General features: G+C 38.0%; 94 protein-coding genes, 1 other RNA gene and 2 pseudogenes (2 of these 97 running past the window's edge). 54 read left to right on the top strand and 43 right to left on the bottom strand.

The features are described 5' to 3' along the window. Window positions 1-37, bottom strand: the start of a protein-coding gene (grpE, locus tag B6A32_RS05940) for a nucleotide exchange factor GrpE (protein WP_085301947.1). Its footprint begins 599 nt before the window's first position; 37 of the gene's 636 nt are visible here — the first part of the coding sequence; its start codon is at window positions 35-37; its stop codon lies off the left edge, out of view. Window positions 38-221: 184 nt separating this feature from the next. On the opposite strand from grpE, the gene nadK reads away from it, so the two are divergent. The 4 genes from nadK (at window position 222) to B6A32_RS05920 (ending at window position 4,125) form a co-directional block, all read left to right on the top strand. Then, window positions 222-1,103: an NAD(+) kinase gene (nadK, locus tag B6A32_RS05935; protein ID WP_085301945.1), complete on the top strand. Its 882-nt coding sequence runs from the start codon at window positions 222-224 to the stop codon at window positions 1,101-1,103. 4 nt (window positions 1,104-1,107) lie between these two features. Continuing rightward, window positions 1,108-1,860, top strand: a complete 753-nt coding sequence (locus tag B6A32_RS05930; RefSeq protein WP_143327873.1) for a type 2 periplasmic-binding domain-containing protein — start codon at window positions 1,108-1,110, stop codon at window positions 1,858-1,860. 147 nt (window positions 1,861-2,007) lie between these two features. Then, entirely contained in the window at window positions 2,008-3,672 is a 1,665-nt protein-coding gene (gene recN, locus B6A32_RS05925; RefSeq protein ID WP_085301941.1) for a DNA repair protein RecN, read from the top strand. 105 nt (window positions 3,673-3,777) lie between these two features. Continuing rightward, window positions 3,778-4,125: an outer membrane protein assembly factor BamE gene (locus B6A32_RS05920; protein ID WP_198946869.1), complete on the top strand. Its 348-nt coding sequence runs from the start codon at window positions 3,778-3,780 to the stop codon at window positions 4,123-4,125. A 142-nt stretch (window positions 4,126-4,267) separates the two neighbouring features. On the opposite strand, the gene B6A32_RS05915 is transcribed toward B6A32_RS05920, so the two are convergent. Both B6A32_RS05915 and B6A32_RS05910 read right to left on the bottom strand, forming a co-directional pair. Further along, complete coding sequence (locus tag B6A32_RS05915; RefSeq protein ID WP_085302374.1) at window positions 4,268-4,639, bottom strand: RnfH family protein; 372 nt, start codon at window positions 4,637-4,639, stop codon at window positions 4,268-4,270. Window positions 4,640-4,687: 48 nt separating this feature from the next. Further along, window positions 4,688-5,119: an SRPBCC family protein gene (locus B6A32_RS05910; protein WP_085301937.1), complete on the bottom strand. Its 432-nt coding sequence runs from the start codon at window positions 5,117-5,119 to the stop codon at window positions 4,688-4,690. A 151-nt stretch (window positions 5,120-5,270) separates the two neighbouring features. On the opposite strand from B6A32_RS05910, the gene smpB reads away from it, so the two are divergent. From smpB to B6A32_RS05895, 3 genes are all read left to right on the top strand, one after another. Next, window positions 5,271-5,756, top strand: coding sequence for an SsrA-binding protein SmpB (gene smpB, locus B6A32_RS05905; protein WP_085301935.1), 486 nt, complete (start codon window positions 5,271-5,273; stop codon window positions 5,754-5,756). A gap of 93 nt (window positions 5,757-5,849) precedes the next feature. Continuing rightward, window positions 5,850-6,199: a transfer-messenger RNA gene (ssrA, locus tag B6A32_RS05900) on the top strand. A gap of 334 nt (window positions 6,200-6,533) precedes the next feature. Further along, window positions 6,534-7,067: a hypothetical protein gene (locus B6A32_RS05895; RefSeq protein ID WP_085301933.1), complete on the top strand. Its 534-nt coding sequence runs from the start codon at window positions 6,534-6,536 to the stop codon at window positions 7,065-7,067. A 165-nt stretch (window positions 7,068-7,232) separates the two neighbouring features. Here B6A32_RS05895 and B6A32_RS05890 read toward each other — a convergent pair whose 3' ends face one another. Continuing rightward, entirely contained in the window at window positions 7,233-8,360 is a 1,128-nt protein-coding gene (locus B6A32_RS05890) for an aminotransferase class V-fold PLP-dependent enzyme (protein WP_085301931.1), read from the bottom strand. Between the two features lie 364 nt (window positions 8,361-8,724). Here B6A32_RS05890 and B6A32_RS05885 point away from each other — a divergent pair, with 364 nt between their 5' ends. The 4 genes from B6A32_RS05885 (at window position 8,725) to B6A32_RS05870 (ending at window position 11,136) form a co-directional block, all read left to right on the top strand. Further along, complete coding sequence (locus tag B6A32_RS05885) at window positions 8,725-9,846, top strand: AI-2E family transporter (RefSeq protein WP_085301929.1); 1,122 nt, start codon at window positions 8,725-8,727, stop codon at window positions 9,844-9,846. A 227-nt stretch (window positions 9,847-10,073) separates the two neighbouring features. Beyond that, window positions 10,074-10,376, top strand: coding sequence for a DUF883 domain-containing protein (locus B6A32_RS05880; protein ID WP_101685913.1), 303 nt, complete (start codon window positions 10,074-10,076; stop codon window positions 10,374-10,376). A gap of 23 nt (window positions 10,377-10,399) precedes the next feature. Next, a complete protein-coding gene (locus B6A32_RS05875) occupies window positions 10,400-10,858 on the top strand; it encodes a hypothetical protein (protein ID WP_085301927.1) in 459 nt (152 codons plus the stop codon). Continuing rightward, on the top strand, window positions 10,855-11,136 hold the full coding sequence (locus tag B6A32_RS05870) for a hypothetical protein (RefSeq protein ID WP_085301925.1): 282 nt from the start codon (window positions 10,855-10,857) through the stop codon (window positions 11,134-11,136). Before B6A32_RS05875 ends, B6A32_RS05870 begins: the two co-directional genes overlap by 4 nt. Window positions 11,137-11,394: 258 nt before the next feature. Here the strand turns inward: B6A32_RS05870 and B6A32_RS05865 are convergent, their stop codons facing one another. Next, window positions 11,395-11,775 (bottom strand): VOC family protein, encoded by a 381-nt coding sequence (locus tag B6A32_RS05865; RefSeq protein ID WP_085301923.1) that lies wholly within the window; start codon window positions 11,773-11,775, stop codon window positions 11,395-11,397. A 384-nt stretch (window positions 11,776-12,159) separates the two neighbouring features. Between B6A32_RS05865 and B6A32_RS05860 the strand changes: the two genes are divergently transcribed. The 5 genes from B6A32_RS05860 (at window position 12,160) to B6A32_RS05840 (ending at window position 18,380) form a co-directional block, all read left to right on the top strand. Further along, window positions 12,160-14,235: a TonB-dependent siderophore receptor gene (locus B6A32_RS05860; protein ID WP_085301921.1), complete on the top strand. Its 2,076-nt coding sequence runs from the start codon at window positions 12,160-12,162 to the stop codon at window positions 14,233-14,235. Window positions 14,236-14,371: 136 nt separating this feature from the next. After that, window positions 14,372-14,971 carry a PepSY-associated TM helix domain-containing protein gene (locus B6A32_RS05855; protein ID WP_085301919.1) on the top strand — a complete coding sequence of 200 codons (600 nt, stop codon included), beginning with the start codon at window positions 14,372-14,374 and terminating at the stop codon, window positions 14,969-14,971. A gap of 18 nt (window positions 14,972-14,989) precedes the next feature. Continuing rightward, a complete protein-coding gene (locus B6A32_RS05850; RefSeq protein WP_085301917.1) occupies window positions 14,990-15,532 on the top strand; it encodes a DUF2271 domain-containing protein in 543 nt (180 codons plus the stop codon). 8 nt (window positions 15,533-15,540) lie between these two features. After that, entirely contained in the window at window positions 15,541-16,347 is an 807-nt protein-coding gene (locus tag B6A32_RS05845) for a DUF4198 domain-containing protein (protein ID WP_085301915.1), read from the top strand. Between the two features lie 536 nt (window positions 16,348-16,883). Then, window positions 16,884-18,380, top strand: coding sequence for a dipeptidase (locus B6A32_RS05840; protein WP_085302372.1), 1,497 nt, complete (start codon window positions 16,884-16,886; stop codon window positions 18,378-18,380). A gap of 139 nt (window positions 18,381-18,519) precedes the next feature. Here B6A32_RS05840 and B6A32_RS05835 read toward each other — a convergent pair whose 3' ends face one another. The 3 genes from B6A32_RS05835 to gtfA form a co-directional block, all read right to left on the bottom strand. Beyond that, window positions 18,520-18,921, bottom strand: a complete 402-nt coding sequence (locus tag B6A32_RS05835; RefSeq protein ID WP_085301913.1) for a MerC domain-containing protein — start codon at window positions 18,919-18,921, stop codon at window positions 18,520-18,522. Between the two features lie 576 nt (window positions 18,922-19,497). Next, window positions 19,498-20,532, bottom strand: a complete 1,035-nt coding sequence (locus B6A32_RS05830) for a LacI family DNA-binding transcriptional regulator (RefSeq protein ID WP_085301911.1) — start codon at window positions 20,530-20,532, stop codon at window positions 19,498-19,500. Between the two features lie 130 nt (window positions 20,533-20,662). Further along, complete coding sequence (gtfA, locus tag B6A32_RS05825) at window positions 20,663-22,138, bottom strand: sucrose phosphorylase (protein ID WP_085301909.1); 1,476 nt, start codon at window positions 22,136-22,138, stop codon at window positions 20,663-20,665. 307 nt (window positions 22,139-22,445) lie between these two features. Between gtfA and B6A32_RS05820 the strand changes: the two genes are divergently transcribed. The 5 genes and pseudogenes from B6A32_RS05820 to B6A32_RS05800 all read left to right on the top strand — a co-directional run bounded on the left by B6A32_RS05820 (window position 22,446) and on the right by B6A32_RS05800 (window position 30,253). After that, window positions 22,446-23,819: an MFS transporter gene (locus B6A32_RS05820; protein ID WP_101685912.1), complete on the top strand. Its 1,374-nt coding sequence runs from the start codon at window positions 22,446-22,448 to the stop codon at window positions 23,817-23,819. Between the two features lie 383 nt (window positions 23,820-24,202). After that, a complete protein-coding gene (locus B6A32_RS05815; protein WP_085301905.1) occupies window positions 24,203-26,623 on the top strand; it encodes a TonB-dependent receptor domain-containing protein in 2,421 nt (806 codons plus the stop codon). A gap of 76 nt (window positions 26,624-26,699) precedes the next feature. Beyond that, complete coding sequence (locus B6A32_RS05810; protein WP_085301904.1) at window positions 26,700-27,656, top strand: carbohydrate kinase family protein; 957 nt, start codon at window positions 26,700-26,702, stop codon at window positions 27,654-27,656. Window positions 27,657-27,694: 38 nt separating this feature from the next. After that, a pseudogene (gene pgi, locus B6A32_RS05805) lies at window positions 27,695-29,335 on the top strand (glucose-6-phosphate isomerase). A 459-nt stretch (window positions 29,336-29,794) separates the two neighbouring features. Continuing rightward, window positions 29,795-30,253: a Fur family transcriptional regulator gene (locus B6A32_RS05800; RefSeq protein WP_158088457.1), complete on the top strand. Its 459-nt coding sequence runs from the start codon at window positions 29,795-29,797 to the stop codon at window positions 30,251-30,253. A gap of 99 nt (window positions 30,254-30,352) precedes the next feature. Here B6A32_RS05800 and B6A32_RS05795 read toward each other — a convergent pair whose 3' ends face one another. After that, window positions 30,353-30,787, bottom strand: a complete 435-nt coding sequence (locus tag B6A32_RS05795; RefSeq protein WP_233131332.1) for a hypothetical protein — start codon at window positions 30,785-30,787, stop codon at window positions 30,353-30,355. Between the two features lie 142 nt (window positions 30,788-30,929). Between B6A32_RS05795 and B6A32_RS05790 the strand changes: the two genes are divergently transcribed. From B6A32_RS05790 to kynU, 5 genes are all read left to right on the top strand, one after another. Next, the gene (locus B6A32_RS05790) at window positions 30,930-31,655 is read left to right on the top strand and encodes an SDR family NAD(P)-dependent oxidoreductase (RefSeq protein ID WP_085302369.1); all 726 of its coding nucleotides are present in this window, start codon (window positions 30,930-30,932) and stop codon (window positions 31,653-31,655) included. Between the two features lie 21 nt (window positions 31,656-31,676). Beyond that, a complete protein-coding gene (locus B6A32_RS05785; protein ID WP_085301902.1) occupies window positions 31,677-32,636 on the top strand; it encodes an amidohydrolase family protein in 960 nt (319 codons plus the stop codon). 105 nt (window positions 32,637-32,741) lie between these two features. Continuing rightward, window positions 32,742-33,200 (top strand): Lrp/AsnC family transcriptional regulator, encoded by a 459-nt coding sequence (locus B6A32_RS05780; protein WP_085301901.1) that lies wholly within the window; start codon window positions 32,742-32,744, stop codon window positions 33,198-33,200. A gap of 132 nt (window positions 33,201-33,332) precedes the next feature. Further along, window positions 33,333-34,175, top strand: a complete 843-nt coding sequence (locus tag B6A32_RS05775; RefSeq protein WP_085301900.1) for an alpha/beta hydrolase family protein — start codon at window positions 33,333-33,335, stop codon at window positions 34,173-34,175. Next, window positions 34,175-35,410 (top strand): kynureninase, encoded by a 1,236-nt coding sequence (kynU, locus tag B6A32_RS05770; protein ID WP_085301899.1) that lies wholly within the window; start codon window positions 34,175-34,177, stop codon window positions 35,408-35,410. The genes B6A32_RS05775 and kynU overlap by 1 nt, the downstream gene beginning before the upstream one ends. Window positions 35,411-35,468: 58 nt before the next feature. Here the strand turns inward: kynU and B6A32_RS05765 are convergent, their stop codons facing one another. Together B6A32_RS05765 and B6A32_RS05760 are read right to left on the bottom strand one after the other, a co-directional pair. Beyond that, window positions 35,469-36,653: a mandelate racemase/muconate lactonizing enzyme family protein gene (locus B6A32_RS05765; protein ID WP_085301898.1), complete on the bottom strand. Its 1,185-nt coding sequence runs from the start codon at window positions 36,651-36,653 to the stop codon at window positions 35,469-35,471. Window positions 36,654-36,715: 62 nt separating this feature from the next. After that, the gene (locus B6A32_RS05760; RefSeq protein WP_085301897.1) at window positions 36,716-37,486 is read right to left on the bottom strand and encodes a class II aldolase/adducin family protein; all 771 of its coding nucleotides are present in this window, start codon (window positions 37,484-37,486) and stop codon (window positions 36,716-36,718) included. 167 nt (window positions 37,487-37,653) lie between these two features. Here B6A32_RS05760 and B6A32_RS05755 point away from each other — a divergent pair, with 167 nt between their 5' ends. Then, entirely contained in the window at window positions 37,654-38,400 is a 747-nt protein-coding gene (locus tag B6A32_RS05755) for an NRDE family protein (RefSeq protein WP_085301896.1), read from the top strand. Between the two features lie 45 nt (window positions 38,401-38,445). Here B6A32_RS05755 and B6A32_RS19255 read toward each other — a convergent pair whose 3' ends face one another. After that, entirely contained in the window at window positions 38,446-38,619 is a 174-nt protein-coding gene (locus tag B6A32_RS19255; protein WP_158088456.1) for a hypothetical protein, read from the bottom strand. Window positions 38,620-38,999: 380 nt separating this feature from the next. Here B6A32_RS19255 and B6A32_RS05750 point away from each other — a divergent pair, with 380 nt between their 5' ends. The 7 genes from B6A32_RS05750 to B6A32_RS05720 all read left to right on the top strand — a co-directional run bounded on the left by B6A32_RS05750 (window position 39,000) and on the right by B6A32_RS05720 (window position 46,081). Further along, a complete protein-coding gene (locus B6A32_RS05750) occupies window positions 39,000-41,129 on the top strand; it encodes a TonB-dependent siderophore receptor (RefSeq protein ID WP_085301894.1) in 2,130 nt (709 codons plus the stop codon). Between the two features lie 75 nt (window positions 41,130-41,204). Further along, window positions 41,205-42,317 (top strand): PepSY-associated TM helix domain-containing protein, encoded by a 1,113-nt coding sequence (locus B6A32_RS05745; RefSeq protein ID WP_085301892.1) that lies wholly within the window; start codon window positions 41,205-41,207, stop codon window positions 42,315-42,317. Between the two features lie 198 nt (window positions 42,318-42,515). Then, on the top strand, window positions 42,516-43,742 hold the full coding sequence (locus B6A32_RS05740) for a threonine/serine exporter family protein (RefSeq protein ID WP_085301890.1): 1,227 nt from the start codon (window positions 42,516-42,518) through the stop codon (window positions 43,740-43,742). Between the two features lie 31 nt (window positions 43,743-43,773). After that, entirely contained in the window at window positions 43,774-44,382 is a 609-nt protein-coding gene (locus B6A32_RS05735) for a TetR/AcrR family transcriptional regulator (protein WP_085301888.1), read from the top strand. A gap of 41 nt (window positions 44,383-44,423) precedes the next feature. Continuing rightward, entirely contained in the window at window positions 44,424-45,038 is a 615-nt protein-coding gene (locus B6A32_RS05730; protein ID WP_085301886.1) for a hypothetical protein, read from the top strand. A gap of 501 nt (window positions 45,039-45,539) precedes the next feature. Next, window positions 45,540-45,758: a hypothetical protein gene (locus tag B6A32_RS05725; RefSeq protein ID WP_085301884.1), complete on the top strand. Its 219-nt coding sequence runs from the start codon at window positions 45,540-45,542 to the stop codon at window positions 45,756-45,758. Window positions 45,759-45,832: 74 nt separating this feature from the next. Beyond that, window positions 45,833-46,081 (top strand): hypothetical protein, encoded by a 249-nt coding sequence (locus B6A32_RS05720; RefSeq protein ID WP_085301882.1) that lies wholly within the window; start codon window positions 45,833-45,835, stop codon window positions 46,079-46,081. Window positions 46,082-46,210: 129 nt separating this feature from the next. Here B6A32_RS05720 and B6A32_RS05715 read toward each other — a convergent pair whose 3' ends face one another. Beyond that, complete coding sequence (locus B6A32_RS05715) at window positions 46,211-48,286, bottom strand: hypothetical protein (protein WP_085301880.1); 2,076 nt, start codon at window positions 48,284-48,286, stop codon at window positions 46,211-46,213. Between the two features lie 130 nt (window positions 48,287-48,416). On the opposite strand from B6A32_RS05715, the gene B6A32_RS19200 reads away from it, so the two are divergent. After that, window positions 48,417-48,602: a hypothetical protein gene (locus B6A32_RS19200; protein ID WP_143327872.1), complete on the top strand. Its 186-nt coding sequence runs from the start codon at window positions 48,417-48,419 to the stop codon at window positions 48,600-48,602. Window positions 48,603-48,796: 194 nt separating this feature from the next. Here B6A32_RS19200 and B6A32_RS05710 read toward each other — a convergent pair whose 3' ends face one another. Together B6A32_RS05710 and B6A32_RS05705 are read right to left on the bottom strand one after the other, a co-directional pair. Next, window positions 48,797-55,813: an Ig-like domain-containing protein gene (locus B6A32_RS05710; RefSeq protein WP_085301869.1), complete on the bottom strand. Its 7,017-nt coding sequence runs from the start codon at window positions 55,811-55,813 to the stop codon at window positions 48,797-48,799. 672 nt (window positions 55,814-56,485) lie between these two features. Further along, complete coding sequence (locus B6A32_RS05705) at window positions 56,486-56,737, bottom strand: hypothetical protein (RefSeq protein WP_085301867.1); 252 nt, start codon at window positions 56,735-56,737, stop codon at window positions 56,486-56,488. Window positions 56,738-57,321: 584 nt separating this feature from the next. On the opposite strand from B6A32_RS05705, the gene B6A32_RS05700 reads away from it, so the two are divergent. The 4 genes from B6A32_RS05700 to B6A32_RS05685 all read left to right on the top strand — a co-directional run bounded on the left by B6A32_RS05700 (window position 57,322) and on the right by B6A32_RS05685 (window position 64,661). Continuing rightward, a complete protein-coding gene (locus tag B6A32_RS05700) occupies window positions 57,322-58,644 on the top strand; it encodes a M24 family metallopeptidase (protein ID WP_085301865.1) in 1,323 nt (440 codons plus the stop codon). Window positions 58,645-58,942: 298 nt separating this feature from the next. Further along, the gene (locus tag B6A32_RS05695) at window positions 58,943-62,992 is read left to right on the top strand and encodes a hypothetical protein (RefSeq protein WP_085301863.1); all 4,050 of its coding nucleotides are present in this window, start codon (window positions 58,943-58,945) and stop codon (window positions 62,990-62,992) included. Between the two features lie 322 nt (window positions 62,993-63,314). Further along, window positions 63,315-63,899, top strand: coding sequence for a TetR/AcrR family transcriptional regulator (locus tag B6A32_RS05690; RefSeq protein ID WP_085301861.1), 585 nt, complete (start codon window positions 63,315-63,317; stop codon window positions 63,897-63,899). A gap of 147 nt (window positions 63,900-64,046) precedes the next feature. Beyond that, the gene (locus B6A32_RS05685; protein WP_158088455.1) at window positions 64,047-64,661 is read left to right on the top strand and encodes an MlaC/ttg2D family ABC transporter substrate-binding protein; all 615 of its coding nucleotides are present in this window, start codon (window positions 64,047-64,049) and stop codon (window positions 64,659-64,661) included. Between the two features lie 88 nt (window positions 64,662-64,749). Here B6A32_RS05685 and B6A32_RS05680 read toward each other — a convergent pair whose 3' ends face one another. Beyond that, window positions 64,750-67,281 carry an acylase gene (locus B6A32_RS05680; RefSeq protein WP_085301857.1) on the bottom strand — a complete coding sequence of 844 codons (2,532 nt, stop codon included), beginning with the start codon at window positions 67,279-67,281 and terminating at the stop codon, window positions 64,750-64,752. 181 nt (window positions 67,282-67,462) lie between these two features. After that, window positions 67,463-68,407, bottom strand: coding sequence for a LysR family transcriptional regulator (locus B6A32_RS05675; RefSeq protein WP_085301855.1), 945 nt, complete (start codon window positions 68,405-68,407; stop codon window positions 67,463-67,465). Between the two features lie 138 nt (window positions 68,408-68,545). Here B6A32_RS05675 and B6A32_RS05670 point away from each other — a divergent pair, with 138 nt between their 5' ends. From B6A32_RS05670 to B6A32_RS05645, 5 genes are all read left to right on the top strand, one after another. Further along, a complete protein-coding gene (locus tag B6A32_RS05670) occupies window positions 68,546-69,730 on the top strand; it encodes an efflux RND transporter periplasmic adaptor subunit (RefSeq protein ID WP_085301853.1) in 1,185 nt (394 codons plus the stop codon). Window positions 69,731-69,739: 9 nt separating this feature from the next. After that, window positions 69,740-72,892: an efflux RND transporter permease subunit gene (locus B6A32_RS05665; protein ID WP_085301851.1), complete on the top strand. Its 3,153-nt coding sequence runs from the start codon at window positions 69,740-69,742 to the stop codon at window positions 72,890-72,892. Further along, window positions 72,885-74,309 carry a TolC family protein gene (locus B6A32_RS05660; protein WP_085301848.1) on the top strand — a complete coding sequence of 475 codons (1,425 nt, stop codon included), beginning with the start codon at window positions 72,885-72,887 and terminating at the stop codon, window positions 74,307-74,309. Before B6A32_RS05665 ends, B6A32_RS05660 begins: the two co-directional genes overlap by 8 nt. Before the next feature lie 13 nt (window positions 74,310-74,322). Beyond that, the gene (locus tag B6A32_RS05655) at window positions 74,323-75,357 is read left to right on the top strand and encodes a zinc-binding dehydrogenase (RefSeq protein ID WP_085301846.1); all 1,035 of its coding nucleotides are present in this window, start codon (window positions 74,323-74,325) and stop codon (window positions 75,355-75,357) included. An 881-nt stretch (window positions 75,358-76,238) separates the two neighbouring features. Next, window positions 76,239-76,721, top strand: coding sequence for a hypothetical protein (locus B6A32_RS05645; protein ID WP_143327871.1), 483 nt, complete (start codon window positions 76,239-76,241; stop codon window positions 76,719-76,721). A 105-nt stretch (window positions 76,722-76,826) separates the two neighbouring features. Here the strand turns inward: B6A32_RS05645 and ltrA are convergent, their stop codons facing one another. After that, window positions 76,827-77,891 (bottom strand): group II intron reverse transcriptase/maturase, encoded by a 1,065-nt coding sequence (ltrA, locus tag B6A32_RS05640; protein WP_085301840.1) that lies wholly within the window; start codon window positions 77,889-77,891, stop codon window positions 76,827-76,829. An 18-nt stretch (window positions 77,892-77,909) separates the two neighbouring features. On the opposite strand from ltrA, the gene B6A32_RS05635 reads away from it, so the two are divergent. From B6A32_RS05635 to B6A32_RS05625, 3 genes are all read left to right on the top strand, one after another. Continuing rightward, the gene (locus tag B6A32_RS05635; protein WP_085301838.1) at window positions 77,910-78,188 is read left to right on the top strand and encodes a type II toxin-antitoxin system RelE/ParE family toxin; all 279 of its coding nucleotides are present in this window, start codon (window positions 77,910-77,912) and stop codon (window positions 78,186-78,188) included. Beyond that, window positions 78,188-78,481 (top strand): HigA family addiction module antitoxin, encoded by a 294-nt coding sequence (locus B6A32_RS05630; protein ID WP_085301836.1) that lies wholly within the window; start codon window positions 78,188-78,190, stop codon window positions 78,479-78,481. Before B6A32_RS05635 ends, B6A32_RS05630 begins: the two co-directional genes overlap by 1 nt. Window positions 78,482-78,852: 371 nt before the next feature. Continuing rightward, window positions 78,853-79,428 carry a hypothetical protein gene (locus B6A32_RS05625; RefSeq protein ID WP_085301834.1) on the top strand — a complete coding sequence of 192 codons (576 nt, stop codon included), beginning with the start codon at window positions 78,853-78,855 and terminating at the stop codon, window positions 79,426-79,428. Between the two features lie 28 nt (window positions 79,429-79,456). Here B6A32_RS05625 and B6A32_RS19655 read toward each other — a convergent pair. Further along, a pseudogene (locus tag B6A32_RS19655) lies at window positions 79,457-79,848 on the bottom strand (transposase); the annotation flags it as partial. A 156-nt stretch (window positions 79,849-80,004) separates the two neighbouring features. On the opposite strand from B6A32_RS19655, the gene B6A32_RS05615 reads away from it, so the two are divergent. Both B6A32_RS05615 and B6A32_RS05610 read left to right on the top strand, forming a co-directional pair. Beyond that, a complete protein-coding gene (locus B6A32_RS05615; protein ID WP_085301833.1) occupies window positions 80,005-80,397 on the top strand; it encodes a BlaI/MecI/CopY family transcriptional regulator in 393 nt (130 codons plus the stop codon). Beyond that, window positions 80,390-81,643, top strand: coding sequence for a M56 family metallopeptidase (locus tag B6A32_RS05610; protein ID WP_085301832.1), 1,254 nt, complete (start codon window positions 80,390-80,392; stop codon window positions 81,641-81,643). The genes B6A32_RS05615 and B6A32_RS05610 overlap by 8 nt, the downstream gene beginning before the upstream one ends. A gap of 94 nt (window positions 81,644-81,737) precedes the next feature. On the opposite strand, the gene B6A32_RS05605 is transcribed toward B6A32_RS05610, so the two are convergent. The 3 genes from B6A32_RS05605 to B6A32_RS05595 all read right to left on the bottom strand — a co-directional run bounded on the left by B6A32_RS05605 (window position 81,738) and on the right by B6A32_RS05595 (window position 87,042). Continuing rightward, the gene (locus B6A32_RS05605; RefSeq protein ID WP_085301831.1) at window positions 81,738-84,149 is read right to left on the bottom strand and encodes a bifunctional diguanylate cyclase/phosphodiesterase; all 2,412 of its coding nucleotides are present in this window, start codon (window positions 84,147-84,149) and stop codon (window positions 81,738-81,740) included. A gap of 378 nt (window positions 84,150-84,527) precedes the next feature. Then, on the bottom strand, window positions 84,528-85,622 hold the full coding sequence (locus B6A32_RS05600) for a DUF2855 family protein (protein ID WP_085301830.1): 1,095 nt from the start codon (window positions 85,620-85,622) through the stop codon (window positions 84,528-84,530). Continuing rightward, complete coding sequence (locus tag B6A32_RS05595) at window positions 85,615-87,042, bottom strand: hypothetical protein (RefSeq protein WP_085301829.1); 1,428 nt, start codon at window positions 87,040-87,042, stop codon at window positions 85,615-85,617. Before B6A32_RS05595 ends, B6A32_RS05600 begins: the two co-directional genes overlap by 8 nt. Window positions 87,043-87,222: 180 nt before the next feature. Here B6A32_RS05595 and B6A32_RS05590 point away from each other — a divergent pair, with 180 nt between their 5' ends. The 4 genes from B6A32_RS05590 (at window position 87,223) to B6A32_RS05580 (ending at window position 89,801) form a co-directional block, all read left to right on the top strand. Next, window positions 87,223-87,810, top strand: a complete 588-nt coding sequence (locus B6A32_RS05590; protein ID WP_158088454.1) for a TetR/AcrR family transcriptional regulator — start codon at window positions 87,223-87,225, stop codon at window positions 87,808-87,810. A gap of 302 nt (window positions 87,811-88,112) precedes the next feature. Next, window positions 88,113-88,658 (top strand): hypothetical protein, encoded by a 546-nt coding sequence (locus B6A32_RS05585; RefSeq protein ID WP_143327870.1) that lies wholly within the window; start codon window positions 88,113-88,115, stop codon window positions 88,656-88,658. Next, window positions 88,651-88,791: a hypothetical protein gene (locus tag B6A32_RS19250; protein WP_158088453.1), complete on the top strand. Its 141-nt coding sequence runs from the start codon at window positions 88,651-88,653 to the stop codon at window positions 88,789-88,791. Before B6A32_RS05585 ends, B6A32_RS19250 begins: the two co-directional genes overlap by 8 nt. Before the next feature lie 116 nt (window positions 88,792-88,907). Next, window positions 88,908-89,801: an alpha/beta fold hydrolase gene (locus B6A32_RS05580; RefSeq protein ID WP_233131331.1), complete on the top strand. Its 894-nt coding sequence runs from the start codon at window positions 88,908-88,910 to the stop codon at window positions 89,799-89,801. Window positions 89,802-90,053: 252 nt separating this feature from the next. Here the strand turns inward: B6A32_RS05580 and B6A32_RS05575 are convergent, their stop codons facing one another. From B6A32_RS05575 to trmJ, 11 genes are all read right to left on the bottom strand, one after another. Then, the gene (locus B6A32_RS05575; protein ID WP_085301826.1) at window positions 90,054-91,052 is read right to left on the bottom strand and encodes an alpha/beta hydrolase family protein; all 999 of its coding nucleotides are present in this window, start codon (window positions 91,050-91,052) and stop codon (window positions 90,054-90,056) included. Between the two features lie 323 nt (window positions 91,053-91,375). Beyond that, window positions 91,376-95,056, bottom strand: a complete 3,681-nt coding sequence (locus tag B6A32_RS05570) for a tandem-95 repeat protein (RefSeq protein ID WP_143327869.1) — start codon at window positions 95,054-95,056, stop codon at window positions 91,376-91,378. A gap of 226 nt (window positions 95,057-95,282) precedes the next feature. Further along, window positions 95,283-95,621, bottom strand: a complete 339-nt coding sequence (gene fdx / locus B6A32_RS05565) for an ISC system 2Fe-2S type ferredoxin (RefSeq protein WP_085301824.1) — start codon at window positions 95,619-95,621, stop codon at window positions 95,283-95,285. Between the two features lie 4 nt (window positions 95,622-95,625). Then, on the bottom strand, window positions 95,626-97,500 hold the full coding sequence (gene hscA / locus B6A32_RS05560; RefSeq protein ID WP_085301822.1) for a Fe-S protein assembly chaperone HscA: 1,875 nt from the start codon (window positions 97,498-97,500) through the stop codon (window positions 95,626-95,628). 122 nt (window positions 97,501-97,622) lie between these two features. Then, window positions 97,623-98,150, bottom strand: coding sequence for a co-chaperone HscB (gene hscB / locus B6A32_RS05555; protein ID WP_085301820.1), 528 nt, complete (start codon window positions 98,148-98,150; stop codon window positions 97,623-97,625). A gap of 27 nt (window positions 98,151-98,177) precedes the next feature. Beyond that, a complete protein-coding gene (iscA, locus tag B6A32_RS05550) occupies window positions 98,178-98,501 on the bottom strand; it encodes an iron-sulfur cluster assembly protein IscA (RefSeq protein ID WP_085301818.1) in 324 nt (107 codons plus the stop codon). A gap of 14 nt (window positions 98,502-98,515) precedes the next feature. Further along, window positions 98,516-98,899, bottom strand: coding sequence for a Fe-S cluster assembly scaffold IscU (gene iscU, locus B6A32_RS05545; protein WP_085301816.1), 384 nt, complete (start codon window positions 98,897-98,899; stop codon window positions 98,516-98,518). An 18-nt stretch (window positions 98,900-98,917) separates the two neighbouring features. After that, window positions 98,918-100,132, bottom strand: a complete 1,215-nt coding sequence (locus B6A32_RS05540; RefSeq protein ID WP_085301814.1) for an IscS subfamily cysteine desulfurase — start codon at window positions 100,130-100,132, stop codon at window positions 98,918-98,920. Window positions 100,133-100,161: 29 nt separating this feature from the next. Further along, the gene (gene iscR, locus B6A32_RS05535) at window positions 100,162-100,671 is read right to left on the bottom strand and encodes a Fe-S cluster assembly transcriptional regulator IscR (protein WP_085301812.1); all 510 of its coding nucleotides are present in this window, start codon (window positions 100,669-100,671) and stop codon (window positions 100,162-100,164) included. 231 nt (window positions 100,672-100,902) lie between these two features. Further along, window positions 100,903-101,712 carry a serine O-acetyltransferase gene (gene cysE, locus B6A32_RS05530; RefSeq protein ID WP_085301810.1) on the bottom strand — a complete coding sequence of 270 codons (810 nt, stop codon included), beginning with the start codon at window positions 101,710-101,712 and terminating at the stop codon, window positions 100,903-100,905. Window positions 101,713-101,804: 92 nt separating this feature from the next. Next, a complete protein-coding gene (trmJ, locus tag B6A32_RS05525) occupies window positions 101,805-102,563 on the bottom strand; it encodes a tRNA (cytosine(32)/uridine(32)-2'-O)-methyltransferase TrmJ (RefSeq protein WP_085301808.1) in 759 nt (252 codons plus the stop codon). Between the two features lie 425 nt (window positions 102,564-102,988). Here trmJ and suhB point away from each other — a divergent pair, with 425 nt between their 5' ends. After that, window positions 102,989-103,792, top strand: a complete 804-nt coding sequence (gene suhB, locus B6A32_RS05520) for an inositol-1-monophosphatase (protein WP_085301806.1) — start codon at window positions 102,989-102,991, stop codon at window positions 103,790-103,792. A gap of 599 nt (window positions 103,793-104,391) precedes the next feature. Here suhB and hppD read toward each other — a convergent pair. From hppD to nuoH, 10 genes are all read right to left on the bottom strand, one after another. Further along, window positions 104,392-105,435 (bottom strand): 4-hydroxyphenylpyruvate dioxygenase, encoded by a 1,044-nt coding sequence (gene hppD / locus B6A32_RS05515; RefSeq protein WP_085301804.1) that lies wholly within the window; start codon window positions 105,433-105,435, stop codon window positions 104,392-104,394. Between the two features lie 375 nt (window positions 105,436-105,810). Beyond that, the gene (locus tag B6A32_RS05510) at window positions 105,811-107,595 is read right to left on the bottom strand and encodes a DEAD/DEAH box helicase (RefSeq protein WP_085301802.1); all 1,785 of its coding nucleotides are present in this window, start codon (window positions 107,593-107,595) and stop codon (window positions 105,811-105,813) included. 355 nt (window positions 107,596-107,950) lie between these two features. Then, entirely contained in the window at window positions 107,951-108,769 is an 819-nt protein-coding gene (locus B6A32_RS05505) for a DUF4097 family beta strand repeat-containing protein (protein ID WP_085301800.1), read from the bottom strand. Window positions 108,770-108,946: 177 nt separating this feature from the next. Beyond that, on the bottom strand, window positions 108,947-110,425 hold the full coding sequence (locus tag B6A32_RS05500; RefSeq protein ID WP_085301798.1) for an NADH-quinone oxidoreductase subunit N: 1,479 nt from the start codon (window positions 110,423-110,425) through the stop codon (window positions 108,947-108,949). A 2-nt stretch (window positions 110,426-110,427) separates the two neighbouring features. Continuing rightward, window positions 110,428-111,870, bottom strand: a complete 1,443-nt coding sequence (locus B6A32_RS05495; protein WP_085301795.1) for a complex I subunit 4 family protein — start codon at window positions 111,868-111,870, stop codon at window positions 110,428-110,430. After that, the gene (gene nuoL / locus B6A32_RS05490) at window positions 111,867-113,756 is read right to left on the bottom strand and encodes an NADH-quinone oxidoreductase subunit L (protein WP_085301793.1); all 1,890 of its coding nucleotides are present in this window, start codon (window positions 113,754-113,756) and stop codon (window positions 111,867-111,869) included. The genes B6A32_RS05495 and nuoL overlap by 4 nt, the downstream gene beginning before the upstream one ends. Before the next feature lie 4 nt (window positions 113,757-113,760). Further along, the gene (nuoK, locus tag B6A32_RS05485; RefSeq protein ID WP_085301791.1) at window positions 113,761-114,069 is read right to left on the bottom strand and encodes an NADH-quinone oxidoreductase subunit NuoK; all 309 of its coding nucleotides are present in this window, start codon (window positions 114,067-114,069) and stop codon (window positions 113,761-113,763) included. Beyond that, complete coding sequence (nuoJ, locus tag B6A32_RS05480) at window positions 114,066-114,596, bottom strand: NADH-quinone oxidoreductase subunit J (protein WP_233131330.1); 531 nt, start codon at window positions 114,594-114,596, stop codon at window positions 114,066-114,068. Before nuoJ ends, nuoK begins: the two co-directional genes overlap by 4 nt. A gap of 54 nt (window positions 114,597-114,650) precedes the next feature. Further along, window positions 114,651-115,166 (bottom strand): NADH-quinone oxidoreductase subunit NuoI, encoded by a 516-nt coding sequence (gene nuoI / locus B6A32_RS05475; protein ID WP_085301789.1) that lies wholly within the window; start codon window positions 115,164-115,166, stop codon window positions 114,651-114,653. A 57-nt stretch (window positions 115,167-115,223) separates the two neighbouring features. Continuing rightward, window positions 115,224-115,343: the 3' end of an NADH-quinone oxidoreductase subunit NuoH gene (nuoH, locus tag B6A32_RS05470; RefSeq protein WP_233131329.1), read on the bottom strand. It continues 855 nt past the right edge of the window; 120 of the gene's 975 nt are visible here — the last part of the coding sequence; its start codon lies beyond the right edge, outside the window — the gene reads right to left on this strand; the stop codon is at window positions 115,224-115,226.

Genomic DNA, 115,343 nt, shown 5'->3' with positions numbered 1-115,343 from the left:
CTTCAGCACTTTTATTTTCTGTTGACTCGTTGGCCATGTAAAACTCCAAAGTAGGTCTTAAATTCAAAATAGGTAAAACTGATAACGCTAATTATGGGGGCTTGTTTTTATGATTCAAGCACAAAAGTAAATCATTTAAAAAAAAGTCGACTTTACAAGCGAGTAAAATAGCGCGAAACTGCTGATAGTCCTTAATTATATTACATATTTATAAGCACAGTATGAGTAATTTATACAACACAATTGGTTTAATTGGAAAACCTCATCATGAAGGTGCCAGCTCAACCATAGAAGCCTTACATCAATATTTATCACAAAATGGCTACAAAGTGCTGATTGAAAGTTCTGTCGCACAAACGGTGAACATAGACAATATTGACAAGGCGTCACTCACCGATATTGGCGAACGTGCAGATCTAGCTATTGTTATAGGTGGTGACGGTTACATGCTAGGCGCGGCAAGAGTGTTAGCTTGTTACAACATAGGTGTAATTGGCGTAAACCGCGGTAACTTAGGCTTTCTAACTGACTTATCGCCAGATGATTTAATTGCCCCACTTGAAGCTATTTTAAAGGGTGAGTCACGTTCTGAACAACGCTTTATTATTGAAGCTGAAGTTTATCGTCACAGCAAACTTAAAAGCTCTAACAGCGCAGTAAATGAAGCTGTTTTGCATGCGGGTAAAGTTGCCAACATGATAGAGTTTGAAGTTTACATTGACGGAAGCTTTATGTTTAGTCAGCGTTCTGATGGGCTAATAGTGTCAACCCCAACGGGTTCAACAGCTTATTCAATGTCGGCAGGTGGTCCAATATTAACGCCAAACTTAAATGCCCTCTCGCTTGTTCCAATGTTTCCTCATACATTAACGAGTAGGCCAATTGTGGTTGACGGCAACAGCGAAATAAAACTTAAATTAGCCAATGAAAACTATGAAAACTTACAAGTAAGTTGCGATGGCCATGTAATTTTAGCGGTTATGCCGGGTGATGAAGTTATCATCAAGAAGAGTGAATTTACTTTACGTTTAATTCATCCGCTTGATCATAACTACTTTAATGTGCTCAGAAACAAACTTAGTTGGGGCAATAAACTGTATTAATGCAATGAAAATAAAATGGAATATTATCCAGCTACTACTCTTTAGTTTTTTGTTTTTTTCATTTTTCGCATCAAGCGAAGATAAAGAAGAAAAAATTGACATCATTTGGGTAACAGAGGCTTGGCAAAACTATACAAATGAAGACGGCACTGGACTTTATCATGAACTATTTGAAGTTATATTCCATAACTCACCATATAATATTCAAGTTAAGTATTTACCATGGAAGCGAGCGCTGCGTGAAATAGAAACAAAGCAAGCGAATATAAGTGGTGCGCTACCGAATAATGGAAAATATTTATTTGCAGATGTGCCAATACTAACCGAGCCAATCAGTATCTTAAGGCAAAAAACTGAGACTAACTTAACCTTACAGGAAATAAGCAATTTAGTTGCAGTTTGGCCACAAAGGTATGCTGACGAAATTTTATTTCCTTCAATTGCTCCCTATATAAACGGCGTAAGTGTTGATTATCGTAAAGACGCTTTGCATTTACTCAGAGTGAAAAAAGTTGATTACTACTTAGATATTCGAACAATATTAGAAACACAGCTCGCTTTATGGCCAGAAGCTGAACAACAAAAATATTATATTCAAGATCTAGTAACTTCAAAACTGTATTTAGTGTTTAGTGATGACCCAAAAGGTAAAGCACTTAAACACTACTACGACACAAAAACTAAAGCGCTTTTAGACCAAAACATTCTGCAAAAAATCTATCAAAAATATAAGCTGAGTTTTCCATTGTTCGAATAAATTTTCAACAATAGTTAAATTAATTATTGCATAAAAAACAGATACTGTATAAATTAACAGTATCTGTTTTTTTGTAATCTTTTTTATCATTAAAGTTATTAATTTATCCACTCGTCTGTTGGAAAATTAATACGCTAGGACAAGCTTATGTTATTGCAGCTCAACATTCAAAATTTTGCCATTGTGCGTTCTCTCGACATTGATTGGCATCAAGGCATGACCACCATTACCGGTGAAACCGGTGCAGGTAAATCAATTGCTATCGATGCCTTAGGTTTATGTTTGGGTGATAGAGCTGTAACTAATGTCGTTAGGCCTAATTGCGCAAAAGCCGAATTAGCCGCCACCTTTGATACCACTAAAAATAAACATGCCAAACATTGGTTGAAAAAACACGATATGTTACTTGATAACGAATGTATTCTTCGTCGTGTTATTTCTGCAGAAGGCCGCTCAAAAGCTTACATCAACGGTAGCCAGGTGCCTCTAGCTCAGCTCAAAGAAATAGGCCAATTATTGATTAACATTCATGGGCAACACGACCATCAGTTAATTGTTAAAGCAAGTGAGCAACGCAACATTCTTGACGCATACGCCGGTCATCAACATTTGTTAGACGAAGTCAAATTCTATTTTCATCAATGGCGTGAACTTAATCAAGAAGCAAAAATATTACAAGAAAGTAAAATTCAACGAGAAGCAAAGCAACAGCTTTTACAATATCAAGTAAATGAATTAGACGAGTTTTCACTGCAAATTGACGAATTTGAAACATTAGAAACAGACTACAAACGCCAAAGCAATGGTCAGCATATTTTAAGCGAAACCTTAATTGCCGTGCAGCAATTATCAGAGAATGAGCAATTTAATGTTGTTGACAGTTTGCAACACAGCGCTGAACAAATAGCCGCGCTTGGAAATTACGATCCGGCTTTAAAAGCTATTGCAGAGCAACTAAACGAAGCATTAATACAAGTTGAAGATGCCAGCCAAGAAATTAAGCATTACTATGAAAGCCTAGAGCTTGACCCTCAAGCTTATAACCTAATAGAAGAACGATACTCAACAGCAGTATTACTCGCTAAAAAGCATCAAATTTCACCGAACGCATTAGCGGCTTTTCATCAGCAACTTTTGCAAGAGCTGCAACTTTTTAGCTCTGATGAAACTCGTTTAACACAAATTAATGATGACATAGAAGCGGCAAAGCAAAAATATCAACATGCGGCACTTACTTTGTCTGATTCAAGAAAAAAAGCCGCCACTAAACTCAGCAAAATGATCACCAAAAGCATGGGCGAACTTAACATGCAACATGGCAAGTTTTTCATTGATATTTGCCCAGATAAAAACGAAAGTTTATCCGTTAACGGTAACGACACAGTCAGCTATCTTGCCAGCTTAAACCCGGGGCAAGCGCTTGAGGCCATGAATAAAGTCGCATCGGGCGGTGAGCTATCAAGAATTAGCTTAGCTATGCAAGTTATTTTGGCCGATAAAGTTGTTACGCCTACATTAATATTTGATGAAGTAGATGTTGGCATTAGTGGTCCTACAGCTGCAATGGTAGGTTCAAAACTAAAACAATTAGCCAAAAACACCCAAGTTATTTGTGTAACGCATTTACCACAAGTTGCCAGTAAAGGGCATCAGCAATTATTTGTTGCGAAATTAACCGATGGTGAGCACACCGAAACAACAGTAACGGAACTTTCTAGTGATGGGCGCGTCCAAGAAATTGCACGATTATTAGCGGGTGATAAAATTACCGAAAATAGCTTAGCAAATGCACAAGAATTGCTAGCTGGATAATGTAAAGCTTAGCAAGTGGGTAAAATAAACTAAAAATTATTTTGTATCTATCAGCCTGCTTCGCTATTATCCCCGTTCAAACTATAAAGGATAAATATAATTACCATGTTGTTTCGAGTATTAGCTATTGTAATCGCCTTGTCTGTTTCTGCCTGTTCTAGTTGGGTTTATCGTATAGATATTCCACAAGGAAACTATCTAGAGCAAAAAGATATCGACAAACTTCAAATTGGCATGACAAAAGAGCAAGTTAAATTTGTATTAGGAAGCCCTGTTGTTGAAGATGCGTTTAATACCGACATTTGGCATTATGTTTATCGTTTCAAGTCAGGTAGAAATTCAGATTTTAACGCAGAAAAACAATTTTCAATCACCTTTGAAGATAATAAAGTTGTTAATGCTGAAGGTGACTTTGAGATACCTGAAAGCTATTACGAGCCAATGGTAAACTAATATTTTACATCATTAGTTCGAGCTCTGGTTGATATATAAAATTAAGCATGTCGTTTACGACATGCTTTTTTGTTTGCAGCGTTTTAAAACTTTGAATAGTTAATCAGTTACTTTTTATAAAAAACTAATAAACTATTACAACTTAGGCTTCATTAGCTTTGCTTCTGCGCGGATCTACTCGGCCACCAGTAACTTTATCTGCTCGCCCTTCTTCTTTGGCTTTTTCTGCTCGGCGCTTTCTTACTTCTTTAGGATCAGCTAGCAAAGGTCGGTATACTTCAATGCGGTCTAAGTCTTTAACAATATCAGTTAGTTTAGCTGCACGGTTCCAAATACCCACGTTATTAACAGATAAATCAATTTCAGGGAACTCATCAACAATACCCGAAGCTAAAATAGCTTGTTCTATTGTTGTATTGGGTTCAACAATACAATTAATAATTTCTTGTTTTGTTGGCGTGCCATAGACCACTTCAATAGTAAACTGCTCTTGCAAACCGCTTTCGTCACTCATAACCTGTTCGTTCATGTAAATATAAACTCTTATAAAAAATATTAAATGCTAGCCGTAAACGGCTTTCGCGCGCTGGGTGAAAGCTTGCACCATATTATTAGCTAAACTATTAAAAACCCGACCAAAGGCTAAATCAAACATTTTATTAGAGAACTCATAATCTAACGCTAGTTCAATTTTGCAGGCATCATCAGACAAGGCTGTTAATTTCCAACCACCAACTAAGTACTTAAAAGGACCATCAACTAGGCTCATTCTCACTTCTTTATTACTCACCAATTCATTTTGAGTAGTAAACCATTTTTTAAGGCCACCCTTTGACACTAATAGCGCCGCGGTCATACTGTTATCGTCTTCGGTAATTATTTTACTATCACTACAATCTGGCAAGAACTTTGGGTAAGCAAGCACATCATTAATTAAATAGTACATATCTTCTACACTGTGCATCACTAATGCACTACGGCTTATGTTCGGCATTCGCCCTCCAATTCTCAAGGGCGGTATCATAGCAAATGTCTTTTAAAAACGCATTAAAGTGAAAAATGATAAATAAGCCATTTAATTAAGCATAATTCCCCGTATAATGTTGGCAATTGCTATTTTTGGTAGTAAACAGAATGGAAATATAATGGCAAAGAAAAAAAAATCATCAAGCAGTAATACAATTGCACTGAATAAAAAAGCACGCCACAACTATAACTTAACCGACAAATATGAAGCCGGTATGAGCTTACAAGGTTGGGAAATAAAAAGTATACGCAGTGGTAAAGTCAACATATCAGACTGTTATGTCTTTGTTAAAGACCGAGAAGCCTACTTAGTTGGCGCAGAAATTATGCCGCTTAATGCTGCCTCAAGCCACGTAGTATGTGATCCTAACCGTTCACGTAAACTGCTATTAAATCGTCGCGAGCTAGACCAACTTATATTTGCCGTTGACCGCGATGGCTATTCACTTATTGCGACCGCAATGTACTGGAAAGCTTGTTGGGTAAAGTTAGAATTTTATCTTGGTAAAGGTAAAAAAGCTCACGACAAACGTGCCGACATAAAAGATCGCGAATGGGCGGTTGATAAAGGCCGTTTAATGAAAAACAAGAATTTAGAAAGGTAACTGGTTAAAAAATACCACGTTGTCTATTTAAATAAAGCGCGGTACAATGCGTTTTGTAGGCTAATTTAGTCTATAGTAAAAGAGTAAAGCTTTGGGGCGGATCTAGGATTCGACAAGATTCACGAAACCCAAGGTGCATGCCGAGGGGCGGTTGGCCTCGTAAAAAGCCGCAAAACTATAATTGCAAACGACGAAACGTTCGCACTAGCCGCTTAGGCTAGCCATCGCCTCAAAAATTCTCCTATTGTTTAGAGGATCGATGGTCACCCCAAATAGGATAGCGAGGGAAGCACGCTTAAGGCTGAACCGCGAAATAGTATTAAGCTCACCATGACGAAGCCTGTCGGTTGGCGTCTAATTGGTTAAACAAATAATCGACTAAGCATGTAGTACCGAGGATGTAGGTTTTTTGGACGGGGGTTCGATTCCCCCCCGCTCCACCAAAATAAAGACCTTTTTTAGTTTATTCGTTATACCTAGTAACTTATAGATTTGGCCGCAGCTTGTTTACAAGCTGCGAAAAAAAAACCGCTTAATAGCGGTTTTTTTATGTCTGAAAATTAATGTGTATCTGACCCTACTTAATATGGTTTTTAAATTATTCTATTGATTTTTATCGATTATTTGTGGGGATAAGTCATACTCTGACCTCATCAATTCTTTAACAATAGAACATTAAACCTGTTTTCTCTCTAATGTAATAGCCCAACTTGATTAGTTAGTATTACTTGTCTAAATTTAAAGCACCTTTCGACATAAGTACAATGGAAGTTATTTATGGAATATTATTTTTCTTTCCTTCAATCCTTATCAAACATAATTGAAGGTGAATCTAAATATATTTATCAATCTGAATTTATTCCTGATGACCTAAAACGCGCAATGGAGAGTGCTGTAATAGAATTAATACCTGTACTTAATGCAAGAATAGCTGAAATAGGTGAAAACGATTGTAATATTCAAAACCTTATTGTTATAAACATTACATCTACAAAAAACAGATACCATAATATTAATCGAGAAGAGATAGATCATGAAGGAGTTATTCCAGAAGGAATTAATCCAGAAGAGGTTTTATTGTATTCCGGGTTAGCCGGTGAACAGAAAAAAATGAAACTATTAGCATTTTCAAAAGCTCTGTTTGACTATCAACAATGTAAAACAGCATTAAATTTATTTTTAGTTATAGATATTGGTAAAACTCTATACAGTAGTCTTTCAAATGTTCTTTTTGATTCAAAATATAAGACGTTATTAGATGAATGTTTTAATATTTTTACCGACATTTATAAAAAATATGTTTCATTATAATAACTCACTTCCCTTTGTTACATTACATAATTCAGACATCAATATCTCAGCCCATATTGAATAATTTTGATTGAAAAAACCGCTTAATAGCGGTTTTTTTATGTCTGCTGTTTAAGAGATTCGCTATTACTAATATATAGTAATGGCGAAAACCATAAGCAAAGTTTACAAAATGCTAGCCAGTGCTTTTTCTAGCTCGGCTACGGTTCGGTCAACGTTGTGCAACTTATCTAAACCAAACAAACCAATGCGGAAGGTTTTAAAGTCTGCACGTTCGCCTACTTGCATTGGTACGCCAGCCGCAATTTGTAAGCCTACTGAGGCGAATTTTTTACCGTTTTGAAATTCGTTATCTGATGTATAACTTACAACAACTCCTGGTGCGGCAAAGTCGTCTGCAGCAACACTTTCAATACCGTGTTGCTTGAGCAAGGCGCGAACTTTCTGTCCTAGCTCTTGTTGCTCTTGGCATACTTTGTCAAAACCATAAGCTTTGGTTTCTTTAATAATATCTCTAAAACGGGTTAAGCCATCTGTTGGCATTGTCGCGTGGTATGCATGGCCACCACTTTCGTAGGCTTCCATAATTTGTAGCCATTTTTTAAGATCGCAAGCAAAGCTGTCGCTAGTGGTTGAGTCAATGCGTTCGCGTGCTAACTCGCTTAACATAACTAATGCACAACACGGTGAAGCACTCCAACCTTTTTGCGGGGCGCTAATTAATACATCAACACCCGTTGCCTGCATATCAACCCAAATAGTGCCTGAGGCGATACAATCAAGTACCATAATGCCGCCAACTTGATGTACAGCTTCTGCCATCGCTTTAATGTAGTCATCTGGCAATATAATACCAGCTGACGTTTCTACATGTGGGGCAAATACAACATCAGGTGATTCAGCTAAAATAGTGGCTACGACTTCAGCTATCGGTGGTGGCGTAAAAGGCGCTTGAGTTTCATCTTTAGTTTGTTGTGCTTTTAATACCGTTTCGCTACTCGGCATACCGCCCATTTCAAAAATTTGACTCCAACGGTAGCTAAACCAACCATTTCGCACTACGAGTACTTTTTTATCACGTGCAAATTGTCGAGCAACCGCTTCCATGCCAAAGGTACCACTGCCGGGCACAACGATAGTACTGTGGGCTTGGTAAACAGATTTTAAATCAGCTGATATGTCTTGCATTACTTGCTGGAACGAACCAGACATATGATTTAATGCGCGATCAGTGTAAACAACGGAATATTCTAATAATCCATCGGGGTCAATATTGGGTAGTAATCCAGCCATATTAGGGTCTCTTTATATCGTATATATTGCATGATAGTGCCGTAGATACCGAATACTATCAATGCTTAATGCAGAATAATTAGGAATATCATACAAGCGTTGAAAATTAGTTATACCGTTAACCCAGAGCCAAATAAGTAGTTATTTGGCCCTTATTTATCTTGGGCATTATTAAACCATTGACTAGGCCTGTAACCGACTCTCTTTACGTCACACCAATAGGATCATTTATTTTAATTAATCTATTTAAAACAATTAACTCTGTAAATAGAGCATCATAAAATTGTGAAGATTTGCTAAGATAATATACACTCTTCGCTACTGTTATATTTTCTAGCCATATTATTCAAAAGGATCTTTTGTTGTGAATTCAGCTATTAGTAACCACCAACCACTTAAATGGTTATTTACTCTTGCTATTTTATATACACTTTACCTTGCTCAATCATTATTCATTCCTATTTTATTTTCTGCCTTTATTGCGTTATTGCTGAGCCCTTCAGTTAAGTTACTAAAAACTTTCTATATACCTCGCGCTGTTTCTTCTGTGGTATTACTGGCATTACTCGTAGCACCTTTTAGTTTTTTAGCCTCAGAGTTAGTCGAACCAGCGCAAAAATGGGCGCAGTTACTCCCTAAAATTACGGTCCAACTTAATCAGAAAATTGATACGTTAAGTAATGAGTTTGATAATAAAAAACAGCAGGCAGAGGCAGAAGTTGCAGCAAACAAAAGAAAAGAAGAAGGCTTCAGTTTTTTTGGTATGTTTTCCAGTAACAAACCTCCTTCGAAAGCACCAACAAAAACCGATGATAATTCAGTAGAAAAACATATTAAACAAGGCGGTATTGAGCTTTTAATTTCGGGCCTTAGTAGCGCGCCAATCTTTTTAGCTCAATGCTTTGGTTGCTTAATATTAATTCTTTTTTTACTGATTTATGGCCCCTCAGTGTATCTTGCAGCGAGAAGTTTTCCTCACATCAGTAACAAGAAAAAGCTCGACTCCATTGTATATGAAGTACAAAAAGTACTTTCAAAATATATTATTACCATCAGCGTTATTAACTTTATTCTTGGCGCAGTTACCGCTATCGCGTTTGCCTTGTTAGGTTTAGACGACCCTATATTATGGGGTGCATTAGTTGGACTCCTGAACTTTGTTCCGTATGTTGGCTCTGCCATAAGTATTGTTATTTTAACCCTAGTTGGCTCAGTTCAATTTGGGTTAACATTTTTTGCATTAGCCCCTGCTTTTGCATTTTTATGTGTAAATGTACTTGAATCACAGTTGCTTACACCTATGGTATTAGGCACAAAAATGCAGCTTAACCCGCTAGTAACTATATTGTGGTTATTTTTTCTTGGGTGGCTTTGGGGAATGCTAGGTGTACTGCTAGCTGTACCTATTTTAGTCTCTATTAAATTAACATTAGAGCGGCTTAATTTATTTACCCATTGGGTCGCTTTTATTGAAGCCAAAGCTTAAATAAGCAGTAAATTTATTCAAACACAGTTAGTTTTAAACGCAGCAGAATATAAGTAAGTAAAGTTTTCATTCTGCTGTGTCAATATTTCAGGGATTAAAAAAACCGTTTTAACATACAAAAATAAACCACTGAAATATAACAATTTAATCACAATATAAACTTGGCTCAATGATTGCTCCACTTAAACCAGTTAATAAAAACTGTTATGTCAAAAGGAGATAATCACATGGCGACTAAAACTTCAAATACAGATAAGCAAACAAAATCTACTCATCCTATAGCTGATAAAGTACAAGGGACTTTACACGAATCTGTTGACACTTTAGCTCAAAAAGCAGCATCAACTGAAGATCGTTTACGTAATGCAGCTCAATCTAGTGGCGAAAGTTTGGCTGCTAAGCAAGCAGAAGTTAAAGAGAAATGGGAACAGTCTTCAGTAAAAAAATATGCGACTGAAAACCCTGTAGCAACTGCCGGAATAGCCTTCGCAGCGGGTGTACTACTAACAAGCCTATTGCTTAGAAAGTAATAACTAAATAGGAAGCTAACATAGTGACCATTAACGAAGATTCAGATGCTCAACACAATAAGCACACTGATGCTGAAGCGGAAAGCTTACGTCTTTTGCAAGAGCGTGAGCAACTTCAAGCAGCTGAAGCTTCGTTTATTGAAACCTACTCAGCTATTATTAAGCTTTTTAAAGTTAAACAAAAAAAGTACCAAAACACGTTAGATCTCGCAGCGTTAGAAGGAAAAATATCACTTAAAGCCATTGCTATATTTGGTATTTTATTATTTATAACTTCAGTTATAGCTACCATACTTTGGTGCTTAATTAATGTGGCAATAGTACTTGCTACTATGCATTTATTTTCTTCAGTGTGGTTAGGCTTGGGTATAGCTGTAGCAATAAATATCTTACTAATTTTATTAGCTTTAAAACTAATGAGAAAAGTAAAACGTGAAATAGGATTTAACCGAACACAACGCGTATTTAAAGGTGACTCATGATTTTTTCATTATTCAAGCAGGTCGAGCATGCCAATAAGTGCGCTGCTAACTTAGCATTACTCAGCAAACTTGAGCAATCGCAAAGCCAACGTGCAAAAGAAAAATCTTTAGCGCTGATCACTTCACCAAAAGGCTTAGCTGCAATTTTTACTGTTGGTTTAGCACGAGGGGTAATCTCACCAAGTATTACTCGACAGCTTAAAAGCATGGCGGTTGTATTGGGCAAAACGAATTTAGATAGCTGGTTAACCGACGAAGAGATGCAAACGCCAGAATAGTATTTAGAAGATTGGTTATTAAAAAAGCTTTAATTAATTATTGATGCCGACGTCTAATCTCCCCCTCCTATGCTGTTTTTACTTACAACACAAGCATTAGCATCTATAGGTTTTGGAGTTAGTTCTAGTTAAGGAAATTATTAACTCAACTAGAACCGAAAATATAAAAAATACGCTAAGCAGCGTGTTTCTTATTCGCTATTTTGCGAACACCTTTAAATAACAATACCTTCAATATTGGTAAAAATAAGCTTTGGTTTATGCTATTCGAAACAACGCACAAATTTTATTGTCTGATGGATCACGAAGGTAAGCTAGATATAATTTTCCTGCAGCACCTTCTCGTACGCCAGGACCATCTTCACAGGCGGTACCACCGTTAGCAAGCCCAGTAGCATGCCAAGCGTCGGCTTGCTCTGGAGAATCAGCAGTAAAACCAATTGTTGAACCATTACCATGCGATGCGGCTTCACCATTAATAGGTTTAGTTAACGAAAAAACGCCTTTATCTGTAAAATAAAAACAGCGCCCTTTCTCATCCATTACACCTGGCTTATGGCCCATTTCACCTAAAATTGCATCATAAAATACTTTAGATGCTTGTACGTCGTTAGCGCCGATCATGATATGACTAAACATTAGTTTTCCTCTATTTCGTAATTGTTTTACTGTTTTAAATAAAATCAACCTATTGAATAAAAACAGTAATACCGAGTTGATATAATAACTATTTGATTATTGCGACTCTCAGCATGCACGATAAATAGCCCTCAGTGCAAGAATATTTATATTTTTCTAGATAACTCCCCCTAAACGCTAGGGCGTTAAATAGTAAGCCGTTAATTCGCACACCATTTGTACATTAATCAACCTATCAAATTAATCATCTGGCTTTTATATAACTTTTTTTAATAAAAACCCCATACACTTATTGCAAATAACAATCACTCTCATTATCATTACCGAAATTTAGTGCTTAACGGCATTTACTTGGACACATTCGTTGATAATTTGGAGATTAACATGAAGTACTCACCGCTGTTTTTGGCAATATCTATGGCAACGCCAATAACTGCATTTGCTAATGGCAGCCCTTTAGAAGTTATTGAGGTTACAGGAAGTTATTTTAATGATTACAAGGTTGATGAAGCAAAAGGAGCCATGCGCACTGATGTTTCATTACTTGAAACCGCACAGTCAGTTACCGTAATTTCAAGTACTATTGTTGAAGAACAATTAGCAACCACTTTAGGTGAAGTACTTACCAATGACGCCAGCCTTTCTGCAGGCTCAAAGCAACGTAACCGAGAAGTATTTAACTTGCGCGGTTTTGAACTAAGCTCTTCAAATGGTTATTTACGCGATGGCCACCAACATTGGTCGCACTACCAACAACCGATAGAAACTTTAGAAGCGGTCGAAGTGATTAAAGGCCCTTCAAGTATTTTATACGGTCAATCTGGTCCCGGTGGCTTAGTAAATATGGTCACTAAAAAGCCAACAGCTAACACCTTATTTACTATCGGTGCAGATACCGACCAAGAAGGTTCAACCCGTTTTACCTTAGATGCAGGCGGCGCACTAAACGATGACGAATCGCTTCGTTATCGTGGCATTTTAGTCAAGCAAGATGTTACTTATCAACGTGAATATCAAAACGGCGATCAACGTGAACGTGATCGTTTCTTAGGTGCACTTGTTGTTGATTATGATGTTTCAGACGATTTAGCATTGAGTGTGCACTATGACTACACTAACGACAAAGCCGGATTAGACACTGGTGGTTGGTTAAATGAAGACGGCGATTTAATTGGCGATCGTAAAACTATTCGTGATATGTCTTGGGCATTTACCGATATTGATGTTGAAAACTACGGCGCTGATATTAATTATAATATAAGTGATGCCTGGCAAGTAACGCTTGGCTACAACAAGCAAACCTTTGAACGCCAACGTTTTGAATCTGCGCCAAAAAATGGCAGTACTTTTAATGTTGAAGGCGATAGCTATACCTCAAACCCTTATGATCGCTTTGATGACTGGCAATTTACTACGGCCTTTGTCGACTTTGTTGGCGAGTTTGAATTTGCAGGTGTTAGTCATCAGCTTTTAATCGGTGCTAACTCGCTAGATTATTCTTATGATCAAGTTAAAGCTAATGGCACAGCCATTACTTATGCAGCAGGACAAGCCGAGCCACCAAAGCCAGATATTAGTTATAAAAACCCAGACAGAACTTCTCATAGCGAATACGACTACTACGGTATTTATGTACAAGATTTAGTTACTTTTAACGACACTTGGCAGGTTTCATTTGGTGGTCGTTACGACAAACAAAACAAAGAAGGTGCTGATAATGAATCTTTCTTGCCTAAGTTTGGTGTGCTGTATCACCCTTCTGAACAAGCCACTATTTACTACAGCTACACCGAAGGTTTTGAACCGCAAAGTAGCGAAAAATTAGATAACGATACTGATATCAACCATGGTATGAAACTAGAAGCTATGGAATCTAAGCAAAGCGAAATCGGCGTAAAATGGCAACTTGTTGACGACAGACTTCTGCTAAGTGGCGCTATTTTTGATATCAGCAAAATGGGTAAGTTAATTCAAGAAGATCTGATTGATTCTGCATTTGAAACTCGCACAACGCAAGCAGGCGAGCAACGCCATAAAGGTTTTGAATTGGGCGCTCAAGGTGCCATTAATGACAAACTATTTATTATGTCATCGTTGATCAATATCGACGCTGAATATGAACGCGACGCATTATATCAAGGCAATACACCGGTTGATGTGCCTGAATGGTCTGCTGCTTTATGGTCACGCTACGAGTTAACTGAAAAGCTTGCCTTTAATGCTGGTGCATTTTACGAAGGTTCTCGCTTTGCAGACAATCAAAACACCATTAAAAAAGACAGTTACACCCGCATTGATGTCGGAGCAACTTATCAAATGGATATTAAAGAGCATGAACTCCACCTGCGCTTTAACATTAATAATTTGCTAGACAAAAAATACTTAATTGGCGGCGGAACCACGAGTGTAACAGCAGCTGATGGCATTAGCTTTCGTTTAGCGGCTCAGTTGGCATTCTAGTGAAAATTTAGTAAATAACTCATGTTAAGGCGACACACTTTACGTAGGTCGCCTTTTATGGTTTTTACCTATTTATTCCCTTTTTAAAAATATTTCAATCGCATTTAAATAACATTAATAAAGAAAGTAAGTCTTAATGAAGCCTTCTAAAAAAACCTTAAATCTTGCCCGGCTTATTCACGTTTATGTGTCTATGGCGTTATTGACCTTGTTACTGTTTTTTTCAGTTACAGGCATCACATTAAATCACCCTGAATGGTTTAGTAGTTATAAAGCGAAGGTAGTAGAAAGCGAACTAACGATCAATACCATTGCCGAGCTTGCGCTTAACGATGACAAAGTAACAACTAAACAACAGCAATTTATTACTCATGAAGTTGAGCAAGCTTTTGGAGTTGCCTTAACAGAAATAAAACCCGAACTCATGTCAGGTGAATTATTTTATAGCATTAAACAGGCAGGAAAAAGCACCAGCATTGCCGTTGAACTTGAAACCGGTGACGCTTTTTATGAACAAACCCATTACGGCTGGTGGGCTGTGCTTAACGATTTACATAAAGGCCGAAACACCAGTAATTTTTGGGGCTGGATTATCGATCTTTCCAGCGTACTTTTTATTGTTTTTGCCATCACGGGCTTTATTTTAGCCATGCCACAAAAACGTTTTCATCGCACTTTAATGGTTAGTGTTAGCAGCACATTACTGGCCATTTTGAGTATTATTTACTTTGCTTAAAAGGACTTTATACACCTTATGAATAATTTTATATCAAACCATGCCAATAGCATCAGCAAAATAGTCTTACTGGTATTTTTTAGCCTGTTATTTATTTTGCCAGCATCAGCACAAGCCAATGAAAACCGCCCCGCTAATTTGGAAATAAAATTAACGCTAAAGCAGCAACAAGGTGAATACCACCCTCCTTATGTTGCCGCTTGGTTAGAAAACACCAAAAGAAAGCCGGTTAGAACGCTCATACTATGGCGAAAAGAGCCTAAATGGCTGAAAGATATTCGCCGTTGGTGGCGCAACGTAGGCCGAAAAGATGCCAAGCTCGTTGATGCAATAACCTCAGCAACACATGCTGCAGGAACATTTCCATTGTCGTTTAAAGCCACTAACGATCAACAACAAGCCCTGCCTGCAGGAGATTACACACTTTATATTGAAGTAGTACGAGAGAAAGGCGGCCGAGTATTGCTTAAGCAGGCTTTTACACTCGACAACAAAGCACAGCATTTCACCCTCAATGAAACCGCCGAAACTGGCAACATTACTTTTACTGTTACACCTTAGGAGCTCAAATGAACTTAACAAAATCACTATTATTTTTCTTGGCTGTTGCCATTAGTAGCCAAGCTAGCGCGCATTCACGTTGGTTATTACCAAGTCACTTTACGCTTTCGTCAGAGCAAGGCGAGTGGATCGCCATTGACGCTTCTGCTTCAAACGAAGTATTTAATGTTGATAAAGCATTGAGTATCGATAACATGAGTATTGTTATGCCGTCAGGTAAAAGTACTCGCCCTTCTTCAAGCTACAAAGCCCATAGAAAATCAGTAGCTGACTATTTTATTAAAGATAGCGGTACTTACAAAATAACCAATAATGCCAGTGCGAGTTACTTCTCCAGTTATAAGGTTGCTGATAAACGCAAACGTGCCCGTGCCAATAAAGCAGAATTGAAAGCCATGATCCCGGCTAATGCCACTGGTTTACAAACCACTTACGGACTAACACGTGTAGAAACTTACATTACGATGAATAACCCTACTGAAAACTACCCGAGCGACGGCCAGTTTCTGGAGCTATTACCAAAAACACATCCGGCAGAAATTGTAGAGCATGAGCCAGCTACTTTTGCTTTTACTTATCATGGCAAAGTGCAAGCCGGTGTTGAAGTTGAAATTGCACCAGACGGTGCGCGTTACCGCAACGCCCCTAACGTATTAAAATTAACCACTGACAAAAATGGTGAAATTACGTTTACCCCAGCACAAGCCGGTCGTTATTTATTGATTGCTGAATATGAGCAAGACGCTAAAAACAAAACCTTAGCAGATAAAGAACAAGGTGGCGTATTCCTAACTTTTGAAGCGCAACTGCAATAGCAAGAATGTGATAACTAGCCACTTACGTTAAACAAGTGAGCTAGCGTAAGTTTGAGTTAAAACTTGCTTTTAGGCTACCTTAATTTGTAGCCTTTTTTATTTCATTTAATACCCTTTATTTGGAGTATTAAAAATATTACCTGCCTAAGTAACTCATTATTTAAAACAATTAAACTTATCTGTAAAAATCGAGTCTACTGGTTTCTGTCATGCTAATTTAATAGTAAACGGATTAAATATTTTATCCTCATTCAATGAAGGCAATAATTCGAGTTTAAGGCGTGTGATTGATTCTTACATAAATATTGTAAGCTAGCGTAATGCATGAGCATATTGGCGAGTAATAACGAAGTGATACGATTGAACACAGTGCAAAAATTAAATTGATAGCGCATTCAAAGATGATCAATAAATTAGTCTGCTTAGTATAACTTACGTTAATATAGCGACAAGAAAAATTGAACCACCAATTACTGGAGCACCTTTTGCTTAATAAACTAACACTTTTATCTGCATCAATTATTACTTTTGGGCTTATGTCTTTAACATTGAGCACAGAGGTTAACGCCACTGGCACTAATAACACTGAATCGACACAAATTAGCGATAGTGCAAAAAGTACCGCTGACTATGCTGTAGCAACCTATCAGCAAGCGATGGTCGATAGCCTACGTGAGCTAGTAAAACATAATACCGTTGCTGAAGATGGCGTTTCGGTTGATGATAATCCCGCGCATGTTGCTTTTAAAGCCGAGCTTAAAAAACAAGCACAAGCACTTGGGTTAGATTACCTCGATGAAGGTTATGTAGTAGTAATTGGCTTAGGTGCGCAAAAAGAGCGTGTTGGCATAATTACACACGGCGACGTACAACCCGTTAATGCTGCAAAATGGACCAAGTCGCCCTTTGAGCTTGATACCACCACCGAGCCAGGACGATTAATTGGCCGTGGCACAGAAGACGATAAAGGTCCTATTTCTACCGCGCTATATGCAATGAAAGCGATAAAAGATAAAAATATAACGCTTAATAAGCGTATTGAGCTTTATGTTTATATGGCAGAAGAGTCTGATTGGGAGCCACTTAAAGCTTATATAAAAACCCATGATTTACCACAAACCAATATCACTATTGACGCTGAATACCCCGTAGTAACAGCTGAGAAAGGTTACGGCACAGTAAAGTTAGTGTTTAACAAGCAAGAAATACCAACCATATCGCCGTATATTAGTGCATTTAGTGGTGGTTTTTTCGGTAGCCAAATTCCTGAAGATGCTAGCGTAACTATTGAAAATGCTAATATCGTTGTGCTGCAACGACTGATGCGTAAAGCTCGCAGTTATCAAGGTGTAAGTTTTGATCTTGAATTAAAAGACAGCACGTTAACCATAAATGCCTTAGGGAAATCAGCTCACTCTTCAAAACCTGACGAAGGGGTAAATGCGATACCTTACTTAGCCGATTTATTATCAAACACTCGCTGGGAAAATAACGGCCCAGGCACTTTAGTTAACTTTATTAATGATAATATTGGCTTAGGTTTAGAAGGTAAAAAATTCGGCAATATCGCTTATCACGATGATTTTATGGGCCCTATGACTTTTTCACCTACGGTAATAAAACAGCACGATGAAAACATTGAATTAAACATTAACCTGCGTCGCCCGCAAGGTAAAAGTAAACAAGCGTTAACGACAGAAATTCATCAAGCCGTGCAAAATTGGAATAACAAATTTGATGCAAACGTAAAAGAGTTAGAACACTATATTGGCGACCCTTTTGTACAAAAAGATGCTCCCCATATTGATACGTTATTAGCTGTATTTAGTCATTTTACAGGTATTAAAGATGCCAAGCCAATTGCTATTGGCGGAGGCACAAACTCACGTTTATTTCCTAACGCAGTTAGCTTCGGCCCTTCAATGCCCAATAACAAATACACCGGCCATTCAGAGCACGAGTTTATTACCATGGAGCAATTTATTTTAAACTTAAAAATGTACACTGCGGTATTGGTTGAGTTGGCAAAATAAACGTTAAGCTCAGGTTAGCAACTTATCTTATTTTGTAATATAAGTTGCTAACTATCTATTTCATCTCACTGTGTTAAATATGCTTCTTTTTTAATAATAACTATTTTAGTATCAAAACCCATTCAGCATAAATACAGCATTAGTGACAATCACACGACTTTTTATGCTGTTGGCATAGACGATAATTCCAAAAATGCGCACCTGAAATTAACGTAGCCCCCAATAAGGTAAGTGCTTTTTCAGCATTTTCACCCAAGCCTAACGCCCCACTAGCAACAGCAGTTAACATAAACGCCAAGCCGATAAAACCAAGTACCAAAACTTGCACTTTACGATGTTTTTTACAGCCAAGCGTTAAGGCAAAAACACTGATCGGCAAAACCCCAATAGCCAACCACATATGCAGTAATTCAGGCTCTATTAATAAACCTGCCAGCGAAGGTACAAAAACCATTAACATTGGCGTAGCAAAACAATGAATAGCACATAAAACTGACAAACTTATAGCAATTTTATCCGCTGGCTGTTGAACTTGGATCATTCAAGGTGTCCTTATTTAGGTGGTAAATGGGTTACAAATAAAGTCTTTATTATTTGTATTTTTAATCTTTAAGCTAAATTCAAACCAAGCCCATAAAAGTTATGATACAACATATCACTTTTGACTTATAAAAACTACTTTGACATCATTTTTTGTGTTTAAAAAAATGTTACGCGCACACCTATTTTTCTTTGCCTTTAATATTGCTTCAGTTGTTGCCTAAGATATTGAGTGGAAAAAACTCTGACTATAATCACGAATTACATTTAACTTTACCAATAATATTTCCACATTATTAGCACTCTAATCTTTGGATATGGTGAACAATCCTAATGCACACTTTTGCCACAGAAAGGACTTAATTTAGGCGTAAACTTATCAGAATAAATAACCTGCTTAGATACGATTGCGGACATTAGCCTTGGCTTATCAAGCGATAAGTGAACCGACAAATAATACTTAAGTGAATTCAAAATATCTGACGCTAATGAGGTAAACAACATTGCTGGCATTTCAACGAACCTGACCCCACAGGTTTTAATGCACAATATCTAAGGCGGAGCAATAAATAGTCGGTTAGCAACTTTTACCATGTTCTATGTGATAAGAAATCACAACTGAGTTAGTAGCTCTATTAATAAATAGCTCAGCAGCTTTAATGCCTTTCTCTTCACTATTTTGATGCACAGTAGTTATTGCTGGAGTTGAGCGTAAAGCTTCATCAATGCCGTCAAAGCCAACCACTCTAATATCTTCAGGTATCTTAAGACCCATTGCATGAATTTCTTTAACTGCCGCCAAGGCAATAATATCACTCATGCAAAGTAAAACATCAGGACGAGGGGTTGATGTTAGTGCTTCTCTAGCCGCAATTAATGCAAAATGATGATTACTTTTAGGAAGGTTCCAAACACGATCCGACCTTAAATTAACATTCGAATCTTTAAGTGCTTGTCTGTAACCATTTAAACGCTGATGAGAGATAGAACACAAGGCATTACTAGTCGTAGGTAATTCATATACACGACACGTTAGATCTGATTCTAGTAGCCTTAAGCCTAAAATGGCAATTTCATCATCAGTTGATTTAATGGCTAGTTTTGCAATCTCATAAGCCGCTTTTTCATTGTCTATTCCAACAGAGGCATTACGGTCTATATCAAAATCGGCAGTGACGACTTTTTTCGAAGTTACTCTTAGCTGTTCTATTAATTCTGGATTTCTAGGTGAGCCGTAACAAATAAAGCCATCAACAAAATCAGCAACAGTATTAATATTATCTGATATACCTGAAAACAAAAGTAAGTTGACTTTATTTTTCTCTAAAACCGACGAAACCCCTTTCACAAAGTCACTTGCTACCGAGTCTGTTACCATATATTCAAGGCTGTCTGGCAGCACCAAAGCCACAATATTCGACTGACCTTTTCTTAACGATTGGGCTGCTTTATTTGGACCTGTATAGCCTAGTTTTTTGCACGACTCAAGAATATCAATGCGTTTATTTTTGGATAGTTGGTCAGGTCTATTGAATGCATTTGAAACGGTGGCATTTGATACCCCCAGTTCTTTAGCAACACTTTTAAGCGTCCAAACTTTCTTGTCAGTCATGTTTACCTTTTACCGTTATTTTAATAAAAAACCAGCAACTATAGAGTTGCTGATTATTATACTACTGATTTTACGATATAAAAAACGCTGTATTAATATCTATTTAGTATTATATGTAATACATCATTACTTACGACAAGTTCAACAGGTTATTTAAACAGATAGTACGGGAGCTATTATCTTCATTTATTTCAATATGTGCGATACTTTCTACTAAATCAACCTTTAGCGTGATGCTCTGCTGCTCGTATTTCCACGACATTTTTAATTTAGGTTTTTCACTGACAATCGAAAACTCACCATTAAAAGCTGCACAATCATTACGTAATCTAATAAGTTCGATCATTGCTTTGGTAAACGGTTTCTTTAGCGCTGCTTCAATATCGGCACTATCAAGGTACGGACGATTAATATCCCTACCCACATTCGATTTAGATAATAATTCCATGGCATTTTTCTCCGCCAACAAACCTGCGTAATATACCTGCGGGGTTCCTGGTGCAAAAAACTGAATAGCTCGGGCAACTAAATAGTCAAAATCACTTTGGCCAAGTGCATCGTAATAAGTACAATTTACTTGATATAAATCGACATTACTCGCGGCGGCTCCTGTTGCTTTTTGGCTTTCACCAGCACTGTTAACATGAATAGTTTCCACGAGATTGTCAATTTCATCATTATTGAGTAAGCCAGGTTTTCCATTCATAGGGCCCACATCAATGATACCAATACCATCATGTGTATCTAACACTGTAATACAATTTTTGGGCGAAATATTTAACCATTTTGTTAGTGCGGTAAAGTCTTTAGTAAAAATGCTATGTAACACTAAAGGCGGTAAAGCAAAGTCATAAACTCGGTCAACACGTTGTGCAATTTCAATTTGAGTTTGATAATAAGAGTGAATTTCTACCAGTGTTTCAATGCCTAAATCATTTGCTGCCTTACTTAGCTCATCAATGAACTGAAAAGTTTCATCTAGCATAAAGCAACTGGTTCCTGCTTTTTTAAGCGCATAACCTGCCGCATCTAAGCGGATCATTTTAATATTATTTTCAGAAAATGTTTTTAAAATACGAATTAAATATTCTTTACCTTTCTCTGATGTAATATCTATATCTATTTGATTATCAGTAAACGTTGTCCAAAAGTCGGCACTTTCATTATTAGGTAACGCAAAGTTGGTAAAGCAACTGCCTGGTCTAGGGCGGTATATTTTGTCAGCATCACTTTTACTTAAGCCATTAGGGAACACTTTATCTTTTGTTAAAAACAGATCCCAATATGGAGATTCTTTACCATACTGCAATACACTTTGAAATTCTTTAGACTTAGCCGACATATGATTTACGATAAGGTCGGCCATTAATTCATGTCCTTCACCTAATACTTTTATATCGTCCCAATTGCCTAATCGGCTGTCAACTTGGGTGTGATCTATCGGGTCGAAACCTGCGTCACTACCGTCAATAGGGTAATAAAATGGTAATAAATGAATACCAGAGAATAAATCTGCCAGTTGATCATTTAGAATATTGTTTAATGTTTTAGTATCTGAACCGGTTAACCTATCAATGTAGGTGATTAGCTGAACATTATTTTTCATAACTTTACCATTTAATTTCAAGTTGCATCTTAATCGATTAAGGCTTATGTTTATATACTATGCAACTTTAATCAAGAATAATTTTTACTTTTTAAGTTGTTAAGACGATAAGAATTGAATACGCATTGAATAAGGTGTTAATTTTTTGGCTATTATTTTGCTAAAAGCCCTTTATATTTTTGGCTCTGTTAGATTAAAAACCATCAACAATAAAAATCAATCGTATTGCATAGTAAAATATACACACTACAAAGCGTTAACTGTATTGTTAATTTTTGTTTAGAGTGTAGTTAGGGGAATTATAATTATGACAACAAAATTAAATACGGAGCCATTATCTTTTAAAGAAAAGGTAGGGTATGGCATGGGGGATATGGCTTCAAACTTCTATATGGGGTTCTTTGCGCTGTTCCTGCTTTATTATTACACGGATGTGTACGGTATTTCTGCTGCTGCGGCAGCAACTATGTTATTGGTGACAAAAGTAATTGATGCCATTAGTGATCCTGCTATGGGCTTACTTGCAGATCGCACAACCACTAAGTGGGGCAAGTACCGCCCTTACTTGCTTTGGATGGCAGTTCCTTATGCATTACTTGGTTACCTTTTATTCTTAGGGCCTGAATTCGGTGACACTGGTAAATTAATTTTTGCATACGTATCTTATTCATTAGTCATGCTTGCTTATACCGCGATTAATGTTCCTTATTCAGGGCTCATGGCAGTTATTCATCCTGAATCAGGCGAGCGGACTAAAGCAGCACAATTTAGATTTATTTTTGCCTCATTAGGCTCACTAGTGGTTGGAGCTTCCGCTAAGCCTTTAGTTGAGTTTTTAGGTGGTGGCGATGAACTACTTGGTTTTCGCTTAACTATCATTTTATTTGCAGTGCTTTCCGTTGCTGTTTTTTGGTATACCTTTGCAGTCACCAGAGAGAGAGTAATGCCTAAAAAGCATGAGGCTAGTATCAAGGATGATCTGTCGGCCTTACTGAAGAACAAGTCTTGGTTGATACTGGTTGGCACTGGGGTTTTTGTTGTTGTTGGCTTGGTTGCACGGTTTGCATCAATCGCTTATTACACAAAATACTATATGAATGACGATGGAAGTAATGTGTTTTTGTGGATGGATCAAACCACATTTATTATTTCATGTGGTTTACTAGGCCAGCTATTTGGTGCGCTGATTACCCCTATGCTTGTCGTACGCTTTGAGAAACATAAATTAATGTTTGTTACTAACTTTTCCCATGCAATATTATTATTTTTCGGCTTTACTATCTCCCCAGATAATGTCGCACTTACGACTATAGTTCACACCCTAGGGATTATTACCTTTGGTATTGCAATCACCTTGCTATTCACCATGTATACCGATTGTGTAGAGTATGGAGAGTGGAAAACAGGTAACAATAGTGCAGGTTTAACGGTGTCAGCTTCTATGTTCTCATTGAAGTTTGGCTCTGCTGTAGGTGGTGCATTACCGGGTTTTATTCTTGCTGCATTTGGCTTTGTTGCTAATCAAACTCAAACATCTGAATCAATTGAAGGTATTCGTTACATGTTTAATATATTGCCCGCGGTATTCTTTTTGTTGGGAGCCGTGTTGATACTTTTCTATAAAATTGACCGTACTCAATTAACACAAATTGAATGTGATTTAGCTGAGCGTCGTAGCTAAGCTAGCAAGGTTATATAATATAAAGGGCATAAGTGAAAATTTACTTATGCCCTTTATTCGTTAACAGCTTAAGTAATCAATAAGCTGGTATAGGAGAAGAACTTTATAGGGATAAGCTCCCCAGGCAAATACTGAGTTAAGACGTATAACTATTCAAAATTTATCTACAGCTAATATATTAACAATAGCTGCTAGTTGCTCTATCTAAAAATAATCATAATTATCAATAAATAATAGAAATAAATAAATAAAATTTAAAAAGTGCTTGCAAAGTAATCACATTTTAAATAATAATCAACTTAATCGATTAAGTTGATTACAGTATCAAACATAACTATTTTAATAATTAAAAACATACTATAAAAGCAACATGGGGTGACCAAATGCAACAGTTCGCATATAAAAAATTACTATTGAGCACATTAACTTTAGCTATATGCTCAAGCTTAAGTGCCGCAGAAATAACCGATGAAGCCGCAGTAGAAAAAAAGGGCTTAGATTTTGAACGCATAGTTATAACGGGTGCTGCAGGTAAAGGCTCTACTGTTATGGCATCAAGTGTCTCAGTAAGTAGCTTGTCTGCTGATCAAATTGAAGTAACAACACCGAGAAGCTCAGCCGAAGCTTTTAGATCAATCCCTGGTATTCGCTCTGAATCGTCTGGTGGTGAAGGTAACGCAAATATTGCTGTTCGTGGTCTTCCTGTGGCAGCTGGTGGCGCAAAATTCTTACAATTACAAGAAGATGGATTACCCATTCTACAATTTGGTGATATAGCTTTTGGTAATGCCGATATTTTCCTTAGACTCGATAGCACAATGTCATCAATCGAATCAATTCGTGGTGGTTCGGCTTCTACTCTCGCCACAAATGCTCCGGGCGGCATCATTAATATCATCAGTAAAACAGGTGAGTCGGATTCTGGCAGCATAGCGACAACCATTGGTTTAGATTACGATCATACCCGTACAGATTTTGAGTTTGGCGGCGAGCTAAACGACAGCATGTATTTCCATCTGGGTGGTTTTTATCGTCAAGGTGAAGGACCAAGAGAAGCGGGTTATACCGGTAATAAAGGCGGACAAATTAAAGCCAACATTACCAAAGAATTTGATAAAGGTTACGTGAGACTTTATTACAAGCACTTGGATGATAAAACCATTGCTTACCTACCCATGCCAGCCAGTTCAAATGGCAAGTCAGTGGGTAATTTCGACCCTTCATCAGATACGCCTCATTCAGCATATTTCACCTCAATATTAAGCACTGACGGTGATGGTAACCTTCGCCGTGCAGACATACGTGATGGTATGAACCCAACAGTTGACTCTGTTGGTTTAGAGGCTGTATTTGACTTAGGTAATGACTGGTCGATTGAAAACAGATTTAGAACGTCAAGCACGAAAGGTAGTTTTACCTCGCCATTTCCAGAAAGCATTCAAGATAGTCAAACGCTTGCTGATAGCTTAGCGGGTTCAGGTGCTCAATTGACTTATGCTAATGGGCCTCAACAAGGTAATGTTTATACTGGCGCTAACTTAATGCGCATTCATACTTTTGATGTTGAAATGAGCAACTTAGATTTTATGGTTAATGACTTAAAAATCTTAAAAACTATTGGTGATACCAACATCACTTTTGGTTATTACAAGTCATTACAAAATATCGAGCAATCATGGCTTTGGAATTCTTATTTATCAGAAGTGAAAGGCGACAACGCAGCACTTGTTAATGTTGCAGCGGCTGACGGTACAAGCTTTTCTGATAGTGGTTTAATTGCTTATGGTGTTCCAGCGTGGGGCAACTGCTGTACACGTAACTACGACCTTCAATATGATGTAACAGCCCCTTATATTGCCATTAACTCAGTTTTTGGTGATTTTACTATCGATGCAAGTGTTCGTCATGACAGCGGTGAAGCCACAGGTACATATGCTGGTGCAGTGCAATCTGAAATAGACATGAACAGAGATGGCGAGATATCAGTGCCTGAAATGAGCGTATCTTCAGTAAATAATAGTGCACCTTCTATTGTTAATTACGATTGGAGCTACACATCTTACTCAATTGGTGCTAACTACATTGTAAATGACGATTTAGCTGTTTTTGGCCGACTAAGCCATGGCGGTACCGCTAATGCTGACCGTTTAGCTTTTGGTAAAATTGCCGCTGATGGCTCAGTAGCCGATGAAGATGCTGTTGATGAAGTTGATCAGTTCGAAGCCGGCATTAAGTTTCGCCAAGATAAACTATCAGTATTTGCGACGGCTTTCTTTGCTGAAACACAAGAACAAAATTTTGAAGCAACAAGCCAAAAATTCTTTGACCGTGTATATGAATCATATGGTCTTGAGTTAGAAAGTGCTTACTACATCGGTAATTTTGACATTCGCGGTAACGTTACTTGGACTGATGCAGAAATTACCAAAGATGGCGTAAATGCAGCCTCAGTGGGAAATACACCAAGAAGACAAGCTGACTTTGTTTATTCACTAACTACGCGCTATAACTTTGAACAAGGCTCTGCGGGTCTTAGTTTAATAGGTACCTCAGAAGCTTATGCGCAAGATGGTGGTGATCAAAGTGCAGATGACATCCTTAAATTTGATGGCTACACGCAAGTAAATGCCTTCGCTCAATATTACCTTTCAGACACGTTTAGCATTGCTTTAAATGTTAATAACCTGTTTGACACTACAGGTATAACAGAAGCTGAAGAAGGTAACATTCCTGCGAATGATATTATCAGAGCAAGAACGATTAACGGCAGAACAAGTAGTATTACGCTTAAATACGACTTTTAATTTGTCATTAACAACGTAAGTAACAGTACAGTATGAACAAGCCCATTTTATATGGGCTTTTTTTCAAGGTGAATCTATGTTTTCTTTACTCAGTTATGGCGAAGTGTTGGTCGATTTTCTGCCAACGTCAGTCAATGACCCAAGTTATATTCCGTTAGCTGGAGGCGCGCCTGCCAATGTCGCAGTAGCCTATGCTAAGTTAGGTGGAACAGGATACTTTGCTGGAGGTATTAGCGAAGACAATTTTGGTAACATGCTCATGCAATCGCTAGAAAATGAAGGCGTTAATACCGATTTCGTTAAAAGAATAGAAGGCGCAAATACCGCATTAGTATTAGTTAGCTTAGACTCTCGTGGTGAGAGAACATTTAATTTCTATCGACATAATACTGCCGACATGCAATATGGCATATCTCAAGTTAATAAAATTAACTGGCAAAACATTGGTTTTTTTCATTTTTGTTCAAACACATTAACTAGCCAGCCAATGTATAGTGATACACTTTACGCGATAAGAAATGCTAAGAGAAATAACGTATTAATTAGCTTTGATGTAAATTTACGTCAACAGCTTTGGCATGACTTATCCCTATTGATGTCCCGAGTTGAAGCATGTATCGAAGCGAGCGATATAGTCAAATTGAGTAAAGACGAAGCCGAATACTTAGCAGAAATAAAGCAGGTTGATGTCAATTTTTATGTACAACAATTACTATTACTTGGCGCTAAACTTATTGTCATCACTGATGGTCCAAACCCTGTTCAAGTAACTTGCGCTAGTTTTTCAATAATGCTTACAGTACCTAAAATATCTCCCGTTGATACTACTGGAGCCGGTGATAGCTTTATTTCAGGATTTCTATTTTCACTCGCCAAATCTCTGGGAGAACATGAAAATATAAATTCATTATATGAAATTATTGAGCAACGTGAACACGTTTCTTCTGCGGTGTTATTTGGTGCTAACTGTGGTGCTTTTACCTGTCAGAAAAAAGGGGCCTTCACGGCATTACCACACTTAACTGATATCTAATATTCGACATAACTTATTGATACTTACCTAGGATCGACATGCAATCTAGAGAAAATCTTAATAGTTGGCAACAATTAACCAAACATGCGCAACTAATGAAAAATCAACAAATGAAGGACTTATTCGCCAAAGATAGCCAGCGATTTAGTAAATTTTCAATAAAACTGCCCTCTATACTATTAGATTATTCTAAAAATGCGATCACAGAAGAAACTATTACGCTATTAACCGATCTAGCCAAAGAGTGTGAAGTAGAAAAATGGCGTGAAAAAATGTTCAGCGGTGAACGTATCAACAAAACTGAAGATCGTGCTGTTTTGCATACAGCATTAAGGGATCATTCTAAAAGACCACTTTGGGTAGATGGCAAAAATATTTCAGAAGACATCGAAAAAACACTAGAACAAGTTAAAAAGTTTAGTGAAGATATTCGTCAAGGTTTATGGCGAGGATATTCGGGTAAGCGTATCACCGATATAGTAAATATTGGCGTTGGTGGTTCTAATTTGGGACCTCAAATGGTGACGGAGGCATTAAAAAGGTTTAGTGATAACTGCGTTAACGTCCATTATGTGTCGAATGTTGATGGTACTCAAATAGCTGAAGTACTACGGCCATTAAATCCAGAAAAAGTGCTATTTATTGTGCCGAGTAAAACATTTACTACGACAGAGACCATGCTAAACGCTAAAACAGCGATAAAGTGGCTAACGGCGTCTTCATTTGATCATTCCGTAATTGAAAAACATTTTATCGCCATTACTGCCAATAAAGAAAACGCTATGAAATATGGCATATCTGCAGCAAATGTCTTTGATATGTGGGATTGGGTCGGCGGACGATTTTCATTATGGTCTACTATCGGCCTACCTATTGCTATCAATCTTGGTTTTGATAATTTCAAAGCGCTATTAGATGGTGCTTATGAAATAGATTGCCATTTTTGTAATACACCAATAGAAAAGAATATTCCGGTAATATTAGCGTTACTCAGCCTATGGAATTACACTTTTTAGGTGCGCAATCCCAAGCTATTTTACCTTACGATCAATCCTTACACATGCTATCTGCTTATCTGCAACAAGCTGAGATGGAAAGTAATGGTAAATCGGTTAATTGGGATGGTGAAGCGATCACTTATCCAACCGTTCCTTCAATATGGGGAGAATTAGGTATTAATGGTCAACATGCTTTTTATCAATATTTACATCAAAGTAATAATATTGTTCCGGCCGACTTTATTGGTTCTGTAGAAAGTGTCACGCCTATTAAAGGGCACCATGAAGCCCTCATGTCTAATTTTTTCGCGTAAACTCAAGCTTTAATGCAAGCAACAAGTTAGGGGCGATTTAATAGTAAAAGGACGCACACCTAGCTACATAGATAAAGTCGCACCACATAAAGTTCACAAAGGTAACAGGCCAACCAATACTTTATTAATGAATAAAATTTCGCCATTTACCCTTGGTAGTTTAATTGCTATTTACGAACATACAATATTTGTTCAAGGCATTATTTTGCAAATATGCTCTTTTGACCAATGGGGAGTAGAACTGGGTAAAGGTTTAGCCAGTAGAATTGAAAAAGAGCTTCATAATAACTCTATTGCCTCCAGTCACGATAGCTCTACCTATAATCTTATGATGCATTATGAAGAAGTAAAAAATCGCACCAAATAGAAAAATATCTAGGTTCTGTTGATCTTTCGCGGTTAAATTTTGTTAGAGATTAAAGCGTTTTAATTGCGGCGGATAGTATGCAGCCTAGTCACTCTAAGCAAATACTACTCAGCAAAGAGTAAAACGTTTTTAGCCGAATCCTTCGAACAGCTTTTGTTGGCAATTTTTACAGCGTTATCCGCTATTGGCTATCAGCTGACCTAAAATAAAACCAACAGCTAAAGTCATAAATGCGAACAAAGTGATTCTATTTAGAAGTGGCAAACCTAATATTACATAATGCCCACTGTAAATATTATTAGGTGGCAGAGTTGAATGATAATGACAGGTACTTATAATGCAATTGGTTGGCACAACTAATGTAATTGTCCATATTGAGCATGCATATAGCTGCAACTTCAGCTAATATGCCCGATATCGTGTCTGATAAAAGATACTAAAAGTTATGAGGAAGTAAACGTGATTGAGAAATTATTACAAAACGCTGAGGCAAAATGTAAGGCTGCTGGTGGTCGATTCACAGATAAGCGCAGCGATATTCTCGAAAACTTGATTCGCGCAGAACATCCACTTTCTGCTTACGACTTAGTTGAATTATATAATCAAAATAGCGAGCAAAAAATTCAGCCAATGTCGGTATATCGTATTCTTGATTTTTTCATTGAAATGCAACTAGTTCATAAGCTGCCTACATTGAATAAATACATTGTTTGCTCGCACCTTGCCTGTAAACATAATCATAAAGATCAATATTTTGTTGTTTGTAAAAGCTGTGGTGACGCCCAAGAAATAGGTATGAACCCTGCTTTAACAAAAGAGCTTAATGAGTCCGTTTCTTCGGTAGGCTTTCAGCTAATTGACGCGCAATTTGAGCTTTTGGGTATTTGTAACAGCTGTGCAAATAAAGTGGGTAATTAAGGTATTAAAAACAATAACCAGTATAAAATCGTCATCCGTGTTTATAGGTTAATTTATAGCTGCTGATGACGAAAATTCATTCATAAAAGCAAGTGCTGATTAGCTCATTTGCTTTAGCACTATTTTTATCGCCATGCGAGTTTCGTCTATACTGGCGACTAGCTCAGTCACAACAATTTCATCGGCAGTCATTAAATGCCAAGAGTCAGCCCACTGTGCTTTCAACTTTATTGCTTTATCAGCTACCTCAGGGGTAATTAAGGCACTCAAATCGGCAACTAAGCCAACTTTAACCCAACCTTTCCTTGGGTTGCCATGAATTAAATCATTGTCATAATGCGCCGATAAAATAATATGCTCTAATTCACCCAAGTGTGACAATACTTCAAATGCCGCGGTTCGAATATTATTATTTTCCTCGCTCACTTCCATACGCCAAGCATTATAGCTAAAGCCAAATAAGGCGAAAACCACACTGAATAGGCTCATCACGTAATACATTTTTAATCTTTCTTTTAGGTTTTTCAATTTCATACCTTTTTACCATTAATAGAAACTTTCTGAATGAATAAGCGGAGTAAACAAAAAGCGTTTTAAAGTGATTAATTTATTATTTCCATTGGTATTAATGCGAGTAAACGATATTATTTCACAAAATCATTTTAATATTATCATTATGAAAAAAGTTTGTATTGTTACTGGTGGCAGCTCAGGTATTGGTTTAAGCATTGTTAAGTTGTTTTTAGACAATAATTACCAAGTATTTAACTTAGATATTACCGCATCGAGTATTGGAAGCTTTTGTTATTGTGATATTACTGACGTTACTCAAGTTAATGACATAATTAGCAATATTGCAAAAGAGCATGCTATTGATGTATTAGTTTCTAACGCCGGCATACATTTTTCAGGCGCAATAGAAAACACCAGTGAAGCTGATTTAGAGCGCGTATTTAATATAAATGTAAAAGGTGCCTACGCAGCGATTAAAGCAGTATTGCCGGCCATGAAAGCACAACAGAATGGCGCGATAATATTAATGTCGTCAGATCAAGCACTCATCGCTAAACATAACTCTTTTGCTTACAACTTAAGTAAAGCCGCTTTAGCCTCAATGGCAAAAACTACCGCGCTCGATTACGCACAATTTAATATTCGTGCTAATGCTGTGTGTCCCGGAACAATTGAAACGCCACTTTATCATCAAGCTATTAATCGTTATTGTGAAAAATCAGGTGCCAATAAAGCTGAAGTACATGCAGAAGAAGCAGCTTTACAACCTTTAGGACGACTTGGAAAAGCAGAAGAAGTGGCTGAATTAGTACACTTTTTAGCGTCTGATAAAGCTAAATTTATTACTGGTAGTTTACAAGTGATTGACGGCGGTTATACCGCGCAGTAGCGCTGTGCAGATAAATTAAAAATGAAAATAATTGATCCTCATTTACATTTGTTTGATCTAAGCCAAGGTGAGTATTCATGGCTTAAGCCAGAGTGCCCGCCGTTTTGGCCTGATAAATCACTGGTCGCAAAAAATTTTTCAGAGCACGATTTAAGGCTCAACGAGTCGTTAAAACTTACCGGCTTTGTGCATATTGAGGCGGGTTTTAATAATCAGCAACCTTGGCGTGAAATAGCGTGGTTAGAAAACACCTGTAAACTGCCCTTTCGTAGCGTAGCCATGCTCGATATCACCTTACCTAACGTAGAGTTTTTATCGCAACTCAACAAACTAAGCAGCTATAAAAGTGTGGTGGGTATTCGCTATATTTTAGATGAAAATGCTTTAGCCATTCTTAGTCATAAAAATTGCGCTACCAACTTGGTCACTTTAGCATCTTACAAACTCAGTTTTGACTTACAAATGCCGTTATCAAACAATGCAGCGGTTGATAAATTACTCGCGGTATTAACGCTAGCGTCTGAATTAAAGGTTTGTATTAATCATGCTGGTTGGCCTCCGCTTTATTCCTTAAAAGATAACGAAAAAAGTAACGAAAAAGACAATATACAAACTCAACAGTGGTTACAAAACTTAAAAAGGTTGGCCAGCTTAGATAATATTTATATAAAATGCTCTGGTTTTGAAATGATCGAGAAAAATTATTCAATAAGCTGGGCACATAACATTATTCATCAATGCATTAACACTTTCGGTATTTCTCGCGTAATGTTAGCAAGTAATTTCCCGCTAAATTTATTTCAGACTAGTTATCAAAACACTTGGCTTTCCTACCTTAGCTTAACGAAAAATAGCTTGAGCAATATAACTAATATAAGTAATATAAGTAATACCGAGTCTGCTGATACAAGTTTTTTATATAATAACGAACAATTTACACAATTATGTTTTAGTAATGCTCAACGTTTTTATCAATTTTAAATTTTTATTATATTGATAAAATATAACTCGCAATAATCCCACCTTTATCGCAAAATAATTCCACATAAACTAACAATTAGGTAAAACCATTTCGTTTTAACGCTTATGGATGCATTTGACAAAAAAATACTCAATATACTACAACATGATTGCACCGCCTCGGTTAGTGACGTGGCGAATAAAGTTGGCCTATCAACAACGCCCTGTTGGCGTCGCATACAAGCGATGGAAAAATCCGGCATTATTAAAGGCCGCGTTGCATTGGCTGATCCTGAGCAACTCAATGTGGGATTAACGGTTTTTGTTACCATAAAAACTAACCAGCACAACCCTAACTGGCTAAGCGAATTTAGAAAAGTGGCGATAGATTTTCCAGAGATTTTAGAGTTTTATCGCATGAGCGGTGAGGTCGACTATCTACTGCGTGTTGTAGTGCCAGACATGAAAGCCTATGACAGTTTTTATCAACGCTTGATCACACGCGCAAGTTTTGCTGATATTAGCTCAAGCTTTGCGATGGAAGAAATTAAATATACCACCGCCCTACCGATTGATTATATTTAAGTACTAAGTCTCACGCTTTATAAGTACCAGATAGCGCTAAAAATAAGGTAATATCAATGTCTTAATTTTTTATACTGACATTTTATTTGACATTTTGTGTTGACATAATGTTGTTATCTAAGGAGATCATCTATGTTGAGTTGGGTATTAGCTTTATTCATTAGCATATTCTCGTTCGCTGCCCATTCCTCCCAAGATCGGGTCAAATTCCCAAATGTAGAAAAAAATGTACCGTACGCAAAAGTTGCCTCATTAGCATTTAGCGCTGCAGATGAAAAAATTTCTTATGGTGAAAACGCAGAGCAATACGCTTTGCTTTGGCGTGCTAAAAAAACTCAAAACACTCAACAGAGCCCACTGGTTATCTTGATCCATGGTGGTTGTTGGTTAAGCGCTTATGATATTCAACATACCTACGCTTTAAGCACAGGTTTAGCACAAGCAGGTTTTAATGTTTGGTCGTTAGAATATCGTCGTAGTGGTGTTACTGGCGGCGGCTGGCCCGTTACTTTTGATGATGTGAAAGCCGGAATTTTAGCGTCAAGTCGTTACAATAATGGCGAATATAAACTCGCTAACTCAGTATTAGTCGGCCATTCAGCAGGAGGCCATTTGGCACTACTTGCCGGTGCTGAAATCAGTCAACTTAAAGGGGTGATTGGGTTAGCGGCCATTACCAATATCGAAGCCTATGCTAAAGGTGAAAATAGCTGTCAAACTGTCACCAAAGATTTTATGCAAGGTATGCCAGCAGACAAACCAAGTGAATATATAAAAGCCAACCCAAGCAAACAAACATTACATGCCAATAGCGTTCTTCTACAAGGTAGTGCTGACCCTATCGTGCCGGCCTTTGAATTAGAAAAACTTAATAGAACTATCGTCCTGTTAGAGGGCGTTGGGCATTTTGATTGGATTCACCCTGGTTCAATGGCATTTAGCACCTTAATTAAAAATTTACATGGAATAGATTAATGAATTTCGATGATATTAGTGCTTTAGACAAAGCTGACCCACTGGCTAAAAAGCGACTTGAATTTGACTTGCCAACTAACACGGTTTACTTAGATGGTAATTCATTAGGCGCCCTGCCCACTGCGGTAAAGTCACGCATCGCTGACGTGGTTAGTAAGCAATGGGGCAATCATCTAATTAGAAGTTGGAATGATCACCACTGGATTGATCTTCCCACTAACGTTGGTGATAAAATCGCCCCTATTGTTGGCGCAGAACTGGGACAAGTGATTTGTTGCGACTCTATTTCAGTTAACTTGTTTAAGCTGTTAAGTAGCGCCTTGTCACTTAACTCAGCGCGAAGCATTGTATTGTCGACACAGGATAATTTCCCTACCGATTTATACATGGTGCAGGGCTTAAGTGAACTATTAGGGCCAGACTTATGTCAGCTTCAGTTGGTGGCAGAAGAACAAATTGAGCAAAGCCTCAACGAAGACGTAGCTGTATTGCTATTAACGCAAGTTAACTTTAGAACTGGCCAATTGTTAAATATGGAAAAGTTAACCCAACTTGCCCATAAACAAGGTATTTTAGTCATTTGGGATTTAGCACACAGCGCAGGAGCTCTGCCGGTAGAACTTGACAAATGCAAGGTAGATTTTGCTGTTGGTTGTGGTTATAAGTATCTCAATGGCGGCCCAGGGGCGCCAGCTTTTTTATATGTCGCCAAACGACACCATGCCTTAGTTAAGCAGCCATTATCAGGCTGGATGGGGCATGCTAAACCGTTTACTTTTGACCCTGAATATAAATCAGCGAGCAATATTAATCAGTTTCTATCAGGCACGCCTTGCGTGATCTCTATGAGCGCATTAGACGCGGCGCTTGATGTTTGGCAAGACGTCGATATATTAGAGATTAGACAAAAATCTATCGCGTTATGTGATGTATTTATTCGTACCGTACAAATGCATGATTGCCTGCATGAATTAAAGTTGTGCTCACCAAGCGCAGCAAACCAACGAGGTAGTCAACTCGCTTTCTCGCACGATAATGCTTTTGCAATTTGCCAAGCCCTGATCGAAAAAGGTGTTATAGCCGACTTTCGTGCGCCAAATATATTACGCTTTGGTTTTACGCCGCTTTATACCTCATTTGAAGATATATGGCAGGCAGTAACCATCTTGGTTGATGTGGTGACGAGTGAGCTATATAAAGAGCCTCGTTTTAATCTCGCTTTAAAAGTGACTTAATCTACAACCACTCAAGTACAATTAGTACAAGAGTGGGTTTTATCTGACGTTATAATCATTATTTTAGTGCTTTTACCGTTACATTAGGCGAACGTTTAACAATTTCATCGTTCAGTTCAATGCCAATCCCCGGTGCTTCTGATACCTCAAAAAAGCCATTAACCGGCTGAGGATCTTGTAAACATAACTCGCGGTTCCAGTCTTTAATCGCATAAGTATGATGTTCATGAATTAAAAAGTTAGGAATAGCAGTTTCAAGGTGCAAAGATGCTGCTGTTGCGACTGGGCCACCACAAACATGTGCTTGAATTCTAATGTCGTAAACATCAGCATAATCGCATACTTTTTTAGCTTCAGTAAAACCGCCGCACAAGCCAATATCAGGTTGTAGTACATCAATACTTTGTGATTCAAAATAAGGTCTTACGTCCCAGCGGTGATATAAACGTTCGCCACCAGCAATGGGCACATTAACATTATCTGCAACCTTTTTATGCACGGCTGAATTTAAGTAATTAACCGGCTCTTCGTAGAACATACACCCAACTTCTTCGACTATTCGTCCCATTTGAATCGCCGATGCTGCGCCCATTAATGAATGAGATTCAAAAATAATGTCGACATCTTCACCTACCGCATCACGAATGGCGCGTAAACGATTACCAAATAAGCGCATTTGTTTCGGGGTAAATAACTTAGTGCGATCAAATGAAGAACTACCATCTTGATTATAAACAATCGGGTCAACCTTAACCGCGTCGTAACCTTGTGCAACAGCCTTTAATGCCGCTTGCGCATATTGTTCAGGCTCAATAAGCTTACTAATAGTATCGTCCCAATCAAATTGCAATTGGCTAGCATAAGTGCGTAATTTACCATTAGTTTTGCCACCTAGTAATTGATAAACCGGTAAACCAAGTGCTTTGCCTTTTATGTCCCATAATGCAGTATCTATCGCGCTCATAGCAGAATAAAGTACTGGTCCGCCACCTAAGCCCCAAAAACTTTCTCGTAACATACGCGACCACAATAATTCGGTATTAAACGGGTTAAAACCAATCAATACTGCTTCACTAATTTCTTTGAGCATTGCCGCAGCGGCACTATGGCCCCAGTCGTATGCCAGACCAGCTTCACCTACACCACTTATGCCCTGATCGGTGTGTACACGAATAAAAACTGGGTTCCAACCTGGACGTTTAGGGCATTCAATATCAAAAATTTCTACATGAGTTACTTTCATTGCGTTCTCTTTATGTGCTTTTTAATGCTGATTTCAAATAATAACCGTGTGGTTAACTTTGCTTATAGTGCGAAACTTGGATCTTCTTTATATACCCGTCTTAGCATAGCTGGCCAAGCTTTCTGACCTCCAGTAAGACCGGTATGAACAATATTTGCTTGTGCTTTAATACCATCAACAATACTTTGGTCAACTAATAGCGGCTTCATTCCTGTTGACATAACTTGCACCTGAATTTGGCAAGCTCGAATTAAGTCATACATATGCATAAAGGCATCGCCAATCGTTTTGCCCATTGTTAATGCGCCATGATTACGCAGTAACATAAAATTTGTATCACCTAGGTCTTCTTGAATTCGACGTTTTTCATCTTCATTAACCGCTAGACCTTCATAATCGTGATAACTTAACGAAGCAAGCGCGAACATAGAATACTGGCTAATCGGTAGTAAACCTTCTTGTAAACTAGCCACAGCAACAGCTTCATTACTGTGAACGTGCAGCGCGCAAATGTCGTCATGGCGAACTTCATGAATCGCGCTATGAATAGTAAAGCCAGCAGGATTAAATTCAAACGGGCAATCGGCATCAACAATATTGCCTGCCATATCAACCTTGACTAAGTTCGACGCGGTAATTTCATCAAACCTTAAGCCAAAGGCATTAATTAACACATGCTCTGTGTTAGGAATGCGAACAGAAACATGGGTATAAATAAGATCGTCCCAGCCGTGCAATGCAATTAGGCGATAACAGGCCGCTAAATCAACTCTGAGCTGCCATTCTTGTGCAGATACTTTATTTTTTAAATCTATTACTGGGAGTGTTAACATCCGCGATTACTACCTTTTGCTTAAAAACAACTTTAGGGTCTTTACGCTAGATGCCTAAAGTGTTCAGATACCTAAGCGATTATATAACTAGATGCGACAAACTTTATCCTATGACAGCATGGAGTTAAAGCACCAGATATTCTTACTTAGAACAAAACAGGTAAATTATGTGTATTTTATTTATTGCGATTGAGCAACACCCCGATTACCCCGTGATTATTTGCGCGAATCGTGATGAGTTTCACCAACGACCAACTCAAAATATGCATTGGTGGCAACAACAAAACATAGTAGCTGGTAAAGATTTACAGGCTGGTGGCACTTGGCTTGGCTTAAGTCGTGAAGGCTACTTCTCGGCATTAACTAATTTTCGTCGCCCCAGTAGCTTTGATCAACATAAACGCTCTCGTGGTGACCTAGTTTTACAAGCATTAAATAACGACAGCCATAAAACACAGCAAATTCTGCTGCAAAGCTCACAACAATATAATGACTTTAATCTGGTGTTTGGTCCGCTTAATAAATTACAAGCTTTTGATAGTGTAAGTCAGCAGTTCGTAACGCTTACACCTGGATTTCATAGTGTAAGCAATGGTGCCCTTGATGATATTTGGCCTAAAATGGCCTTAGGCGTAAAAAGTTTAGAAGATTTAATAAAAACAAACAACATAGATGTAGAAGCGTTTTTCGCTATTATGATGAATCAAACAACAGCGGCTCAAAGCCAGTTACCTGCAACGGGTATCGATAGCACATTAGAATTATTGCTCAGCAGCATCTTTATTGTTTCGCCAAGTTACGGTACTCGCTCAACCGCTATAGTTATGCAGTCAAGCAAAGGCACTGTTGAGGTGTATGAACGTAATTATGGCTCTGATGGTGAAACAATGAATCAAGATAAATTTGAGTTTTAAAGTAATTAGCTTGGCTAAGAATTTAAAGCAGTTGTCGAATAGAATTTAAAGTAATTGCCGAATAATGGCGGCAATTATCGCTATAAAAACCACTATCCATAATATTTTAGAGTACTTTTGTTGCTGTTCGACTTCCATTGGTTTACCAAAACGTTCACCTAATATCACCATTAAGGCGACAGCAGCAAAAACAAAAAACAAAATAATTAATAACGTCATAAAAGTTGTCATCCTGAAGACTAAAGCTGAATAAATATAGGCTTGTTAAGTTGAAAGCTAGAAAATATAAATTTACATATTATTTATCATACCCAGATTTTTTCATGCTGCAAATTTTTCAACAAACGCCATGCTCATGGTTACCTTTTATTTAATGCATGTATAAATTGCCTTATTTATACTTTCTAACCCGCCTAGTTTATTTACCAACGATCGATACCTTCTAACAAAGGCTCAAAGCGCATTTAAAAAACATTAATCGTAATAATTCTTATTTACAATTTAAATGATAATCGTTATTATTCGCAATAATTAGGAAGTACAATTTGATTGAGTAGGAAAGTCCACTTTATCCCCCACCCCTTGATAGGAAAGTAAACGTGAAGAAATTACAATTATCATCAACCGCTATTGCCATAATAATAGCGACTAGTGTTAACGCGAATGATGAATTAATTAAAAATGATATTGAAACTATTGAAGTTAAAGGTAACTACTTAAAAGGATATAGTGCTCATAGTGCTAGTGGCGCTTCAAGGTTGGCGCTCGATATTATCGACATACCTCAATCTGTTTCGGTAATTACTGAAACACAAATGAGTGACTATCAATTAAACGATATTGATACTGTTCTCGATACTGCAACAGGAGTAAATGTAGAAAGAATTGAAACTAATCGTACTTACTATACTGCTCGTGGTTTTGATATTACTAATTTTCAAGTTGACGGCGTTGGCTTGCCGCTGAGTTCTGGTAACAATCATTCAGGTGAAGACACCGCTATTTTTGACCGTATCGAAGTTATTCGTGGCGCTAATGGTTTAATGACCGGTGTTGGTAACCCTTCTGCAACAATTAACTTTATTCGCAAACGCCCTAATGCTGAAAACGAATTAGCAATAAATGCCTCTTTAGGTAGCTGGAGTAGTAAACGTTTATCAATTGATGGCAGCTATAACTTTAGTGATGATACAGCAATGCGAGCCGTTGCTGTTACACAAAGTGCCGACTCGTACTTGGACAGATATTCAACAGAGAAAAATATATTCTATGTTTTTCTTGAACATCAATTATCTGATAATACAGAAATATCACTAAGCCATTCATTTAGCGATAGCAAGGCTAACGGTAATAGTTGGGGGGCTAATCCGTTATTTTACAGTGACGGTTCGGCAACAAATTATGATAGCTCAACTAACACGTCTGCAAATTGGTCTAATTGGGATATAAAAAAACAAAACACGGTCTTTGAAATAACCCATATTTTTGAAAATAACATGCAACTGCGCGGTACTTACTCTCATAAAAGTACCGACGAAGATACTGAATTATTTTATGTGTATGGAACGCCAGATAAAAATTCTGAGTTGGGTTTACTGGGTTATGCCAGTGAATACGATAACGATGACAAGCATGATTTAGTTGATATTTATTTATCTGGTGATTTTGAATTTTTCGGTCGTGAGCATGAGTTTGTTATTGGCGCTAATCACTCGTCAATGGAAGGTAAAGAGTTATCACTATACGATTTCACCACAGGTAATGGCTTTCCTGTTATGCCTGCATTACCAGAATGGGACGGAAACACACCAAAACCCACCTTTGCTGACGGCAGAACTGGCTCAGATGTTAGCAGAGAACAAAATGCTGTTTATTTTACCGCACGCTTTAGTTTAAGTGATGACTTTCATTTACTCGCAGGTGGTCGACAGAATGATTGGAAAATAACGGGAGAGTCTTATGATGTTGTACAAGATGCGAGTGATAATATTTTTATTCCTTATATTGGCGGCGTTTATCAGTTGACAGAAAGTGTTGTGGCTTACGCTAGCTATACTGAAACTTTTGTTTCTCAAACGCAGTTAGATATTAATAACAAAGTGCTAGATGCAATTACAGGCAAGAGTCAAGAATTTGGGTTTAAGAGCCAGTTGTTTAATGATAATTTTTTAGCAACGGTAACCTACTTTGAAACCCGTCAGGAAAATGTCGCCAGAGCTGACGATAACTCAATTCCCACAGAAATACGTTATATCGGCACAGAAGGTATTGAAAGCTCCGGAATTGAGTTTGATTTAGCCGGTGAATTATTACCTGGACTACAAACTAGTATTGGCTTTACTCATTTCAACATTGATGTGGATGATGAAATCGATGCCAATGTTGCTGATTACACGCCAGAAAAGTTACTAAAATTGGCTGCAACATACAACGTACCACAAGTTGAAGGTTTAACTGTGGGCGTTAACCTTCGTTGGCAAGATGATATATCTCGCTCTCAGGGGTTTGTTGGTGCAGGTTTATCTAATAGTGGAGAAGAAATCATTACCAAACAGGATGCTTATGCATTGGTTGGATTAATGGCCCGTTATGAGTTTAACGAGCAAATGTCACTGGCGATAAATGCATACAACGTGACAGATGAAAAATATATTAATAGCCTATATTGGGCACAAGGTTATTACGGTGCACCCGCAAGTTACTCTGCAACAATTAGCTTCGTACTCTAACAAATAGAGACAAGCTTTATTAGTAATAACTAAACAAAACATTGTTATGCAATGTTTTGTTTTTAGGACTTCCCAATGAGAAAAAAATTATTTAAATGGCATTCTATCAGCGCCTTAGTTGCGCTCATTCCAATGATTATTATTGCGATTACAGGCAGCATTTTAGTATTCAAAGTTGAAATTGATACTTGGTTGATGCCTGAGTATATGAGTGTAAATGTAGAAACCGCGCACTCTCGATTAGATCTCAACACATTAATTAAACAAGTAACTACTACACATTCTGATTATTTGATGGGAAGTTGGGAGCTATTTGATGATAAATACCGGGCTGATACAGCTTATATTATTAAAAAAGAAACAGGCGACTGGTATAAATTATACCTCGACCAATATACAGGAGAGCTACTATCGACACCTGTATCAGTAACACATGATATTACTGATTGGCTTTTATCACTGCACTATACATTTTTACTCGATTTTACAGGCACGGTACTAGGGTCAGTTTTTGCTATTATTTTATTATTTCTTGGTATTAGCGGTATTATTTTATATCGCCAATTCTGGAAGAAATTGTTCACATTAAGATTTAAAGCCGCTAAACGTATTTTCTACAGTGATGTACATAAGTTTATTGGGATTACCTCCTCTCCAGTACTTATTATTTTAGCGATAACAGGTGGATATTTTAATATTTCAGCAGTAGTTCATGAAGTCAGTGAGCATATTGAACCCCATCCTCTAATGACTAAGTCTTTATATAGTAATGAACTCGATTTTCAGTTCTTAATGGACAAATCTAAACAAGACATTTTAGGGTATAAACCAACTTATTTTATTTTCCCATTTGAACCTGACTTACATATTACATTTTTTGGTGAGGTACCAAGTGATAATCCTTTAACTAGTGAATATGCAAGCACGGTAACTTACGATCGTACAACAGGTAACTTAATGTCGGCATATGATATAAGGAAAGCACCATTAATTAACGTCGTTGTTGATACCTTTCGTAAATTACATTTTGGATATTTTGCAGGTTTACCCAGTAAAATTGTTTGGTGTGTTTTGGGGCTATCCCCTTTTTGGTTAGCGTTAACCGGTTTATATTTTTATTGGTTTAGGGTTAGAAAAAAAAATCGCCGAAAATCCTATATACCGCCGCGTACTATTCAACACAATTGAACTTGTTTGATAAAGCGATATGCTAACTAGGAAGTTAGTCTTAATATCAGAAAATGAAAGCAAGCCGAAATAAAGGCTATTAAATAAGTAACTCAGATATGTGTGAAGCAATAATTTTAACAAGATCTTACATCTGTGCTTTCATTTTAGAAAGAATCATTTACCATATAAAACTCTATTCATTGCGAAAAATATTCCATGCCAAATTCAGATAGTTTTACCGAAAAACGTCGATTTATAATTCGTTTGGGCAAAGCCTTACATAAATTTGGTACTCCTGCTTACCGATTAGAAGCGCACTTATCTGACGTATCTAATAGCCTTGGTGTGTATGGCTCATTTGTTATTTCTCCAACATCGTTAACCTTTGTATTATCTGAAGATGATGAAAACCAAGACTATAACCATATTCTACGTGTTGCGCCCGGCGATTTAGATTTAGGCTCTTTAGCCCGTGCTGACGAGTTGGTTGACGAACTTACCTCTGGCCAACGCAGTCTTTCAGAGGCAATTGAACGTTTAGATGAAATTGCTAACAAACCAAACCCTTACGGGCGTTTTCTAACATTTTTAGCTTTTGGTGCCTCAAGTGGCGCATTTGCGATGCTAATGCACACCAGTTGGAATGACGTTTTTTGGTCATCTTTACTTGGCTTAATTGTGTGTTTATTTACCTTTTGGGCTGAACGTTCTCGACGTGTTACCGACATGTTAGAGCCTATTGCAGCCATGACAACGGCGATTTTAGCAACAGCAATTGCATTAATTGATCCCAGTATAAATATTCCGCTGGTGGTGTTATCGAGCATTATTGCTTTTATTCCCGGCTTGTCTTTAACATTGGCTTTATCAGAGCTTGCTGCGCGTAATTTAATTTCAGGTACCGCAAGGCTAATGGATGCCTTGATGATACTGTTTAAAATTTATTTTGGTGGTGTATTAGGTATAGCTTTAGGCAAAATGATGTGGGGTGAAGTGGCATTTATTCAACCACCTAGCACACCAAATTGGACCTCATGGGCCGCAGTTACTACGTTATCAATCAGCTTAGTTATTTTATTTAAGTGTCGTAAAAAAGATGCGCCTTGGGGGATAATTTCAGGCTACATTGCCTTCGGTGCTAGCATTTTAGGTGCTGAATATTTAGGTGTAGCATTAGGGGCTTTTGTCGGTGCTTTTGCTTTAGGAATTTATGGTAGTATTTTCTCTCGTATCATGAACTTACCTTCGAGTATTGTAAAATTAATGGGCCTTGTTGTGTTGGTACCAGGAAGTAAAGTGTATATTGGTTTAAGTAATGCGGTATCGGGACAAGTTATGCTCAATGCAACCGATATTGGCTCGCAAACATTTTTAATTTTTATGTCATTAGTGGCAGGGCTAATTTTTGCGAATGTCGCATTTCCATCGAGAAAAATACTGTAATGAACAGCAATAAAACTAAACGAATAACCACATGGTAACTAAAACAAAATATCACCACGGTGACTTAAGAAAATCTTTAGTGAGCACTGCAACTGATATGGTGACAGAAGGTGGCATTGAAGGTTTGTCGTTTCGTAAACTAGCCGAGCGTATTGGCGTATCTCGCACAGCGGCTTACCACCACTTTACCGATAAAAATGATTTACTTTGTGCCATTGCAGAACAAGGTTTTGAACAATGGCACAAGCGCGTGAGTGAAATTTTTTCACAAGAAAACCTTTCTAATGAAAACAAGTATCGTAACTTTGTTCACGCTTATATTGCCTTTGCCACGCAAAATCCTTCTCTTTACGAGCTAATGTTTGGTCGTGTAATTTGGAAAGAAAATAACAGTACTGATACCTTGAAGAAAATTGCCTACGCCAGTTTCAATTACCAAGTTGAAATGACCAAGCTATGGCAAGAACAAGGTATTATGATACAAGATGAAAACTCACTCAGGCTAGCGCAAGTAACTTGGGCTACTTTGCATGGTATAGCGCGTTTAGTTATTGACGGAATTTACGCGCAAGAAAACCAAATTGATGAAATGTGTGAATGTGCCGTTAACGTTTTTCTCGCTAGTAGCCAAAAAAAGTAAAGCGATACTAAAGCCTAAATCAGCTTAAAGGTAATATATTTATGACAACAACTGAAAATCAAACAAAACTGGCTCAATTTGATGAGTTTTTTTCTATAAATTATACTTTTAACATTAACGCTACTGTTATTGATAAAAGTCAATTACCCGATTTTCAGCAGTTTATCACTACCATGCCAGCCCCTTTTAAAATTGCCTCAGAAGTAAATACTTTAGACCAAAGCGCTTTGCGTCCACTGCAAACCGTTGCGGGTGTTGCTAGCCAGTTAATGGAGTATTTAAACCATCAAGCTAAAAAAATGGATTTGTTAATTGGTTATATTCTAGGCCAGCAAGACGAAGAAAATAAAAGATTTACAGCCGTTAAATTTGGTGGCGGTGGTTTAATATTTAATGCTAACGAGACTAGTGTTTTTAACTGTGGTGACTTTATTGAATTAAAATTATTCTTTCCTGAAGAAAACAGCGCTATTTATGCCATTGGAGAAATTGTAAGTACTGAGGTAGTCGATTGCACTAACCAACATAAAGTAATTTTTCATCATATTAGAGAAGAAGATCAAGAAGCATTAGTGCGTAATAGCTTGCATCAACAATCTAAACAACTACAAATATTAGCTCAGCAACGTAGCGAAGCAAAAAACAACCTAACTTAAGTTTTTTTTCGGGTATTCGAAGACGTTTTGGCGTTGGTTTAAATAAAGTAACGATTACTCGTCTTTTACCTAACAACACTCTTTGCTTTAACAGTAAAAGCAAAAAAACTAAAATTAATGGCTTGCATAACCCTTAACTATAAAGCATTACCACTGCGCCTCTTCTAAACAGTAGATATTACATCTCCCTCTCGTCACTTTTAAAGTGAACACTCGCATTAAACACAAATGAACTTGTGTTTAACAAAGCCACAATAACCCATCAAAATGCCATCGAAAAGCCATCAAAAACCTGATTTTTATACCTTTTATTAGTGCTAGCACTTAATAAAAATACACAATAATTGCAGCTAATTATTCATTAATAGAGTTTTGGATTAATTTTTATATTTGATAAAAATTTTTGATTAATAATCGCAAAATATTTCACTTTTCAATTACCAATTTTGAGCACATTATCTAGGCGAAAATACAACGATGATGTTTTTATAAGGTAAAGAAATGAACATTGATACATATGACGACACTGATATTGATGACGATTCAAATTTTGATACTGGTATTGCTGGTTTTGAAATTGCCTATGGTTCAGCCAACAAAAAAGCAATTAGAAAAACCGCTAAACAAACTTACCGGATCAGACAGCGATTAGATTCTTTAAACGAAAAAAGATACCTAGATAGACAACTTAATTCATTAAGTGACTACTGGGACATGTAATTAAAAAATATCCGTACCTTAATACTCAGGCGTAATACCTGTAAATATACGTATATTAATTATTGAGATTTACTATGAAAAAATTAATTTTAGCATTAACTGTTATGGCGTTAACCTCGAATGCAGCGTTTAGCCAAGACGAAGAACCTGAATTAATGCCAGCATCACATGATTATATTATGAGCTTGTTTGAGCAGTGTAAAAGTGATGCTATCGAAGATGAAGTAAGCGAATCAGAAAAAAACAGTTACTTATTAACTTGTATTAATGATGAGTTAGAAGCTAGCTACTACGAACAAATTAAAGTTCTGCCTAAAGCTTAAGCGACTTATCTAGTCAAAAACGTTAAGTAACTCAAATTATTTAACCCATTTATACAAGTGGGTTGATGAATTTGAGTTCACTTATTTCTGCGCTTTCCTCAATGAATTTTTAAATCGCTTTTAAACTTTTTACAGTAATATTTTCATTGTAACACTGCGCTTTCTGTTGCGAATTAAGCATAAAATTATAAGTAATAAAATAGCGGGTCCTTGAAAACTTCCTGATCCTTTCAAGCTACTCTCAACCTGTCCTTGGCCTTGGTTAGCATCGTTAACTCCGTCAGCATCAAAATCACCATTCTCGTCTTTATCAGATATACCATCGTTATCGCTATCTAGGTCTAAAAAGTTAGGTGTGCCATCATTATCGGTGTCAATATCTCCCTCTTCAGCATCACTAATGCCATCGCCATCACTGTCTAAGTCTAAATAGTTTGAAGAGCCATCTACATCAAAATCAGTTACCCCTTCCACTTTATCGCTAATACCATCATTATCACTGTCTAAGTCTAAGAAGTTCGAAGCTCCATCACTGTCGAAGTCGCTCTCCCCCTCAGCTTCATCGCTAATGTCATCATTGTCACTATCTAAGTCTAAGAAATTAGATGCCCCGTCAGCATCGAAATCATCTTCTCCTTCAATGGCGTCGCTAATATTATCATTGTCACTATCTAAGTCTAAAAAGTTAGACGCCCCGTCGGTATCAAAATCTGCCTCACCTTCAATGGCATCACTAATATTATCGTTATCGCTATCGAGGTCTAAGAAGTTAGACGCCCCGTCAGTATCGAAATCAGATAATCCTTCAATAGCATCGGTAATATTATCATTATCACTATCAAGGTCTAAGTAGTTTGGGGTTCCATCGCTGTCAAAATCAACGGCTTGTTCATCAATATCTCTGATGTTATCTCCGTCACTATCGGTATCTTGAAAATTCAGAATATCGTCACCGTCGGGGTTTGATAATACGACTAAAGTGTCATCAATACCATTACCATTAGCGTCAATTCCTGATGGAGGAACTGTTAATTGCTCTACATTGTCGCTAATGTTATCGTTATCACTATCTTGATCTAAGTAATCAGGCACTGAGTCTTGATCTGTGTCTTTAACAATATAAGTATCGTCAACACCATCTTGATCTTCATCTGTACCACCCGTAAAGTCAGCGTCAAAAGCATTATCAATACCGTCTCTATCATGATCTAATCCTGTTAAGTTAGGTCTGCCATTTTCAATGAGATCAGAAATACCGTCATTATCGCTATCGCGATCTTTTTCATCGATAATTCCATCATTGTCTGAGTCAATAACACGGCGTGTTTCATTGTTCAATTTACCGCGAGAGCTAACACTGTTAGTACCATAAAAGCGGTTTACTACATTGGCTGTGTTTTCAAAAGCACGTTCTGTAACATCGGCTATTCCGTCGTTATCATCATCTTGATCAATGACATCAAGCACTGAATCATTATCACTGTCGGCATTATCGCCATGGCCTAATACTTGATTGTCGCCATCAACGGAATCATCTATACCATCACCATCAATATCTGCTGTAATGTCAACTCGACCATCGTTGTTAAGATCAAATGAGCTATAGGCATTTTCTTGAATATCAAAGTTGTCATCGTTATTTTTATCTAAATCTACATAGTCTGGAATATTGTCTGTATCCGTATCAATTACTACGGTAAGCACCGGCGTTCCTGCATCGGCAATGGCATTGTTATCGTCGTCTTGAATATTAGCTTCAAATACATCAGTATCACCGTCATTATCGCTATCAAGATCATTCATATCGATAACGCCATCGGCATCGGTGTCAATAAAGGTAAAAATATCAATTATACCGTCACCATTAGTATCAACCTCGTTAGCAAGATCAGCATCAAAAGTATCATCAATACCATCATTATCGTGGTCGAATCCTGACACTTGAGCCTCAACACTGTCATGAATTCCATCGTTGTCACTATCAATTTCAAGGTGATCAGGTATAAAGTTTTGATTGTGATCGTTAAGCAGTACCAACAAGTCATTAATACCATCGTTATCAGCATCTAAACCATTGGTTTGATCTGCATCATATAAATCATCGATACCATCGTTGTCGACATCTACACCACCGGTTTGGCTTTGGTCATATCGATCCCAAATACCATCATTGTCTATATCTTTAAAACCGATAAAAGCTTCCAATGCATCAGGAATACGATCGCCATCAGAGTCTGCATCTAATAAATCAGCAATGCCATCATTGTCAGTATCTATAGCTTGATAACTAATACCATCACCGTCGGGGTCATCTCCGCCAATATCAGCATCGAAAATGTCATCTATACCGTCTTCGTCATTATCATTACCAGAAATTTGTGCTTCAAAGCTATCTAAAATGCCATCGTTGTCGCTATCAATATCAAAGGCATTAATAATTCCGTCGTTATCAATATCAGCACTACCTTCTATTACATCAGGAATACCATCAATGTCTTCATCTAGGCTAGTATCAAGATAGTTAGGAATAGTATCGCGGTCATCGTCTTCAACACCTTCTTCGCTATCTGGAATGCCGTCATTATCAGAATCACTGTCTTGAGCATTTGGTATGCCGTCATTATCAGAATCGCCATAGCCTTCAACAGAGTTATCTATGCCGTCATTATCTTCATCAAGGTCTACTACTTGAGAGAAGTAAATAATGCTTAAGTTTCAAGCTTCATCTTCTGCTTCAGCTCGTAAATCATACGTTCCTTCAGATAAAATAACTTCGCTTTCACAACTCCAGGCCCTGGTATTTACTATTGCATTACATAAGTTATTATCTGTTGATTCTATAATCGATACTGCTGAGCCATCTTCAGTATTTGAGCTGCCAATAAATATTAATGCGTCATTTTCACTATAAATAACGCGATCAAGACTCAGCGTTGGATCCTCAGTGTCTTTATTGATAACCACTGGTTCAGCATTACCTATATTATCGGCATTATCACTTTGACTGGCATTAATGCTTACAGCACCTTCACCATCGGCAATAGTGCTAAAGTCTTGATTTAACTGCCAAGTTCCATCATCACAAACCGCTGTTCTTGGATCTAAAGCATTAATCGTAACTGAAACTACACTGTCGCTTGTACTACATGTACCTTCTATTTGATAATTTAATTGGTTGACACTATTAATTACTGGGCCACTTAATATGCTGACATCGGGAGCGGTAATATCGTATATGCTAGTAGCTTGCGTTGCCGCAGTATTGAAGTTGCCGAAATTATCTATAGCAACATTTTCGTTTACATCTATCGTAATATTGCCTTCTATTGACGCTGTTATTAACGCGCTATAGTTACTGCTATCAATAACTGTAAAGTTAGTAATACTGGCGTTGGTTACAGTTATATCATTTGCAGCAAAGTCGCTGACTGGCTCACTAAAGACAAAACTAGCACTGAAGGCAATGTTGGTGGCAGTTGGAATATTTTGAATTACAACCGAAGGGCGACTAGCATCATATTCACTTGTAACCTGCGTAGCAGCTGTATTTAGGTTGCCCGCACTATCTTGTGCAACATTAGCATTAACAGCTAAGGTAACTAAGCCATTGAGTGATGGTGTGATCAGCGCAGTATAGGTATTACCGTCAATCACAGTAAAGTTAGTCGCTGTAGCATTCGTTAAGCTTATGTCACTTAGAGTAAATCCGATCACTGTTTCATTAAATTCAAATGTTGCAGTAAAAGCATCTAAACTATTCGCGGGTACATTTTGAATAACTATTGTTGGTCTACTCGTATCATATAAACCGCTAACCTGTGTTGCTGCGGTGTTAAGATTCCCCTGAATGTCCTGAGCCACATTAGCATTTACATTTAATGTCACTAATCCATCTATTGTTGGTGTTACTACTGCGGTATAAGTGCTGCCATCAACAACAGTAAAATTTCCGATATTCGCGTTAGTAACATTAATATCACTGAGTTCAAACCCTATTACTATTTCGCTGAATAAAAACGTTGCAGTAAAGCTGCTATTAGCCCTAGCAGGAACATTCTCAATTGAAACAGTCGGTCGACTTCCATTAAATTCAGTACTCACTTGTGTGGCCGCCGTGTTTAAGTTGCCAGCAACATCTTGGGCAACATTGGCATTCACATTCAAGGTGATCGTGCCATCAGCTATCGGAGTGATCAACGCGGTATAACTGCTGCTACTTACCGTAGTAAAAGCGCTCGCTGTGGCATTAGTCAGTGTAATATCACTGACAATAAAATCAGCTACCGCTTCACTAAAAGTAAAGGTGGCGGTAAATGGCGTAATGTTTTGTGGCTGCACACCTTGAATGGCGACAGATGGACGTGTTGTATCAAAGAGGCTAACAACCGGTACCGCTGCAATATTAAAGTTCCCTACACTGTCTTGTGCGACATTAATTCCCACATTCAAGGTCACTAACCCTTGAGCTGATGGCGTGATCAAAGCGGTATACGTACTACTGTTCACCGTAGCAAAAGCACTTGCTGTGGCATTAATGAGGGAGATATCACCCACTTCAAAACCAGTGACTGCCTCACTAAAGGCAAACGTGGCGGTAAATGCCGCGTTTGAATTTTCCGGGACATTTTGAATCGTAACCGTTGGTAAAATAGCATCAAATTCTGTGCTCACTTGTGTGGCCGCTGTGTTTAAGTTGCCAGCAACATCTTGGGCAACATTGGCATTCACATTCAAGGTGATCGTGCCATCGGCTAACGGGGTGATCAACGCGGTATAACTGCTGCTACTTACCGTGGTAAAAGCGCTCGCGGTGGCATTGGTCAGTGTTATATCGCTGACAATAAAGTCAGCTACCGCTTCACTAAAAGTAAAGGTGGCGGTAAATGGCGTAATGTTTTGCGGCTGCACGCCTTGAATGGCGACAGATGGACGTGTTGTATCAAATAAACTGACAACCGGTACGGCAGCAATATTAAAGTTACCTACACTGTCTTGCGCGACATTAATTCCGACATTCAAGGTTACTAACCCTTGAGCTGATGGCGTGATCAAAGCGGTATACGTACTACTGTTTACCGTAGCAAAAGCACTTGCTCTGGCATTAATGAGCGAGATATCGCCGACTTCAAAACCAGTGACTGCTTCACTAAAAGCAAACGTGGCGGTAAATGCCGCGTTTGAATTCGCCGGAACATTTTGAATCGTAACCGTTGGTAAAATAGCATCAAATTCTGTACTCACTTGTGTGGCCGCCGTGTTTAAGTTACCAGCAACATCTTGGGCAACATTGGCATTCACATTCAAGGTGATCGTGCCATCGGCTATTGGGGTGATCAACGCGGTATAACTGCTGCTACTTACCGTAGTAAAAGCGCTCGCGGTGGCATTGGTCAGTGTTATATCGCTGACAATAAAGTCAGCTACCGCTTCACTAAAAGTAAAGGTGGCGGTAAATGGCGTAATGTTTTGTGGCTGCACACCTTGAATGGCGACAGATGGACGTGTTGTATCAAAGAGGCTAACAACCGGTACCGCTGCAATATTAAAGTTCCCTACACTGTCTTGCGCGACATTAATTCCGACATTCAAGGTCACTAACCCTTGAGCCGATGGCGTGATCAAAGCGGTATACGTGCTACTGTTCACCGTAGCAAAAGCACTTGCTGTCGCATTAATTAATGAAATATCACCCACTTCAAAACCAGTGACTGCTTCACTAAAAGCAAACGTTGCCGTAAATGCCGTGTTTGAATTCGCTGGGACATTTTGAATCGTTACCGTTGGTAAAATAGCATCAAATTCTGTACTCACTTGTGTGGCCGCCGTGTTTAAGTTGCCAGCAACATCTTGGGCAACATTGGCATTCACATTCAAGGTGATCGTGCCATCGGCTATCGGAGTGATCAACGCGGTATAACTGCTGCTACTTACCGTAGTAAAAGCGCTCGCTGTGGCATTGGTCAGTGTAATATCGCTGACAATAAAGTCAGCTACCGCTTCACTAAAAGTAAAGGTGGCGGTAAATGGCGTAATGTTTTGTGGCTGCACACCTTGAATGGCGACAGATGGACGTGTTGTATCAAATAAACTGACAACCGGTACGGCAGCAATATTAAAGTTCCCTACACTGTCTTGCGCGACATTAATTCCGACATTCAAGGTCACTAACCCTTGAGCCGATGGCGTGATCAAAGCGGTATACGTGCTACTGTTTACCGTAGCAAAAGCGCTCGCTGTGGCATTAATGAGCGAGATATCGCCGACTTCAAAACCGGTTACGGCTTCACTAAAAGCAAACGTTGCCGTAAATGCCGTGTTTGAATTCGCTGGGACATTTTGAATCGTTACCGTTGGTAAAATAGCATCAAATTCTGTGCTCACTTGTGTGGCCGCTGTGTTTAAGTTGCCAGCAACATCTTGGGCAACATTGGCATTCACATTCAAGGTGATCGTGCCATCGGCTATTGGGGTGATCAACGCGGTATAACTGCTGCTACTTACCGTAGTAAAAGCGCTCGCTGTGGCATTGGTCAGTGTAATATCACTGACAATAAAGTCAGCTACCGCTTCACTAAACGTAAAGGTGGCAGTAAATGGCGTAATGTTTTGCGGCTGCACACCTTGAATGGCGATAGATGGACGTGTTGTATCAAATAAACTGACAACCGGTACCGCTGCAATATTAAAGTTCCCTACACTGTCTTGCGCAACATTAACACCCACATTCAAGGTTACTAACCCTTGAGCCGATGGCGTGATCAAAGCGGTATACGTGCTACTGTTTACCGTAGCAAAAGCACTCGCTGTGGCATTAATGAGCGAGATATCACCCACTTCAAAACCAGTGACTGCCTCACTAAAGGCAAACGTGGCGGTAAATGCCGTGTTTGAATTTTCCGGGACATTTTGAATCGTTACCGTTGGCAAAGTTGCAATATAATTACTACTAACCTGAGCTGCAGCCGTATTTTGGTTGCCTGCAATGTCTTGAGCAACATTGGCATTAACATCTATAGTTACAGTCCCCCCAATACTCGGCGAAATTAAGGCCGAATAGGTACTGCTATTAACCACTGAAAAATTGCTTGCAGCGCCATTGCTAATGGCGATATCTGACACTGTAAAATCAGTTACCGCTTCACTAAAAGAAAACGTTGCTGTAAATGGGGCCGAGCTTACAGCCAGAACATTTTGAATGACGACAGAAGGACGGCTAGTATCATATTGACTGTTGACTTGGGTAGCAGCCGTATTTAAGTTACCAGCACTGTCTTGTGCAACGCCTACACCAACATCTAAGGCGACTAAACCATCGGTTAACGGTGTGATCAAAGCGCTATAAGTACTACTATTTACGGTAGTAAAGTTGCTTGCTGTGGCATTTATTAGCGTGATATCACCATTACTAAACCCTGTAACGGCTTCGCTAAAAGCAAAAGTTGCCGTAAAAGCCATATTGGAATTAGCGGGCACACTTTGAATAGCAACTGACGGTGGAACCGTATCATATTGATTGATCACTTGAGTAGCAGCAGTGTTTAAATTTCCTGAACCATCTTGTGCAACATTAGCAAACACATCTACCGTTACCACTCCGTTGGCTGACGGTGCTATATCAGCCGTATAAGTGCTGCCATTAATAGTAAGAAAATTACTCGCAATGCCATTATCTACACTAATATCATTAAGTATAAATCCTGTGACATTGCTGCTAAAAACAAACGTTGCGGTAAAAGCACTGTTAGAAGTAACGGGCACACCTTGGATAACCACAGAAGGACGAGTCGCCTCAAAGGTACTGCTTACTTGAGTCGCTGCAGTATTCAAGTTACCTGCAATGTCTTGTACTACGTTAGCATTCACATCTAAAGTAACAGTTCCATCTGCTATAGGCGAAATTAATGCCGTATAAGTACTACTTGTAATAGAAGTAAAATCACTCGCACTGCCATTAGAAACCAAAATATCGCCAAGGGTAAAATTATTTACCGGCTCGCTAAACAAAAAAGTAGCAGTAAAAGCAGCACTGCTATTGCTTGGAACATTTTGAATTTGAATTGAAGGCCGAGTTAAATCAATGGTTAACTCGGCATTACTCTGATCGACAATACTATCGATGCCATTAGTCACGGTGGCTATAACATTATAGGTTCCTTCAGACAGTGAATCTCCAGGAGGTACAGTTAACGACCATTGATTGTTAGTGACTACAAAGTCGATATCTTCTTGATAAGTAATATTGTTTAATTCAATAGTTAATAGCTCTGAGTCCTCTGTCGAGCGATATGCTAAACCACTAAGTAACGGTGAAGAGTCAGCAGTATTTAAACTATCAATTGTTGGTATACAGCTATCACCATTTATGGCAAATACTTTTTCAGTAGCATTGCCAATACTGATTCCTAACGCACTCATAACAGGGTCAGCAAAATTCGTTAATATGCTACTGATAACAGGTGATAAAATATCATCTAAGACAAGGCTTTTAACCAAACTTAATAATAAAGTGGGGTCAACTAAAACCGGACCAACGGCAAGTGACAGCTCAGTATTACTTATTAAAGAAGAAAGCAGTGTATTGGTAATGCTAGCACCTGCTGTAGTCGTTTGGCTTTCAGGAAATGGAGCAATAAAATTAAGACTTTCTAAACTACCATTTGCATTAGCATTTGCGCGTGCTCGCAACGCAATAGTTTCACTACTGCCAAAAACACTGATATCTATACTGCCTATCGTTACTGGCGACACTTCTGTTGCATAATCAATATTACTGTTTAATGTTCTATCATTGAAATCAGCGGCACTAATTTGGCCCAAATATAAACTTGCAACTCCTGGTGTGACATTGAGTCGCAGGGTTTGAGATAAATACGAAAGCTGATCTACCGTACCATTTGCTCTTGCAACATCAGCATAAATTTCAAAGTCAGTAAGCGTTACCGCAACACTTGCCACGCCGAGCGTTAAAGGTGCGGCTGCGACATCAACTAGATCTGCTAATATTCTTAACCGAATAGACGAAGTAGTAAAAGCCGTACCCACTGGGCCACTAACCAATTTAGGCCCTTCAACAGCAATTAAAGCGGCAGATATATCTCCAAGTGAAACAGACAACGGACCAACAGTGCCATCGAGTCCGAGGCTAGATAAATTTAAAGAAATGTTTTGAGCACTAATAGCATTTTGATGGTTAAATGCTTGTACTATTAACATGTGAAAGTCTAGCAAATTAACGGTAGTAGATAATACGGCGCTATCTTCTGCGTTTAAATCTATAACATCAGAAAATGAAAAAGTACCAACGGGCGCCTGAACTTTAATCGAATTTAGGGTTGCAATGGCAAGTGCATTACTGCCTTGGGCTTGCAATACCGTTATGGCGGCATCAATGGCTTGCACTAAAGATATGTTTGCAGCAACAGCATCAGATTTATTTGCAACACTAAGGTCAACCGCTAAAGTATCTAAGTAACTTTCTAACTCTATACCTGCCGCTAATAAAGCACTATATTCGGTGTCAGCAACAGAGAGTTTTATATTAAGCCCCAGTAGCCCACCGGTAATAAAGTTAATTAACTCTGCATCTGCGCTATTAATTGTCGCTACACCACTGCTCGCAACAAAGACAGCTTCACATGTTTCTACTGCTTTCACATTAAATGATGTAACAAGCATTTGAAAAATAACAAGCAAACGAAATGCACTAAAAATCTTTTTTAAATAAACATCCATATTTATTGACCACCAGCATTTTGAAAAAGCTAAAACACATCAAAAATTGTTCAACGTATAAATAAAGACTAGGACATTAATTTGAAAAGTAAAAAAATAAATATAAATATTTTTAAGGAAATTTTTAGCTTACTCGCTAACGAGTTATGTGGATTTTCGAACGGATAAGGCTTAGAAATAAATTATTTACTTTTTAGAGATGACTAACTTAAAACAAAAACGGTTTATTGAAATAACCTGAACGCTGGATAATGAGTGCTTGATACTCAAGTGAGTCAAAAGCGTAGGTGTTAAAGTAAATACTATAGCCAGGTGAACATCACGAATAAATTCCATCAATGCTTCATTTTATGCCATTTCCAAGGCAAAAGATTTATGAATCGTGCGCTATTTATCGACGTTTTAACGCAGGTAGTGACTTAAAAGGGAGGGTTTAGCAAGTGCTGTTTATTCAGAGTTCAGGTTAAAATATTAATACCAAGCGAAACAGTTTATTGATCACTTTAAAATATTCCACAATCAAATTTCTATTTTTTATTTAATCATATAGGTTAGTTGTTATGGCTAGACATGCCCCTACTCTACTCTGCTAACTTACACTTGGAAGGTGTTACTTAGTTAAGTTGAGTTAAGTTGAGTTAAGCTAAGTTCAGTTAACTTGGATTATCAGCATTACTTAAACCAAACTTTGCCGCCAATAAATTTATAAGCTGGCAGCCCCCGAATTAAGCTTTCGCGAGCAAACGGTTTTTGACATTTAGGACAAACACATGGCGCTAACGTATGATCTTGACTAATTCGTTCTTTAAAGCATTTTACTAATGCCCCTTTGCCGCCTTTACGGTATTTAAATAACAAGCAATTGCATGCTACACAAAAAATATCAACGGTTTTTGTCGGACCTTTCTTATTTGGTTTTGCCATAAATTAATGTGCTGCTTCTGTTTTAATTTAGTGATTAACTTGATCAAGATAAATGCATGATTCTACCTTATTTTACTCACTTAAAGATCCTCGAATTTACACTCGTATTTTAGATTATTTACTAGATGTAAACTTTAAGTACTTTAACGCTGTAAGTAGCGCAATAACAGCTCAGCTATTTTATTACATTAACCTGAACGCTGGATAATGAGTGCTTGATACTCAAGTGAATCAAAAGCTTAGGTGGTAAAGTAAATGCTATATCAAAGTAAACTACACGAATAAACTCCATCAATGCTTCATTTTATGCCATTTCCAAGGCAAAACGTTTATGCATAGCGCGCTATTTATCGACGTTTTAACGCTGGTAATGGCTTAAAAGGGAGCATTGAGCAAGTGCTGCTTATCCAGTGTTTAGGTTACATTACCTGAACGCTAATACCGTTATTTAAGCTATTTCACACATCCCATAAAACTGACTATTTATCGGTAACAGCTTGCTCAGAAATAAAATAAGCGCTAGCGTAAAGCTATTAAGTTTAGTTACTCTCCTAAGTAACATTTTATTTTATATAGGGAAAGCCATGAAGATCAGTAAAAGAAATTTTTTAAAAGCTAGTAGCGCAAGCGTTGCCACTATGGCAATGGCCAGTCAAACATTAACGTCAACGAGCATTGCTAATCCCTTATCTAGCCAATCAACTTTTGGTAAATCGCAATCGTCGACGCTTAAACCTATCACTAACAATATTAAAGGCATAAGCCCTGCAGAACGACTTAAACGAATTAGTCAGGCGCAAAAGTTAATGCAAGCATTAGATATTTCAGCACTGATCCTTGAACCTGGTGCTGCCATGGATTATTTTTCAGGCATACAATGGTGGCGCAGCGAACGCTTAACCGCTGTAATTATTCCACGTGAAGGTAAAGTATCGGTTGTATGTCCTTTTTTCGAAGAGCCGAGTGTTCGCGAAAGTTTAGCTATAGGCGATGACATTCGCGTTTGGCAAGAGCACGAAAGTCCATTCACATTAATTAAAAACATTTTAAAAGACTCAGGACTAAACAAAGGCAAAGTCGCTTTTGAAAACTCGGTTCGATACTTTGTTCTAAGCGGCGTAATGTCAGCACTGCCAAACATGCAACACGTTAGTGCTGAACCAGTAACGCGTGGTTGTCGCATGTATAAAAGTCAGCACGAGCTTGAATTAATGCATAAAGCTAACGAAGTTACTTTACTTGCCTACGCTGATGTTTTTTCAAAACTACAAGCGGGTATGAGCCAAGGCGACGTTAAAGCATTAATGCAAACGGCTCAAACGCAATTGGGCGGCAAAGGTGCTTGGAATATGGCATTGTTTAATCAAGCAAGTGCTTACCCACACGGTACCAAACAAAAACAAACACTTACCGAAGGCTCAATAGTGTTAATGGATTGTGGTTGTAATGTACACGGCTACCAATCTGATATCAGCCGAACTTTTGTTTTTGGTGAGCCAACCAAGCGCCAGCGTGATGTTTGGCAAACCGTAAGACAAGGGCAAAACATAGCTTTTGAACAAGCAAAAATTGGCGCACAAGCAGGCTCAGTTGATGATGCCGTACGTAAATTTTATCAAACAAAAGGTTTTGGTCCTGGCTATAAACTACCGGGGTTATCACACAGAACCGGTCATGGCATTGGCATGGAAGGTCATGAAAGCGTTAACTTTGTTCATGGTGAAACGACGCTTTTAAAACCAGGTATGTGTTTTTCAAATGAGCCAGGCATATATATTCAAGGTGAGTTTGGCGTGCGACTTGAAGACTGTATTTATATGACCAAAAACGGTCCGCAATGGTTTACTATGCCACCAGAGTCGCTTGATGACCCAATAGGAAAGCTTGAAAAACTACAAACACTTTAACTTTTAAAGTACATATCCACCCATATAATGGTTTTAGTAGCGATTCAATTATGTGGGGGATCTATGCTAGCTGATTCATGCAGCAAGCTATGCACACACGAGCTAATAAAAGAGTTTAAAGACCGATGATGTTGTCATATCTGTTTATATGTAGAAATTAAAATCCAACGCAGATCACTACAGGCGGCTTGTGGTTTCTTAATGATTAATATTTATTAGCTTTGCAATAAAGTAAAAACAGTTGCTTTCTCGCTTACCTTAAGGGCAATATAAAAGAAAAATTCACAAGGAGTTAACAGTGAAACAAACTAAAATAACCTTCAGTATTTTTTCTTGCCTACTATTTTTTATCTCGTTTTCACTTTTTGCGAAGGACACTATACCAGAGCCTTTATCACCATGGGTGCCATGGGTAATGAAAGGTAGCGAACAATTATCATGTCCCTTCATTAACAACTCTCAGTTTTCAGACAAACAAAATCATATTTGTGCTTGGCCTAGTACGTTAGAGTTAAATGTTAAAGACCGCTCAGCAAATTTTACACAATCATGGCAGGTATTAACTAAAAGCATTATCCCTTTACCGGGAAATGAGAAGAACTGGCCGTTACTTGTAAGCGTTAATAAAAAATATGTCCCCGTTTTTAATCATAAAGGTAAACCTGCTATTGAATTAGTGAAGGGTTCATATTTGATAGAAGGTAAATTTGAATGGTTAAAAATCCCAGAAAGCATCTCTATTCCTCCGCAATATGCATTTGTAAAAATGACCATTAATAACCAAACAATTGAATTTCCTAAAATAGATGCTAACGACTTATGGCTACAAAAATTTGAAGTCAACCAAGAAAAACAAGACTCCATTGATATTTCGGTTGCTCGTCGTATAACCGATGGTGCTTACATAAAGCTTGATACCTTCATCAGTATCAATGTGTCAGGGAAAATGAGAGAAGTAAAATTAGGGAAAGTTTTACCAAAAGGTTTTGAGCTCATTGGAATTGACTCTGAAATTTCATCTTTTTTAGATGGTGATGGAATATTGCACGCGAAATTAAAACCAGGAAGCTGGGAAATAAAAGTTCACGCCTATGCGCAAGCCACTTTATTATCCTGGAGTCGGCCTGAAAAATCTCATTATTGGCCAAAGGAAGAAATTTGGGTTTTTGAAGGACATGAAAATTTGCGCTTGGGTAAAATTAATGGCGCAAAAATGGTGGATAGTAGTCAAGCAGATATGCCTAGCACATGGTATGAGTTACCTAGCTATTTAGTTAATACCGATGATTCGCTAAGTTATGCTATTCAACATAGAGGCAAGCCCTTACATTTAGAAAATCGATTAAGCTTGAATCGTACTTTATGGCTCTCATTTGATAATTCATCTTTCACTTTTAACGATCATATTGCTGGTGCAATGATAAGTGATTGGCGTTTAAGTATGAAATCACCGTACTTATTAGAGTCAGCAGAAGACCAAGATGGCTCAGTATTAATTACTACAACAGCAGAAGATGAGAGAGGTGTTGAAAATCGTTATCCTCAGGTTAACGTTCAAGCCAGAGGTGTTATCAAGGCTGAAAAACAATTACCCGTAACCGGCTGGGATAGCGACTTTGAAAGTGTCTATGTGCAACTAAATCTTCCTCCGGGTAATAAATTATTTGCGGTATTCGGTGCCGACAGAGTATCGAACAGTTGGTGGTCAAGTTGGACAATTTGGGCAAGCTTTATAGTTTTATTGTCTTCTTTAATGGCAAGTCGCTTGATTAATATTACCGCGGGTATTGCCACTGCAATAATGTTGTTAGTTATTTACCAAGAGACCAGTGCCCCTGTAATAATAATTATTAATTTACTATTGGCCATAGCTATCAAAAAACATCAGCCGTTTGAGCGGATGAAAGCATTAGTTAAAGTCTATTGGGGAGCAAGCATTACAGTTGCTATTGGCGCAATATTATTATTTTCTGCGACACAATTGCGTACCGTAATACACCCTCAATTGGAATCAAGAACGTCATCTGTCGAAAGTTTTAGTAATCAATCTAGAATGAGTCAAAATATTGTGACAGAGGTCGGCGCTATGCGTAAAGAAAACGCCTCTTATTCCACTATGCAAGACGAAGAAATTGAAAGAATACAAGTTACAGGAAGTCGATTGAAAAACGCCAATTCTATAATGGAGCGCTATCAATCTGATGCAGTAATGCAAGCAGGGTCAGGTATTCCTAACTGGCAATGGAAGAGTTATCAAATTCAATGGAATAGCCCTGTTGCTAAAGATCAAGTATTCGATGTTATTGTATTATCGAAAACCAGCTATCGATTAATTAAAATATTGGGCATATTTTTGACCATACTATGGCTATTTTTAATATTAAAAGATGTCATTAAATACGCCTATACAAAAATTCAACCTAAAGCGGTCGCAACTGCATTGGCATTATTTATTTTAATACCTAGTTACGCTCCGAACGCCGAAGCAGCAGACTTTCCAAACAAACATTTGCTAGACGAACTAAAAGTAAGAGTAACTGAAGCGCCTTTGTGTGCTCCTGACTGTGTTGCTATAAATGACTTACGCGTGAGTATAGATGCAAAGTCTTTAACCTTAGTGATGTCTGTTCATGCCAATGCAGACACCGCTTTGGCTATACCAAAATCTGAATTTTGGCGACCAGAAAACCTATCGCTTGGTGAAAATGTAAATAAAAAACAAATAGGGAGTTTATTTAAACATAAAGGTTGGGTATATATTCCAGTTTCCAAAGGGATATCTAAGATCACTTTATTGGGTCGGGTAGCACCTGTTGATGTATTTCAACTAGAATTCAGAGACAAACCTAAGCACGTAAAAATATTAACCACAGATGCTTGGGAAGTTATAGGTAGCCAAGCTAACAGCCTAAATGGCAACGCTTTAGAGTTTTTGGCAACGCTGAAAAAACAAAAAGGTAACGAACAGCTATCTACTCGCAGTAAAACACAGCCATTTGTTAAAGTAACAAGAGAATTGTCTATAGATCAATTATGGACTATACGTACCAAAGTTGAGCGTATAGCGCCTAGTAGCGGCTCTATTAATATAAAAGTTCCTACTTTATCCGGTGAAAATATTACCAGTGCGGGGATTTTTGTCGAAAATGAACAAGTTGAAGTAACAATTCCGGCGGGTGAAAACTTATTTACATGGGGCTCAACTATTGATCGACAAGCAGTATTAAAGTTACATGCAAAGCCTGATCAGCCACTCATTGAACAATGGCGAGTAATTGTTAGTCCGGCATGGCATGCAAAACTTAGCGGATTACCAATTATATTAGAGGAGCAAAATAATAATGATTATTTTATTTCTTCATTCTACCCATACCCCGGAGAAAGTTTAGCGTTAACGGTTACTAGACCAAGTGCAGTTAAAGGTCATGTTTTGGCAATTGATTCTGTTAATTACACCATTGAACAAGGCACACGAACTTCAAAATTAAACTTAACTTTTGATTATCGAAGTACTCGTGGTGGGGAGCATGTCATAGATCTTCCTGTAAATTATCAATTAAAAGAAATTAGAACGGATAACAAACTGATTAACCTACAATTAGAAGACGGAAAGTTGGCAATTCCTGTTCTGCCTGGTAATCATAATGTGAATATATTGATGCGTGCGAGTGTTTCAGAGCAATTATTATTGTCAGCGCCTGAAATAAACTTAAATGCGCCCGTGAGTAATATCACTAGCATTATTGATTTGAATAGTCAGCGTTGGATATTGTGGGCAAAAGGCCCTCTACTTGGGCCAGCAATACTTTACTGGGGAGAGTTATTAGCTTTTATTTTATTGGCTTTATTAGTATCAAGAGTGAAGTTTTCTCCCTTGAACACACTAAGTTGGATTGTCTTAGGCGTTGGATTAAGTTTAAGTAATTGGGGAGTATTAATGCTAATTGCTCTTTGGTTTGCATCGATAACTGCCAGTGGATATCGCTCAAAAGACATGAGCCAATTATCATACAACACATCGCAATTGTTATTATATGCATTATCCGTTGTGGCAATTTTCTCGCTACTGTCAGTAGTGCCAATAAGTTTATTGAGCTCACCGAGTATGGGTGTCGAAGGTAACTATTCATATGGCAATCATCTGCAATGGTTTTCAGACAAAACTAATGGCTTGCTACCACAAGTATCTGTTTTAAGTATTTCAACAATATTCTATAAAGGCATCATGTTGGTTTGGGTAATTTGGCTAAGTTTCGCCTTTTTAGGCTGGATAAAATGGGCATGGAAAGCGCTTGGAAAACTAGGCTACTGGCGAAGTGAATCTGACAATAAATCAGAAGACTCCTAGCGTTTTAGAGTTAAATAAAATAGAAAAATGTGACAAAACTCTATAATTGTGTAGTGCTTGAAAGTTAAGGAGCCTGTAACAACGTTTGTTACAGTCTTCTTATATTTCTAAAAAATTTTTGTGGGTAAGGCATTATGAAATTTATCATATAGATTTTGATGCTCTATACACGGAATTTAAACATTATTATAAAATACTCCAGTTAATTTGGCATACTCAGTAACAATTCTTATACAATTTACACCCATTTCACCTTTGCAACCGACCAAACGGTCGGTTAGAATAGAGTTATTATTCTACTAAGGTGTTTTTAGGTAATCTCATGAGAGACTCAGAGCAAACTCGTCATAAAATATTAGAAGTTAGTGCTGATGAAATCCATAAAAAAGGTTTTACGGCTACGAGTCTATCTTGTATTTTAGCGCGTTGTGAAATTTCAAAAGGCGCTTTATATCATCATTTTGCTAATAAAATGGAGCTTGGGTACGTGGTATTTGAAGAAGTTTACGCGCCAGCTTTTATTGCGCTTTGGCAACCTACCGTAGAAGCTGAAGATCCGATAGAAGGCTTGTGCGAGTTTTTCAGTGAAATGTCTAACACCATGAGTTGCGACGAACTTGTATGCGGCTGCCCTTTAAACAACCTCTGCCAAGAGATGTCGGGTGTGGATGAAGGTTTTAGAATTAGAATATTAGCAATGCAACAACAACTAAATTTATTAATTTCTACAAATTTAGCCCGCGTTAGCCAACAATTACAACCTGATCTTGATTTTAGCCAAGTGGCCTATTTTATTGTTTCAACATTTCATGGCTCTTCAAGTTTAAGTAAAAGCTCATTAAACAAAGAGTTATTTGATAAAGTGATTAAAGAGCTTTGCCGTTACATACGTCAGCTAAAACGATAGTGGAAAAAAATTTCATTTAAAGATAACAATTCTTAACACTTTATCGACTAGCTTACACCTAAATGCTATTTACAGACCGCGCGGTCGGTATGTATAATGGCAACAATTCTGAATCACTTTACATTAAATGTATTTCCAAGGACCAACATGAAAAAGCTCTTATTACTGATTGTATTGCTCACTAATTTTTTACAAGTCAGTATCGCAGCTGAAGCGACTACACAGGCTTCACCTTATCAAGTAATCGAAGTAACAGGTAACAAGCTGTTTGCTAAAATTACTGATAAACAAGATGCTTTAAAAAAATTCCCTGATTTAATGCGAGATATTGTTGAAGAAGAGCTAATGCCTTCGGTTGATTATCAATATGCGGCATTTAAAATATTAGGCAAGCACTTAAGAAATACCACTAAAGAGCAACGCGTAAACTTTATTACTGCTATGCGTTCATATTTAGTACGTACTTACGCCAATGCCCTAATGCAATACAGTGATCAAAAAGTATTATTTGAGCCAGAAGGTAAGTTAAAAGATAATGCTAAATCTGCATCAGTCGATGTTAAAATTATTGATTCAGGCAAACCAGATATCCATATTACGTTTCAAATGCGCAAAGACTCTCAAACTCAAGAGTGGAAAGCTTACGATATGATAGTGGAAGGTATATCTTTAATTAGTAGCAAACAATCTGAATTAAACCGTAGAATATCTGATTTAGGTTTAGACCAAGTTACTTTAGAGCTTGCTTCAATTACCAGTTAGTAACAAAAAACACATTAAAAAGCCCGTATAACATAAGCGTTATACGGGCTTTTTTGTCACTTGCTTTTTAGTTACCCGCTTGGCTAAATTATTCTGTAGCAGAGCTAATAATTATTTCACTGACTTTATTGGCTTCAATATCAGCTTCAGTAAAGCGTAAAGGTCTAAGTTGCGGCTGTTGTGAATATAGTAGGCTTTGATCTAAGTTATGATCACTGCCATATTCTGATGATTGTGAATAACTTAATAACCCTCTTGCTACTGGGCCTTCTTCAGTAAAGTTAACCACTGTCATCCAACTGCTACCGTAATTAATATGATAACCGCCACCTTCTGCACTTAAAATAGAGTCGCTATTTTGCGCTGGATACACATGACGAGGCACTAAAGATCCGTCATTACCTGGGCGCGTACTAAATACATTAAAACCCCCTTCTATATTATGTGAGCCAGCCCAAGGTATTTTCACGCCAGTTGCAGTGCCATCAGGTAAACTGCGCTCAACAAATTGCACCGCTCCTAAGCTTGCATCTAACGCTAAACCTGCTGATTCTACATTAAGAATAGCTTGTGCAAACTGTTGCAATGTTACGCTGTTGTTTACTATGCCATTAGGTGTTGTAGTAACTTGCTCTAGTGAAAAGCTGTTTACCCACTGTGGATCTTTATCGAATTGAAAAGCAAACTCTCTAAATAAATGTGCAGAGCTGCTGTCTTTATTCATTCGGCCATCCCACAAGGCTAACGCCGAACAACCAGCACTAATATCGACACTTTGTGTACCCACCATAACCGCAGTGTTTCCTTGCGCTTGGCAAATAGTTAACAGTTCTGTGAGTATATTTTCAGCTAGGTAATTACGGTTATTGAATAAGGCTTGCTCCAGCTCTTCAGGATTAAATAAACCATCGCTGCCAGCGCTATCGTCTAGTAACTTATGTGCCAAACGTGAGCGCAGTGACTGCTGATTATCAACTTTGCCATATAACGGCGATACTCCAGTGATTGGCGAGTTAAGATTAGTTAGCCAAAAGCTGTCATTTGAGTTTTGTACGTAATCAGTACCTGAGTATTTAGGAGCGTTTTCATAAGGTACGGCTCGGTCAAAATCAAAGGCAGATAAAAACCCAGGTAAAACCGTAAAGCCAGCAACTTGTTTAACACCAATGAGTAACGGGTTAGTCGTTAATTCATTAATCGCCGTGTCGGTTAAGTGAGGTACTGTAGAGTCATCGATGTAAAAAACATTGCCTTCACTGTCAGCCGACATTGTATTGTTGAATATAACGCCGTCGAAGTCTTTAAAAGCTTGTTTGAATTCGTCGATATTGCCAGCTAAATTCATAGCAAGCCAATGGTCAATAATATCCACATTACCTAAGTTTGCATCTTTAATTGCAAAGGCATTACCACCTGGGCCCCATTCAAAATTTCCGGGTACCACAACCATTGGGCCATGGTGAGTGCTATAAGTCATTTTAGCGAGTTTAATTGTTTGGCCTGGCGCTACCGCTACATCGATAACAATTTCTTTGCCGGTAATTAACCTATTTGTGCCGTCAATAACTTGCGACATTTGCGCAGGATCATCAGGGTTTAAGGTTAATTGATATATGACAAAATGTTCGGCAGTTGAAAAAGTATGTGTCCAAGCTACATTTTCATTAAAGCCAATATTAACCACACCTGGCACACCGGTAAGTGAGCCACCCATAACATTTAAATGCTCAGGAATAATGGTATGAAATTGCCAAAAACGTAAATTACCGGTATGTGGAAAATGCGGATTTGCCAACACCATACCTTTACCATTTTCTGTTTTGTCTTTACCTAACCCCCAACCATTCGAGCCTAAATCACTCGGATTTTTTTCCGGTAACTCAATAACAGGCTTTGAATTAACAACATAACTATTAACCCCAGCACTTTGAGGATAAGGAGCAAAGCTTTCTCCAGGAGGTGCGGCTAAAAACATGGGTCCTAAAAAGTTAGCAGCGCCAGGTAATAACGCAATACCTAAAGAATAAGTAAGCATGTCAATATTAGTAATGGGTTGTACCCAAGGCATATTGGCGCATGAGGCATCAATATTAGCAATACCGGTATCCGCTAAGTATTTATTATACCCTTGAGCATAACCCGACAATAGCGCTTGGCTGTTAGCTGAAAGCGCATTAATGTTTGCTTCGGCATGTGCTCTTATTCCCATGGTTAAAAAGCCAAAATCATTAATTAAATGCGCTGAATCTCCTGAGGCTGGTACTAAATCTGGTCCATAATATTTTGCTCGTTGCGAGTTATATTTCAAGATTTGGTCGGCGAGTATGCAAATATTATCTTTGGCAAAGGCGTAACCTACGCCGTAAGACATACTTTCTAAATTATCGGCCTTAATATGTGGTACGCCGTAATCCGTCCAACGAATATTGGCTGATAATACTCCGTCATCGTCAAATGAAGGTACAGGTGTTGAAACTACAGGTGGTGAAGTAGGTGTAGGGGTTACAGGCTCTGGTGCACCAATATAAGTATGCTCTCCGCCCCCACACGCTGATAAAACTGAAATTATACCTAGAATTGAAATAGGCTTTAATGTATTTTTTATTGAATAATTCAAAATAAACTCCTTTTAAATTCTCTTATTTTTATCATACGTAAAACGTTATTTACTCAGTCATACTTGCACAATAAATCACCAAGCTCAAACAATTATTCTTGGTGGATATTCAATAAAATTTTTAATACCTAAACTACATTTTAATAAGCGATATATTTATAGCTCATGCATTAACAAGTGGGGTTTATCCTTGATATAGCTGTTCAAAATTTGGAATATTATTTTCCCAAATTGGCGAGTCTTTACCAATATGCTCTCGTACTGCATCAAAAAATAACCGTGTTCTTACGGGTAAATCTCTGTGTGGATATACCGCATACATAGCACTGAAATCTGATAAATGTAAACTCGGTAGCAAAGGCACTAGCTGCCCATCTATAACCTCTTTAGCGAGAATGAACGAAGGCAATACAATAAAGGCAGTACCTGATAAGGCTTTTAATAAAAGTACCTCACCATCATTCGCGCGAAAAACACTCTTAATGGTTTTTTCTTTGTGATTACCATCTTTATCAATATAGTTAATACTGTTAACTCTTAAGGAGTTGCTGGCATAGGTAGCAGCAGGTAAAAGTGCGAGTTCATCAATAGTTTTAGGCGCTCCATAAGTATTAATAAATTCTGGTGACGCCAAAATAGCCAGGCGATTACGGGCAATTTTTCGGGCAATTAAGGTAGAATCTTTTGGTTCACCAACTCTAAAAGCTAAGTCGAAACCCTCAGCGACAATATCAACCACGCGATCATCCAAGCGTAATTCAACTTCTACTTGCGGAAAGCGCTTTTGAAAATCATTAATTACCGGCTGTAAGTAAAGTTTGGCAATAATGCTAGATGACGTTATTTTTAAAACCCCACGCGGCTCTTGATGGTAGTTTTCAGCTAGTCGAACGGTTTGCCCGAGCAAGTCTCTTAACTCTCTAGCCTTCTTAACCATTTCTGCGCCAGCGGCGGTTAACGAAAATGAACGGGTTGTTCTATTTAACAGCCTTACGCCTAAGTCATCCTCTAACCGACTAATTTGTTTGGAAATTACTGAACGGTCAATATTTTTGGTTTGTGCTGCGTTAGCAAACGAGCCTAATTCAACCACATCAAGCAACATTAACAGCCGACTTGTTGTATCCATTTTATATCCTTCAACAACTTCATTGGTGCCATTTTAGCACTAATGTTATTAAAAAATCACACTGTTTTTGCACGAATACAATCCGTATCATAGCGCTATTATTTTATGTATTGTCAATTTGACCGAAAGAGAAACAGTATGAGCAAAAAATTATTTATTGCCGCCAGTATTATATCAATCAGCCTAGTACTTACGGCATGTTCTGAAGCGCCCGCACAAAAAGCAGCATCGCAACAACTTCAGCCTATCGATGTAGCTGAGGTATTAGTTGAGCCCGTACAAAACTGGCATGTTTATACTAGCCGTTTAGAGTCGCCAGAAGAAGTAGCCTTAATGCCACGCGTTTCGGGTGTTATTAACAAAATTGCATTTAAAGAAGGCGATAGTGTTAAACAAGGTGACTTATTATTTCAACTTGACGATCGCCCTTTTGCAGCCGTTGTTGCTAGCTTAGAAGCGCAAATTTTGAGTGCACATGCCGCTTTAGATCAAGCACAAAGTGAAGCTAAGCGTGCGGTAAGATTAACAGAGCGAAATGCGATTTCTACCGAGCAAGCGCAAGCGAGAACTTCAACTTTACATCAACGCGAAGCACAATTAGCGGCATTACAAGCGCAGCTAACTTCAGCTCAGCTTGATTTAGAGTTTACGGCAATTCGTTCGCCAATTAATGGCATTATTTCACGCGCAAATATTACCCGTGGTAACAATGTGCTAGCGGGACAAAGCGTATTAACGTCTATTGTTTCCAATGATGAAATGTATGCCTATTTTGATATTGATGAACGCACATGGAATAGCAAGTTTGCCGATATTACTGCCGAAAGCAAGCAACAGGTTGTTATGCAAAAAGTAGGACAGCAAAACTACAAGCACGAAGGTTACATTAACTTTATTGATAACCGCATTAACCCGTCAACAGGTACTTTGCGCGTGCGAGCTATTTTTGAAGGTCAACATAATGAAGTTAACGACACCTTGCGTGCCGGTTCATTTGCTCGTATTAAACTTGCCGCTAACGCGATTACAAAGCAAGTCATTATTCCTGAACGTGCTATTGGCACAGACTTGAAAAACCGTTTTGTATTAACCGTTGGTGAAAACAACATTTTAGAATACAAACTGGTTGAAGTGGGTGAACGATACGGAAAACTTCGCGCCATTACTTCAGGTTTAAGTAAAGGCGATGTTATCGCTGTAAACGGCCCTGCACGTGTTGGTCCAGGCATGCCAATTAGCCCTACTACTGTCACAATCGATACTGCTGACATCGCCTTTACCTTGTCATCAATTGACGATGTAAGCCTTGTTGCTAAATACTAAGAGTTGAACATGAATTTTTCCCATTTTTTTATACAGCGTCCAATTTTTGCGGCAGTATTGTCGTTGATTATATTGATCGGTGGTGGTATTTCATTATTCCAATTACCGATCAGTGAATACCCAGAAGTGGTGCCACCTACAGTTGTAGTAACCGCTAGCTACCCTGGCGCAAACCCAACAGTTATTGCACAAACGGTTGCAACACCGCTTGAGCAAGAAATCAACGGTACTGAAAACATGCTTTATATGTTTTCACAAGGTACTAGCGATGGTCGTATGACCCTAACCGTTACCTTTGCTTTAGGTACTGATTTAGATCGTGCACAAGTACAAGTACAAAACCGTGTAAACAGTGCCTTGCCACGTTTACCTGAAGAAGTACAACGTCTTGGTGTAGTTGCGGAAAAATCGTCGCCAGATTTAACCATGGTGGTACATTTATATTCGCCTGAAAAAACACACGACACGGCTTATTTGTCTAATTACGCAGACTTAAATATTAAAGATGAAATTGCCCGTTTACCTGGTACGGGTGATGTACGTTTATTTGGTGGCGGACAATATTCAATGCGTGTATGGCTAAATCCTGATGCTTTATCTGCTCGTGAACTTACCGCGACTGATGTTGTTGCAGCCCTACGCTCGCAAAACCAACAAGTTGCTGCAGGTAGCTTAGGCGCGCAACCAATTTCTAATGATAGTCAATTTCAAGTGTTACTAAACGTTAAAGGTCGTTTAAACAGTATTGAAGAGTTTGAGCAAGTTATTATTAAAGTAGGTGAAGAAGGACAATTAACCCGTTTGTCTGACGTTGCTCGTGTTGATCTTGGCCAAGATACTTACGCATTACGCGCAGAGCTTGATAACCAACCCGCACTTGCTATGCCTATTTTCCAACGTCCTGGCTCTAATGCTATCGAGTTATCTGATCAAGTACGTGAAACAATGGCGCGCTTATCACAAGATTTTCCTGCCGGTGTTGAATACGATATTGTATACGACCCAACAGTATTTGTTCGCGGCTCAATTGACGCTGTTATTACCACTTTATTAGAAGCAATTGCCTTAGTGGTAATCGTGGTTATTGTATTTTTACAAACTTGGCGCGCGTCTATTATTCCACTAATTGCCGTACCTATTTCATTAATTGGTACTTTCGCTGTTATGCAATGGTTAGGGGTATCAATAAATACATTGTCACTTTTTGGTTTAGTACTCGCCATTGGTATAGTTGTAGATGACGCCATTGTTGTTGTTGAAAACGTTGAACGTAATATCGAAAAAGGCTTATCGCCATTAGAAGCAACCCGTGTTGCAATGAGCGAAGTAACGGGGCCAATTATTGCCATTGCTTTAGTATTGTGTGCGGTATTTATTCCAACAGCCTTCATTAGTGGTTTATCAGGCCAGTTTTACAAACAGTTTGCGCTTACTATTACTATTTCTACGGTAATTTCTGCCTTTAACTCATTAACACTATCGCCTGCATTAGCAGCCCTATTGTTAAAATCGCACGACGCTAAACCCGATGCATTTACACGACTATTAAACAAACTTTTTGGTCGTTGGTTATTTGAACCTTTCAACCGTGTATTTAATCGTGGCGCTAAAGGCTATGAAAAATTAGTTCAAAAATTAATACGTATGACTGTTGTAGTAATGGTGGCATATTTCGCATTATTGGGCGGTACATTTAAGTTATTTGATACCGTACCTGGTGGTTTTATTCCTCAGCAAGATAAACAATACCTTGTTGCCATTGCTCAACTACCTGACGCAGCAAGTCTTGACCGCACCGAAGAAGTATTAGCAGAAATGCAAAAAATTGCTTTAGAAGTACCTGGTGTTGCGCACACGGTTGCTTTCCCTGGTTTATCAGTGAACGGTTTAACAAATAGCCCGAACAGCGGTATTGTATTTACACCACTTGAAAGCTTTACCGACCGTACAGACCCGAGTAAATCAGCAATGGCAATTGCCGCGCAAATGAACCAGCGCTTTGCTGCCATTGACGAAGCTTTTGTAGCTGTATTTCCGCCGCCGCCAATTCAAGGTTTAGGAACAACGGGTGGTTTTAAACTACAAATTGAAGACAGAGCAAACAAAGGTTTTGAAGCTTTATTTAATAGCCTACAAGCCGTTATCGCCAATGCACAAAAAGATCCGGCGTTAATGGGGCTTTACTCAAGCTTCCGTATTCAAGTACCTCAAATGGATATTGACATTGACCGTGAGCAAGCGCTTATTCAAGGCATACCGTTAGATGAAGTATTTGACGCTTTGCAAATATACTTAGGCTCTGTGTATGTTAATGATTTCAACATGTTTGGCCGTACTTACCAAGTTAATGCTCAAGCTGATGCTGACTTTAGATTAGAGCCAGAGCAAATTTTAAACTTAAAAGTGCGTAATCGTGTGGGTAATATGGTGCCATTAGGCTCTGTTTTAACTGTAACGCCAACCATTGGCCCAGACCGTGTAATGCATTACAACGGTTACCCAAGTGCAGAGCTGAACGGCAGCCCAGCGCCTGGTTATAGTTCTGACCAAGCTCAACTTGCGATTGAAAAAGTACTAGCAGACACTTTACCTGCTGGCATTGTATATGAATGGACTGAAGTTACTTATCAGCAAGTACTTGCTGGTAACACCATGATTTATATATTCCCACTAGTAGTGTTATTAGTATTTATGGTGCTTGCGGCGCAGTACGAAAGCTTACGCTTACCATTGTCGATAATACTGATTGTTCCAATGACTATTTTCTCGGCATTACTGGGCGTTTGGTTGGTAGGCTCAGACAACAATATATTTACCCAAATCGCCTTAATAGTGCTGGTGGCCTTGGCCTCGAAAAATGCGATATTAATGGTCGAGTTTGCTAAAGACAGACACGACAACGGTTTATCACATTTAGAAGCAATACTTGAAGCTTGTCGTATGCGTTTACGCCCAATATTGATGACCTCAATTGCTTTTACTGCTGGTGTTGTGCCATTAGTGTTAGCAACCGGCGCAGGGGCAGAAATGCGTCATGCCATGGGTAACGCTGTATTTTCAGGCATGATTGGTGTAACCGTATTTGGTTTATTATTTACGCCTGTGTTTTATATGTTAGTTACTCGCAAAGAAGAAAAAACTCAGGAGCTTTCTCATGACTAAATTAGCCAACAAAATACTTAAAACACGCTTTACCTTAGGTGCTGTTTTGGTTGTTGCCTTTTTATCAGGCTGTGCAAGCAAAATTGATATAGCAAGTGAGCAGAACCAAATAAGCGAATTTATCACTAAAGCAGATATTGCAAGCAAGTTAGATAACCCGCTTATTGGTGCAGATGAAACAAATTGGTGGAAAAAACTTGATTCAACTCAGCTTAACCAACTTGTTTCAGACGCGCTAGCAAATAACTACGACCTAAAAACAAGCCAATTAACCCTGAAAAGTGCTTTAGCGCGCTTAGGCGAACAAAAGGCACAATATTTACCGCAAGGTGGTATTGGTATTGGCTCGACACGCAGTGATTCAGTATCAACTTTTGATCGTCAATCAAGTGCAGGTGTAAATCTTGATTGGCAATTAGATTTATTTGGTCGCATTACTGCCTTGGTTGACGCTGCTCAAGCGTCAACCATGAGCCAAGCTGAACAAGTACGCTTATTGCAAATTGAAGTGGTATCTTCGGTGGTAAAAGGCTTTGTGAGTTACCAAGGTAATGTTGAAAAGCAAAACATTATTACCTTACAAATTGACGCACTAAAACAAGGTATTGATGTACTCCAAGCAAGAGTTGACGAAGGTGTAGCAAACGATCTTGATTTAAACCGCACCATGGCACAGTTAAGACAACAGCAAACCTTAATACCGGCAATTAAATATGCTAAGTATCGAGACTTATCAACCTTAGCTGTATTAACCGGTCGCTTAGCACAAGATGTAGAACTTAAAGATGAACAAGCTATTTTAACGCACGAGTTTAACGTAGCATTAAGTCAGCCTAATAACGCTATTGCGCTTAGACCCGATATTAGCCGTGCGCTTTATGACTTTAGCCAAGCGAATAGTTTAAGTGTTTCAGCAAGTAAGGCGCTTTTACCCGATATTAGCTTAAGTGCTTTTGCCAATGTTTTAAGTATTAATAGCTTAGGTTTGCGTGATACTCAACAGCAATGGCAAGTAGCACCGCAGTTGCAATGGTCGCTATTGAGTTACCCTGCGCTTTTAGCTCAGCGTGACGCACAGCAATTTTTAAGTGAAGCCGCTTATAGCGATTACCAACAAGTAGTGCTAAAGGCGCTTAGTGAAAGTGAGCTGTCTCTGCAGTTACTGGTAAACCAAGCGCAACAAAAGCAATTTGCCGATCAACGCTATAGCTTTGCCAATAAAGCATTTTTACAGGCAAATGCTATGTATGAAGAAGGTCAAATACCCTACTTGGAGTTGTTAGATGCTCGTCAGGATGTTTTAATAGCGCAAGAAAATGCTGTTGATTTAACTATTTCATCCATGCTTGCTAAAGTAAATGCCTACCAGTCATTTAATGGCCAGTGGAGCTATGCACTGAATAATAATAAAAAGTAGTCGAGTAGTATAAATGCCAAATATTGATATTTTACCTGAATTAACCTCCGTTAAAGCTATGCGTGCTATTGCTTTAACCGAAGCAAACGAAAAAATTAGCTTAGAAAACATTGAGCTGAGCTTACCTCAATGCAACGATAATGAACTGTTAATTAAGGTAGAATATGTTGGCCTTAACCCGCTTGATGCTGAATATGCAAAAACGGGTTTTTGTCATTGGCAATATCCTCATGTCGTTGGTTTAGATGCTGTTGGCATTGTGGTAAGCGCACCAAAAGGTGTTTACCCCAATGTTGGCGAGCGAGTAATGTGGCATGCCAGTATGGGCGGTCAAGGCGTATTAAGTGAATACGCTAAAGTACCTAACTATGCCGTATCAGTAGTACCCGACACAGTAAAACCAGAACAAGCAGCAACCCTACCGTGTGCGGGCATGACCGCATTAATTTCACTCGAAAAGCTACAAGTTAGCGAAGGTAATACCCTACTTATTGAAGCTGGTGCAGGTGCCGTTGGACAAATAGCCATTCAATTTGCCAAACAACGTGGCGCAGATGTATTTACTACAGCAGCGAAAGGTAATCATAAATTAGTTAAATCCTTAGGTGCCGACGTTATTTTTGATTATAAAGATAAAAACCTCTGTAAAAAAATTAGACGCGAATTAGGTCCACAAGGTTTCGACGCCGTATTAGACTCTATTGGCGGCGATACCACTATTCGAAATATCGAATTAATGCGTTTTTGTGGCCGTATTGCCTGTTTAAAACCACTACCGACCTTCGAGCACGAATTACTGTTTAGAAAAGCCCCTAACATAAGTATTGTTTCACTTGCCGGCGCATGGTTAGCCAATAGCTTATGTGCACAGCAAAACATGAGTTTTATGAGTAATTTATTACTTGAGAACTTAGCAAGCGGTGATTTAACCGTACCAGAGGTTAGTTTAATAACCTTTGACGTCGCGCAAATATCTACCGCTTTAACTAAGCAATTAGCTGGCGGCTTTACCGGTAAGCAAGTTGTTAAAATAAGCGCTAGTGAATAAGCTAAAAGCAGCTAACCACTAACTTTAGTTTCGTAGCGTTAACCGCGTAATATTTAGTGGTGCTAAATTAACCTGACAATATTAAATAACAAGGTTTGACTGCACCTAGCACCTAGCACCTAGCATTCAGGGTGTATCTTCATATTCTTAATTTAGTGTAATAACTGAGCATTAAAATGCTGTTGTACTTTATTTCCACCCAAGTCAGGAAATAAGGCAAATTGCCTCATTTCGTCCAAATTGAAATTTGCTCTACCTTCTGTCAACCATAAATAGCAATACCGGCAAAGATTTGTTATTAATATATAAAATAAATAAGGTGGAAACTTTTTTGCTGTAAAAGAGGCAAGTTACCTCCTATTAAATTGTTAGGTTTCAATTCATATGGCAGTTGTATATTTACTTTTTATAGCTTTGGTATGTTTTGCTATCGCAAGCGTCATAGCTGTATTTACTGCCTTCGTACTGCGGAAAGTTGAAAAGTTTAATATTACGTATATGGCATTGGTCACTGCTGTAGTTATATATTTGCTGTTTCTTTGTTTTCACCTTTGGAATCTGTCGCATTATGACCACTTGCTATTTGGGGGAAGCCTTAAAGTAAGTGAAGGTTCAATCACCTTCTCTGGGTATTTAATGTCAGCTTGGGTAAATCTCATATTTGCATTTATTGGTGGTTTGGTTGGTCTAATCTGGTACTTTATTTTAAACCGCATATCAAAATTGAGCACCACTTGAAACCTAACAAACACATCATGTTCATTCGCTTCGCTCATTGGGACGCATACTCGCTGGCTGGCGCTTCGCGCAAGTATAGCCAGCAAGTCTGCGCCCCATATGTGAAACGTTAGCCATACCAAAACTTTAGAGTGTAATTTAAATTGTCAGTATATTTTGAAAGCCTAATTGAAGCTAATGTTGATATGTTTATCCCTCATGTCGGCTTCCTGATTTTTATTGTCGCACTTTACAATTTTTCCCCTTTTTTTGATGCCATCAGTGGCACCTTAAAAGTTAAAAAGCAAAAGTTACTTGCGGCACTTTTGACACTTTTTATCTTGGCGCTACTCGTCGGGGTTTTCAAGTTTGTTAAGTTTTCTAATTACGAGAAAATTATTAAGAGCAATGAACTGCTATCCGTTAAAGGCTGCATTGAAAACTACCAATCGACTCTTATTAGTAGTAGAGGAGAATCTTTCGAAATTAAAGACGTGAAATTCGAATATAATAACTACGGTACGGCAAAGTATTTTTTTGCTAATAGAAAGTACGGGGATAATTTTATTAAAAATAATCAATGCGTTAATGTTTACTATATCCCCGAAAACTCTCAAAACCATATAGTAAAAATTGAGCGTAGTTAAAAAGTATGGCTAAATCGGGTAGCCGGAGGTTTCTCTCCTCCAGCCCCACACCACACTGCATGCGGCCCCGCACAGGGCGGTTCATTAACCATGATGGATTTTAATCTAGATATCCCATAGTGACACTAAGCCTGCCTTAGCTAAATATTCGTTGCTTAATGCTAAGTTTATTCCTTTGGTTTTCGCACTACGCCAAACACCTTTTCTTGTCGCTCCACAGCTCACCGCTAATGCCAGTGGAACACCGAGTTTTAATAGATTATTCACTTTGGTTCTTGGCTTTCGCCATTGTCGCCAATAACACATGCGTATTCTTCGGCGGAGCCATTGATCTAAATCCACACATAACTGATAACCATTGGCAATGAGGAAGTAATTACCCCATCCTCGCAGGTATCGGCTAAGGCTAGCTATTTGCTTATTCATCGCAATGCCCCAATTTCTATTTGTTAAAGTGCGCACGCGGTGTTTAAATCGGTGCAATGAATTGTCATGTATATTGATGCGCCCGTATTTGAAACCAAACCCTAAAAACTTGGTTTCTTTTACTGCGCCTACACGACTTTTCTTCTCGTTAACAACTAGTTTGAGTGTTTGCTGTATAAACAAGCTCATGCTCGCTAAAACGCGTTCACCAGCACGCTTACTTTTCACCAAAATGGTGAAATCGTCCGCATATCGGGCGAAATGATGTCCCCGTTTGACTAACGTTTCATCAAGTTCATCGAGCATGATATTAGAAAGCAACGGTGACAATGGCCCACCATGTGGTACGCCTTGGGTTGGCTTTACTCGTTTACCGTGTTCAACGATCCTTGCCCGTAAGTACCGTCCAATCAATGCCATTAATACTTTATCTTTTACTTTTAACCCTATTTTATGCATGAGTAAGTCATGATTAACACGGTCAAAGAATTTTGATAAATCGATATCAACGGCTATTTTACGACCAGATTTAACGCCCGTTTGCAGGTATTTTACCGCTTGCGCTGCATTGCAGTTTGGGCGAAAACCAAAACTGTAAGGTGAAAAATGCGGGTCGAATATTGGGTTGAGCACTTGGTGGATCGCTTGTTGGATAAATCTATCGAGTACGGTAGGAATACCTAAACCTCGCGAGCCACCATCAGGCTTGGGGGCGTTATATTCCTCTAGACACCCGTTGCGCAACGCGCTACACTCTCGATTATGATTAAATCATTTAAACATAAAGGACTGAAAAAGTTCTTTGAGTCAGGCAGTAAAGCTGGCATTCACGCCAAGCATGAACGTCGACTTAGAATGCAACTCGCCGCTATTGATACTGCGACTGTTTTAGACGACATCGACTTACCTGGGTTTAAATTACATGCCTTAAAAGGGAAAAGAGATGGAATTTGGTCTATTACTGTAAATGGTAATTGGCGAGTCACATTCGAATTTAAAGATGGCAATGCTTTTATTTTAAATTATGAGGATTATCACTAATGAATATGCATAATCCACCGCATCCGGGTGAATTTATTTCCGATGTTTATATGGAACCATTTGGCTATAGCTGCCGATTTGTTGCAAAACAATTAGATGTTTCTCCTTCAACTTTAAGCCGTATCTTAAAAGCTAAAAGTGCTATTACTCCAGAAATGGCTTTACGACTATCGAAAGCGCTTGGCCGTAGCCCTGAAAGTTGGCTATCGATGCAAGACAATTATGATCTTTGGCAAGCAAAACATAATGTAAACTTAGCTAGAGTTCATCAAATTGATTTTGCAATGGCGTAAGGAATATAAATCGGGTAGCCGGAGGTTTCTCCCCTCCAGCCCCCACACCACCCTGCATGCGGCTCCGCACAGAAATTTAACAGGACACCCACCCTAAATTTCCAATGGAAAATGTATTGTCTTGTTCATAATATTGAAAAGTTAAGAAACAATCTGCATTAGGGCCTAAAAGCCCAACATCACAAAAAACCAGCCTCAAAACGACATAAACCACTTAATCCCCCCCCTTAATAAACCTTTAACGATGCAAAAATAAAAATCAAAAACGTAAACGTTTTTGATTGTTAAAAGAAAATAATCCAGTTAGAGTATTTTGATTAAAAATTATATAAAAAACGAGTAATTCTACAGGCTCGTTATGTGCAAAGAGTATGAATCGAGAATTAGCTGTAAATCAAATGAAGTATGTATTTACTCTTTTATCAAATGATATTGAAGAGATTAGAGAGTATGGAAAAGAGAACAATAACGGCTTTGCTCAAAGAACTTTATTAAGAACGCATTTTGCTTTTATAGAAGGGATGGTTTTTCAATTGAGGTGTGTAGCTATTGCCACCGCAAAAGAATACCCAGACTTATTTTCTAATCAAGAAGTTACCTTGCTTCAAGAAGAGAGTTATCAACTCAATGCAAAAGGTAAGCTGGAAACTAAAGATAATTTTCAAAAGCTATTGCCGATGCTACTTTTTACTATCAATTGTTACACTCGAATTCATGGTGCAAAAATTACGGTTAAAACTGGCGAACATGGATGGGAAGCTCTAAAAGAATATTTAAAAATTCGAAATCGCCTAATGCATCCTAAAAGTTTAGAGTATTTAGAGCTAGATGAAGCTAGCCTAAAAAAATCTACTGAAGCTGCAAAATGGTTTAAATCAACTCTTCAAGAAGTATTTGACGAATGCAAGAAAGCAGATGATTACTATAAAAACCTAAATTGCACATAACAACACGCCCTGAGGTGGACCGCAAGCATTAAAACTTGTTTTCCACCGCATATATTAATATCGGCGAGCCTTTGCTTTTTAAGGCCGCTAAGCACGTTGATTCATCATACGCTGTCTTTGTTTTCCAACACCGAAATAATATTCTTATCCACTTAAAAGTCAGTGACCTTATGATAGTGTTATGTGGCTTTCCTTTACTTTTTTGTTGTTCATAATACGCCTCGGCCCAAAATGAATACCGCACCGTTTGACCTGCCCATTCAACAAATGTCTGCCGTAAAAATGTGTTGCATGAGTAGCGCCAATGTATCCATTCTTTTTACCACTGCGCTTTTTAACAGGCGCAATACCCGCATATTTTTCTATATATTCACTCTATTGATAACCTTCTCTGTTTAAGCCCATAGCAGATAATAACCTTAGCTTAATTTACGGCCTTCTTCTGTATTCACTCACTTATTTACCTCCTATTTAATCAGCCATAAAAAATAACTTGCACACTTAGATTACAAGTGTAATTATAATCACATCGATTACACTTGTAATATTACGTATTTACTAAAAAGAGAATTAACCATGTCAAACTCAGTGCCAGAAATTAGTGATGCCGAATTCGCCGTGCTAGATGTGTTGTGGCAGCACAACCCTGCTAACGCAAATGACATTATAGCCAAGCTAAATGAAACAAAACCTTGGCATGAAAAAACGGTAAAAACACTACTCAACCGTTTAGTAAAAAAACAAGCTATTAGCTATGAAAAACAACAGCGTAGTTACCTATACTCTCCACTCATTGAGCGAGACAGTTATTTAGTAAAACAAAGTAAAAGTTTAGTAGATAAGCTTTTTCGAGGACACCTCTCGCCACTTATTACCGGTTTTGCACAACAGAGCCAATTAAAAAAAGACGACATAGCAGCGTTAAAAGCCATTATTGCTGATTGGGAGCAGGAGCAAAAAGATGATTAATCTATTGCTAGATTTACTCTGGCCATTAACCTTGATGCTTACGTTTTTACTACTTTGCAATACTCTAATTTTAAAATATTGCGGTGCAAAAGTTGGATATTTTTTATGGAGCTTAATCCCTGTGGCCCTATTAGCCTATTTGATCCCCATACCATGGCAGGAAATGGTTGAAGCACCAAGCGGCACAATTCAGCGTTATATGGTTACGCCAACTGAGCAGTTAATTGATATTCAACCCAATGTCATATTAACGCTTTGGCTAGTAGGTACGCTATTCGTTCTTAGTTATTGGTTAATTAGCCATATTCGCTTCAAAAGTGGCCTTAAGTTAACTGAGCTTAAAGATGAAGAGCTTGTCGTTAAATTGCCTTCTAAACTTAATGCTTTTCAAAGTAACAGTACTTATAGCCCAATGTTGCTCGGATTAATTTCACCAAAGCTTATTATTCCAGCGAACTTTACAACGCACTTTAGTCGCTCTCAACAAGCGCTAATTTTGGAGCACGAAATTTGTCATTTTGATCGCAATGACATTTATTGGAACACACTAGCGTTACTTTTTGTCGCGCTTTTTTGGTTCCACCCTTTGGTTTGGCTTGCTTATAGAAAGTTTCGTCAAGACCAAGAATTATCCTGTGACCAAGTTGTTCTGGCGCGCAAACAAACCGCAAGCAGGATTGCCTACAGCAAAGCGTTACTAGTGGTGGCAGAATTTGCCCCTAAAGTAGCCTTTGCACAACTTTCATTTAAAGAATATGGAGATAAACAAATGATGTTTGAACGTATTAAACAAATTAAAGCTAATACTCAAGCGACAAAACTTGCCATGATAATGGTTTCTGCGATATCGGTTAGTTTGCTATCGGGAGTAAGTTTTGCAGGTAATCAAAGTCAGGCAACAACTGATAATATTCAGCAAGGTGCAGCAAAAAAACAACAAGATCATGTAAAGCCTACTTACCGAGTAGAGCCCAAGTACCCTGAAAAAGCTGTAGTAGAAAATATTGAAGGCTCAGTGGTGCTAAAATTTGATATTGACCAGGCAGGTAGCGTGAAAAATGTTGAAGTTGTCAACGGCTCACCCGCTTATGTTTTTGATAAAGTAGCTAAAACAGCGTTAGAGCAATGGCGATATGAAGCGTCAAACTCTTATCATAAAAATAATTTAGTGCAGTTAGATTTTGCTCTGGATAAGAATTCCGCGCGGCGAGAAAGTTTAATTGAACAAATTAAAGTGACGAAATAACTAAAACATTGCCACCTTAATTAATCGTACAGGTAATAACAGCGCTGTTAATACCTGTACTGTTTGTTAAACACTTTAAAAGTATCGATGTAACCTAGTTCAATCTATTTAAAAAGAAGCGCTTAAATTCTGAGCCAGGCATTGGTTTTGCAATGTGATAACCTTGTCCTACATCACAACCAATTTCTTTCAGTTTTTGATATTGCTCTTGAGTTTCTATTCCTTCGGCAGTGGTTTTTATATTTAAGGTTTTTGCAAGATTAACTACTGCATCTAAAATTAAAATTTTATTACCTACTTCGTTTAAGTCATCAACAAAGCTTTTATCTATTTTTAAGTAATCTAAAGAAAATTGATGCAAATAACTTAATGACGAATAACCGGTGCCAAAATCGTCTAAAGCAACCAAGACATTTATATCTTTTAGTATCTCTAAATGCTTTTGCACCGCATCAACATTTAAGATTAAACTTTCTTCGGTGATCTCAACACATACCTTACTAGTAATATCCGCCGATAAACGGTGCTGCTCTTGTAAATATGTAATTAATTCTTTCGAAGCAAAGCCTGACGTTGAGACATTAACATTCAGTTTAAACCTGGTTGGCAACCATTCTTGCCATTGATTTAAATTACTTATTGCTAGCTTCAACATATAGAGATCAAGCTGAACTATTTGTTTCGACTTCTCTAACGTTGGGATAAAAACATCAGGGAATATAAGCCCCAATTTAGGGTGTTGCCAACGCACTAAAATTTCAGCGCCAACAACTTGCCCTGTTTTAAAGTCAATTAGAGGTTGATAACTTCCAACAAATTCTTGATTTTTAATCGCATTATCAAAGTCGTATTCAAACTTCACATTAGTTGATTTATTTTGCTCTTCTAGCGCTTCAAAAAACACATACTGATTTCGACCCTTTAATTTAGCCTGATACATTGCATGGTCAGCATCAATTAATATTTGATCTGCGCTTATACTTTCATGATTATAATTAGCAATACCTATACTTAAACTACTGGCAATATTTAAACCTTCAATATTAAAAGCCGTTTTCATAGCATTAATAATGTTTTCAGCTATGCGGCATATTGTTTCATGATCAATCTTACCGTCGAGTAAAATAGCAAACTCATCGCCACCTAAGCGTGCTAAGGTATCTGTAGTTCTTAAAGCAGCTTTAATGTTTTTTGCTATTTTAATTAATAACTTATCTCCAATATGATGACCATAGGTGTCATTAACCTGCTTAAACCTGTCTACATCAATAAACAATATTGCCATATTTTCATGACGATAATTTTTGCAGTGTAAAAATGCATGTTGAATACGGTCTTTAAATAGCGATCTATTAGGTAAGTTAGTTAAGGGGTCATGCAAAGCTAAAAACTGTAGCTTTTGCTGTGCTTCCATTCTTTCAATCGCATTATTAATGTGTTTTGCGACAAAGGATAAGAGCTGTTTGTCTTTTTCTTGGAATAAAAAGTCCGTGCTGTAACTCTGTACAACGACAATGCCTTTATTTTCATTTTGACCAAAAGGCACACCTAACCAAGCTTTAGGGATACTACCTAGAATGTAGAGCTCTTTGCTATCGAGCATTTTTTGAATATCTTGCTCATAGAGCAAGAAAGGCTTATCTTTTGAAAGCGTATAACCTGTTATGCTTAAGTTATTGGGATCGATAGCGACCTTTGCAAATATTTTTCCTTGGTCAAATTCATCCACTATATCTTGGTCAAATTCATCGACAGCATAGGGAAATTCAATGGTTTTGCCATTATCTTTAAGTAAAGCAACAAAGAAGTTTTTAGCAAAGGTTAATCGACCAATACATTGATGTAAATGACGATAAAATTCACCCATTGTTTTCGTTGTATAGGTAAGTTCTGCTATTTCAAATAATGCGTCTTGAATTTTATTTGCGTATTCTAAATTTTCAATTATATCTTCTAAACCATCCACTTTAATGATTTGAGAGATCTTCATCGCAGCAATAGAGGCTAATGCTGTTAAAGTTTTTAAATGATAGTCTGTATAAAAATTTTCTTGAGTATGCTCAGTATCAATTACACCAAGTAATTTATCTTTGAATAAAACCGGCACAGCCAACTCTGAAAGCGTTGTGTCTCCATCTTCAATATAGCCACTAAACTCACGGGTATCTTTGACTAATATTGGTTGCTGTGTCGCAGCAACTTTACCAATAACGCCTTGGTTGAATTTAATTAATTTGAGGTCGGAGGTGGTTTCTGTTGGTTGAGTTTTACTGGTTTGGTTATTACCTACAAGAATATTTTTTTTAAAGCCAAACATTCTACTTAACGTTTCTTTACCTGCATCTAAGGTATAAATTACCGCATCATCGAAACCCAGTTTTTCAACAATATTTTGAGCTAAATATTGCCAAACTTCATTGGGAGTGTTTAACAATAAAATATCAGTAGCAAACTGATTAGTTATCGTTAAGCTTTTTATGGTTTGAGATTTAGATAATTCTGACAATTTTATAATGCCTAAAGTTTTTACAACAGAAGTTGACGATAATAACGTTATCGAGACAAAAACATTTTAATTAAGTAGAGCAAATTTTAAAGGGTTTGTCTAGCTAAGCTAATGTTTTCAAAAACTTTATTATTACTGAACTTATATACTGGCTACGCCTTTGTGTATGAGGCTTTCAAAAGTTAATAACGTGTTGAGTTAAGGCGTTTAATTTTTTTGAATAGCTTTATAAAAGAAATTTATGTACCCGTTAGCTAATAATTTATCATTTAGCTAACGGCTATAATTTGAACTTTCGTGATTATACAAAAATAAATTGGTTGTATTAACATCACATTTTAGTACGTTCTTATTTACAAGCTATTCAATAGTCTGTCACTAAGGTTTAATAATAATGCCTTTTTCAGGCGCTAGCACCCCCTTACAAACATCAGCGTAAACCTCAGCCATTTGTTCAATACTTTCTATGCTGGTAAAAGCTAACCAACTTGCACTGCGCTGGGTACTTTTAGCCATAAAACTCATAGATTTATGTTCGAACTCTTTTGCGCCCCACTGCGCAATACGCTTTTGAATATGCCCTGGTGCAAAAAACATTTCGCTTTCAGTATGAGATAAAGGAGATTTTACCGAGGCTTCATCCCAATGCGTTAAACCAACTTGTAGGCAAAAAGTTAAATTGCCTATCATATGCTGCTCTATTGCTTTTAATTGTTCAGCATTGCCTGCCATATCAACAATAACGGTTTTTAATTTAGGGTTAAGCTGGCTTAAGTCTCCATAATTAATTACTTGCTGATAAACACCTAACTTATTAACAAAAGCATGATTACGTGAGCTTGTCATGCCAATTAACTTTGGCGCTGATTCACTGTCGTCAATGCCATAGGCAAGGCCAATACTGGTTTTACTTGAGGCACTAATAATAATAACCTGTTCGGCGTTAAACCATTGATTACTCTCTAAGTAATCACATAAACAAAATGAAGTAATATACAGTGGAAACAATAACATGCGTTGCTTATCGTAAGTTTCATTATAACCAGGCTCTGCTAATACTCTGCGATAAACATTATAACCAGGCGGCAGCGCAGCCCGATGTGCACTGCCATCAAAAAAGCGCTGTGATGACACTTGAGTAGCGGTCATTTTTACTAATGATGTTGGCGGAAAATAGCCAAATAACTTTTCGCCCACCGTAATATCATTACTATGTGATGAGATCACCGTTGCAAAGCCCCAAACAGGAATAATCCCCCAACTATTATCGGCATTATCTGAGGCAGGAAAAAACTGCCAATAGCCAAGCTTCTCACCTAGTACTGCGTAAGTTATGTTATTTGCTGTTAATGCGAAACTGTCAACGCGGACAATAATCTCATCGTCTAATAAGGGCGTTTCAGCATTTAGCGTATTGTTTTCTACTAGCCTTGTTTTTGTGAAGTCTTGTTTATTAACTTGAAACTCATGCATGGTCGGCTTCCTTTTTTGGCATAGGTAAAGTGGCAATTAGGCGCATTAAGTTCTCCATGGCCTTGGGCACATTCGAGCGTAAACGCATTATTATTGCTTGTTTTTCAGTATCATCTTTTGCTACATCAGCCACCAGTTTACTAAAACCATCAAGTCGGCTGCAATACAGCCATTTTTGTAATGACTTATCTTGCGACCAAAGATACTGATTTCGCATAAATGCTGCATTCACCGTTAACCAGTCAGTGGCTTTGTTTGGTAGTGGCACTATTTGACTTAAGGCATTTTTTTGCTGGTCGTTCTGGTATGCCGCTTCAATATGAGCAATAAGTGAAGCACTGAAAACTGGTTGAATAATACGTATAGTTTGCAAGGTGATTTTTTCATCACTGAATACTGGTAGTGACTTAAGCTCTCCTAAAGCACTGGCCGAGCAATCAATAAACAAGGTGTTTTCTGGTGTTATATGAGTACCCTGTTCAAAGGTAATTAAGGTTTTATCTAACTGGGTAACTCGCCCTTTACGCAACACCTGCTTAATACGTCTTAATTGCGTAAGCTCTTGCTGAGAAATAGTAGCGCCGTGATACATTTCAGGTTTCACAGTTTTGTCTATGCGCACTAGCACACCTTTATCTTCGAGCTTATCAAAAAGATCGTCAACTGATTCGGCATTGGCTAACGCTTCCATTTGATCTGCCTGTGCGCCAATAGTGTTACTAAAAAAATCAGCTGTTGGTTGAGTGTTTTTGCGATCCATGAGCCAGGCATCGCGCGGCATTATCCAACAGATATCATCGGGGTTTACTTGATTTTCAAGTAACCATAAACAGGCATCTATACCGGTTTTTCCGCCGCCGACGACCACATATTTCTCTGCTGGTTTTGTTATAGAAGGTAATTGATTTAAAGGGATAAAATTAACATCGTCAGCAATAGAAAAATTCGGTGTATGTGTTGAAGGTACCGAGGTTTTTAAATAGGTAGCATCAACTAAACGTTTATTCACTTTAACGTTAAAGGTTTGGCCACTCGTGATGGAAACAAAGGTATTATCACCAGTATACTTACACATTGGGTAATACTTAACTCGACCAGAGCTGATAAAGTGATGCTTCATAACATCGTCAAAGTAAGCGCTAACTTCAGCACCCGTAGCAAGTTCGTTCAAACCGGCATTTAAACCTAAGCTATCTATGCGCCCTTTGCTGAGCTCTTTAGAACCAACACCATAAAATTTAGATGGTTGATGTAAGGTAACAAACGGGTATGCGTTATTCCAATGTCCTCCTGGCTTGGCGTGTAAATCAACCATAATAATATTGGCGTCGGTTTCAGCGAGTAGTGTATCTACAAACGCCATGCCCATTGCCCCACTGCCAATAACTAAGTAATCAGTTTCTAATACTTGAACGTCCATTTTATCCCCTGCTAATTTTTACGTTATGTAATTTCATGCATTTAATTTTTAATTCTTCATACTGCTCAATATAACAGCGTTATAAATAAAATATAACACCGTTATATTTTGTCAAGATAATAATATTAATTTCGTAAAATTAACGCTATGATGACGCAACATTGTGTGGTTGATTTAAGCATGAAAAATAGCAAAGAAAGAATATTACTCGCTGCATCTAAACTGTTTTTAAACGGTGGAATTTCCGCGCTCAGTGTTAGAGCTATTGCCCGCGAGTCAAATTTGTCAACCATTGGTATTTATAGCCATTTCAATGGCAAGCAAGGCATTTTAGATGCGCTTTATATTGAGGGGTTTACTCGCTTTAAAAACGCTGTTGATGTGCCTATTAATAGTGATAATCCCAAAGAAAGCATTTTGGCAGCAACGCAAGGTTATATCGAAACAGCCATAAATTATCGCGGCCATTACCTGCTAATTTTTGGTGAGAGTGTTGCCCATTATCTTCCCTCTGACGAGGCAAAAAAATCGAGTGTAGCAGCATTTTTACAAACCACTAAAATTATAGAAACTCTCTTACCAAAAGATGCCACCTTTGAACAAAAGCGCAATACTACCCTGCAAATATGGTCAATTGTACATGGCTATATTGGCTTAATGCATCATGCTATTGCGGAAGAGGTTGATAGCGCTCATTGGAAAGGCTTAATACTAGACACCGTTAGCTTGCATGTTGACGCGCTAATAAAGCTCCATCAGTCAGTGTAAGCTTTGATGACTCGCTGCTTGATAAAGCAATAGTCGACAATAAAGCTAGATAAGACCATAAATAAACTTTGCGCGTTGGCATTCACTTAACATTATGATGATACGTTCTAATACAAGCATGATAAAGTGTTCTAAAATCACTGAACAGGCTACAAGTTCAAGGTTCAAATTTTTTCTGATGCTTGTAACTTCAACATTTCGACGATTAACATTGGAATTATGCAATGTATTTTTCAAAGCAAAGCAAAACAAGACTTTACCTAATTAAAAATTAATTCATTAGCTTAAATATAAGGACATTTATGAAATATCTTCTATTCGCCATGAGCATATTTGCATTAAGCGCTTGCGGCGGAGGCGGCGGCAGTAGTGGCGGCAACGGTAACGATGATGGCGCTAATGGCAACAATGAACCCCCTGTTGAAAGTGGCGATTTTGCCTTACAAAACATTCGTTTTGATGCAAAAGATTTTTATGACAATGAAGTAGTTACCATTACCGAAGGCACTAGTTTTGAGCTTCAGTGGGTATCGCCCACTTCAGCCTCTTACAGAATAGATTTATATCTAACGAGTAACGGTGAAGTTTATTCTGACAGCAATAAAATTGTAGCCTTGAGATGTGGTGGTGCTTCTTTCTCACTTTGTCCAAACGCCACTGGCGCAGCTCAATGTGAATTTAATAACAACGACTTATCTTGCTCGATTGGGGCTGACGTTTTAGGTAATAAGAGCTATCTAGATGAAAACGAATCAAACTTAAGGTTAATTATTAGGGGTTGCGACTCTTTAGATAATTGTGATGTAAAAACATTTAATTTATTACTACAAAGTAATGAAGGTGGCTAAACATAACTCGCTAGGTCGACAATTTATCAGTAATAGCCAAGCTAACATGCAGATATCACATCGAATGGGCTTTTATATTGTTTTTTTTATTATCGATGTAGTTTACGATGACGCTGTAGTGCTTAACTCATGATACATAATGATATTTTCATCGGGAAACAGCACTGTTATGCATTAATTCGAATTAGAAACTATCAATATAAATCCTGTGGAGATGCTAAGAGTGAAAGTTAAGAATGAAAGTTAAGAATGAAAGTTAAAAGTGAAGTTATGACTTTAGATAATTGGCAAACTAGCGGCGATTATTTTGACTTTCATGGTCAGAAAATTTTTTATAACGTATCAGGCGAAGGTACACCATTATTGCTCATTCACGGATATCCAACAGCGAGTTTCGATTGGTGTAAAGTTTGGCCACAACTGAGTGATAAATTTCAATGTATAACACTCGACATGCTTGGGTTTGGCTTTAGCGATAAACCTAAGCAAGCCTACAGTATTAGTAATCAAGCAGATATTTATTGTGCGCTAATTAAAAAATTAGGCATTAACGCTTGCCATATTATTAGTCATGATTACGGCGATACCGTTGCTCAAGAGCTATTAGCTCGCCATAACGAAGAAACATTGCCCTTTAACATCAGCTCTTTGCACTTACTTAATGGTGGTATATTTCCTGAAACACATCGCCCTGTTCTGATGCAAAAATTACTTTTAAGCCCGTTAGGCGGCTTACTTGTTAGATTAATGACTAAAAAAACATTAGTGAAAAATTTAAAGAAAATATTTGGTCCAAATACCCCGCCAAGCACACAAGAAGTAACAGATTTTTGGTCGTTAATACGTTACAACAATGGTCATTTGGTGATGCATAAACTCATTTATTATATGGTTGAAAGACGCTTAAATAGAGCACGTTGGGTCGGCGCATTGCAGCATGCGAAAATTCCACTTCGTTTAACTAATGGCTTGTTTGACCCAATATCAGGTGCCCATTTAGTTGCTCGATACCAACAACTTATTCCAAATGCTGATGTTATTACACTTGATAAGATTGGACATTACCCACAAATTGAAGCTCCAGACGCCGTTATTATTTCTCACCTAGATTTTATTGAAGCGCAGAAAATTAAAATTCTTTAAACTAAAGTGAGCATCAACATATTTTTTGTATTAAAAAAGGGTAATAACTTTGCTGTTATTACCCTTATCATTTCGGTTTTTCAGTGCGGCTTATTTACTCATAATCATTTAGTTGATAGTTACAGATTTAAAACTTCTCTATATTAACCGCCTTTTTACCCAACTTATAAATATGCGGGATGTCCTTAAAGTGGCTAAGCATAGAAGTAATGTTTTATCTTATCTTCGAGATATAAAATTCGATAAAATAAATTAAAGCGTTTCTTTTAACCAAGTATACAATGCGTTTTGCCATTCATTCTTATAGAAGGTCAAGTTATGATCTCCATATTCAAAGCGCTTAAACTTATACGGTCGTTTAAGTGCGGCTAGCTTCCTTACCAGCATTTCTGATTGTTTATAATCTACCCGCCAATCTTCTGTGCCATGCATAACTAGGAGTGGCATTTCAGGATTAAGCTCTTCTAACCAGAAAATAGCTGAACGCTTTTCAAGCTCAACCTCGCGGTTATTATCAAAATTAGGTACTAATCTAGCATAAACCTTTTTTTCCATGTCAGGGCGGCGCTCTATACTCGCAAACATATCAACATTACCAGCAATGACTGCTGCAGATTTAATACGAGTTGACTTTCTAGCGGCAAGCAAAGTCATCATAGCACCGCGGCTCCAACCAACCATGCCAATACGGTTTGTATCGGCAAAAGGAATGGTGTCTACAATATCGATTAATCGCAGTACATCATTAACATCTTTACCACCAAATTCATCTTTACCTTCACTATACCTTGAACCTCGATAATTGCTAGCAAGTACAATGTAACCCTGCTCAGCTAAAGGTAAAATAAGTTTATAGAGGCTTATTCGACTGTTACCGCCAGAATCATTGCCACCTCTATTAAATATAACAACAGGCAAACTTTTATCTTCATAGTCTTTTGGATAAGCAACAACACCTGCTATTTTTAGCCCATCAGATTGATAAGATACCCAATGACTCGCTACGGTGTTTTTAAAGTGAGAAAATGCTTTAGGGTCAACCCGTCTTTGAAAGTTATCTAGTCGCTTAATATTTGTTTTTATTCCTTTAGTATCATTCAGCCAATCTTCAAAAGTATTAAAAGGAATGGCTTCACTAACCAAAGTTAATTCTGACGTTGAAAAGTCGGGGGAGTAATGTTTTTCTTTAACGCTTGCACAGCCCGCAAGCATTAAAATAAACAAGATAACGAGATATTTTTTTCCTAACATTTAAATTCCTTTTATTTAAAAATAGGACCACAACATAAACAGATCAGGTATTAATTTATATTCTTAAAATATTAACGATTAAAAACAACAATATTTCTAATCAATGGTGTTAATAACAATTAACACCATTGATTCTATCAAAGCCGCCTTCTACAAAGGACGGATGAAGTTAATTTCAAAACACCTACCCTTTCGGCACCACTTAAACTCTTTATAAATATGCGTTATGTGAGTTAGTGCATTAACTAAAAAAGAGTAATAACGCCATCATGTTATCTCAACTTGGTGTTATTACCCTTTATATTTTTTAAACTAATATTTAGTTATTTTAAATCGCCCGATGCACGAGCAAATTTCAATCTAAAGCCAAATGATATAACTAAACTTAACAACATAAAATATCCAAAACTACCCCCTGAGCTTGATCCTGTTTTGGTAGGTTCTGCAGCTGATTGCACAGTAAATGAAACGGTAGCTTGTGCAACATTGTTATTCACGTCATTAACTTCGTATGTAAAAGAATCATTGCCAGAATACCCTGCATTTGGAGAGTACTTGTATTGCCCGGAGGCTGATAAAGTTAATACGCCATTTTTAACATCGGTAACTAAACGATAACTCAGAGTCTGTCCGTCAACATCTATGGTTGGTAAACTCTGAGAGACATTTCCATTAAACAGTAAAGAAAGTGAGGTATTTTCTGGTGCTGGCACATCATCAACGGCATTGACTGTAATGTTAATAATTTGAGTACTAGCGCTAGCCTCACTGTCGGTTACCTTAGCAGTGAAAGAGGTTTCGCCGTAAAAGTTTAAAGAAGGCTCGAAACTGAACTGTCCATCACTTTCAACACTTACGTTTCCTTGCAGATCTTCATCACTTATTAATTCAAATGTCAGTGCTTGACCTTCAATATCGAATGCCTCCAACTTGCTTGTGAGCACGTTATCTTCATTAACAGAATAATTAGACGTGGTAAAGTCAGGAGTGTCGTTCACAGGCGCAATAGTTATTTTAATTTCGCCTTCAACACTAGCACCCTGTTCGTCAGTAAGGCGCACTCTGAACTTATCTACACCTGAAAAATTGTTTTCAGGGTTATAAGTGAATGCTGCTCCGTTGTTTAGCTCAACTACACCATTAGTTGCAGAAGACAATATTTCAACTGTATGTACGCCAGAGTCAACATCATAAAAAAGTATCGGCTGAGTTAATGGTGTGTCTTCGTTTATGAAAAAATTATTTACCTCAAATACAGGCGCATCATTCATTGATTTAACAGCAATAATAACTTGGGCCTGACTTCTTCCGCCTTGTTCATCTATAACTGCAATTTCAAAACGATCTTGTTGATCATAATCAACATCTGGCTGATAAGTAAAATGACCTGACTCTTGCAAATTTAAGGTGCCTGACTCAGGCGCAGTAACAACAGAAAAAGTTAATATTTCACTATCAATATCTGTTGCCATAACTTGGTCAGACAACAAGTGATCTTCATCAACACTAAAAGACATGTTACTAAATTCTGGATTATCATTAACTGAAGTAACTGTTATTGCTATTTCTTTTTCACTAATGCCCTCGTTTTCATCTGTAACTGAAACAACTAGCGAATCTTCACCAAAGAAATTCTCAGCTGGGCTATAAGTTAGTACACCCTGTAAAGAAATAGATGCCACTCCATTGCTAGTTTCCGATATTAAATGAAATTCTACACCATCATTTTCGATATCTTGGAAGGCAATTTCAGAGGTTAACACCATATCTTCATTGGTTGTTAATACACTTGTTAAAATGGTTGGTACGTCATTAATTGAATTTACCGTGACTAATAACTCATGTTCAATAAAGTTACCGTGTATATCTTCAGCTTTTAATAAAATGGTGTCTTCACCATTAAAGTTCTCATTCGGCGTATATATTATTGTTTCGCCATCAACGGTTAGCTCGCCATTAATTGCATCATTAACAATTGAAAGGTCTAAAGGATCTGCTTCCGGATCAACAAAGGTAATTAAAGGCTCTGAAGTTTCATCTTCGTTAATATTCAGGGAAGCCTCATTGACTGTTGGTGCTTTGTTTATTTGAAAAAACTTAATCTTCCCCTGATCCTTGGTTGTTACCAGAAGATAATTGTCAGCTATTTGAAAGTTTGCCTCTCGCCACTCAAAATCGTTGATTTTTGCTTTCGAGATCAAGGTTGGTAAACTAGGCTCTGAGGTTTCAAACAAATGAAAATAAAAACCATCTGAAATAAGTAAATAACCTTCCAAAAGGTCAGCACTTATACCGTTAAAAACTGAAAAGCCTATATCAATTGAACTAACCTCTGTGAACTCATCAGACGCAGATAGTGCAACAACCTTTATTCCTTCCGGACTTATCAGATAAATATACTCGTTAGCTATAACCAGCTGATAATAACTAAACCCAAGCTCTATTGTACGACTGTATACAAAATCGTCGTTGTTATAATCTGTAAATAGATGGATTTTATTATTGCTACATGGGTCAGATGCGATAAGCGTATCGGCAAGTAAACCTAATTTTTGTGGACAAGAATTGTCAGGGTTAGAAATGCTAGCTTCTAAAGGAGTCTCATACAAACTATAAAGTGAACTAGCACTATGGCGCGTCACTGAAGATTCAGTGTCAAAATTTATGTTATATATATGACTATCTTTGAACAATAATGGACCGGCTTTATTATTCACGCTAACTTCACTGTTAAGTTGAATTTCACTGTCACTTACTATTGTTTGATTGCTTATTCTTTGTCCGTTAGAAAAAATTAGATTAGTAGATACTCTTTCTATGTCTTTAACATTTTCGACAATACTATTTTGCAAAGTAATATTGTCAATATCAGTAATATTAATAATGTCTATGCGTGAATCACGAGGTAAATATACTAAGTTATTTTCAATAACAGCCTTACCCATATCGCCACTTTGATTATAAGAAAACGCGATGCTGTCTATAACATTATCAACAAGATCTATTTCGAAAACACCTGATTTAGTGTTTAGACCAATAAGCTTATCATCACGCCAATATACATCACGCATATACGAGTTTGATAAGAAGTGATCCGTTAAGCTTTCTGTAGATAAGGTGCTTATTGTATTGCTTTCAGATATTTGAAATGTATAAAGAACGTTGTCTGAAAGCGCTTTTAGCGTATTGTTTTTGCTCGTTAAATGAAAAATTTTATTATACTGAACCGTATCAAAGTCATTTAAAATTGTGACTTGCCCATCAATTAGTTTAATCAAATACAAATATTGATAATTTGAAATTACAAAACGTCCGTCACCTACATAAACACCGTTCGTTGAAATGCCAATTCCTTCTAGTAGTCCTGAGTCGCTTAGCGTTAAATCAGTGAGTTGGTATGACTCTACCTTAGTCGCAAGTGTTCCGTTTTCTTGCACTCGATAGACATAATAAAGCGTTGAATCTTCGATAAATAAGTTTCGATCAGAAACATAAACCTCTTCATTATAGTTACTTGCTGGTGACTGAATAACTTTGCTAAGGCTGAAAACGCCCTCTGCTTCAGCAATGACGTATATTTTGTTATCACCATCTACGTAATATAAATCACCTTGATGATTTATCACTTCGGCATTCCAATGCCCTGATACTGTTAATGAATATACTTGTGTAATATTTATAGCGTCAGTAATACTATAAATATTAACTTTATCGTTAGTCACAATAATTAGAAAGTTGTCAAACTTAGAAATTGCACGAATATCAGGTTCAAAGTCAAAATCAATTTGCCCTATCAAAGATGACTCTCCTGCTAATTCAGGATTAATAACATCAACTTGTCCAGAGCGTGTCACTATATAGTAATGATCATTAATCTCGACCATATGCTCATAAGTACCTGAGCCCCATTCTGCCTTTTTAACAAGTTTAGCTTCTTGAGCAATAGCATCAACTGACGACAAAATAGTCGATAACAACAAAATCACATAGAAAAAATACTTCACTTTTCATTCCCTTGATAGAACCAATATAATAATTACCTAGAATTTAACATATAATTTACAATTTAAAAAATTTGTTTAATTAAAAGTAAATTCAAAGCGTTAAGAAAAAAGGTTTAATGCTTGAGCTATAAGTGCTGTAGTGATTAAAAGTAATTTGAATACGATCTAAAAAGGGTAATAACATTGCTGTTATTACCCTTTTTATTATTCTATGTAGCTAAATCAATTAGTGATTTTCAGACACCATGTTCACCGTGTATTTAGGAATTTCTACGACTAAGTCTTCATCGCCTACGATAGCTTGACAGCCAAGACGTGAATCTGGCTCTAAGCCCCAAGCTTTATCAAGCATGTCGTCTTCTAACTCGTCACTTTCAGCGATAGAGTCGAAGCCTTCACGAATGATCATATGACATGTTGTGCAAGCACATACTTTTTCACAGGCGTGCTCAACACCAATGTCATTTTTCAACGCTACGTTTAATACACTTTCGCCTTTCTCGGCTTGAACAACTGCCCCCTCAGGGCAAAGATCTTCATTCGGTAAAAATATTATTTGTGGCATTTAACTAAACCTCGTCAACTGAATGGCCAGAAAGTGCTGTTTTAATGGATGAATCCATTCTACGTTCAGCAAATATGGCGGTACTATTATTTAATGTTTCTAACGCCGCTTCAATTTCATCGGCGTTACCTGTTTGGCTTATTTGGTGAAGTGCAGCAATAGCGTTATTAATTTCGCTTATTTCTGAACTTTCTAATAATGCGCTATCTGCGACTAATGCAGCTTGAACAGATTCTATAACACGTAATGCTTCAACCTGTTGCTCTTTCAACATACGCGCTTGAATATCTTGCTCTGCATTGACCATTGAATCTTTTAGCATGTTGGTAATTTCATCTGCCTCTAAACCAAAACTTGGTTTAACGGTAATACTTGATTCAATGCCGGTTGATTTTTCCATTGCTGAAACTTCTAACAGTCCGTCAGCGTCTACTTTAAAAGTAACACGAATATGTGCAGCACCTGCGGTCATGGCAGGTATACCGCGAAGTTCAAAACGGGCTAAAGAGCGACAGTCGTCAACAAGCTCACGTTCACCTTGTAAAACATGTACTGCCATGGCGGTTTGGCCATCTTTAAAAGTAGTAAATTCTTGTGCTTTAGCGACAGGTATTGTGGTGTTACGTGAAATGACTTTTTCAACTAAACCACCCATGGTTTCTAAGCCAAGTGATAATGGAATAACATCAAGTAAAAGCATGTCGCTGTCTGGCTTATTACCCGCTAAAATATCAGCTTGAATAGCAGCGCCTATGGCAACGACTTTATCAGGGTCAATTGAGGTTAATGGTTGTCGCTTAAAGAAGCTTTCAACTTCGCTACGCACTAATGGCACGCGTGTTGAACCGCCAACCATAACAACTTCAATAACTTCTTCAATCTCAAGTTCTGCGTCTTTTACAGCACGACGACAAGCACGTAGTGTTTTCTTAACTAAAGGCGCAATTAATTGCTCAAACTCTGAACGGGTTACTTTACCGGTCCAAGATTTATTATCTGCCAAATTTAAGGCAATATCGACACTTTCATGATGAGATAATTGCTCTTTTGCCGAACATGCTTGCTGGGTTAATTGTCTTTCCAAAGAAGGTGATAATGGACGTACTAAACCGGCTTGTTCAACAATATGTTCAACTAATATGCCGTCAAAATCGTCACCACCGAGTGCCGAGTCGCCACCGGTTGCCAATACTTCAAACACACCTTTATTCAAACGCAATATTGAAATATCAAAAGTACCACCGCCTAAATCATAAACAGCAACAACACCTTCTTGCTTGCCTTCGTGTTTAGTATCTAATCCATAAGCAACTGCGGCGGCTGTAGGTTCGTTTAGCAAACGTAATACGTTAACACCGGCTAATTTTGCTGCATCTTTTGTACTATGACGCTGAGCATCATCAAAGTATGCAGGTACAGTGATAACAACACCCGTTAACTCTCCACCTAAAGAATCTTCTGCACGTTTTGCTAGTGCTCTAAGGATTTCAGCAGAGACTTGTACAGGGTTAACATCGCCGGTGCGCGTTACAATTGACGGGTGATTTTCATCGCCAGTAAATGTATAAGGTAAAGAGGCATATTTATTATTGATATCAGCTTTTGAACGGCCAATTAAGCGCTTCGCTGATACGATGGTATTTTCAGGGTCGCTTACCGCAAACGCTTTTGCCTCGTTACCAACAACAACTTCATTGCTTTGGTAGCTAACCACTGACGGTAAAATATCTAAACCATTAGCGTCAACTATTGTTTCTGCCAGGCCACTTTTTACGCTAGCGATTAATGAATTGGTGGTGCCTAGGTCAATACCTGCGGCTAGACGATGCTCGTGAGGAACTGTACTTTGCCCTGGTTCAGCGATTTGTAATAATGCCATTGTAAAAGCTCGTTAGGTGATAGTTTTACGGATTTTTTATTAATAGCGACATGCTTTTGTAACTCAACAATATCGCTATTAACGTCTAAATGTTATTAATACCAGGTTACTTAACTTGGTAATTAGTCGTCTAACAACAACTCTTCGAGTTTTTCGAGTTCAACATGCAGTTTTTGATAAAATTTAAGCTTTCTTAAATTATCGCACGCCAAATTATTAGACTCGGTGGTGTTATCTGCCAACTGTGCTTGCAACTGGGTAAATAGTTGCTGATATTCGGTTTCAAACACTTGTGAAACGTTAAACACGGCTGCGTCTATATCATCAGCTTGCTTAACGTCATCTAGCATTTCTCGCAATTCCATTTGATGCATTAAAAAACTAACGTCACCAAATGAAGCTTGCTCGCTAGGCATGCTAACGCCGCGCAATTCTAATAGGTATTGCGCACGTTGAAGCGGTTTTTTTAATGTTTGATAAGCATCGTTAATTAGCGTTGATTTCTTAACTGCTAACATTTGCTCTTGGCTTGAGCCATGAGCAAAACGATCAGGATGCACTTTTTTTTGTAATGTTTGATAAAGTGTTGAAAGCTTAGCAAGATCAAGATTGAACTGAACGTCTAAACCAAATAATTCAAAATAATTCACAACAACTCCAGTGAAGTTAACTGTTCACTAAACATTAAAACTTTCACCACAGCCACATTCGCCTTTAGCGTTTGGGTTGGTGAATTTAAAGCCTTCGTTCAAACCTTCTTTAACAAAATCAAGTTCGATACCGTCAAGATAAACCAAACTTTTACCGTCAATAATGATATTACAGTCATTGATAGAAAAAAGTGTGTCGTCTTCATTTAGCTCATCTACAAATTCAAGTACATAAGCTAAACCAGAACAACCGGTTGTTTTAATACCTAATCGTAAACCAAGGCCCTTGCCTCGGTTTTCGATAAACGATTTTACCCTGTCAGATGCGGCAGGTGTCATCGTTACACTCATAGTTAGTCTCCAGCTTAAGCTTTGTGCTTACTACGGTAATCTTCGATTGCCGCTTTAATTGCATCTTCCGCTAGGATTGAACAGTGAATTTTTACTGGCGGTAAGGCAAGTTCTTCAGCAATAGCAGTATTTTTAATTTCGCCTGCTTCGTCAATTGATTTCCCTTTAACCCATTCTGTTACTAATGAGCTTGAGGCAATTGCAGAGCCACAACCGTAAGTTTTAAATTTAGCATCTTCGATAATACCGTCAGCTGAAATTTTAAGTTGTAGTTTCATTACGTCACCACATGCTGGTGCGCCAACCATACCCGTAGCAACTTGTGGATCGCTCTTGTCTAAAGAGCCAACGTTGCGTGGATTTTCATAATGATCAATTACTTTTTCGCTATAAGCCATAATATTTCTCCTAGTGCTCTAGTGAGCAGCCCACTCTATTGAGTCTAAATCGATACCGTCTTTGAACATTTCCCAAAGCGGTGACATGTCACGTAAATGGCCAATTGCCTTTTTGATCAGGTCAATGGCGTAGTCAATTTCTTCTTCTGTAGTAAAACGACCAAAGCTAAAACGAATTGAGCTATGCGCCATTTCGTCGTTTAAGCCTAGTGCGCGAAGTACATAAGACGGCTCTAAACTTGCCGATGTACATGCTGAACCTGAAGATACGGCTAAGTCTTTTAGTGCCATAATTAACGATTCGCCTTCAACAAAGTTAAAGCTAACGTTTAAGTTACCAGGGTAACGTTTGTCGGCATCGCCATTAATGAACACTTGTTCCATATCGTTCAAACCTGCCCATAAACGGTCACGCATTTTAGTTACGTGTGCCTCGTCTTGTGCTAATTCTTCTTTGGCAATTCTAAAGGCTTCACCCATACCAACAATTTGGTGTGTTGCTAGTGTGCCAGAACGCATACCACGTTCATGTCCGCCACCGTGTATTTGTGACTCTAAACGTACACGAGGTTTACGGCTAACATAAAGTGCACCAATGCCTTTTGGACCATAAATTTTATGGGCAGAAAATGACATTAAATCTACTTTTAAATGTTGTAAATCAATGTTGATTTTACCGGCACTTTGCGCAGCATCAACATGGAAGATAACTTTGCGTGCACGACACATTTCGCCAATTTCAGCGATGTCTTGGATAACACCTATTTCATTATTCACGTGCATAATGCTGACAAGTACTGTGTCATCTCGCATAGCCGCTTCTAATTTTTTTAGATCAATTAAGCCGTTGCTTTCAGGGTCAAGGTAAGTAACCTCAAAACCTTGACGTTCTAATTCACGACAAGTATCTAATACCGCTTTATGCTCAGTTTTACAGGTAATAATGTGCTTACCTTTTTTACTGTAAAATTTAGCAGCACCTTTAATTGCAAGGTTGTTTGATTCTGTAGCGCCTGACGTAATAACAATTTCGCGTGGGTCAGCATTGATCAAATCAGCAATTTGATTACGCGCGATATCTACCGCTTCTTCTGCTTGCCAGCCGAATTTGTGTGAGCGTGATGCTGGGTTTCCGTAAAAACCATCTGTTGTCATATATTGCATCATTTTTTCAGCTACACGCTTGTCTACAGGTGTGGTCGCTGAATAATCAAAATAAATAGGAAGCTTCATTGATTAATAATCTCCAATTGAACTAGCAATTAATGCCAGTCATTCATAATATTGCGAGTGGTAATTAAGGTCTCTAACGAGGGTGATTTGCGTGCTTTCGCTGCCGTTTCATCTTGTCGCTGTGACACTATTTTAACATTTCGTTGCTCGACGAGCTCGGCAAGTGAAATGCTTTTTAAAAAATCTTCAATTCTATCGCTTAAATCTGTCCATAAATAATGCGTGAGGCATTGTTGTCCGTCTTGACAATTACCTGTACCGCCACATTTGGTGGCATTGATACTTTCATCTACTGCATTGATAACATCAGCCACGGTAATTTTTGCAGAGCATTGACCTAACCGATATCCGCCACCTGGGCCACGAACACTATTCACTAGTCCGTATTTTCTAAGGCGTGAAAAAAGTTGTTCTAGGTATGATAATGAAATGCCTTGGCGCTCTGATATATCAGCCAATGGTACAGGTCCTGCTACGGCATGAATAGCCACATCAAGCATCGCTGTTACGGCATATCGGCCTTTAGACGTCAATTTCATTTAATACCCCTATCAATTTGCTGCGCAATTTTACATAACCTTATAAAATAGTCAACTAAATACCCGAGTGATTTACTCAGGTATTTTACTCGGGTTGAAAAATTAGTCAATGAAAAGGAAAAATAATAGCTTGGTTATCATGCTGTAGTTGAGTTCTATCAACCTAAATTACTTATCAGGCGTTATCTATATTCTTAAGCTTGATAAGTAACTATAGGTAAATAGTTGATGTTAAATCATAGGGTCAAAATTAGCCGCTGCGCCTTCTCTGCGTTTAGCAGCCGCTTTTTCATCTTCGTCGAATTCGCCAACTTTTAATTCGGGTAACGCTTCTTGACAAACTTCCCCTCCAAGTTGATTAACGCCTCGACATAAAGAGGCTATTTTGTTGTCCATCAAGTGCATATGATCGAGTAAACGGCCAATAGCTTTAGCCACTGGATCTGGATTATCAGTGGCAACAGCATAAGCATCAAAACCATATTTTTTCGCTACTTTTTCACGATTTTCAGCATCATCTTTATTTTTATTTGGATTTACAATACGCGCTGGAATACCTACTGCAGTAGCATTATCAGGTACATCTTTTACCACAACAGAGTTAGAGCCAACTTTGCCATGCTTGCCAATAGTTATTGGCCCTAATATTTTTGCACCCGCACCTATTACAACATTATCCATTAATGTCGGATGACGTTTACCTTCTTTCCAGCTTGTACCGCCTAAAGTAACACCCTGATATAAAGTTACATCGTCGCCAATTTCTGCCGTGCCACCAATAACTACACCCATGCCATGATCAATAAAAAAACGACGACCAATAGTTGCACCGGGGTGGATCTCAATGCCTGTTAACCAACGTGAAAAGGTTGAAAATGAACGTGCTAACCATTTCCAGTCACATTTCCACAATTTATGACTCAGACGATGAAACCAAACAGCATGCAAACCAGGATAGTTGGTAAGCACTTCAAATACATTGCGTGCTGCTGGGTCTCGGTCAAATACACTGTTGATGTCTTCTTTCATGCGGTTAAACATTCACGTTCCTTAATTTTCTTTTCAATAGCCGTGTTATACAGTTTATAGCAACAAAATTAGTCAGATAACTCAATTGCTATTTACAGCTACCATTAATCTTTGTTATTCGCGTTAGCTACTTTTGCAGCACGCTCAACTGAGGCTAAAATGCCGCGCATCATTTTTAATTCTTTAACATCAGGTCTTGCACGATTAAATAAACGACGCAACTTAGTCATGACTAAACCAGGGTGGCTTGGAACAATAAAACCCGTGTCTTTTAATGCATTTTCAAAATGCTCATAAAAACGTTCAGTTTCATCTACCAATGGATACTCTTCGTTGTCATTCATTGTGAACGCTTGCTGTTCATGAATTAAAAAGCTTGTACGTACTTCATAACTTAATGTTTGTACCGCCATTGCCAAGTTCAATGAACTGTATTCTGGGTTCGCTGGAATTTGCACATGAAAGTGACATAGCTGCAGTTCTTCATTCGTTAAGCCACTACTTTCTCGACCAAAGACTAAAGCCACTGGATACTCTTGCGCTTCGGTGATTAGTTTTTCACCACAACCGCGAGGCTCCAACATCGGCCAAGGTAATGTACGAGAGCGAGCACTTGTACCAACAACTAAACCACAGTCATCAATGGCTTCTTCAAGCGTAGAAACAACTCTGGCGTTTTTTAAAACATCAGTTGCTCCAGCAGCTAAAGCTTGCGCTTGCCCATTAGGCATTTCAATTGGATCAACTAACACAAGATCCGTTAAACCCATTGTTTTCATCGCTCGAGCGGCTGAGCCAATGTTACGACAATCTGAGGTATTAACGAGAACTATACGTACTTTGTTTAATAAAGAATCTGACATTATTTATACTTACTTAATTCGCAGACAACATTTCAATTATATTTAAATTATAGTGTTGACTATCTAGATGGCTAAAATTGTCGATAATGTTAACACAGAACCATATACTTGTACTGCGAAAAAATCATCCGTTTTGTATTTCTTCCCTAGTGTTTATCAATATGTCTTAGCACTTTCGCTTATATAGGCAAATAAAGTTAGGTAAAGAAATTCAGCTAAGTTGTATTACATAAGCTATAACTTAAATTCACATTAGGAACTTCTGTTAGTTATTACTGAAGAAGGGTATCGCTAATTGATAATTAGTTTGCTATAATTCGCGCGCTTAATTTTAGGGGGCTCATACAAGTATAGCTTTTTAAGATTAACCTCGTTCTTTTACATAGCTGTTTATGACATTTTACAACATTATAGGGTAGTCGATCATGCATCCGATGCTAAATATTGCCGTGCGCTCTGCGCGTGCTGCGGGCAAAGTAATTCTGCGCGCTTTTGAACAAGTAGATAAGATTGAAATTGAATCTAAGGGTACTAACGATATCGTTACTAATGTTGATATAAATGCTGAACTAGCTATTGTTGAAACAATTCAAAAATCTTACCCTAACCACACGATTATTGGTGAAGAGTGTGGCGTAATTGAAGGGAAAGACAATGACTACCAATGGATTATTGATCCATTAGACGGTACGTCAAACTTCGTTAAAGGTATTCCACACTTTGCGGTATCTATCGCGCTTAAAGTTAAAGGAAAGTTAGATCAATCTGTGATCTACGATCCAATCCGTGGTGAACTATTTACAGCTAGTCGTGGTAAAGGTGCACAATTAAACGGTTTCCGTATTCGCGTAAAACAATCTAAAGAACTAAATGGCGCTATTTTAGCGACAGGTTTCCCTTTTAAGCATAAGCAACATACCAATGCTTACTTAGAAATGTTCAAAACGCTATTCGGTAAAACATCAGACATGCGTCGTGCTGGCTCAGCCGCACTTGATTTAGCTTACGTTGCTTCAGGCCGTGTTGACGGTTACTTTGAAATTGGTTTAAAACCTTGGGATACCGCTGCCGGTGAACTTATGGTTATTGAAGCTGGTGGTTTGGTAACAGATTTTGTTGGTGGCCATAATCACAGTACCTCAGGTAATATCGTTGCGAGTAGCCCACGCTTAGCAAAAGAAATCTTAAAAGATATTCGTCCTCACTTAGGTGAAGCACTAAGCAAGTAATACATAATTATTGCAATTTTAAAGCGCCTTCTGGCGCTTTTTTTATGCCTAAAATTCAGCATATAAAGTAGGGTCAGGTACACATTAATTAAGGTACACATTAATTAACGTGATAAACAACGATAAAAATGACTCACAGGGAGAAAAGAATAAGAACTGAATGAGTTGAACACAGGAAGTATTTTTCAGCTATTTAAAGATATTTGTTTTAATTCGAGTAATTGGTTAATAGTGTTTAACACATAAAAGATATGCTACCACCGAGGCACCGAGGGACTTCGTCCTGCACAGAGAAGAGCTAAACCCAGAAAAAATTATGGGGTAAGATCTTACCATTCATATTGTTTATTTTTTATAACTTCTCGGTGTAGCGCGCAGCGCCTCGGTGCCTCGGTGGTAGGATGTTTTGAACTATTGTTTTTACCTTAGAGTGCTCGGTGATTAAAAGATTTATAAAGTAAGGTCAGATACACAGTAGTTAACGTGTAAAACAACGTTAAAAATGGTTCACAGCTAGTAAATATTGTTCATGACTGAATATAAGAACATAAAAAAGCCAGCATAAGCTGGCTCTTGGTCGCGTTTAGAAAGCTAATTGCTTAAAGCACGCCACGTTCCATTTGGTTCAACTCAATTGACTTAAACAAGGCAGTGAAGTTACCTTCGCCAAAGCCTTGGTCGTCTACACGCTGGATCATTTCAATAAAAATAGGTCCAAAAATGTTTTTAGTGAATATCTGTAACAAGTATGAATTTTCTTTTTGGCTATCAACCAATACTTGATGATCACGAATGCGTTGTGGGTCTTCTTTTACCCAAGGAATACGATCAAAAACATCGTCATAATACTCAGGAACAATATTTAGTGTATCAATGATATTTTTATCAAGTTGATCTAAAGAACCGAGCAAGTCATCGCTGATAAATGCTAAATGTTGAACACCTGGGCCATTATATTCATTTAGATACTCATCTATTTGGTTGTTGCTTGTGCCCTTTCCTTCGTTAATAGGAATACAGAAGGTGCCACACGGAGATTGTAAAGCATAAGAAACTAATGCTGACTTCTCACCTTTAATGTCAAAGTAACGTACATCAGTGAAACCAAATATGTTTTTATAAAAATCAGCCCAAAACTCCATAGTGCCTTGGTAAACGTTATTCGTTAAGTGATCAACAGCTTTAAAGCCTTTGTCTTTAACTAATACTGGCTCAGCAAGATCTTCACAATCGTCTTGATAGATAGAGCCTTTAGCACCAAATTTTTCAATAAAGTAAATTAAGCTATCGCCAATACCAAATATTGCCGGGTAAGGTAATTTTTTATCTACACCTTGTGCCGATTTAGCACCACGCGCTACAGCTTGCTCAAAAGCATAGTCTGCATCTTCTACACGCCAGCCCATTGAACATATTGCAGGTCCATGGCTTTTAGCAAATTCTTTAGAGAACCCTGCTTGCTCATTGTTTAAGAAGAAATGAATATCATTTTGATTAAAATAATCAATGTCACGACCTTTGAATTTCTTGGTTTTTGAAAAACCAAAACCGTAAAAAGCATCAGCCATAAAGTCAGAGTCTGGCGTTGCATATTCAATAAATTCGATACCGCGTAAATTTAGTGGGTTTGTTACTTCTGTCATAATTTTTTCTCTCGTTGTAGCAATGAAGCGATTATTACTCTGAAATCAGCGAAGAGGAAGTGAATGAAAAAACTGACATTATTTGAAGCGTAAATCTATTGTTACGTCAAAACTACGGGAATAATTCGTTACAAGGATCTAAGCTATAGCTGGCGGCTCACGCAGATGTAACGTTATTTTTACAGAAGATTTTAGCCGTGATAAATTGCTTATATAACCATCTAAATCCATTGCAATAGCGATTATAAAAACACAATGAAATTTAGTTAAATGGCTATGGTACTAAATTAATTTATTGGCATTTAATTTTATAGACGAAAAAAAACGCCAACTCTAATAGTAGAATTGGCGTTTAGAATTACATATCAAATGTAATTAGTTAGTACGTTGCTCTTTACGAGAACGTGCTGGACGGTCAGATGAAGGTTGTACATCTGAAACCGTAATCTCTAATGCTTGACGGCGAACACGTACACGCTTTAATTGTGTAAATGACTTGTCAGGCATACCTTTTGGCAATTGCACAAAGCTATGTTTATCATGCAAGTTAATAGCGCCAATGTAGCTACTGTCTAATGAAATTTCGTTAGCGATTGCACCGACAATATCACCTGGACGTGCACCATGCTCTTTACCCACTTCTAAGCGGTAAGTCTGCCAATCAACATCACTGCGGGCAACTTTAGCTTTACGTGGAGCGCGCTCTGTACGGTTATCATTGCGGCTATCGCGGCCACCACGAGCTTCGTTACGACCACCTCGGCTGTCATTACGACCACCGCGGCTGTCGTTACGATCATTTCTTTCACGAGCATCACGGCGAGGTTTCGGATCTTCTTTCGGCTGTAACGGTTGCTTTAACTGTTTTTGATAAAGTAACGCTGCAGCTAAATCTGTCATTGAAAGTTCTGACTCGCTCGCCATTGTTTCAATAATTTCACGCATTGAAGCTAAGTCTTTATCAGCTACAACACCAGTTAATTCAGTTAATGTGCGTTCAATACGTGCTTTACCAATTTCTTGAATATTTGGTAAGTTGTACATCTCAACGGTACCAGATGTTAAACGCTCATAATGACGCAAAGAGTACATTTCGCGTGGACGTACAAACGATATAGATGTACCGCTGCGACCTGCACGACCTGTACGGCCAATACGGTGAACATAAGCTTCATTATCACCTGGTAAATCGTAGTTAATAACTAATGAAATACGTGGAATATCAAGGCCACGAGCAACTACATCAGTTGCCACTAAGATAGACGATACGCCTGACTTAAGTTGGTCAACAGTACGTTCACGCTGCGCTTGGTTCATGTCACCATTTAACGCAACAGACGCATAACCCGCACGCTCTAATTTTTCAGCAACTTCGATAGTATCATTACGCGTTCTAACGAAAATAATCATGGCATCATAATCAAATGTTTCTGCAATACGCTCTAACGCAGTCATTTTATTAATGCCGCTAACTTTCCATGCATATTGAGTAATATTTGCTTTAGCTTGCTTAACTGCTGCTATTTTAATGTGCTCTGGATTTTTCAAGAAGCGGTTAGCTACTTTACGAATCTGTGCAGGCATAGTTGCAGAGAATAAGGCCATTTGAGTTTCTTTTGGCAAGTGCTCAAGGATCCACTCGATGTCTTCTAAAAATCCCATGTTTAACATTTCATCAGCTTCATCAAGCACACAAAATGATAAGTTATCTAGCTTAAGGCTTTTACGACGTAAGTGGTCCATTAAGCGACCAGGCGTACCTACTACAACTTGTGCACCACGCTCTAACTGTTGAAATTGTGGTTGGTAAGATTGACCACCGTATAAAGTGGCAACTTTTAAACCTTTCATGTTTTTTGCAAAAGTTTCAATCGCTTCTGCTACTTGAATAGCTAATTCACGTGTTGGTGCTAAAACCATTAATTGTGGCTTGCGAATAGAAACGTCTATTTTTGCAAGTGCTGGCAAACCAAAAGCAGCGGTTTTACCGGTACCGGTTTGTGCTTCACCAAGAACGTCTTTACCTTGAAGTAAAGGGGGAATTGTTTGCGCTTGAATTGCAGTTGAATTTTCAAAACCTAGCGCTTTTACAGCAGATACTAAGTTTTCAGGCAAACCAAGGGCGTCAAAGCCTACAGAGGCATTGTTAAGATCAGTCATATAATTTTGTCTTCTCATGGTAGAAACTGGCTATACGCCAAAGTTCCTACATACATATACGAGGAAACCACCAGGAAGACTTAAGGCACATTCATTACGTTAACGTTGAAAAGTTAACTGGGCAAGTCTATTGGGCGGATATACCCCACTCATTTTGAAATTTCTGTGATGTTCTAAGCTTCTTTAAGAAACTATTTCGATTCACGATCACAGAGGCGCGCATTATACAGATGCGGTAAAATTATACAAGTAATAATGTATGGTTTAGCTTATTTAATCATAAAAAAAGCTTTAAATGTCTAAAACTGACACTTAAAGCTGTTTAATTGTATAAGTAAATTGATACGCGTTATGTCTAGCTATCTATTTGAAAACTACCTTTTACTTTTTGTACCCGCATGCCACCAGAGCCACTATTTATAATTTTCAAACCTCCTGCTTGTTCTATATCAATATCGCCAGAGCCATCATCAATGGTTACAAAGCCATTAACACTTCTCACGGTTAATTCACCGGAGCCATCTTTAATCATAACGTCGCCTGATACCCCGTTAACAAAAATACTACCTGAGCCATCGTCAATGTCGAGATTGCCATCAAGATCATTTAAAGAGATTTCACCAGAGCCATCATTGATTTTTATATTGCCTATGACTTCGCTAATAAAAATACCGCCAGAGCCGTCATCAATTTTAAGATCATTTCTAACGTTTTTTATTGTTAGTTCACCTGAGCCATCTTTTACTGTGACTTTAGCGTCAATATTATTAATATTTATTGCCCCAGAACCATCATCAATTTTCAACATTAAGTGGCTTGGCATAATAATGTTTATATCAATACGTGGTGATTCACCATGCCAAAAACCACTGCTGTCAATTTTTGCCACCAAATAGGCACTTTTATCAGTTTCAGTTAGGTTTAACTCAACATTATCTATATCACCATTTTTGCTATAGATGTCAGCAACAACCCTGATCTCTTTTATCGTTTCATCGCCTTCAATAATTAAAGCACCAGCACCTGCCTCAATATCCAAAGCCTTAAGCTTATGAGCAGCAATTTTTAGTGTTTGTTGACTATGGTATTTAGCATGAGAAGGTTTCGCTATCACGATGCAGCCACTTAAAATAGAGACACTTACTATAAAAAGTAATATTTGAGTTAATTTCATTGGGTAATTTCCTTGTAGATGATTAAATAATTTATTGTTTCCTTGATACAATCAAAAATCGCGCCATTTAAAAACAATATAAATATCAATAACCTAAAAAAACCCAATGTAAAGTAAGTCTATTAATAAATAGATATTGGTTAAAAGAACAATAAATTAGTGAATTATTAAGTGTGGTTAAGATCTAATAAGCTGATTAACCATGTCAGGTAAAATACCTAAAATTAAACCAAGGGTAATTAAGCTATAAATTAAAGTTTGCTCTATAAAGTGACTCTTTATTTTTTTATCTTCTGGGCTTGTTATCACTACATTTGAAAAAACCTTAAATATTATCGGTAAGTAATACGCTAAACCAATACCACTACCTATAATAAGTATGGAGATTAACCACCACGCATTGGCAATAGTGGCTTGGCTTAAAATATAGAACTTACCAATAAACCCCATTGTTAACGGTATTCCCGCCAAGCTCAATACGCCAAGTATCATTAAGAAGCCATAACTTGGAGCACGCCAAAATAACCCTTTTAAATCAAGCAGTGTAATATCTTCCTGATTCCCAGAGCGAATATTGTGTTGCTGAATGAGCGAAATCACCAAAAAAATAGATAAATTGGCAACCGTGTAAGCCGCTAAATAAAACAAACTACTTTGCCAAGTAAACTCTAAGCTTTGCTCTGATGTTACAATTATAACGATCAATAAATACCCCATATGAGCAATTGAAGAATAAGCCAATAAGCGTTTTAAGTTTTGTTGTTTAAGCGCCATAATATTGCCTAATAGCATCGAAGTTACGGCAAAAGATATTAAGAAGGTTTGAAAACTTTCGAGGAGTAAATAGCGCTGCGCAATAATGCACTTAAGTAAAACAACAAACATAGCAATTTTAGAAATAGTTGCCATTAAAAAAGTAACAGACGTAGGAGCACCTTGATAAACGTCTGGTGTCCAAAAATGAAACGGTGCAATAGATAATTTAAAGGCGATACCACTAACGAATAACAACAAGCCTAATTGAAAGAACAACCCTAAGCCTTGCTCAAATAACTCGCTTGATAACCTAGCATTAAAACTCATATCCCCAACAACACTGTAAATAAAAGCAATACCCAGTAACATAAAACTTGAAGCTGTGGCACTTAGTATTAAGTATTTAAAGCCACTTTCTACACTATATTGATTGCCTCGGTGATAACCCACTAAGCCAACTAAGCTAATACTTAACAACTCAAAACCTAAAAACAAACTAGCGAAATGGTCACTAACCACTAGCACTCCAGCACCAAGCACCAAAAGTAATAATAATAAGTAGTATTCATCATGCACTTCTAGAGACGTTTTTAAAAAACAATGACTCATGCGAAGAACAGATAAAGCGGCAATTAAAATTAAGTTGAATGCAAAGGTAGCGTAACCATCAACCTTTAACAGTTGTGTTACTTGAATTACAGGCTGCGAGAGCAAGCTAATATTGGCTAATAAAGCCATTAATAAGATAAAAAATGTAAATAGTGCGATTGTACGCTGTGACCTTTTCCAAGCGACTAACAAAAGCGCTAATGTAATACCAAAAGCAATAATAAGTTGAGGTAATATCGCCGCTGCCATTGTCATGGTAAGTAAGGGCTGTGAACTGCTTGCTATAGACATAATCACATAACTCCGAATGAGAATTTAAGCAAAAGCATAGGGTACAAACCAATGGCAATAAGCAACAATAACAAGGAGCTACAGATAAGAAGCTCTCGCAGCTGTAAATCAGTAATAACGTGTTTAGGCTCACCTTGAAAGCTCGATTGAAATAACACCATGCCATATATAGCTGAGCCAATAAGTCCTACAGCCGCAACAATCGCGAACGCTGGCAACACTTGAAAAACGCCAACTAAACTGAAAAATTCGCCAATAAAGTTGGCTAACCCTGGTAGACCAAAAGCAGCACTGGCAAAAACTAAGGCAAACCCGCCCATACGAGGTGCGCTATGCCAAAAACCTCCCATATCGGTTAAGCTTCGACTATGAATACGATGATAAATCATCCCTGCTAAAGCAAACAAAGCGGCACTGCTTAAACCATGCGCCACTATGGTAATAATTGCACCTTGATAAGCGATTGTATTAAAGGCAAACAATGCCAGCATTACAAACCCCATGTGACTTATGCTGCTGTAGGCAACAAGACGTTTAAAGTCTTGTTGTGCAAAGGCCATTTTTGCCCCATAAAGAATACTGATCACAGCCAAGGTTGCGGCTACTGGGGCAAATTGCACACTCGCTTGTGGGAATAAAAAAATAACAAAGCGAATTAAACCATAAGCGCCGGTTTTTAGCAGAACGCCTGCAAGTAATACACTTCCTGCTGTAGGTGCCTGCGTATGTGCATCTGGAAGCCAGCTATGTAGAGGAACTGAAGGTAGCTTAACCGCAAAGGCGATAAAAAAACCTAACATCAAATACTGACTAATCTCCAATGGAATATCTAACAGCAACCAATCAGGGTAATAAAAACTTAATCGACCCGTTTGCAGTAAATGAAAATAGGCAGTGGCAATAATCGCCACTAACATCAGCAGACTGCTAACCTGAGTAAAAATAAAAAACTTTAATGCGGCAAACTGACGTTTTTCATGACCCCATATTGCTATTATTGCAGTCATTGGGAGTAACATAACCTCCCAAAAAAAGAAGAATAAAAACACATCTACGGCAACAAAAACACCAATAATACCGGCGATTGATAACAATAAATTAAAATAGTAAAACCCGACATGGTGCTGGATTTCACGCCATGAAACCAATACGCAAATAAAAGCGAGCAGCAAGGTTAATGAGATTAACAATATACTTAGCTGATCAAGCGCTAAGGCATATTCAATACTAAAGGTTTTGATCCAAGCAACACGGGTCAAAACTTGTAATTGAACAAAGTCTTCATTCGCAACACTGTTATTAAGAACAAATACTGCAAACACTGTCGACAATAAAACTAAACTGATAAGTGATAACCATTTAGCGCTGCCTAACCATAAATTTTCAGCTTGCCAAACAAGTAAGCCAGCAATGATTAAGCCAACCATAATAAAAGTAAGAGTCATAAGAAGCTTACTCCTAATAACAACATTATAGCTAAGCCAAAGGCTGCTAAATACCAGCGTAAACTGCCGTTTTGCATCATAATTAACGCATCGTGCCATAAGCTTATATACCAAGCATTTAGCATAATAACTTGGTCAACTACATCGTGTTTATTTTTTTCCGCCAGCCACTGATAAGGCTTAATAAAAAGTAAAGAATATAAAGAATCAAAGCCCAAGCCTTGACGGCAGAAGACAACAAGCCGACTTTCACTCGCTGATAAATTATATTCGCTACCAACGACTCTAGAAGTTCGATATTTTTTAAAATAAAACCAAGAAAATAAAATCCCAATAAACGGAGTTAAAATCGCTAAGGTGTGTAACCAGCTAGGTTCTAATATTTCTGGTATAGATGCCGCTAGTTCGGTAGGAAAGACTAACGTCAGGTCAAGTGGGATCAAGCCACCAAAAAGTGATAGTAAGGCCAAAATAATTAACGCACTGCGTAACAAAATATTTTTTTCACTATGCGTTTTGTCACTAAAGCGTGCTGTTCCCATAAAAGCGAGAAAAAATAACCTACAACTATAAATACTGGTTAATAACGCGCCTAAAATTGCACACCACCATAATAGTGGCCCAGCCGTGTTAGACGACCAAAGCTGAGCAATTATGGCTTCTTTAGAGAAAAAACCTGAACTGCCGGGCAATGCCATTAAACAGATTAAACCAACAACAAATAAACTCCCTTCAAAAGGCAGCTTCTTCAGTAAGCCTCCCATTTTAAATAGATTCTGTTGATGATGGAGTGCATAAATAACTGCACCAGCGGTTAAAAACAATAAAGCCTTAAAAAAAGCATGAGTCATTAAATGAAAAACGCCTGCTGACCATGCCCCCGCCCCTAATGCCAGCATCATGTAACCGATTTGGCTCATAGTTGAATAGGCTAAAACGCGTTTAATATCAGTTTGAGCTAGTGCTGCAATGCCGGCTAGTAATAAGGTAATAGCGCCTAACCAAGCAATATAATTCATTACCTCTGGCGACAGTATAAAAATATCGTGCATACGAGCGATTAAATATACGCCAGCGGTTACCATAGTCGCCGCATGAATTAAGGCGCTTACGGGAGTCGGGCCAGCCATGGCATCTGGCAACCATGTTTGTAAGGGGAGTTGTGCTGACTTCCCTACAGCACCACCTAGCAACAATAAGGCAATCCAATAAATGTTATTGGTTTGCTCGACACTAAGGCCAGAAACTGAATGACTACTTTGTTGCACAAGTGTTGTGACAGCGGCAATATTTAATTCACCAAAAGAATTAAACAATAATAACAAGCCTATCGCCATTGAGGTATCACCTATGCGAGTAACTATAAACGCCTTACGAGCCGCTAAAACATTATTTTTTTCATGATACCAAAAGCCAATTAATAAGAAGCTGCATAAACCTACCCCTTCCCACCCTAGATACAACAAGACTAAATTATCAGCTAATACCAGTATCAACATAGCAACAATAAATAAGTTCATGTAGGCCATAAAGCGTGCAAAATTTTCATCCGACTTCATATAAATAGCGGCGAATAAATGAATGAGAAAACCGACTCCACTCACTACACTAATCATCACAGCGGATAAGCCATCAAGATAAAAGCTCAGATTAATTTGGCTCTTGCCTAGGGCATGATTTAAATCAAACCAATGCCAAAGGTTAACGTTTAGTATTTGGTTTTCACTCGCAGATAACTCAAATAATAATATTGTGCTAGCCAATACAGTAAGCGCCATACTGCTAACACTAATAATAGCGGCAAGCTGCCAAGACAATTTTTTACCAAAAGTAATAAGCAGTAAAAAACTCAATAGCTGATAAAAAGGTAAACTCGCTAAAAGCATTGCGTTACCCCTTCATCTGATTTAACAAATCAATATCTAAGGAGCGATATTTATTTTGCATACGAATTAACAGCGCCAACCCTACTGCTACTTCTGCCGCAGCAAGCGTAAGAATAAGTACAAACATAACTTGACCGTCAGCTTGTTGCCAAACGCTACCTGCACCAATAAACGCAACACCTACGGCATTTAACATAACTTCTAAACTCATCAGCATAAAAAGCGTATTCTTTCTAGCTACTACGCCAACAAAACCAATTAAAAATAGTAAGCTAGACAAAATAAGCACATGGAACAAAGGAATGGTGGTCATAGATCTCCCCCTGTAGCATCAGGTTTTGCATAGTGATAACCTGCTAACAATCCAGATAACAGCAAAAACGAGGCAATTTCGACAGCAAGCAGATAAGGCCCATACAGCATAATACCTACAGCTTTTGAACTAATAACATTGGCTTGTAGGCTTTGTTGCATTTCAGCATTATTAATAATAACGACAATTTCGACTAATAACGCGGCAGCTAAAAGCATGGCACCCATCATGTTCGCTAAGCTTTTACTTTTAGGTGCATTTTTTGTTTCGTCTGCCCCCAAGCCAAACATCAACACAGCGAAAACAAACAGCACTAATATAGCCCCAGCATAAACAATAACTTCTAAGCCTGCGGCAAAGGGCGCGCCCATTAAATAGAAGCAAACAGCGACGGCCAATAGCGACACCACCAGATAAAGCAAGGCATGAACCGTATTATTGCCAGTAACCACTTTTAAACTTGCAATAACGGCGACTAAACCCGCAAAGTAAAATAAGCCCTCAATTGATGCTACGTTTTCAAACATAGTGCTTCTCCTTGACCAATTTATGGCTAACCCGATGCAGCGAATTACGATAACTCATGGCATTAATCCTTTAATATCAATTGGCGGCCGTTCTTGCTCTGCCTGACCTTTGTTTTTACCTGCAATAGCAATACCTGACTGCTGGTAAAAGCTATAGTCGTGATACTTACCCGGGCCGTTAATTAATAAATGTTCTTTTTCATAAACTAGGTTTTGTCGTTCATATTCGGCTAACTCCACATCGGGTGTTAATTGAATAGCATAGGTAGGACAAGCTTCTTCGCAAAAACCACACAAAATACACCGTGAAAAATTAATACGAAAAAAGTCAGCGCGTTTGCGACCGTCATCATCAATAACTTGTTGTAAAGCAATACAATCAACCGGGCAGGCCACGGCGCACAAGTTACAAGCGACACAGCGCTCTTCACCATCTGGATCGCGCGTAAGTACAATTCGTCCGCGATATCTCGGCGCTAAATAAGGTTTTTCTTCCGGGTATTGCACCGTATCGGCTTTTGTGAAAGTGTGTTTCAGTACTAACCACATAGTTCGAAATTGACTAAACATGTTCGCCCTCACTAATAGTAATTTTAACAATGAGAACGGGTAAAAATTTCAGCATAGTTATAGTACTCCCGTTAAGCGCAGCACTGCGGTAACTAACAAGTTTAGTAACGCTAGCGGTAACATTACTACCCAGCCAAACTTTAACAGTTGGTCAAATCTAGGGCGTGGCAGAGAAGT

The sequence above is a fragment of the Colwellia polaris genome (genome assembly GCF_002104515.1).
In the GTDB taxonomy this organism is placed as follows: Bacteria; Pseudomonadota; Gammaproteobacteria; order Enterobacterales; family Alteromonadaceae; genus Cognaticolwellia; species Cognaticolwellia polaris.
Note: the sequence above shows the minus strand (reverse complement) of the source record. Positions and strands in the feature narration are given on the sequence as shown.

Bases quoted from the DNA above. Each gene is read 5' to 3' on its own strand.
- B6A32_RS05845 (WP_085301915.1), top strand. From the start codon at position 15,541: ATGAACTTAACAAAATCACTATTATTTTTCTTGGCTGTTGCCATTAGT.
- B6A32_RS05685 (WP_158088455.1), top strand. From the start codon at position 64,047: ATGAAAAAGCTCTTATTACTGATTGTATTGCTCACTAATTTTTTACAA.
- B6A32_RS05505 (WP_085301800.1), bottom strand. From the start codon at position 108,769: ATGAAATTAACTCAAATATTACTTTTTATAGTAAGTGTCTCTATTTTA.
- B6A32_RS05675 (WP_085301855.1), bottom strand. From the start codon at position 68,407: ATGGATACAACAAGTCGGCTGTTAATGTTGCTTGATGTGGTTGAATTA.
- kynU (WP_085301899.1), top strand. From the start codon at position 34,175: ATGAATTTCGATGATATTAGTGCTTTAGACAAAGCTGACCCACTGGCT.
- B6A32_RS05745 (WP_085301892.1), top strand. From the start codon at position 41,205: ATGAGAAAAAAATTATTTAAATGGCATTCTATCAGCGCCTTAGTTGCG.
- B6A32_RS05860 (WP_085301921.1), top strand. From the start codon at position 12,160: ATGAAGTACTCACCGCTGTTTTTGGCAATATCTATGGCAACGCCAATA.
- nuoI (WP_085301789.1), bottom strand. From the start codon at position 115,166: ATGTTTAGTCAATTTCGAACTATGTGGTTAGTACTGAAACACACTTTC.
- B6A32_RS05910 (WP_085301937.1), bottom strand. From the start codon at position 5,119: ATGCCGAACATAAGCCGTAGTGCATTAGTGATGCACAGTGTAGAAGAT.
- B6A32_RS05920 (WP_198946869.1), top strand. From the start codon at position 3,778: ATGTTGTTTCGAGTATTAGCTATTGTAATCGCCTTGTCTGTTTCTGCC.
- B6A32_RS05635 (WP_085301838.1), top strand. From the start codon at position 77,910: ATGATTAAATCATTTAAACATAAAGGACTGAAAAAGTTCTTTGAGTCA.
- B6A32_RS05760 (WP_085301897.1), bottom strand. From the start codon at position 37,486: ATGTTAACACTCCCAGTAATAGATTTAAAAAATAAAGTATCTGCACAA.
- B6A32_RS05870 (WP_085301925.1), top strand. From the start codon at position 10,855: ATGATTTTTTCATTATTCAAGCAGGTCGAGCATGCCAATAAGTGCGCT.
- B6A32_RS05890 (WP_085301931.1), bottom strand. From the start codon at position 8,360: ATGGCTGGATTACTACCCAATATTGACCCCGATGGATTATTAGAATAT.
- B6A32_RS05785 (WP_085301902.1), top strand. From the start codon at position 31,677: ATGAAAATAATTGATCCTCATTTACATTTGTTTGATCTAAGCCAAGGT.
- B6A32_RS05735 (WP_085301888.1), top strand. From the start codon at position 43,774: ATGGTAACTAAAACAAAATATCACCACGGTGACTTAAGAAAATCTTTA.
- hscA (WP_085301822.1), bottom strand. From the start codon at position 97,500: ATGGCATTATTACAAATCGCTGAACCAGGGCAAAGTACAGTTCCTCAC.
- B6A32_RS05835 (WP_085301913.1), bottom strand. From the start codon at position 18,921: ATGATCCAAGTTCAACAGCCAGCGGATAAAATTGCTATAAGTTTGTCA.
- B6A32_RS05730 (WP_085301886.1), top strand. From the start codon at position 44,424: ATGACAACAACTGAAAATCAAACAAAACTGGCTCAATTTGATGAGTTT.
- B6A32_RS05690 (WP_085301861.1), top strand. From the start codon at position 63,315: ATGAGAGACTCAGAGCAAACTCGTCATAAAATATTAGAAGTTAGTGCT.
- B6A32_RS05725 (WP_085301884.1), top strand. From the start codon at position 45,540: ATGAACATTGATACATATGACGACACTGATATTGATGACGATTCAAAT.
- B6A32_RS05830 (WP_085301911.1), bottom strand. From the start codon at position 20,532: ATGACTGACAAGAAAGTTTGGACGCTTAAAAGTGTTGCTAAAGAACTG.
- B6A32_RS05670 (WP_085301853.1), top strand. From the start codon at position 68,546: ATGAGCAAAAAATTATTTATTGCCGCCAGTATTATATCAATCAGCCTA.
- B6A32_RS05540 (WP_085301814.1), bottom strand. From the start codon at position 100,132: ATGAAGCTTCCTATTTATTTTGATTATTCAGCGACCACACCTGTAGAC.
- nuoJ (WP_233131330.1), bottom strand. From the start codon at position 114,596: ATGTTTGAAAACGTAGCATCAATTGAGGGCTTATTTTACTTTGCGGGT.
- B6A32_RS05660 (WP_085301848.1), top strand. From the start codon at position 72,885: ATGACTAAATTAGCCAACAAAATACTTAAAACACGCTTTACCTTAGGT.
- B6A32_RS19200 (WP_143327872.1), top strand. From the start codon at position 48,417: ATGTCATCTATACCGTCTTCGTCATTATCATTACCAGAAATTTGTGCT.
- B6A32_RS05850 (WP_085301917.1), top strand. From the start codon at position 14,990: ATGAATAATTTTATATCAAACCATGCCAATAGCATCAGCAAAATAGTC.
- B6A32_RS05810 (WP_085301904.1), top strand. From the start codon at position 26,700: ATGTTTTCTTTACTCAGTTATGGCGAAGTGTTGGTCGATTTTCTGCCA.
- B6A32_RS19255 (WP_158088456.1), bottom strand. From the start codon at position 38,619: ATGACGTTATTAATTATTTTGTTTTTTGTTTTTGCTGCTGTCGCCTTA.
- cysE (WP_085301810.1), bottom strand. From the start codon at position 101,712: ATGTTTAACCGCATGAAAGAAGACATCAACAGTGTATTTGACCGAGAC.
- B6A32_RS05755 (WP_085301896.1), top strand. From the start codon at position 37,654: ATGTGTATTTTATTTATTGCGATTGAGCAACACCCCGATTACCCCGTG.
- B6A32_RS05615 (WP_085301833.1), top strand. From the start codon at position 80,005: ATGTCAAACTCAGTGCCAGAAATTAGTGATGCCGAATTCGCCGTGCTA.
- recN (WP_085301941.1), top strand. From the start codon at position 2,008: ATGTTATTGCAGCTCAACATTCAAAATTTTGCCATTGTGCGTTCTCTC.
- B6A32_RS05575 (WP_085301826.1), bottom strand. From the start codon at position 91,052: ATGTTAGGAAAAAAATATCTCGTTATCTTGTTTATTTTAATGCTTGCG.
- iscU (WP_085301816.1), bottom strand. From the start codon at position 98,899: ATGGCTTATAGCGAAAAAGTAATTGATCATTATGAAAATCCACGCAAC.
- B6A32_RS05590 (WP_158088454.1), top strand. From the start codon at position 87,223: ATGAAAAATAGCAAAGAAAGAATATTACTCGCTGCATCTAAACTGTTT.
- B6A32_RS05700 (WP_085301865.1), top strand. From the start codon at position 57,322: ATGAAGATCAGTAAAAGAAATTTTTTAAAAGCTAGTAGCGCAAGCGTT.
- B6A32_RS05500 (WP_085301798.1), bottom strand. From the start codon at position 110,425: ATGTCTATAGCAAGCAGTTCACAGCCCTTACTTACCATGACAATGGCA.
- B6A32_RS05630 (WP_085301836.1), top strand. From the start codon at position 78,188: ATGAATATGCATAATCCACCGCATCCGGGTGAATTTATTTCCGATGTT.
- B6A32_RS05795 (WP_233131332.1), bottom strand. From the start codon at position 30,787: ATGAAATTGAAAAACCTAAAAGAAAGATTAAAAATGTATTACGTGATG.
- gtfA (WP_085301909.1), bottom strand. From the start codon at position 22,138: ATGAAAAATAATGTTCAGCTAATCACCTACATTGATAGGTTAACCGGT.
- iscR (WP_085301812.1), bottom strand. From the start codon at position 100,671: ATGAAATTGACGTCTAAAGGCCGATATGCCGTAACAGCGATGCTTGAT.
- B6A32_RS05930 (WP_143327873.1), top strand. From the start codon at position 1,108: ATGAAAATAAAATGGAATATTATCCAGCTACTACTCTTTAGTTTTTTG.
- trmJ (WP_085301808.1), bottom strand. From the start codon at position 102,563: ATGTCAGATTCTTTATTAAACAAAGTACGTATAGTTCTCGTTAATACC.
- B6A32_RS05790 (WP_085302369.1), top strand. From the start codon at position 30,930: ATGAAAAAAGTTTGTATTGTTACTGGTGGCAGCTCAGGTATTGGTTTA.
- B6A32_RS05595 (WP_085301829.1), bottom strand. From the start codon at position 87,042: ATGGACGTTCAAGTATTAGAAACTGATTACTTAGTTATTGGCAGTGGG.
- B6A32_RS05915 (WP_085302374.1), bottom strand. From the start codon at position 4,639: ATGAGTGACGAAAGCGGTTTGCAAGAGCAGTTTACTATTGAAGTGGTC.
- B6A32_RS05610 (WP_085301832.1), top strand. From the start codon at position 80,390: ATGATTAATCTATTGCTAGATTTACTCTGGCCATTAACCTTGATGCTT.
- B6A32_RS05895 (WP_085301933.1), top strand. From the start codon at position 6,534: ATGGAATATTATTTTTCTTTCCTTCAATCCTTATCAAACATAATTGAA.
- B6A32_RS05495 (WP_085301795.1), bottom strand. From the start codon at position 111,870: ATGACTCTTACTTTTATTATGGTTGGCTTAATCATTGCTGGCTTACTT.
- B6A32_RS05815 (WP_085301905.1), top strand. From the start codon at position 24,203: ATGCAACAGTTCGCATATAAAAAATTACTATTGAGCACATTAACTTTA.
- suhB (WP_085301806.1), top strand. From the start codon at position 102,989: ATGCATCCGATGCTAAATATTGCCGTGCGCTCTGCGCGTGCTGCGGGC.
- B6A32_RS05765 (WP_085301898.1), bottom strand. From the start codon at position 36,653: ATGAAAGTAACTCATGTAGAAATTTTTGATATTGAATGCCCTAAACGT.
- B6A32_RS05775 (WP_085301900.1), top strand. From the start codon at position 33,333: ATGTTGAGTTGGGTATTAGCTTTATTCATTAGCATATTCTCGTTCGCT.
- B6A32_RS05720 (WP_085301882.1), top strand. From the start codon at position 45,833: ATGAAAAAATTAATTTTAGCATTAACTGTTATGGCGTTAACCTCGAAT.
- B6A32_RS05820 (WP_101685912.1), top strand. From the start codon at position 22,446: ATGACAACAAAATTAAATACGGAGCCATTATCTTTTAAAGAAAAGGTA.
- fdx (WP_085301824.1), bottom strand. From the start codon at position 95,621: ATGCCACAAATAATATTTTTACCGAATGAAGATCTTTGCCCTGAGGGG.
- B6A32_RS05625 (WP_085301834.1), top strand. From the start codon at position 78,853: ATGAATCGAGAATTAGCTGTAAATCAAATGAAGTATGTATTTACTCTT.
- hppD (WP_085301804.1), bottom strand. From the start codon at position 105,435: ATGACAGAAGTAACAAACCCACTAAATTTACGCGGTATCGAATTTATT.
- B6A32_RS05600 (WP_085301830.1), bottom strand. From the start codon at position 85,622: ATGCATGAGTTTCAAGTTAATAAACAAGACTTCACAAAAACAAGGCTA.
- smpB (WP_085301935.1), top strand. From the start codon at position 5,271: ATGGCAAAGAAAAAAAAATCATCAAGCAGTAATACAATTGCACTGAAT.
- B6A32_RS05705 (WP_085301867.1), bottom strand. From the start codon at position 56,737: ATGGCAAAACCAAATAAGAAAGGTCCGACAAAAACCGTTGATATTTTT.
- nadK (WP_085301945.1), top strand. From the start codon at position 222: ATGAGTAATTTATACAACACAATTGGTTTAATTGGAAAACCTCATCAT.
- B6A32_RS05585 (WP_143327870.1), top strand. From the start codon at position 88,113: ATGAAATATCTTCTATTCGCCATGAGCATATTTGCATTAAGCGCTTGC.
- nuoL (WP_085301793.1), bottom strand. From the start codon at position 113,756: ATGCTTTTAGCGAGTTTACCTTTTTATCAGCTATTGAGTTTTTTACTG.
- B6A32_RS05880 (WP_101685913.1), top strand. From the start codon at position 10,074: ATGGCGACTAAAACTTCAAATACAGATAAGCAAACAAAATCTACTCAT.
- B6A32_RS05655 (WP_085301846.1), top strand. From the start codon at position 74,323: ATGCCAAATATTGATATTTTACCTGAATTAACCTCCGTTAAAGCTATG.
- iscA (WP_085301818.1), bottom strand. From the start codon at position 98,501: ATGAGTGTAACGATGACACCTGCCGCATCTGACAGGGTAAAATCGTTT.
- B6A32_RS05580 (WP_233131331.1), top strand. From the start codon at position 88,908: ATGAAAGTTAAAAGTGAAGTTATGACTTTAGATAATTGGCAAACTAGC.
- B6A32_RS05855 (WP_085301919.1), top strand. From the start codon at position 14,372: ATGAAGCCTTCTAAAAAAACCTTAAATCTTGCCCGGCTTATTCACGTT.
- B6A32_RS05740 (WP_085301890.1), top strand. From the start codon at position 42,516: ATGCCAAATTCAGATAGTTTTACCGAAAAACGTCGATTTATAATTCGT.
- B6A32_RS05840 (WP_085302372.1), top strand. From the start codon at position 16,884: ATGTCTTTAACATTGAGCACAGAGGTTAACGCCACTGGCACTAATAAC.
- B6A32_RS05710 (WP_085301869.1), bottom strand. From the start codon at position 55,813: ATGGATGTTTATTTAAAAAAGATTTTTAGTGCATTTCGTTTGCTTGTT.
- B6A32_RS05865 (WP_085301923.1), bottom strand. From the start codon at position 11,775: ATGTTTAGTCATATCATGATCGGCGCTAACGACGTACAAGCATCTAAA.
- nuoK (WP_085301791.1), bottom strand. From the start codon at position 114,069: ATGACCACCATTCCTTTGTTCCATGTGCTTATTTTGTCTAGCTTACTA.
- B6A32_RS05665 (WP_085301851.1), top strand. From the start codon at position 69,740: ATGAATTTTTCCCATTTTTTTATACAGCGTCCAATTTTTGCGGCAGTA.
- B6A32_RS05780 (WP_085301901.1), top strand. From the start codon at position 32,742: ATGGATGCATTTGACAAAAAAATACTCAATATACTACAACATGATTGC.
- B6A32_RS05510 (WP_085301802.1), bottom strand. From the start codon at position 107,595: ATGACTGATCTTAACAATGCCTCTGTAGGCTTTGACGCCCTTGGTTTG.